This is a genomic window from Smaragdicoccus niigatensis DSM 44881 = NBRC 103563 (genome assembly GCF_000380645.1).
Taxonomy (GTDB): Bacteria; Actinomycetota; Actinomycetes; order Mycobacteriales; family Mycobacteriaceae; genus Smaragdicoccus; species Smaragdicoccus niigatensis.
In genome coordinates this window covers 115,343-230,685 of record NZ_AQXZ01000012.1, presented here as the reverse complement: position 1 = coordinate 230,685, position 115,343 = coordinate 115,343, and the positions used below count along the sequence as shown (strand labels likewise).

Genomic DNA, 115,343 nt, shown 5'->3' with positions numbered 1-115,343 from the left:
GGGTTGTAGATGGCGTCGAGGAGGAACGGACACTGCGCCACAGCGGCAGCGACCTCCGCCGCGGCGGACGCCGGAATCGTGCTGACGACGACCTGCGCCCCCGAACACGTGTAGGCGAGGTCTTCCGGTTCGAGATCCTGCCATGCGACCGCCATCGCGAGGCGCTCGCCCAATTCGACAGTGTCCGCGGCGCGACCGCGATCCCGCGAAACGATGGTCACCGCCTCGACGCCGAGGTCGCTCAGTGCGAGCAATGCCGGTCGTGCCGTACCGCCGGCCCCGAGAACCACCGCGTGCGCACCGTCGAGATCGCCGACGCCGCCCTCGATGAGAGCTCCGGCCACCCCGTCGATGTCAGTGCAGTCCGCACGCCAACCACCGTCGATCCGGACCAGCGTGTTCGCCGACCCGACCAATTCGGCACGCTCGGTCCGCTCAGTGGCGAACTCGAGCGCGGCGACCTTGCCGGGCATTGTCACCGATAGGCCAACCCATTCGGGTCCCAGACCGGACACCAGTCCGGGTAGTTGTTCGCCCGTGCACTCGATACGTTCGTAGGTCCAATCCAGACCCAGCGCGCGGTACGCCGCAAGGTGCAGGTCTGGAGAGCGCGAATGCGAGATCGGGCTCCCCAGAACTGCGGCTCTGCGTGTCATCGTCCCTGGTCGAGAATGCCGCTGTCCTTGGCCTTCTGGACGTTCTTCTCGTGTTCCTCGAGGTTGTCGGTGAACAACGTCGTGCCCTGGGCGTCGACCGTGACGAAGTAGAGCCACGGACCCTTCTCCGGGTTCTCGACGGCCTTGAGCGCGTCCAGGCTCGGCGATGCGATCGGAGTGGCCGGGAGGCCGTCCATGGCGTACGTGTTCCAGGGCGTCACGCGGGCGCGGTCGGCATCCGTCGTCGCGAGTTCGACGGTGTCGAGGCCGTAGTTGACGGTCGAATCGAACTGCAGCTGCATCGGCTTGGCGAGACGGTTGAGGATGACGCGCGCGACCTTGCCGAAGTCCTTCGGATGCGACTCACGTTCCACCAGGGAGGCCATGACCAGCTTCTGGTACGGCGTGTAACCCTTCGGTCCATTTTTGAGAATGCCCGAATCCTCGTATCGCTTCGCACTCTCGGTGACCAGCTGGTTCAGGATCTGAGTCGGCGACGCGGACGGGTCGAAGTCCACACTTCCACTGATGATCAGCCCCTCGAGCTGGGTCGCCTTGCGTGGGGCCTTGGCGACATCGTCCCGGAGCCACTCGGGAACACCGAGCGCGGCAAGGTCGTCGCTTTCCGCGGCCGCGGCAATGTCCTCATAGGTGACGCAGTGCTCCTTGCCGTCCGGCTTGTAGCAACTGGCCTTGGCGATCTTCCGGAAGATGCCCTCCCGAGTCGAGCCGGTGTCGAGGTCGCTGTTGTCGAGCAGCTGACGCCCCTCGGACAGGACCATGTTGCCCACGCGCGACTTGGGGTCGACAAGTTTCTCGACCGCTACGGCACCCGGAACGTGGGACGGAACGAGGTAGTAGCCCGGCTGCAGGCTACCCATCGCATCGTTCGACACGGCCGCATCGAAGAACGCCGAAGCACTCTTCGTAACGCCCTTCTTGAGCATCTCCTGCGAGATGTCGTCGGCAGTCTCCCCCGACTTCACGCCCACGACGACGTCCGGGCCGGCGGTACCAGCGGCGAAGTCCGGTGGCGGAGCATACGGGTGCGACGACTTCCACCAATAGGCCAGACCGGCGCCAATGAGGAGAAGGACGGCCAAGGCGATCGCGAGGACCGCCGTTCTGCGCCTATTTCCCCGCGCGGCCGCAACGGCTGCGCCAACGCGCTGCGGAAGCTGCCGCGGCTCTTTCGGAGATCCCATACTTAGCTGTCCTGCCCCAAACTTCTCGTACGTCCGTCAAGCCAGTTCTGGAGAATGGCTACGGCCGCAGCCTGGTCGATCACCTGCCGTTGTTTGCGCGCCCGGACCCCGCTGTCACGAAGCGCACGTGTTGCAAAAACTGTCGTCAAGCGCTCATCAGACATCTGGATCGGAACGTCCAATTTCGAACGCAACCGAGCCGCGAATTCCTCTGCTGCCTCGGCCGCATTTCCATGCCGCCCTTGCAGAGTTGTTGGCAGTCCAACGATCACCTCAACGGCCTCATACTCTGCCACGATCTCGCAGATGCGCCGGATATCTGCCGATTCCGGCGAGCCGCCCGAAACGAACTGGACAGTCTCAACGGGCGTGGCAAGGATGCCGTCCGGGTCGCTCACGGCGACGCCAATCCGCACGGCCCCCACATCGATGCCGAGTCTTCTGCCCCGCTGGAAGGTCACAGCCCTGACAACGCTGCCGTGACGTCGGCGATCGCAGCCGGGATGCCCGCCGCGTCGGTTCCCGCACCCTGCGCCGAGTCGGCCTTACCGCCACCCCGGCCACCGATCTTCGGCGCGAACGACTTGACGAGGTCGCCGGCCCGAGCGCCCGCGTCCTGCCCGCCCGCATTGACGACCACAAGGAACGGAACCTTGTCATCGACATCGCCGAACAGCGCGACCACAGCCGGCTCCGAGCCGAGACGGCCCTTGATGTCACCCGCTAGAGTCCGCAGATCGTTTGCCGAGACGCCCGGCACCTTCGCCGCGACCACGCGGAACCGGCCCGCGGTCGTCGCACCGTTCGCCAGCGAGCCTGCCGACGACAGCACGGCCTGTGCCTTGAGTCGCTCGACTTCCTTCTCGGCTGCCTTCAAGCGCGTGACGATCTGCTCGACGCGACCCGGAACCTGATCCGAGGGCACCTTCAACGACGATGCAATGCCCGCGAGAAGCGCACGTTCCTTGGCGAGGTGCTTGTACGAATCGAGTCCCACGTACGCCTCGACACGACGCACACCGGAACCGACGGCCGACTCACCGAGGAGGGTGATGGGGCCGATCTGCGCCGAACTTCCGACGTGCGTACCACCGCACAGCTCCATCGAGAACGGTCCGCCGATCTCGACGACGCGGACTTCGTCGCCGTAGTTCTCACCGAAGAGGGCCATTGCGCCCATCTTCTTCGCGCTCGGCAGGTCGGTGACGAACGTGTTGACCGCGAAGTCCTCGCCGACCGCTTCGTTCGACACGCGCTCGATCTCGTCGCGCTGTGCCTCGGAAAGCCCGCCCTGCCAGTTGAAGTCGAAGCGCAGGTAGCCCGGCTTGTTCATCGAACCGGCCTGGACGGCGTTCGGTCCGAGAACCTGACGCAGCGCGGCGTGCACCATATGCGTGCCGGAGTGGCCCTGCGTCGCACCCTTGCGCCACGCGGGATCGACATGCGCGGTGACGGTGTCGCCTTCGAGGAGTTGTCCTTGCTCGATGGTCACCTTGTGCACCCAGAGCTTCTTGGCGATCTTCTGGACGTCGTTGACCTTGGCCTTGAGCCCCGAGCCGCTGAGCGAACCGCGATCGGCGATCTGTCCACCGGACTCGGCGTACAGCGGACTGCGGTCGAGGATGACCTCGACGTCAGTGCCAGCCTCGGCGACCGGCTGCCGCACGCCGCCCGAGATGATCGCGAGAACCGTTGCCTCGGTGTCGAGTTCGTCGAAACCGGTGAACTCGGTGGGACCGCGGTCGACGAGCTCCTTGTAGACCGAAAGGTCGGCGTGGGCATGCTTGCGCGCTTGAGCGTCTTCCTTGGCGCGCTTGCGCTGCTCGGCCATGAGCTCGCGGAAGCCCGCCTCGTCGACGGTCAGTCCGGCTTCTTCGGCCATCTCGAGCGTCAGGTCGATCGGGAAGCCGTACGTGTCATGCAGGGTGAACGCTTCCGAACCGGGGATCACCGACTTACCGGACGCCTTCACCTCGTCGGCGGCCTCTTCGAACAGCTTCGAACCCGACGTCAGGGTCTTGAGGAAGGCAGTCTCCTCACCCACCGCCACAGTCTGGATGCGGTCGAAGTCGGTGGCGAGCTCCGGGTACGACGGCGACATCTCATCCCGCACGACCGACATGAACTCGCCGACGACCGGCTTGTCCGCGCCGAGCAGGCGAGCGGATCGGACGATGCGGCGCAGCAGACGGCGCAGGATGTAGCCTCGGCCCTCGTTGCCGGGGTTCACACCGTCAGCGATGAGCATGGCGGCGGTACGGGCGTGGTCGGCGATGACGCGGAACCGGACGTCGTCTTCGTGCTTCGATCCGTACTGGCGGCCGGTCAGTTCCTCGGCCTTGGTGATGACCGGACGCACGAGGTCGGTCTCGTAGACGTTGTCGACCCCCTGCAGCAGGAAGGCCACCCGCTCGACGCCCATGCCGGTGTCGATGTTCTGCTTCGGCAGCGGCCCCAGAATCTCGAAGTCGTCCTTACCGCGGCCGAGACCCCGCTCGTTCTGCATGAACACGAGGTTCCAGATTTCGATGTAGCGGTCCTCGTCGGCCTCGGGACCACCGTCTTTGCCGTACGCGGGGCCGCGGTCGTAGTAGATCTCCGAGCACGGACCACAGGGGCCGGGGATACCCATCGACCAGTAATTATCAGCCATGCCGCGACGCTGGATGCGCTCGTCCGGCAGACCGGCGACGTCCTTCCAGATCTGGATCGCTTCGTCATCGTCGAGGTATACCGTCACCCACAGACGCTCGGGGTCGAAGCCGTACCCGCCCTCGTCGAGCGACTTCGTCAGCAGCGACCAGGCGAGTTCGATCGCCCCGCGCTTGAAGTAGTCACCGAACGAGAAATTGCCCGCCATCTGGAAGAACGTGTTGTGCCGGGTCGTGTGACCGACGTTCTCGATGTCGAGGGTGCGGACGCACTTCTGAACGCTCGTGGCCGTGGCGAACGGTGGCGTCTGTTGTCCCAGGAAATACGGGACGAACTGGACCATTCCCGCGTTGACGAACAGCAGGTTCGGGTCGTGCAGGATCAACGACGCACTGGCGACTTCGGTGTGACCAGCGGAGATGAAGTGGTCGAGGAAGCGACGTCGAATTTCGTGGGTCTGCACAACAGTCAAGATTACCGGCAGCCGCATACGCGCTGCACCGAGGCAGCGAAGGGCACCCTAGGGTGCAAAAACATCACCCTCGGTGGGTGCACCCACCACCCCCGGATGCGTAGTTCCGCACTCGATTTCGACGGATATTTCTCGTACCACACAAGATTTCGAGCGGAACGGAGTTCGTGGTGGCAAGCCATATCGGGAAGCGTTTCGAAACCGAACGCGCGAAGGCCGGTCTCGAGGACTGGCTCCAACATCGGAACGCCAAGACCTTTCCCTTCGAGGAGGTCATGAACGAGTACCACTCCGTCGGAAAGCACTTCGTCGACGCCGACGTTCTCGCCCGCCTCGCTGAGGTGCGTTCGCACATCGCGACAGTCCCGGGACCGTGGCAGGACGTCCAGGTCCTCGCATCCTTCCTCGACACCGCGCTCGACAAGCACGACGACCGCTACGACTACCCCACCTACCTCGCGCTCAACGTTCTGCAGCTCCCGGCTCACAATGACCCGGTCGAGCACGCACCGTTCGCCCGCGCGCGCTTCGACCGCCTCCGCGCACAACTCGTGTGCGATCTGCTCGACTACGAGCTCACCGTCATCGACGGTCTGACCACGTCGCTTCCGCAGCTCCGGCCGTCCGCTGACGTCGTCGACAAGCGCATCCACCTCGCGGTTCGCCTGATGCGCCCCTTCTTCACCCGGCTTGGCCTCGATGGCTCCCTGACCGCGACCGACACCATCGAACTCGCTCGGCAGATGGTCGAGGCCGTTCGCGACGACATGTCGGACAGCGAGAAGCGCACGCTCGAACTCAGCATCCTGCCCGTCTACACCGCTCACGACGAGTACTTGTTCCTGCGCGTGCTGCAGTCCTTCGAGACCACGTTCGCCCTGATCGCCCTGCAGCTCCGCGGTGCGCTGACGGCCTTGGCGAACCGCGACGCCGGCCAGGCCGCGCACTACCTCTCCGATTCCGCAGCGGCACTTCGCGAAGCCGGTCTCCTGTTCTCGATGCTCGCCACCATGCAGGTCGAGTCGTTCCAGACCTTCCGCAACTACACCGAAGGTGCCAGCGCGATCCAGTCCCGCAACTACAAGATTCTCGAGTCGCTGTGCCGCACCCCCGACGCCGACCGCATCGACTCCCTCGCCTACTACTCGGTCCCCGAGGTTCGGGAACGCATCCTCGCCGGCAACCACACCCTCGACGACGCCTTCGTCGAGGCCTGCTCGTCGGGTCAGCTGAGCGCTGACGAGATCGGCGCCGTGCACGCTGGAATGGAAGCAATGTCGGACGCGATCCTCCGCTGGCGCAAGACGCACCTGAGCCTCGCCGTCCGCATGCTCGGTGAGCAGACTGGAACGGGAAGCACCGAAGGCACTCCGTACTTGGCGCACGTGCGCGACATTCCCGTCTTCGAGTCGGCGGAGCCGGCCGCTCCGCGCACCTGCCCATTTGCGAAGAAGACGGCAGCGCAACGGAATTCACCGATCGCGATGTCGGCGTGATCGCCACAAAGTAGGCCGAAGCCCGAAGATAGGCCGCCAAACCGCCGCGCACACCGCATTGTTGTTGAGTGGCAAGTCTTCTCGGACTGGAATTCGTGGTGGCGTTGGGCGTCACGGTTCTGATCTGCACTCTGGTGAGCAGTCGCTATCGCGTCGCGCCGCCGATCCTGCTGTTGTTGTGCGGGGCATTGTGGTGGTTCATTCCGTCGCTGCGCGCGGTGCATCTCGCCCCCGAAGCGGTCCTACTGCTGTTCCTCCCGGCGCTCTTGTACTGGGAAAGCTTCACCACTCCCCTGCGCGGAATTCGGCGCGACCTGGTCGGCATTGCGTTGACCTCGACCGTTCTCATCATCGTCACCGCCGGCGCGGTCGCGGCGACCGCACACTCGCTCGGACTGCCCTGGGGACCCGCCTGGGTGCTCGGCGCCGCAGTCGCGCCCACGGACGCGACCGCAGTCGCTGCCCTCGCCCGGGTGCTGCCCAATCGAGAGGTGACCCTTCTGCGCGCGGAGAGCCTCGTCAACGACGGCACCGCACTTGTGGTCTACGCGATCGCGGTCGGCATCACCGTCGGCAACGAACACTTCAGTGTTCCGTGGATTTCGTGGCTGTTCGTCGTCGCCTATGTGGGCGGCGCGGTGGCAGGTGCCCTCGTCGCGTGGCTCGCCGTGCTCGCCCGGCGGCGTCTCGACAACCCACTCCTCATCAACGTCGCCGTCATCCTGACGCCGTTCACCGCATTTCTGCTCGCGGAGACGATCGGCGCATCCGGCGTCATCGCCGCGGTTCTGGCGGGACTCATCATCAGCCAGGCGAGCCCCCGCATGGGACGGCCCGACGCCCGTCGGCAGACGGAGAACTTCTGGGTGCTCGCCACCTTCCTGCTCAACGGCAGCCTGTTCGTCCTGGTCGGGCTGGAATCGCAGTCCGCCGTCCGCAACCTGACGAGCCTCACGATCCCTCGCGCACTGCTCCTGGTGGCGGCGGTTGTCGCGGTCCTGGTCGTCGTTCGGATGGTCTTCCTCTTTGGGTCGAGTTACGTGACGCGATGGGTCGCCAATGAGGACCGCCCACACGGCGAACGAAGCCGCGTGCGGGGAACCGTGGTCATGGGCGTCGCCGGGTTCCGCGGTGCGGTGTCGTTGGCGGCCGCGCTGGCGATCCCGGAACTTCTCGCGAACGGTTCCTCGTTCCCGGATCGGGACGCGATCATCTTCGTCACCGCGGGGGTCATCGCGGTAACCGTCATCGTGCAGGGCCTGTTGCTTCCGTCCGTCGTCCGATGGGCGCGCTTCCCGCACGACACCACCACCGTCGAAGAACGCCGGTATGCCGAGCTCAAGGCCACCGAAGCGGCCTACGCCGAGCTTCCCAAACTGGCGGAACGACTCAGTATCGACCCCGAAGTCGCCGAGCGTCTTGACGGCGAATACGCTCAGCAACTTCGAACGCTGCAGGCCGAGGGCGACGACCAGGTGCTGCATCAGGACGAGCAATACGCCGAACTTCGGCGGGCACTCATCGCACGCAAACGCGAGGTCATCATCGATCTTCGAGACAAGCGCCGAATCGACGACACGGTCCTCCGGCAGATCCAGGCCGGGCTCGACCTCGAAGAGGTCCGGCTCGCCCTGCGGATGCACCGCCGGTGACCTCGGTGCTGGTGCAGCTGCGTCAGCTGCTGAGCATCGCGCCATCGGACAACGACCACATCCACGCGGCGCGCGTCGCCATCGGCCTTGTTGTCCCGGGCGTGGTGATTCTCGCTGCCGGTCGGCCCGATCTCCTCATCTATGCAGTCTTCGGATCGTTCGTCGGGATGTACGGACGGGCGGAGTCGCCCGCACGCCGCATTCGCCACCAGACCCAGGCCGCGCTCATTCTCGGGGCTGCCGCGTGCATCGGCGTCGAACTGTCGAACCATGGCGTCACGGTCCCGACCCTCGTCATCACGGAGACGCTGTTCGCCGTCGTCGCATCAATGGCGGCGGATTCGTGGGGGCTGCGACCCGAAGGTCCGTTCTTCGGAATCTTCGCGCTCGGCGCGATCGCGACGCTGCCGAGCGGGCGGATCTCGCCCTGGGGCGCAGCCGCGATCGGTGGCGCGACGGCACTGTTCTGCATCGTCGTGAGCATCGTCATCGCCATCCGCACCCGGGACCTGAGGTCGCTGCGCGGGCTGCGGGTCACCTCAGCGTTCCGTGGCGTTCGGCAGCACACGCCAACTGCGACGATGGCGCACGCGTTGCGGTACGCGCTCGCGATCTCTATTGCCGGAAGCTGCGGATTGCTTCTCGGAGTCGACCATGCCAACTGGGCAATGGCAGCCGCCGCGGTGCCGCTGGCCGCCGCCGACGCACGTGGTCAGGACTCGTCGATCCGCGGAGTCGTCGAGCGCGGAACCCATCGCGTTCTCGGTACCTTCGTCGGCTTGCTCATCACCGGCGCTCTGCTCGCACCGAAATCAGGTCCGGTGTTCCTCGCCGTGGTGGTCATCGTGTTGCTGTTCCCGACGGAACTGTTCATGATCCGGCACTACGGACTCGCACTCGGGTTCTTCACGCCGCTCATCCTGCTGATGACCGAACTCACTGCGCCCACCGATCCGCTGACGTTGGTGCGCGACCGAGCCGTCGACACATTGATCGGCGTGGTGGTCGGCATCGGCGTCGCCGTCGTTTCGCGCCGATGGGGCCGGCCTCGAACGTCCGGTCACGAGACCGCTTGACTCACCCGCTGATTCGCGCCACGAACTCTTTTCGGTCGACCACCGCACGCGAGATCTGGCCGCTCGCGATGAGCGTCCCGTTCTCGTGCGCGGAGACGTCAAACGTCAGCTTCGATCCCTCGACGCCAACGAGTTCGGCAGTCACCGAGATGGTCGAGCCCGGGAGGGTCGCCTTCCGGTGCCGGATCGCGACGTCGGTGCCGACGGTCGTGCTGCCCATGGGGAGATCGAGCGCGACGGCCATCACCGTCGCACGTTCGGCTAACGCGACGAGTCGTGGAGTGCCGAGAACCTCGACATCGCCGCTGCCGAGTTGCAGCGCAGTGTCCTCCGGCGTGATCTCGACATCGAAACGGGCCGACAGTCCGGGGTTTAGTGCCATGTCGTCAGGGTCCCACGGCAGCGGCCGCCTCAAACGAAACGGTTCGCCGCTTCGGTACCTTGGACGCGGACACCCCGTCCAAGTCAGCAGGTTGCCGTGCCGATCGACCTTCCTTTTTCGCCCGAAACCGCGCTCTTTTCGTGGCAGTTCGACTCCGCGACGGTTCTTCCCGTCGCCATTGCCGGAATCGCGTATTTCTGGTCCGCCCGCGGGCAGGCGGTGCCGCGAACCCGGATGACGTCGTTCGGCGTCGGATTACTGATCTGGATCATCGCCGGGTGCGGGTTCATCGGCGTCTACTCCCACGTTCTCTTCTGGATGCGGGCTCTTCAGATCCTGCTTCTGCTTTACCTCGTGCCGCTGTTCCTCGCCGCCGGAACACCGGTCACCGTGTTCCGCGCGGCGCTCACCGAGCGGCGGCGGCAACGCCTCGACGCATACTTGCAGGGCCGCGTCGCTCGAGTCCTGCTTCATCCACTACCAACTTCGCTCGGCCTTATTGCACTGCCGTGGTTGCTCTATCTAACGGGCTGGTACGTCGCGTCTCTTCGGTACGAACCCGTCGACGTGCTGACCAGGTCAGTGCTGGTTCTCGTCGGATTCACCTACTACTACGCACGAATTCAGGCCGACCCGGTACCCCGCCGGTTCACTCAGGGAATCTCGCTGGTCATCACCATCGTCGAGCAACTCGGCGACGGCATTCTCGGCGTCGTCCTGTGGCAGGGGCCGGTGCGATTCGCCCACTATTACGCCGCTTTGGGCCTCACGTGGGGGCTGGACGCGCGCCTCGATCAGACCATTGGTGCCGGGATTCTCTGGATTCTCGGAGACGTCATCGGTCTGCCGTTCCTACTTCTCCTCGGTCGATCATTCAGCGCCGAAGACCGCGCGCAAGCAAAGGCAGTCGACCGCGAACTCGATGCACGAACAGCCGTCGAGAAACCGACCACCATGCAGAGCGGCCTGTGGTGGGAGAACGACCCGCAGTTCCGTGACCGGATGCGTCGTTAGGCGAATCAGCGCGTGGATCGCGTCCGCTTCACTTCGTACATGAGCTCATCAGCGAGGGCCATGAGCCGGTCCAACGAGCGGGTGTCGCTGCCCTCAGACTCGGCGATTCCGATACTCGCCGACAACTGGTACGGCCGGTTCGATTCCACGTTGAACGCAGTGATGGCTTCCTCGATCCGAGCTCGCACCATCTCGGCGTGGTCGGTATCGACGAGAAGAGCACAGAATTCGTCGCCGCCGAGTCTCGCCACCACGTCGGCTTCGCGGAGGGTGGACTGCAGGACGCGCGCCATGTCGACAATCAGCTGGTCACCCATCTCGTGGCCCAGCTTGTCGTTGACCGGCTTGAGCCCGTCGACATCGATGAAGACGAGGGCGCTGGCCTCGTTCCGTCGTCGCGAAGAAGCGAGTGAGGCCTCCGCAGCATGAAAGAAGCCGCGGCGGTTGTTGAGTTTGGTCAACTCGTCAGTCAGCGACAGCCGCTGGATCTCGGCGTTGGCTTCGACGAGCTGCGCGGTCCGATCGAGCACGCGCTGCTCGAGTTCGGCGTACACCGCGACGTTCTCCATCGCGATCGACGTCGAATCCGCCAGCCCCTGCAACAACGCGACTTCGAGCTCGGTGGCCTCACGCGGTTGGGCCCAGTAGTTACCGATCGCGCCGATCGGACTGGCGGTCCGAATCGGGACCATCACCATGCTCTTGACGAACGTCGGGCGATAAGCCTCGTGCGGTACGCGACTATCGGTGTAGATGTCGGGGATGAGAGCCGGCTTGCGGTTCAGCATCGACCACCCCGAGACACACGCTTCCATCGGGAAGCGCATGCCCTTCCAGAGGGGCTCGATCGCATCCTCGTCGAGGTAATAGCACTTGCCGTTGTCCCGGAGTACGAACGAGGCACCATCGCAGTGGGTGAGTTCACGCGCGGCGGTGCGGACGATGATCTGCACTTCTTCGAGACTTCTTGCCAGAGAAAGATCCTGGACTGCGCGCAGCAATCGGGCCATGCCCTCCGCCTCGGTACTACCCGGCAGGCGTGCTATGTCGACGTTCACAGTGCAATTATCACGTGTCCGGTCAGATTAATACAGACGCAAACATTCTCGACGTCAATCATTCTGCGGTAGAACAAAACTCACGTCCGTTTGGTCCTTTCTGGCCCCAAACGCAAACCCTCGGGATAGTCCGGATATTTGACACTTGAATCAACCCGCGAAGATATTGTTGAAATTGAAATCAATTCTGGCGTTGGGCGATTCGAGAAAAGCGAAGCCAGCTTCACAGCGTTTCGCGTTGCGCCCGATCATCGCCGCCTCCACGGCCTCGGAAATTGTCCGGACGGTATTCGGACTAGGACTGCCGGCGCACGATCCGGCGCAGCTTCGCCAACGTCGACTTGACCTCACGCTCGTGGCCGTGCTCGGTTGGGTGGTAGTAATCCACGCCAATCAACTCGTCCGGTGGATACTGCTGCGGCAGCACTCCACCCGGTGTGTCATGCGGGTACTGATAGCCCTGTGCGTTGCCGAGTTTCGCGGCGCCCGCATAGTGACCATCGCGCAGATGCGGTGGCACGAGACCGGCCTTGCCGGCGTTGATGTCGGCCGTCGCGGCCCCGATCGCGGCGATGACCGCGGGCGACTTCGGCGCGGTCGCCAGATGGATCGTCGCCTGCGCCAAGGCCAGGCGGGCTTCCGGCATACCGATGAGCTGGACCGCCTGGGCAGCCGCGGTCGCCACCAGGAGCGCCTGCGGATCGGCCATCCCGATGTCTTCACTCGCGTGCACGACGAGTCGCCGCGCAATGAAGCGAGGGTCCTCGCCGGCGCTGATCATGCGTGCGAGGTAGTGCAGCGCGGCGTCGACGTCGGAACCGCGGATGGACTTGATGAAGGCGCTGGTGACGTCGTAGTGCTGATCGCCCGCGCGGTCATAACGCGCAGCCGCCCGATCGAGCGCACCTTCAACCACCTCGAGAGTGATCGCGCCGTCCACGGCCGCCTCCGCCGCGGCTTCGAGCGCAGTCAGAGCGCGGCGGGCATCTCCCCCGGCGACCCGGATGAGATGCGCTCGGGCCTCCTCTTCGAGCTTGACGTCCCCCGCGAGACCGCGTTCGTCGGCTACCGCGCGATCGAGGAGCCCGCCGATCGATTCCTCGGTGTGCGAACGCAATTGGATGACAAGCGACCGAGACAGCAACGGTCCCACGACCGAGAAGGACGGGTTCTCGGTCGTCGCGCCGACGAGCAGAACGATGCGGTTCTCGACCGCATCGAGCAGCGCATCCTGTTGGACCTTCGAAAACCGATGAACCTCGTCGATGAACAGCACCGTCTGCTCGCCATTGATAAGGCGGCGACGGGCCGAGTCGATGACCGCGCGCACTTCCTTGACGCCCGCGGACAACGCCGACAGTGCTTCGAACCGACGCCCGGTCGCCTGGGAGATGAGCAACGCGAGCGTCGTCTTACCGGTTCCCGGCGGGCCGTAGAGAATGACCGACGCCGCACCCGCACCTTGGATCAGCCGGCGCAGCGGTGCCTTCGGGCCGAGGACGTGGTCTTGGCCGACGACTTCATCGAGCGTGCGCGGTCGCATCCGGACCGCGAGGGGCGCCAATTCACCAGCCACGACGGCGAGACCCGTCTCGTCCGGGTCATCGGAGAACAGCGAATCCACGGGTGGAACCTACCCGCTCTCCCTAACCCGTCACCAGCGCGTCGGCTACTGCCTCACCGAACTGGGCGAGATCGCGGCGTCCGGCGCGTTCCGCGGTTGCCGCAACGAGTCGCCAGCGCTGCGGGAGAACCGCTTTGCGCGACTGGTACAAACCGTGGTCATAGACCGCGGCGACCCGCTCGTTCTCCGCGTCCGGCAGAAACCACGCGGTCGAGATCCAGACCCACAGCAATTGCGCTTCGAGCAGTCGACGCCGCATCAGGCGATCGTCGCGGACCTGCGGCCACACGTCGACGACCTCCGCACGCCAGGCATCGATCATCATCTCGGACTGCCGCTCGGACACGTCGAGCGCACACAGGCAGCCCGGGAACATCGTGAGCGGATACGCGAGGTCGAGCATCGCGTCGCGGAAGCCACCCCACTCGTAGTCCACGAATCGCACGCCATCCGAGCCCATGACCATGTTGTCGGGGCACATGCCCGACGGGCTGAACGCCGCGAACCGGCCACCGCGGAACAGCGATACGGAGTTCCGGACCTCGTCGACGATGTCCGACGCCACGTCGATGCCGAGGAACTCGCCAAGTGCATCCGGCAGTTCATCCACGGCGCTTGCCGCACGACTTCGCATCGCATCGGTCTGATGGGCGACCTCGGCTCTCCGAAGCAGCGCGGCGAAGTCGTTCTCGCGGCCGACGGTGCCGGCGTGCATTCGGCCGAGAGCCTGCGCGACCGCCGACAGGGCGTTGGAGACCCGCGACGGATCAGACAGCAGCCGGGACAGGCGCGGACCGTTGCCGAGATCGCTCAAGATCATCAAGCGCTGGACCGGATCGCAGCAGATCATGTCGGCGCCGGGGCGGCGCGGCCGCGGCAACGTGTTCGCGAATTGGTAGCAGGCCATCTCCCGCAGAAATGCGGAATCGGAGCTCTCGACGCCGGGCTCGACACGACCGATGCGGTTCATGGCCTTGACGACAAGCGTGCGCGGGAGGCCAACGTCCTCGTTGGCCACCACGCGCACACGGAGAACGACGGAGCCCCCGCTTCCGCCGAGCCCTACCGGATCGACCAGCCGGATCGCGCGACCGATGCGGCGCGCGAGCACGTTCTGTGCCGCTACCACAACATCGGCTACTGGCCGGGTCAACATTGCCGTCATCGACACCAATGTAGCGCGCGTCACACAATGCGTGTCGCGGCGCGCGGAATGCACGACACGCCGATTGTCAGAACGTGTTTACTTGCCCGTCGGCGGGTCGACAGGTGGCGGTTTCTGATCTTGGAATCGGTGTCGCGGTCAGCGTGACACCGATTCCAAAATCGACCGATCAGACTTTCTTCTTCGGCCCGTCGATGCCCGACTCCGCGCGCTGCTGCGGCGTGATCGGAGCCGGCGCCGACGTCAGTGGGTCGACGCCGCCACCGGACTTCGGGAACGCGATGACGTCACGGATCGACTCGGTGCCGGCGAGGAGCGCGGTGATGCGGTCCCAACCGAACGCGATGCCGCCGTGCGGCGGTGCACCGTAGGCAAAGGCGTCGAGGAGGAACCCGAACTTCTCCTGGGCTTCCTCGTGGCTGATGCCCATGACCGCGAACACGCGTTCCTGTACATCCTTGCGGTGGATACGGATGCTTCCGCCACCGATCTCGTTGCCGTTGCACACGATGTCGTAGGCGTAAGCGAGCGCGTTGCCCGGGTCCGTGTCGAACGTGTCGACCGACTCCGGCTTGGGCGACGTGAATGCGTGGTGCACGGCGGTCCAGGCGCTGTAGCCGAGCGCGACGTCACCCGAGGCCGTCGCATCGGCAGCCGGCTCGAACAGCGGCGCGTCGACGACCCACAGGAACGACCACTTGTTCGGGTCGATGAGACCAAGGCGCTTGGCGATCTCACCACGGGCCGCACCGAGCAGAGCGCGAGAAGGCTTGGTGGCACCCGCCGCGAAGAACACGCAGTCTCCCGGCTTGGCACCGACGTGCGCGGCGAGTCCAGCGCGCTCGTCATCGGACAGGTTCTTGGCGACCGGACCAGCGAGCTCGCCGTCTTCGCCGATCAGGACATATGCGAGGCCCTTGGCACCGCGCTGCTTCGCCCATTCCTGCCACGCGTCGAGCGTGCGGCGCGGCTGCGATGCACCGCCCGCCATGACGACGGCACCGACGTACTCGGACTGGAAGACGCGGAACGGCGTGTTCGTGAAGTACTCCGCGCACTCGACGATCTCGATGTCGAAGCGCAGGTCCGGCTTGTCCGAACCGAAGCGACGCATCGCCTCGGCGTAGGTCATGCGATCGATCGTGGTCGGGACATCAACGCCGATCGTCTTCCAGACGTTGGCCAGGACTTCCTCGGCAAGGGCGATGACGTCATCCTGGTCGACGAAGCTCATCTCGATGTCGAGCTGCGTGAACTCGGGCTGGCGGTCGGCACGGAAGTCTTCGTCGCGATAGCAACGCGCGATCTGGTAGTAGCGCTCCATGCCCGCGACCATGAGCAGCTGCTTGAACAGCTGCGGGCTCTGCGGCAGGGCATAGAAGCTGCCCGGCTGCAGGCGGGCGGGGACGAGGAAGTCACGTGCGCCTTCCGGCGTCGACTTCGTGAGAGTCGGAGTCTCGATCTCGACGAAGTCGTGGCGCGCGAGCACCTCACGCGCCGCCGCGTTGACCTTCGACCGCAGACGTAGCGCCGCACCCGGACCCTCGCGACGCAGGTCGAGGTAACGGTGACGCAGACGCGTCTCTTCGCCAGGCTGCTCGTCGAGCTGGAAGGGCAGCGGTGCGCTCTCGTTGAGGACCTCGAGCGCGGTCACGTTGATCTCGATCGCACCCGTCGGGATCTCGGTGTTCTCGTTGCCCTCCGGACGGATTTCGACCTTGCCAGTTACCTTCACGCAGAACTCATTGCGCAGCTTGTGCGCCTGAGCAGCGGGTTCGCCCTCGCGGAACACGACCTGGCACACGCCGGACGCGTCACGAAGATCGACAAACGTCACGCCTCCGTGGTCGCGACGGCGCGCGACCCAACCTGCGAGAGTGACGATATGACCAGCGTCGCTGCTTCGCAGCGCGCCTGCTTCGTGGGTGCGTAGCACAGCCGACCTTTCGTGAAATCGCTATACGGGTGTCGATCCTACGGAGGGTCGGTTGCGCTGGGAAATCTGCTCCCGCTACATCAGTGTCGTGAAAAGCTGACTGTGGCCAGCGAGCAATGAGGGAGCGCGGAAATGACCTTCAACGAGGGCATGCAGTTCGACCCGGATCGAGCCAGCACCGGCGGTGGTGGCGGACGTGGCCGAGGCATTGCCATCGGCGGCGGCGCAGGCGGGCTCATCATCGTCGTGATCGCCCTGTTGATGGGTGTCGACCCCAGTTCGATACTGGGTGGAAGCAGCACCGGGGGCGGCGATGGGGGTGCCGGGCCGGATGTTTCGCAGTGCACCACCGGCCAGGCTGCGAACACGGACCCGAACTGCCGCGTCATTGCCACTGCGTACAGCCTGGACGACGTCTGGGGCACGGAACTCCCCAAGCAGACTGGCGTCGACTACATCAAGCCGGGCCTCAAGCTCTTCTCCGGCGACGTCCAAACCGGCTGTGGTCCCGCTAACACCGACGTCGGCCCGTTCTACTGCCCAGCCGACAACGTCGCGTACTTCGACACGACTTTCTTCAAAACCCTCGAGGAGCAGTTCGGTTCGAGCAGTGGCGCGCTGGCGCAGGAGTACGTCGTCGCCCATGAGTTCGGCCACCACATTCAGACCCAGCTGGGCGACATCAACAAGTCGCAGCAGGACCCGCAAGGCGCCAATTCCGGCGCCGTCCGCACCGAACTACAGGCTGACTGCTACGGCGGCATCTGGGCCTACTACGCGGACAAGGACCCCGCACCTGGACAAACTCAGCCGTACCTCAAGCCGCTCACGCAGAAGGACATCGCGGACGCGCTGTCGGCCGCAGCCTCCGTCGGCGACGACCACATCCAGGAATCGATGACCGGCCGCACCAACCCGGAGAAGTACACGCACGGCACGTCTGCGCAGCGCCAGGCGTGGTTCAGCGCCGGCTACAAGACCGGACAGATCAGCGCCTGCGACACCTATTCGGCCCGCGACCTGAACAACCCGCCGGCATTGCGCTGACCGCCCTCAGCCCATGTTGACGAGTGCGGCAACCTGTTCGTCGGTCAGCGTCACGGAAATCGTCTTCGACGCCGCAGCCTGCATCGTCGCGCGGTAGAGCGGTCGCTCATTGGGCGACGCGTCGCGCGCCATGGCGCGCAGCTGGTTGACCAGGACCGTTGAGGCGGCGAGCGCGGCCGCGAGGTGACTGGCTGCCAACCCGTCCGCGAGCCCGCGGATCGCGAGGATCTCCAGTTCCCGCCCGGCGCCGTCGCTGTACAGGGCGAGCGGCAGGGTGACCGCCGACTTCCCGTCCGAGACGTACAGGTTGATCATGTTGATGCGGCCCGGTCGGACGACGAGTTCCACGGTCGAGGCGTTCGCCAGATCGACCTTCTTCGTGAAGACCCCGCGAACCGCGTGCACCGTCGTGCCGCTCAGCGTGACCGACCGGCGAAGGGCCGACAGTGCGGACAGGATCGTCGGACCGCTGACCAGCACCCCCACGATCAACGCGACCCACCAGTTCACTGCCCAGAAGACCAGGCCCATCGCAATGGCGGTGAGAACCCCGACGGTGAGGACGATCTTCCGGACCGCCTTCCCGTACATCTGCGAGGGGATGAGGTCGAGCGAAACCGTGCTGGGCAGCTGGTTCGGTTCCGGCACCCGGTTTGGTTCAGACACTGACGTTGCTCCCGAGATAGTCGACGACATTGCTGAGTTCGACCGGCGTCTGTTCGGCGGTCCGGAGGTTCTTCACCACGACCGTGCCCGCCTCCAATTCGCGATCGCCGAGGATGAGCGCGAACGCCGCACCAGATCGGTCCGCGGCCTTCATCGCTCCCTTGAGTCCGCGGCCACCATAAGCCAGATCGACTCGAATTCCGCGCTGCCGGAGCTGCGCCGCGATAACAACCAGTTTGCTTTTCGCAGACTCCCCCATCGGCACTCCGAAAACGTCGACGCGGGTACCGCTACCTGCAGTCTTGCCTTCTGCAGCCAACGCGAGCAGCGTGCGGTCGACACCGAGTCCAAATCCGATTCCGGACAGCGGCTGGCCACCGAGCTCACCCATCAGGCCGTCATAACGACCGCCGCCGCCGATCCCCGATTGCGCGCCCAGACCGTCGTGCACGAACTCGAACGTCGTCTTCGTGTAGTAATCGAGACCCCGAACCATGCGGGGGTTGATGACGTACGGCACGCCGATGGCGTCCAGGTGCATCAGGACCTCTTCGAAGTGCGCCTTCGCCGAATCCGACAGATTGTCGAGCATGAGAGGCGCGTCGGCGGTCATCGCCTTCACTTCGGGTCGCTTGTCGTCGAGAACACGCAACGGGTTGATGTTCGCGCGGTTGCGAGTGGCCTCGTCGAGAGGCAGCTTCAGAAGGAACTCCTGCAACTTCTCCCGGTACTGGGGACGGCAGGTGTCGTCGCCGAGCGAGGTGATCTCGAGCCGGAAGCCATCCAGTCCAAGCGACCGGAATCCGGCGTCGGCGACCGCGATGACCTCCGCGTCCAGCGCCGGGTCATCAACGCCGATCGCTTCCACGCCCACCTGCTGCAGCTGCCGGTACCGGCCCGCCTGCGGTCGCTCGTACCGGAAGAACGGGCCCGCGTAGCAGAGCTTGACGGGGAGCACGCCACGGTCGAGGCCGTGCTCGATCACCGCGCGCATGACGCCCGCCGTGCCCTCCGGCCGCAACGTGACGCTGCGCTCTCCGCGGTCGGCGAACGTGTACATCTCCTTGGTGACGACATCGGTCGACTCCCCGACGCCGCGGGCGAACAGCGCGGTGTCTTCGAAGATCGGCAACTCGATGTGCTCGTAACCGGCCAGGGTCGCCGCCCGGATGAGTCCCGACCGAACGGCCACGAATTCATCCGACTGCGGCGGAACGTAGTCCGGGACGCCTTTGGGGGCGCTGAATGGGGCAATCTTGGTGGCCGAATGTGGAGCAGTCACTCCGATACCTTACTTCCGCCCAGACCAACACTCTTCGGGCTGCCTACCCCAACCGATCACCCCGGGGCCGGCGCGTTTGTCCGCTTAGATGGATCGCATGACTGAGAACTGGGACTTAGTCGCGTACACCCTGGGTGCCACCGAAGGGCTTGTTCCCGTCCCCGCAATGAAACGTCGAGCCTGGATGGACGCCACCCCTTTTGCGTTCGCTCGACGGTGCCTGCCGCTCACCGTCGCGAACCAGGCTGGCTGGGTCGTGTGCACGCCATTCGATATCTCCGTGCGCTGGAATGGCAGTGCCGCGGTTGGGAGTCTTAGAATCGAGGTCGGCGAGCCCACCCATCCGGCAGCCGGCTTCGTCGTCGACCATTTCGGATCGGGCGTAATCACCTTCGGAATCCCATGGCTGTTCCGAACGCCACCCGGCGTGGTCATGTCGGTGCGCGGTACGCCGAACTTCTGGGTCGACGGTGCCCATCCGTTGGATGGAATAGTCGAAACCGACTGGATGACTGCAACTTTCACCATGAATTGGCGGATAACCAGACCCCACCACTGGGTGCGATTCGCAGCCGGCGATCCGGTCTGCTTCCTCCAGCCTCTTTCGATCGACACGCTGGAGCGCGCCGAGCCACGAATCGCCGCGCTCGACGATGATCCGGATTTGGACGCCGAGTACCGACGCTGGCTCGAGTCTCGCCGGAAGTTCAACGCGACCAACGACGATCCTCGAGCGTGGGAACGCAACTACTTCACTGGGAAGAATTCGGTGGGCGCTCCAGCCCCCGAGCACCGAACTCGTGTGCACATCGAGCCATTCGCCAACGCCCCGATGGATTCCCCCGCATCGGCGCCAGCGCCAAGCACCACCGGCACGACGGAGGACACGTCCAAGTTCACCGAGGCGATTCCAATCCCCGCTGCCTATCCCGGCGACGCGCGAACCTACCGACGATGGGCTTGGGTCGCGGACGACTTCTTTTACTGGTCCACCACCGCACTCCGCGCAGCGTTCGAACAAACTCTGGCTCCTGGCCACCCGCGCGATCACGCAGTATGGAGAGTCGAGTCGGCCGGTGGCCGTCTCGCATGCCTGACCGCCGACCCCGCCTCGCTGTTCAGTTCCGAGACGCGGGCAAAGTTTCTCGCCGCATTGACCCACTGGGCCTGGGACAACATCGGCGTCGGCAGCGTGGAGATTGCGGACGTGGCGATGGCGCTTCCAGGCTGCTTCGAACTACCCGCATCGCCGCCGTCGCAACCGGGCTACGAATTCGTTTACTCCCTGACTGAAGGTGGATTCAGCGGCGGAAATCTGCTGATCGACGGGCCCGGATCCGTGGAAGTCGACCCGGCGGAGGCACAGACACCGCCGAGGTGGGGAACGAATGAGATGTCGCCCGACTTCAACCGCCTGTGCATCGTCGACAACAAGACGTCGATCCGACTAGGGGAAGTGTTCGGCGTTCCAGATCCCCTTCGCTCGCCCGTTTTCATCAGAGGGCACATCCGCCCGGGAGGACTCCGCGCCACCGGGAGCGTCGACTACCTCCGCGCGGCCAGCGTCTTGAAGAACGCAACGCAATCCTGGGCACAGGACCACCCCGAATGCGCGGATGCCGATGCTTGTTCGATCGGAGTCGAGATCACCGTCAAGCGGGATGGAAGTCCCGGCAGCGTCTCAGTCCTGTCGGCGTGGTACGCCGACCGGGAGCCCGGTCACAGTGATCCCGATACCGAGGACGCGGCCCGGACTTTTGCGGAAGGACTCCATTTCTTCGAAGGTCCGGGAACAGTGACGTTCAGTCTCCCGATCACGGGCTTGCCCGCTAGCGGTGATCAGTTCATCGTCGAGCCAGGGGTCCACATCGCCGAAGACTCCGAGGGGGCGATTGCGACGACGCCGGACGGACAATCGCACCGACTCGGCGCGGGTTCGGTGTTCATTCTCAACACCATCCAGGCCGGCGATACGCTCACTGAGATCGCGGACCGCGCCGCCAAGGAATTCGGACTTGAATCGATCCCCTTCGACCAAGTCGTCATCGCACTCGACAAACTGCAATCCGTGGGCCTGCTCCGGAAGCTGTGACCGCTCACAAAGCCTGCACCGAGAACAGTTGAGCCACACGGTCCGTCGCTTTCCATTCGTGGAAGCGCCGGAGCCATTCCTCGTTCGTGCCATTTGATTGCCGTCGCATGCGGGGCGGTTGAATTGCCACCGCGTCGGTTGGCGTCACATCGAGCCATGCCAACACCCGCAAAATCGTCGCAGCGTAGTCGGCGGAAAGGTCCTCGTAGTCGATGCGAAGCGGATCTATCCCACTCTCCGCGAATAATCGGCACCACTGCTTGTCCCAATCGACCAGCACTTGCTCAAGGCGCAGCAACTCGACGGGGTTGAAGGTGAGTGCGGTTGGCCGGGCAATCGCGGGTCGCGCAAGCTGCGCCGGTTGCGGACCAATGAAGTTCCACCACCGGTCGGTCTGGCCGGCGAGGGCGAGAGAAATCGCCTGCCGAGCCTTGTCGCGGCGGGTCAGCCAGATGTACCGACACGTCGGAAAAGCCCGCTTCAGCGTTGCCTTCGAGTTCTCCCACGATTCCGGCAAGCCGTCGAGCCGAGGCAGGCTCAGAAAGTCCGCCCAGAACAACTTCACCCCGAATACGCCGTTCCCGGTGATTGATTCTCGACGCACGACATTCAGGTAGTCCGTCATCGTCATCTGCGGCGAGTGCTCTGTCTCCCAACGATTTCGGCGCAGGTCAATGGAGCCCTCGGTCAGCAACTCCCCAGGTGTGCCCGCGATGCCCGTCGCCGCTAGGCCATCACAAAGCAACCAACTTCCGGATCTGGGTGTTGTGCAGATCAGGTAGGGATCGGGCGGTATCCCGAGCTGCGCGTGATCAGTCTGCAAGATCGTTCCGGTACCTAGTTTCCTGGAGGGGGCGGTACCGGATGCTCCACCATTACCGATGTCTCGATACTTTCGTCCATCGCGTGCCGAGGCGATTTGCCGTCCCACATCTCGTCGTCGTCCTCGTCCGGCTGACCGGTGAAGTAACCGACCGCGAAGCAGCTGGCACCGAGTATCAGAACGGCAAGAATCCATTTGGGCCCGGTCGGAGCCCACACGCGCAACGCCGAGAATGAGAAGACGAGGATCAGTCCCATCCCGATACCGGGAACCGAAGTCAGCAATCCACGCCGGAACCGGTTCGCGGGCATATTTCCCTGCGAGATCGCAAGTGCAACCTCAAGTCCGGCGAGGATCGTCACGATCACCAGGAACAGCCCCAGCAGTCCATACACCGAGAACAGCGAACCTCGCACATCGGTGACGATGTCGGTGTCAATGGTTTGTCCGGCCGCCGTTTGGACCTCGAAGACCCCGCCGATGAGACCGGTCGCCTGCCCACGCAGTTGACGCAGGTTGATCTTCAGCTTCAAGGATGCTGACTTGTGGGCAGGAACCGACAAGTCCACCGCTGCCTCCACGTTGAACAGCGTCAGCCCAAGGATCTCGCCACGGATTCCGATGTCGTCGACCGACACTGCTTGCCCACTGTGATTGGTGAACTGAACCGCGAGAACTATCGGACGCGAGAGTTCCAAACGAAGGGGCTTCGACTCCGTTGACGCGGCGACGTCCTGCCCATCCAAGGTGGCGACGTAACTCAGACCGCCCGCTTCCGGCGCGGCGCCGGCCGGGGCCTCCCCGCCGAGAAGCGGCAGTGCGGCCAGAACCATTGAAGTCAGCGCCGCTGCGGCGATCCGGAGCCTCATAACCATCAGATCCTTTAGTCCCGGCCGATCAAGCGCCCCACCCGGCGGGACAGCCCGTTGGGGTACAGATAGAGCATGGCGACGATCGTCATGAGGAACGCCATGATGATCGTCAACACTGAACTGCTCGTCCAGTGCGTCACGAGGTAGACGTCCAACGACGCAGCCAACGTCACCCCGCACACAGCGACGACGTTGTGCCGGCCGATGCCGAGGTTGGACACGTCGAGTGGCGTCTGGAAACGACCTTGAGCGTCGGATGTGGTCGTGCCGACGACCATCCCTTCGCTCGAAAGGGTCACATCCGCATTCGGATCACAACCGTATCCAGTGGACGCCACTTCCCCACCCTCAGGAACTTGGGGGTCTTGCAACGCCATGCCCGCCGGCCGAGGAGCCGGCGGCGGTGGTGGTGGTGGCGGCGGCGGCGGCGAGCCGCAGTCATCCCCATTTGCCTGCTGGAAATCCAGCCGATGGACAACCTCAGGACCGTCACGGCGCGCGGGCGGATCCCACAAAGCAATTTGTGGTGACGGCGGTGGTGGCGGTGGTGGCGGTGGCGGTGGCGGTGGCGGCGGCGGCGGTGGCGGCGGCGGCGGCGGCGGTGGCGGTGGTGGCGGTGGCGGTGGTGGCGGTGGCGGCGGTGGCGGCGGCGGCGGCGGCGGTGGCGGTGGGAACACGATGATCGGCGGCACGAAGGGAGGCGGCGAGATCACCTGCGGAGGGGGTGGCGGCGGCGGCGGCGGTGGCGGTGGAGGTGCAGGTGGCGGCGGTGCAGGTGGGGCTTGCGGAGGAGGAGCCGGCGGTGGCGGTGCGGCCGGCGGTGGCGACGTTGTTTGCTGGTTGGGCTGAGGGCAGTCCGCCGGCGCAGCGTAAACGATCGGCGTGACCTCGAAGAGGCTGATCATGACGGACGTGGCGACGACAGCAGCGGGACCAACACGACGCTGGGCGGGCCGTCGTTGACCTCGTCGGTTCGTTGGCTCTTGGCCTCGCGACATATACGTTCCTCTTCGCAAGAACGCTAAATACAAAATTCAATTTCCCACATCTCCGCCAATCCCGATGAATGTCGGCAAGACTGTCCGAAATCGCATAATTCGACTTGAACATGGGTCCCCCAGGCGGCTGAATTTGACCGCAAGTAATCGGGGGTCTGATGCCAAGGCTGGCAGCACGCGCGACGGACCGAGACGGACCCGATTGCCTGCCGTCGCCACTCGAGCGTGACGAAGACAAGCGGAGCGGACCGTGGCGTCCACGCCGACTGCATCGCGTCAGGCCTGCTCGCCGCGCTCGCCGTCACCATCAACGTCAACACGGTGCTGAACGACGCCTATCACTGCGGTGCCATGGCTCTATGACTCGACCATTTTCGCGACCATCATCTGGCTGGAGTCGCAGCCCCGTCCCGGCGGTCGACGACGTTTCGCTCCTCAACGTCCATATGTCGCCAATTAACTACGATCCCAGCGCAGTCAGTTATTTCGTCCCCTTCGACCGAATTAGGTAATTCGGCATTGTTTTAGCAGTCGGGCTGTGGCCGTATCAGGAAATAGCTTCCGCCCTGTTCATGTGCCTGTTCTTCTGGGCGTGGGCCACAGGCCACGGATCGTCGCCTGCGTCCCTACAGCTTCCCCAAATGGTGGAAGTCGACACTTTCCCCGGATTCCTCGACCGACGTCGGAAAGATCGACACGATCCTCCGGCTCGAGAACGAGCGGTTCCAAAACACGACTCAAAAACGGTTGCCGACACTGACGTGTACCGATGACCCGATTTTCTCGATGCCACACGTCTTTCCGTCGCAGACCGAAAATCCGATACGTCCGATTGCCATCGTTGGTGAACCGCCGGTAGCGCATCCGGAGAGCCCGCATGGACATGCCATAGTCTTGTCGAGTCTGTGCCGCTTGAATCACGGAGGAAATTCGTGCCCACCAATCAGCAGCGCCGTGCGGCCGCAAAAAGGAAGCTTCAGCGTCAGCTCGAGCGACGTGCTGAGCGCGCCCGCCTGCGCCGTCGGAACACCGTCCTGGGCGCCATCGTCGGCGTCGTGGTGATCGCCGCAGTAGTCGGCGGCGTCATGGTGTACAAGAGCAGTTCCGACGACAAGTCGACCCAAGCCGCGTCGACAACGTCCGCCGCGCCGCCGCAACCGGCTGCGCCGATGCCGGCACGTCGTGCGACGCCCTTCCCGGATCTTGTCGACTGCAAATACGACCCGACTCCGGCGCCGGCCGCCAAGCCGGTCAACCCGCCGGCGGCCACCGGCATCGCAACGACCGGTGACGCCAACGGCATCATGCCGCAGCCGATGAAGATCGAGACCGCACAGGGTCCGATCACCATGTGGATGCGAATCGCGGATTCGCCGTGCACGGTGAACAACTTCATCAGCCTGGCGCGCCAGGGATACTTCAACGGCACCACGTGCCACCGCATGACCTCGAGCGCTGAACTCAAGGTTCTGCAGTGTGGCGACCCGACCGGTAGCGGTACCGGCGGACCGGGTTACCAGTTCGCGGACGAGTTCCCGGTCGACCAGCCCGACAAGAAGCCGCTGCTCACCTACGGTCGCGGCATGATCGCCATGGCGAACGCGGGACCAGGCACCAACGGCAGCCAGTTCTTCCTCGTCTACGGCGATTCGAAGCTGCCTCCGTCCTACACCGTTTTCGGCTGGGTCGATCAAAACGACCTGCAGACCCTCGACAAGATCGCCCAGCAGGGCATCGTCGGCGGTGGCGAGGACGGTCAGCCCGTCGCCAAGGTGGAGATCACCGCCGTCACCGGCTAGTTCTGCACGAAAAAGCGCCCGCCTCACCGGCGGGCGCTTTTTCGTTGCGCTGAGATCAGGCCGCGGACGTCACCCGGTAGACGTCGTAGACCCCTTCGACGTTGCGGACCTGGTTGAGGACGTGGCCGAGGTGCTTCGGGTCGCCCATCTCAAACGTGAAGCGACTGACCGCCACGCGGTCACCCGACGTCGTCACCGAAGCCGACAGAATATTCACGCGCTCGTCCGCGAGAGCTTTCGTCACGTCCGACAGCAGGCGGTGCCGGTCGAGTGCTTCGACCTGGATCGCCACGAGGAACACCGAACTCGGCGACGGCGCCCACACCACCTCGATGATGCGTTCGCGCTGCTCACGCAGGTTCTCCGCATTCGTGCAGTCGGTCCGGTGCACCGACACCGCGCCGCCCCGAGTCACGAAGCCCAGGATCTCGTCCCCGGGCACCGGGGTGCAGCACTTCGCGAGCTTGGCGACGGTTCCATCGGCGCCCGGCACCGTGACGCCCGCATCGCTCGGAGCCCGGTTGCGCGACACCAAGGTCGACGGCGTGAGCCGCTCGGCGATCTCCTCCTCGACGTCGCTGACCCCGCCGTAGTGCGCCATGAGCCGCTGCACCACGTGCGCGGCCGAAACCTGGTGCTCGCCGACCGCGGTGTATAGGGCGGAGATGTCCGCGTAGCGCAACTCCGCCGCGACCGAGGACATCGCATCGGCACTGAACAAGCGCTGCAGCGGGAGCCCGACCCGGCGGACTTCCTTGGCGATCGCGTCCTTGCCGTTCTCGAGCGCCTCCTCGCGGCGTTCCTTCGCGAACCACTGCCGGATCTTGGCCTTGGCACGCGGTGAAACGACGAAGTTCTGCCAGTCACGGCTCGGTCCGGCATTCGCGGCCTTCGAGGTGAAGACCTCGACGACCTCACCGTTTTCGAGCTGTCGTTCGAGCGCGACGAGGCGCCCGTTGACACGCGCACCGATGCAGCGGTGGCCTACCTCGGTGTGCACCGCGTAGGCGAAGTCCACCGGCGTCGACCCGGTCGGCAACGTGATGACGTCGCCCTTCGGGGTGAAGACGAAGATTTCCTTGACGGCGAGGTTGTACCGCAGCGACTCGAGGAACTCGCCTGGGTCGGCGGCTTCCCGTTGCCAGTCGAGCAGTTGGCGCATCCACGCCATGTCGTCGACCTCGGCGTGGTCGTGCTTCGCCGCGTCGCGGTACTTCGATTCCTTGTACCGCCAGTGGGCCGCGATGCCGAACTCGGCGGTGCGGTGCATCTCGCGAGTACGAATCTGCACTTCGAGCGGCTTGCCGTCCGGACCCACCACGGTCGTGTGGAGCGACTGATAGACGCCGAACCTGGGCTGCGCGATGTAGTCCTTGAAACGGCCGGCCATCGGCTGCCACAGCGCGTGGACGACACCGACCGCGGCGTAGCAGTCGCGCGTCTCCTCGCACAGAATGCGGATACCGACGAGGTCGTGGATGTCGTCGAAGTCGCGACCTTTGACGATCATCTTCTGATAGATCGACCAGTAGTGCTTGGGCCGTCCTTCGACGGTCGCGTTGATCCGCGAAGCGTTCAGCGTCGCGTTCACTTCCTGACGCACCCGGTTCAGATACTGGTCGCGCGACGGTGCTCGCCCGGCGACCAGCCGCACGATCTCGTCGTACTTCTTCGGATGCAGAATCGCGAACGAGAGGTCCTCGAGTTCCCACTTGACCGTCGCCATGCCGAGGCGGTGGGCAAGCGGCGCAATGACTTCCAGCGTCTCGCGGGCTTTCTTCGCCTGCTTCTCCGGCGGCAGGAAACGCATCGTCCGCATGTTGTGCAGCCGGTCCGCGACCTTGATGACCAGAACGCGCGGGTCGCGGGCCATCGCGATGATCATCTTGCGGATCGTCTCGGCCTCGGCGGCGTTCCCGAGGTTGACCTTGTCGAGCTTCGTGACCCCGTCGACCAGGTGCGCGATCTCCGCCCCGAAGTCTGTGGTCAGCTGATCGATCGAATAGCCGGTGTCTTCGACGGTGTCGTGCAGGAGGGCCGCGACGAGGGTCGTCGTGTCCATGCCGAGTTCGGCCAGGATGTTGGCAACGGCCAGCGGGTGCGTGATGTACGCGTCGCCGGACTTACGCAGCTGGCCTTGGTGCCGTTCCTCGGCAATGTCGTACGCCTTCTGAAGGACGGCGAGATCTGCCTTCGGATACAGCTCACGGTGTACGACCACCAACGGCTCGAGGACCGGTTTGACGGCCGAATGCCGTTGCGCCGTAATGCGTCGAGCCAAGCGCGCGCGGACCCGGCGCGGTGTTGACGGCGCAGCAGTAACGGCAGGTGCTTCGGCGGCAGGCGGCTGGCCATCCACCTCGGCCCCACGGCCGCGATCGATGTTCTGCGTCACCGGCTCACCCCCACTCCCTGCGGTCGGTGCCACAAATAACGCGGCACGACCTTAGTTTATGTCCTCAGAGCGCGACGACGGCGGAGAGTGGCAGCCCGGGCACTCGATCGCGACCACCGAGGAACGTCAGTTCCAGGATCACGCTGAGCCCCACGACCGTCGCCCCGGCATCGGCGAGCAGGCCCGCTGCGGCCGCGAGGGTTCCGCCGGTCGCGAGCACGTCATCGACGATGAGAATTCGCTTACCTTGGAGATCCACCTGGCTTGCCGGGATCTCGAACGCTGCCGTTCCATACTCGAGAGCGAATTCGCGCTTGAGCACCGGAGGCGGCAACTTCCCGGCCTTACGCACCGCGAGAACGCCACAGCCGCGCTGGATCGCGACCGCGCCGGCGAGGAGGAATCCGCGCGCGTCGAGACCGGCCACGAGATCGAATTCGATGTCCGCCGCGGCGAGCGCCTCGACGATCGACGCGAAACCGTCCTGATCCGCCAACACTGGTGTCAGGTCCGCGAACCGCACACCTTCGATCGGGAAGTCGTCGACCCATCGGGTCAACCGGTTGACCGCATCAACTGCACTGGTCATCGTTCGAGCACCCATCTGTCCATGTTCCAGCCACTACCGCCTCGCCCGGGATTGGCGATCGCGTTGGACAGCCCGTCTGCGAAGGCGATCGTGCGCGGCTGCGCGAACAGCGGAATCGTCGGAACGTCGCCCCACAGCATGCCTTCGGCGTCGGTGAGCGGACCCACGGCAAGTGCCGAGTTCGGGTCGGTCGCCAGGCTGTCGACAACGTCGTTCAACTTCGTGTTGTCATACAGACCGAAGTTCGTCGGGCTGCCGGTCCTGAGACTGTACAACTCCTCCACCCCGGTCGCCGAACCGCCGGCTCCGAGGGTGCCGCCGATGCCGGTCAGCATGCCGTCGATCTTGAGGTCGCGCAGCGCCCACGGCTTGAAGTCGGGACTACCGGCGTCGACGATGTTGATGCGTGCCGGCTTGCAGGCGTCGGCGATCGCCTTGACGATCGCGGCGCGGCGCACGTCGGGTGTCCGGTACCCGATCTTGATTGTGACGTCCTTGATTTGGGCGCCATCGAGGGTCGCCAGCGCGGCCTTGACGTCGCCGCCAGGGAACTTGCCTCCCTCGGTCCCGGCAACTGCGGGGTAGATCAGGGAGTCGGCTTGGACGAGACGCGAGTTGTCGACGCCCGCACCGAGACCGGTCTCGGCCGGCTTGAAGCCCGGGTGACCGAAGTCATCGAACAGCTTGGTGCGCGGCGTGCACTGCGCAAGGGCGCGACGGATTTCCGGCCGGCCCATGGCGCCGTTCGTCTGCAGAATAAGTTCGTCGACGTTCCGCGAAGCGACGTTGCCGCCCTTGAGTTTGCCGACGTCGAGGCCGTCCACCGAACCGGCCGTGATGTCGACGACCTCGACCACACCCGAGGAGACCTTGTCCTTGAGCTTGTCGCTGCGCGGGATGACGAGGATTCGCGGCGTCGCGGGTTTGTTGCCCCACCAGCGCTCGTTGGCCACGAGGACCAAACCGTCTTCGTCGCTGAAGGACTGGATGCGGTACGGACCCGACGCCGGGAACAGCGACAGATCGAGCTTGCCCGGCTTGAGGTTCCAACCGGTGTTCCAGAAGTCGGCGATCTTCTGGATCGATCCGTTGTCACCACCTTGAATCGCGGCGACGATGTCCGGAACTCCCGCCACCCGGGCCGCGACGTGCGACGGCATGATGTCGGTCGCGCCGAAGAGCATCTTCCAGTTGGCGTACGAACGCCCTTGGTGGAAGACGACGGTCGCGTCCTTCGCACCGGGCTGGCATTCGATTCGCTCGATGTCCTGGTAACCGGCGGTGCTGGCGACATCGAACATGGGGATCATGACCTGGCCGTCGGGCGACCGCTTGCTGAAGATCCCGCTGTGGGCGGCCCACGTCAGCATCATGTCGTCGCACGAGATCGGGTCTCCGTCGGAGAACACGGCCTTCGGGTTGATCCGGTACTGGATGGTGAGGGCGTCCCCCGGCACGACATTGGCCGTGCCGAGGTCGGTGTCCTCGATGGGGAGCCCGTTGGGACCCATATAGCTGAAGCCGATGAGCGTCCGCGGGAACGCCTGTGCAGCGGCACTCGCGGCGCCCTCCATGGACGCCGCGTTGTAGGTGGTGATCGGCCCGTCCACCGCGTAGCCGATGGACGGAACCTTGTCGGCCGAACATCCGGCCACGGTCGCGGCCACACAACCGGCAGCCAGGAGGGTAATCGCCGATCGTTTCACCATGCTCAGTGCCTGTTCTTGTTGCGCTTACCTGCGGGCCGAGCACCTGGGCGAGGCGCCGAAGGTGCCGTCTTCTTCACATTCGCTGGCACCGGCGCCGAGGCCACCGCTGCCTTGCTGGTCCCGCTGCTCGCGCGACGGGCAAGAACCTTCTTCGTGTGGACCGCAACCGGACCCCACCGTTCCTTCATCCAAACGAGCAGCGGCGTCGCGAAGAAGATCGACGAGTACGCGCCGACGATCATGCCGACGAGCAGCACGAGGGCGAGGTCCTTCAGCGTGCCGACACCCAGGAGCCACACCGCGATGATCATCATGCTGACGACCGGGATGATGCCGATGATCGTCGTGTTGATCGACCGCATGAGCGTCTGGTTCAGCGCCAGGTTCGCCTGCTCACCGTAGGTGCGTTTGGTCAGGTGCTGAATTCCGCGGGTGTTCTCGTCGACCTTGTCGAACACGACAACCGTGTCGTAAAGGGAGTAACCGAGAATCGTCAGCATTCCGATCACCGTCGCCGGTGTGACCTCGAACCCGATGATCGAGTACACGCCCGCCGTCACCGTGAGGTCGAACACGAGCGCCGACAGCGCTGAGATCGCCATGAACCGCTCGAACCTGAAGGTGATGTACGCCGCCACGATGGCGAGGAACACCACCAAGGCGATAAGCGCCTTCTGGGTGATCTGACCACCCCAGGTCGAGCTCACGTCCGCGATGCTGATCGCGTCCGCACTGACCCTGCCCTCGCGGTCCTTCGGCTGGAACTTCGTGAACAACGCGTTCTGCAGCTTGTTCGACTGTTCCGCGTTCAGTGCCTCCGAGCGGATCTGAATCGTCTTCGACGAGCCGGCACCCACCGTCTGCACCGCCACGGGCTCATGGCCGAGAGTCGTCGAGTAGAGGTTCTCCACGGACTGCTCGGTCGCGCCGTCGGCGGGCAGCTGGATGCGGGTCCCGCCCTCGAAGTCGATGCCGAAGGTGAAGCCACGCAGCACGATCGACAGAATCGCGATCGCGATGATGGCCCCGGTGATGCGGAACCACATCACACGATTTCCGACGACCTCGAACGCGCCGGTGCCGGTGTAGAGGCGGTTGAAGAAACTGTGATGCGGCAGGGTTCCCAGATCGGTGTGCGAATCCAGGTCCGTGCTGTCCTGTTCAGTCGTCATGTCAGAGTTCCTTCGCGCCGGTGGTGGCGAGCGAGCGACGTTCCCGGGCTACCTGCTGGACGGCGCCGAGGCCGTTCACGCTCGGCTTCGCCCAGAACGGCGACGTCGATGCGAGGTGGACCAGCGGCGAGGTCACGAGGAAGACCACGATGGTGTCGAGGGTTACCGACAGTCCGAGCGTGAACGCGAATCCGCGAACCTGCCCGACCGCCAGCACGTAGAGGACAGCCGCCGCGAGGAACGTGACGCCGTTGCCCGAGAGAATCGTGCGTCGTGCGCGAGCCCAACCGCGTGGCACGGCCGATCGGAAGCTGCGGCCTTCGCGCATCTCGTCCTTGATGCGTTCGAAGAACACGACAAAGGAGTCGGCGGTCATACCGATACCGATGATCAGACCGGCTATACCGGCGAGGTCGAGCGTGAAGCCGATCGACCTGCCCAGCAGGACGATCATCCCGTAGACGACGATTCCTGACAGGACCAGCGACAACGCCGTCAGCACACCGAGCAGTCGGTAGTAGAAGAGGCAGTAGATCAGCACCGCGATCAGACCGATGAGACCCGCGAGCAGGCCCGCCTTGAGCGACGAGATGCCGAGCGTGGCCGACACCGTCTCGGCTTCCGACGACGAGAACGACAGCGGGAGCGAACCGTACTTCAAGGTGTTCGCGAGTTGCGTCGCCTGGGCGTTGGTGAAGTTACCGGTGATCGAGGTCGGCGAACCCGCCGGAATCGCGCCCTGGATGGTCGGTGCACTGACCACCTGCGAGTCGAGGACGAACGCGGCACGCTGGCCAACGTTCTGCGCCGTGAACTTCGACCAGGTGTCACCCGCGGCAGACTTGAACGAGAGGCTCACCTCGTAACGCGTCTGCTGTTGATTGAAGACCGCCGACGCGTCCGCGATGTCCTGGCCATCGACAAATGCCGGGCCGAGGATGAACACCTCCGTGCCCTCCGCCGAGCACGTGATGAGCGGCAGCTTGGGGTCATCATTTCCGGCGAGCGGGTCGTGCTTCGGGCACTGGAACGTCGCGTAGGTGGCCTGCAGCGCATTCACATCCGTGCTCTGGCGCGCCGCCTTCGCGGCTTGGATCTCCGCGGCCGCGGCGTCGGCGCTCGTGTGGCCCGTTGAGGTCGGGGGTGCTGCGGTCGTCGTCGCAGCCGGTGTCGGCGTTGGTGAGGAGGGGCCTTCCTCCGGGAACGGACGGTTCTGCGGCGCGGGCTCAGCGGTCGTTGTCGGCGCTGCGGTGGCCGGCGTGGTGGTGCCGGACGCACCGGCTGCAGGTGCCGGCGCTGCTTGCGCAACCGAACCCTGACGGGCGCTGATGACCGGGCGCAGGAACAGACGAGCAGTCTGTCCCAGCGAACGGGCTTGCGATCCGTCTTCACCCGGGACGGTGATGACGAGGTTGTTGCCGTCGATGACGACTTCCGAACCCGAAACACCGAGTCCGTTGACGCGTCGCTCGATGATCTCTTGCGCCTGCTTGAGGCTCTCCTGGCTCGGGTCCTTGCCGTCCGGCGTCCGGGCAGTCAGCGTCACGCGTGTGCCGCCTTGCAGGTCGATACCGAGTTTCGGTGTCGCGGAATGAGATCCGGTGAAGAAGATCAGGCAGTACACGGTTGCGATGATCAACCCGTACAGAGCCAGCAGGCGCATGGGTTGCGCCGATCGCTGGGAAGTCGCCACGTTCGGTCAGTCTCCTCGTTGTTCTGCCCCCAACGGGGCAAGTCCCGTTGGGGATCAGTGCGTGGTGATCAGTGCTCGGTCGGAGCGTTGTTGGAGGCGTCGACGTCTGCGTCGTCGGTCTCGACCTCGTCTTCGAAGCGCTCCACGACGGCGCCCTTCTTCCAGGTCGTGACGATGTCTTCGGCGATCTCGAGGTCAACGGTCTCGTCGTCGATCGCGACGATGGTGCCGTACAGGCCCGAGCTGGTCATGACGCGGTCGCCTACCATGAGCGTGGCGAGCATGCCCGCGACCTTGCCCATCTCCTTCTTCTGACGGCGGACCGCGAGGAACATCGGCACCATCAGGATGAGCAGCATGATGAGGAACAGGTAATTGCCCATGAGTGTGGGGTATCCCCTTCTGGTTTGACGCAAGGAAGTGCGGGGTTCAATCACCCGCAAGCGACACCAGTCTGCCATTGACCGCGACGAACGCTAGTCGCGCCTCGCCTCATCGAACATATTTGGGTGCGGTTCACGTGGTCTGACCTCGATACCGCCCACCGCCAGGTCCGGCGGCGGAACCAATCCCAGACGCTTCCAGGCCGCTGCCGTGGCAACGCGGCCCCGAGGCGTTCGGGCAATGAGTCCGGCGCGCACCAGGAAGGGTTCGCACACTTCCTCGACGGTCGACGGCTCCTCCCCGACCGCCACCGCAAGCGTCGAAACACCGACGGGCCCGCCTCCGAAGCTGCGGATCAAGGCACTGAGTACGGCGCGGTCCAGACGGTCGAGACCGACGTCGTCGACGTCGTACACCTTCAGTGCATCGCGCGCGACCTGCCGCGTGACGACGCCGTCCGCGCGCACCTGAGCGAAGTCGCGAACGCGCCGCAACAGCCGGTTCGCGATACGCGGAGTCCCGCGGGACCGGCCAGCGATCTCTGCCGCAGCACGACCGTCCAATTCGACATCGAGAATGCGCGCCGACCGGACGATGATTCGCTCGAGTTCCGGCGGATCGTAGAAGTCCATGTGCGCCGTGAAGCCGAATCGGTCACGCAGCGGGCCGGTCAGGGCACCGGACCGCGTTGTGGCACCGACCAGCGTGAACGGCGCGATCTCGAGCGGAATCGACGTTGCTCCCGGGCCCTTGCCCACGACGACGTCGACGCGGAAGTCCTCCATCGCGAGATAGAGCATTTCCTCGGCCGGGCGAGCGATCCGATGAATCTCGTCAATGAACAGGACGTCGCCTTCGACGAGATTGCTGAGCATCGCCGCCAAGTCGCCGGCACGCTCGAGCGCCGGGCCGGACGTCAGCCGCAGCGCCGTTCCCAGCTCGCTGGCGATGATCATGGCCAGCGATGTCTTGCCGAGGCCCGGCGGACCACTGAGAAGCACGTGGTCGGGTGTACTCCCGCGCAGCTTCGCCGCGTGCAGCACCAACCCGAGTTGCTCGCGAACGCGCGGCTGTCCGATGAAGTCATCGAGCGACCGTGGCCGGAGACTGGCGTCGATCTCTCCGTCAGACCGAAGTTTCTCCGCGCTCACCTGCGATTCGTCAGCCATCAGCGCTTACCCAACATCGCGAGCGCCGAGCGCAGTGCCGACGACGCGTTGGCCGCCGGATCCGCAGCGAACACACTGTCGGCGGCGGTCTCGGCCTGTTTCTGCGCGAACCCCAGGCCGACCAGCGCATCGATGACGTGGTCGCGCACCGGTCCCCCGATGATCTGGAGTGGGACATCATCGGTAGTCGGCACGACGACCTTGTCCCGGAGTTCGACAACCAGCCGCTCGGCACCACGCTTCCCGATGCCAGGCACCCGCGTGAGCACCGTGGTGTTGCCTTCGGCAAGAGCCTTGCAGAGCACGTCCGGTTCGAGAACCGCAAGAATCGCCATCGCGATCCGGGGACCGATTCCGGAGACGGTCTGGAGTAGATGGAAGAGCTCACGCGAATCGGTGTCGTGAAACGCGAAGAGCGTCATCGAGTCTTCGCGGACGACCATCGCGGTGAACAGTCGAGCATCGGCGCCGCGACGCAGCGTCGCCAGAGTCGACGGAGTGGCGTTGAGTCGGTAGCCGACGCCGGCGGCCTCGATCACAACGTGGTCGAGGGCGATATCGATGACTTCCCCACGAACCGAAGCAATCACTTCGCCCGCACCGCCTTTCGCTGCTCGCGCAACCGCGCTTCGTATTTCTTCTTCTGTTCTTGGGCTGCCGCCTCCGCTTGGGCCATCCGGTCGAGTAGTGGTGCCCGCCAGCAATGACAAATGGCCAGCGCGAGCGCATCGGCTGCGTCCGCCGGAGTCGGCTTCTGTTGGAGCGCCAGAATGCGGGTGATCATCGTCGTGACCTGCGCCTTATCGGCGCGGCCGTTGCCGGTGACCGCGGACTTGACCTCACTGGGCGTGTGAAAGGAGACGCGGATACTTCGCTTTGCCGCCGCCAATGCGATCACCCCGCCGGCCTGCGCAGTGCCCATCGCGGTACTGACCTGATGCTGCGCGAACACGCGCTCGATGGCGATGACGTCCGGGCGGTGCGTGTCCATCCAGTACTCGGCGGTTTCCGAGATGCGCAGCAGACGCTCGGGAAGCGGCATATCCGACGGGGTCCGCACGACGTCGACATCGAGCGCGATGACCTGACGTCCGACGCCCCCTTCGACCAGGCTCAGACCGCAGCGAGTCAAGCCGGGGTCGACCCCCATGACCCGCATCAAGCCGGTGCCACCGCTCATCACTCACCTCCTGTCCGAACAGCTGTTCGATACGATACCGCGCAGCTCTGACAGGTCAAGCGATCGACACGCAACCGAGATGAGGGCGGTGCGCAGACAGCACAACGGCCGCGCGGATCAATCCGCGCGGCCGTTGTTGTTCAGCTGAGGTCGACTCAGAAGCCCGAGAAGAGAAGCTCCTCGTCCTGAATCTGGTCAAGCCACTTGAAGGCGTAGAGGGCAGGCGCCGCAGCCAGGAACGCGAGAACCAGCGACGTAAGCACACCGGTGAAGACACCACTGATGAGGAACAGCAGCGTGAGGGTCGCGAAGATTCCGACCAGACCGCTGAAGCCAAGGGTGGCCAGAACGGCGATCGAACGGGTGACCTTGTTATCGGCGATCGAACTCCGCTGAACCGCGCGGTCGAAGAAGGTCGACAGTTCGTTGACGGTAATAATGCTCATGACGTTTCACTCCGATATGACTCTTAAGCTTCGTTGCTTACTTACATAGCTATTCGGCGGCGAATGAGTAACTGTTTCGGGGTTGGCGGGAATAGCGATCCGTTTCACATTCGGGAATGACCTGCAGGTAGCGTGCGTTGCAGGCGGTACTGTGACCGTGACCACGGCATTCGCTGTGATCCGAATCTCAATCCGCGCGACGCGCATGACTTCGCCGAGCGGCGGTGGATCAACCATGAGAGCCTTTTCCGCCGCAAAGAATTAATGGCGTTGCTCCTCAGCAATCTATTAGTTTCAATCCTTCGGCTGTTTGCGGATCGGTCGCGAAATCCGCACCTCGGTTGGCCAGGTCCACCCCAATCGGCGAGCTGGCCGGGGTGGATCTGCAGGTTCAGGGTGCGCCTGTGAACCCCGCGATAGGGTCACGGCACGACGTCGAGGGAGCGAGATGCGTGCAGCCGTACTGACCGAACCTGGCCCGGTCACCAATCTCCGGATCACCGAACTGCCCGTGCCCACCCCGCCCGCGGGCTGGGTGCGTATCCACGTCAAGGCATTCGGACTCAACCGATCGGAACTGCACACCCGACTCGGGCTCGCGCACGGTGTCACCTTTCCGCGCGTCCTCGGCATCGAAGCAGTAGGTATCGTCGACGACCCGAACGGCAGTGACCTCGCGGTCGGTCAACAGGTGGCCGCACTCATGGGCGGGATGGGACGCGTCTTCGACGGCGGCTACGCCGAATACACCGTGGTCCCCCGCGCCAACGTCATCCCGTTCGAGTCGCAACTTCCGTGGAACGTCGTCGGCGCCGTGCCCGAGACTGTGCAGACGGCCTACGGATCGCTGACCATCGGCCTCGACCTTCAACCCGGCCAGACGTTGCTCATCCGCGGTGGAACGTCCGCTCTCGGGTTCGCCACTGCAGCCCTCGCCAAAGACCTCGGTGCCACCGTCTTGGCCACCACTCGGCAGAAGGATCGACTCGACCTGCTCGCGGAGTACGGCGTCGACCATCCGATTCTCGACAATGGTTCGATCGCGTCGGTCGTTCGTGCCATCACACCGAACGGGGTCGACACTGCTCTGGAACTCGTCGGCACTCCCACACTCCCGGACACGCTCGCAGCCACCCGGGTCCACGGGACGGTGTGCTTCACCGGAATGCTGTCGAACAAATGGACCGTGTCCGAGTTCTATCCGATCGACTACATTCCGCGCGGAGTGCGCCTGACCTCGTACAGCGGCGGTGCGGGTGACCTGCCCGCACCGGTCCTACAGCGCTTCCTCGATCGGCTCGGGACCGGCGAGATCAGCCTTGGTCCGATCCACAATTACACCCTCGACGACATCGCCCGCGCCCACGACGATCTCGAGCACAACCGGGTCGTCGGCAAGCTGGTCGGACTTCCGTAGCAAACCGGACGGTTCTCCGAACTGCGTACCCGCCGAACCTCTTCCGTTCGACAATGACCGAGTGAAGGTCACTTGGAACGCGCAGCCGGATGACCATGACTATCCGGCTGCCGCCGCCTACCTGACGCTGCTTGCGGATTCGCCGACCGTTGACGCGCTCGTCCAGAAGCTGCGTGACGCACCGATCTCGCATCAGAAAGCGAAAGACATCCTGCGCGCGTCCCAACTGGCGCTGCTGTCGAAAGACAACAAACACGTCGCGGCCGACCTGCAGAAGATCGAGGACGGTAAGGACCTGTCGCCGATTCTCCTGGTTCGCGGCAACTTCCGGACCGGCGCTCCCCTCCAGGTCGCTGACGGATACCACCGCGTCTGCGCCAGCTACTGGGTCGACGAGAACACCGACATACCGGTGAAGCTGGCCGGCCCGGAATGACCTTCGCAACGCTGACGCTCGTCACGCTGCTCGGACTGCTCGGTCCACTGATCGCTCTGCGCCGCACGTGGCATCTGCCCGTCGTCCTGGGCGAACTCGCGGCCGGCGCCGTGTTCGGTGCGACGGGTTTCGGCGTACTGCAGGCGGACGACCACATCTTCACGTTCCTCGCCGACATCGGATTCGCGCTGGTCATGTTCACCGCCGGAACCCACGTCCCGGTTCGCGATTCGGCGGTGCGGTCAGCGGTCGGCCGCGGGCTGGTGCGCGCCGCTGCGGTAGGTGTCATCGCCGCGATACTCGGTGTGGCACTCTCCCACCTCTTCGGTACCGGCCACGCCGCCCTCTATGCAGTGCTGCTTGCGTCGTCGTCGGCGGCGCTCGTGCTGCCCGTCATCGAAGGGCTCGGGCTGTCCGGGGTGCGCGTTCTCGAACTCACCGCGCAGGTCGCCATCGCGGATACCGCCTGCATCGTGGCGCTGCCGCTCGTCGTCGATCCCTCGAACGCGGTGCGGGCCGCGATCGGCTCCGTCGCCGTCGGAATTGCGGCCCTCGCGATGTTCTTTGCGCTGCGGTGGCTCGAGAACTCCGGTGTGCGGGAACGCGTGCACCATGTCTCCGAGAATCGGAAATTCGCCGTCGAGCTTCGCATCAGCCTCGTGGTCCTGTTCGCGATGGCCGCCCTGGCGACGACGACCCACGTCTCGATCATGCTCGCCGGATTCGCCTTCGGTCTCGCTGTGGCGGGTGTGGGAGAACCGAGACGGGTCGCGCATCAGCTGTTCGCAGTCTCCGACGGCTTCTTTGCACCGCTGTTCTTCGTGTGGCTCGGCGCGCGCATCGACCTGCGCGAACTCGGCACACACCCGAACCAGATCCTGCTCGGGCTGGCGCTCGCGGCGGGGGCGATCCTTGCCCACGCGGCGATGCGACTCCTCGGACAGCCGGTCACGTTGGGAATTCTCGCCGCTTCGCAACTGGGCGTACCGGTCGCGGCAGTGACCGTGGGCAGTGCGCTGCACATCTTTGCGCCCGGCGAAGCGGCGGCCCTCATCCTCGGGGCAGTGCTGACGATTCTGTCCACCGCCATCGCTGGTGCGGTCGCCGCTCGGACGACCGCACCAGCGACAAAAGCGGTCTGACTACTCTGCCTCGAGCTCGGCGAGGACGTCGTCGGAGATGTCGACGTTGGTGTAGACGTTCTGCACGTCGTCACTGTCCTCGAGTGCGTCGACTAGGCGCATGACCTTCTTGGCGCCGTCGATGTCGACCGGAACCGAGACCGACGGTGCGAAGGTCGACTCAGCCGAGTCGTACTCGATCCCGGCATCCAGCAGCGCAGTACGCACCGGGATGAGATCGGACGGCTCACAGATGACCTCGAAGGTGTCGCCGAGGTCGTTGACTTCCTCCGCGCCGGCATCGAGAACCGCCATGAGCACGTCGTCCTCGGACAACTCACCCTTTTGCACGGTGACCATTCCCTTGCGGCTGAACATGAACGACACCGAACCCGGGTCCGCCATGTTTCCACCGTTGCGCGTCACGGCAACACGAACCTCACCCGCGGCACGGTTGCGGTTGTCGGTCAGACACTCGATGAGCACCGCGACGCCGTTCGGGCCGTAGCACTCGTACATGATCGTCATGTAGTCGACGGCCGTGCCGTCTTCGCCAGCGCCACGCCGGCGCGCACGTTCGATGTTGTCATTCGGGACAGAGTTGCTCTTCGCCTTGCGAATGGCCTCGTAAAGCCCAGGGTTACCAGCCGGATCGCCACCACCAATACGAGCTGCAACTTCGATGTTCTTGATGTACTTCGCGAACATCTTGGCGCGCTTTTGGTCCTTGGCCGCCTTCTGATGCTTGGTAGTGGCCCATTTGGAGTGGCCGCTCATTCGCCTCTTCCTTCGCCGCAGTTCCTAGAGTCCGACCAGTTTAACGGGCAGTCCAACCGATGCCGTGTGCACCCGGACGGTGTCACGTGGGAGCGAACTCGCGTAGTTCGGGCCCGGCGGCCGTCGGCAACGGGAAGAAGATGTGATGGTTCTTTGGATTGAGCGCGACGGTGTGCGCGCCGTCGGCCAGGAGTGCGGATCCAAGCACCTCCGTGCGGCCATCCTTCTGCGCGAAAACACTCACCCAACCGCTCTCTGCGGCAACGTAAATGCGGTGTTCAGCCGCGTCGTAAACGATCACGTCGGGCGTTGGTCCGACGTCGTTCAGACCGGCAACCGACCGCGCCCGAAGATCGACGGTGGCGAGCTTGGCGTTCGATTCACATCCGACGAACATCAATTGCTCCACGACCGCGAGCGCTTGCCCATGTGGATGGTCGCAGCCGGGAGTGTCGATTCGATCGACGATCTCGAAGGTCTCCGGATTGACGATCGCCAGATCGCCGGCACCTTGGACCGCGACGATCATCCGATCCGTTGTCGGGTCATAGACGACATTGCCGACCTCACCACCCGTTCGCACCGTCGCGCGAGCCTGTCCGGTGGCGGCATCGATGACGGTCTCGGTGCCCGCCGACTCATTCGTGGACCACACGGCGTCCCGTTTCGGGTCGTACGCGAGACCGTCGGGATAGGTGTCGGTCGGGGCACTGAACAGCCGCGCACCGGAGTCCTCGTCGAACGCGATCACTTCGTTTCGGCCGGTCGCCGTCGCATAGACGCGGTGGTGGCTGGGCACGACGAGCACGCCGTGAACGTCCGGTAGATCAGGAATGGTCCGCACGATCTTTCGGGCGTGCAGGTCCACCTCGATCACCTCACCCGACCCCATGTGCGCAATGAACAGCAGCCCCCGATCGACATCGAGACTTTGGTAGTCGAAGCGAGTCGGGGCCACGGCCAATGGAATCGACCCGACCTGTTGCAACGGCAAACCCGTTGGTGCCGAAGCACATCCGGCGACAACCAGGGAGAATAGGAGGACCAGCTTCCGGTTCACGTCCGTCACGCTCAGTGCAGATGCCGGTGATGCATGTCCGGGAAATGTTCATGCGTGTGTGTGACGGGCACATGCTCGTGCTCATGTCGATGACCGCCGCGGCGATCCAGCGGCGGCACCCCGGGACCGTGGACGTGATCGTGGTGCTCGTCGTCATGGCGGTGATAGTGGTCGTGCGACAGCGGCGCATGCGTGTGCGGGTGTTGGTGCCGCTCGCTCAGATGCAGCCACACTCCGATCGCCATCAGCACCCCGGCGACCACGATCTGCCAGGTCAACGGATCGCCCAGGGCAATCGCGACCACCGCCCCGAAGAAGGGCGCGATCGCGAAATAGGCGCCGGCGCGAGCGGATCCGACGTGCCGAAGGCCGACGATGAATAGCACGAGACTCACGCCGTACGCCAGCAGTCCGACGAGCATGGCACCCACGATGCTCAGCGCCGGCGGCACGTGAGCGCCGACCGCCGTCGCGAGCACGAGGTTCACCGGACCAGCGACAATGCCCTTCACTGCCGCCAGCCAGGTGGCGTCCGCCAGTGCGACCTTGCGGGTTAGGTTGTTGTCCACGCCCCACATCAGGCAGGCGCCGAGTACCGCCAGCGAAGGCCAGTACCCGCCGAAGTCCGCTCCGCTCGGGGCCGACAAGACGACAGCGCCCGCCACGATCGCGACCATCCCTAAGACCACCCGAGAATTGGCGTTCTCGCGGAAGACAAACCAGGCCAGCAGCGCGGTGAAAACACTTTCCGCATTGAGCAACAGCGATGCCCCGGACGCGGGGAGATGCGTCAACCCAGCCATGAGCAGCACCGGCGCAATCACGCCGCCGCAGCTCACGGCTCCGACCAGCGGCAACCACTCCGACCGCGACAGGCGAACGCGAGGAGCACGACGAGCGATCCGCCATACCCCGAGACCGAGCCCGGAACCGCAGTACAGGAGTCCGGCGAGGAGCCACGGACTCACGCTGCCCAACAGAACCTTCGCCGCTGGCGTCCCTGCGCCGAACAGCACCGCGGCCAGCAAAGCGGCCTGCACGCCGGTTGATCGGAGGGCTAGGTGCACATCACCCATGATCCTCGGTCGACGGCCAACTACGCAGTCTGAACCAGACGTGCAAAGAGTCCGTGAACCCGGTGATCCGACGTCACTTCGGGGTGGAATGCGGTCGCCATGACATTGCCGTGCCGAACGGCAACGATGTGCCCGCCACTGTCCCGGGCAAGGACCTCGACGCCGCTACCGACGCGCTCGACCCACGGGGCCCGAATGAAGACGGCCCGCAAGGGCGAGTCGAGACCCACAAAGTCGAGGTCTTGTTCGAACGAGTCGACCTGGCGACCGAACGCGTTTCGACGAACCGTCATGTCGATCGCACCGAAGTTCACGGCGTCGTCGCGGGTATCGAGCACTTCGCTGGCGAGCAGGATCATTCCCGCACACGACCCGAACGCCGGCATGCCGTCCTTGAGCCGGGCCTGGATCGGTTCGAACAGGTCGAACATGCCGAGCAGTTTGCTGATGGTGGTCGACTCTCCACCGGGGATCACCAGCCCGTCGACCTGCTCGAGTTCCCGCTCCCGGCGCACCGAAATCGCCGAGGTACCCGAGGCTTCCAGTGCTTCGAGATGTTCGCGGACGTCACCCTGCAGCGCCAGGACGCCGACCTTAACGGACAACGATGCCTGCTTGCATCATCGAGGCCTTGACCTGCGGAATCGTCAGATCGCCGAAGTGGAAGACACTCGCTGCGAGCACCGCATCCGCACCCGCCTGCACCGCCGGGGCGAAGTCCTCGACAGCTCCGGCGCCACCACTCGCGATCACCGGCACGGTCACCGCAGCGCGGACCGCCCGAATCATCGGGAGGTCAAAACCGGCCTTCGTGCCGTCCGCATCCATCGAGTTCAGGAGAATCTCGCCGACACCCAGTTCCTGTCCCCGGATCGCCCACTCGACGGCGTCGATCCCGGTGCCGCGACGACCACCGTGCGTCGTGACCTCCCAGCCCGAAGGGGTGTCGGTCTCGCCGTCCGGCACGGTCCGGGCATCGACCGACAGGACGATGCACTGCGAGCCGAAACGTTCGCTGAGTTCCTTGAGCAGTTCCGGCCGTGCGATCGCCGCGGTGTTCACCGACACCTTGTCGGCACCGGCGCGCAGCAGCGTGTCGACGTCGGCGACGCTGCGAACACCACCGCCGACCGTCAGCGGAATGAAGACCTGCTCCGCGGTGCGACGCACGACGTCGAACATCGTCTCGCGGTTTCCCGACGACGCAGTCACGTCGAGGAAGGTGAGTTCGTCCGCACCCTGGGCGTCGTACGCGGCGGCCAACGCAACCGGATCGCCGGCGTCCCGAAGGTTGGCGAAATTGACGCCTTTGACCACTCGACCTGCGTCGACGTCGAGACATGGGATAACGCGAACCGCAACCGTCACAAAATCATCCTAGAGATGACGCTTGACGACATCTGGTGGGGGTTCAGCGCATCCGGCGGTCGATGACCTCGCGCGGGAGTTGCGCCGGCGTGGGCGTCGTGATGAGCACCCGATTGCCATCCGGGTCTATGCCGTCGACGAACGTGATTCCGTTCGTGGTGTTCGTATAGGTGCTCGGATAGAAGGAACGAAGCCGTTCTTCGATCTGCGCAAGCTCAGCTGCACTGTCCGTCGACCAAATGATCTGCTTGACGCCGACGTCTTCGATTCGTTGCATGTGCGCAGATCGGTTGGCAATCCGCAGGTAGAACTGGAATCCGTCGGGACTGATGAGAAGCGCCGAGTCCGATTCACGGATCGCCACCCGACATTCGAAAACGTCCTGATAGAAGCTCATCGAGCGATCCAGGTCAGAAACCCGGATCAAGCACGATGACACTCTTGTCGTGGTCATGCGGTTCCCAGGTCTCTACGGGCTGGGCTGCGGCGCATTCGGCACATTGCAGTCGGCCACCTTTGGATTGAGGCCCATGTAGTTGAGCGGCCCCGCAAGGATCGTCACGGCGATCGTCGCGACACCCCCGCAACCCTCAGTGTGATTGGTGAAGTATCCGCGCTGTCCGCACGCGACGGCGCCGACGATCAGCCACACGATCACGAGGATTCCGATAATTCCGCCTGGTCCTCTGCGCATGGCGCACCTCCATTTGTCACATCGACCATCGAGACGGTCGCGAGTGTTCTGTTTTTGTGTGACCCGCGATGGGTCAGCGGACGTAGTCCGTGGAGTCGTCGTTATCGACCACACGGACCAAAGACGCTGATGCTCCGAGCACCACTCCGGCGGCGAAAGACACGCTGGCCAGAGCCCACAGCAACGGCAGCGGAATCGCGAACCCGGCGACGACCAGTGCGGCGCCGTAAATGATCAGATCGAAGCTCCGGCTGCGGAGCCCGTCAGCGGTGGTTTGCACGGGAAACCCCTTTCGACCAGCGCCGAACTCTCATGTCGAGCGCGGATCAGAAGTAGTGCCGGCGGCCGAAGGCTGGTCGACCCATCGAGCCCATGACCAGCAAGATGACGCCGACGACGAGGAGGATGAGACCGAGCGTCGTGAGGATTCCGATTCCGAGGAGGTATCCCGCGACCATGAGGATCAGTCCGAGAACGATCATGATGACCTGATTTCTGTTTGTTGTCTGGGCCGGAGAGGAAACCGATTCGGAGATTCCGCCCGCCGCTTGGTGTGCGGTTTGGCCCAATCGACTCACCCGATGAAGTTCTTCGCGGCGCAAGTTATGCGGGGCGAGAGAGGGCTTCATGGGTGAAGCAACTACCTCAAGTCTACGCCTCATGTCAACGCTGTAGATCTACACTCTAGTTCAGTGTTAAATGAGAGCTACCACATGGTTGAACTGCCGAATGGACGGACTGGAATGAACACTAATGGTGCGACGACCGGCCCATTGACGCGGCCGATGATGCTCGCAACGGCCCTCGAGTGCATCGACCGCGACGGCATCGAAGCACTGTCGATGCGCCGCCTCGGCACGGCACTGGGTCGGGACCCCATGGTTCTGTACCGACTGGTACCGAGCAAGGCCGCATTGCTTGACGGGGTGGCCGAATTGGTGCTCTCAAATCTGACCGTAGACACCACCGACCCCGATTGGTTGCATCAGTTGCGGGTGGTCGCGCGGAAGTTCCGAGAGTTGGCACTCGCCCACCCGAAGGCCGTTCCATTACTCGTCACGCGCCCGCTGGCGACGCCGCTCGGCCTGCGTCCGCTCGGCACGCTACGCCCCCTGGAGGACGCCCTCGCGCTCCTCACCGGCGCCGGTTTCACCGGCGCAGATGCGCTCCACATCTACCGCGCACTCTTTGGGTTCTTGCACGGCCACGTTCTCAACGAACTCCAGGAGGTCGTCGAAAGGCCCGAGGAAACCGACGACCTGTTGCGCCTGGGCCTGTTCCGAATGCCGATCGATGAATTCCCATTGATCCGGAGTCTGGCGTCAGTTCTGGCCACCTACGATGGCGCCGCCGAACTCGAGCGCGGCCTCGACATCCTCTTCACCGGCCTGACCGCCGAACTCTCCGCCGTCAGCCCATCAGACGGCGACGTCGTCGTTGGTGACTCCAACTAGGGGACGTGATGGCCGGCGGACCGACTGTCGGGCCTGCCGTTGCCCGTGAAAGGGTTGCCGTTACCGGTGGCGAATTTGTCCGTGGCACCGTCGTCGCGCGAGTCAGCTGACTTTACGGCCGGATCGATCTTGTCCGCACGTTCGAACTCCCCGTCGACCTCGGCACGTGCAGAGACTGCCTCTTCGCGGCGCATCTCTGCACCGTGGTGCAATCGCGCTGCGATGGCCGCCTTGGCCTCGGCCTGTGCTTGCATGGCCCGGGCGTTCGCCGCGGCTTCGTCGGCGAGAGCTTCGCGCTCGGTCGCCTGACGCTCCTGTTGGGTCGCACGATCGCGGATGATGTCGGCTTCTGAGTGACGTTTCGCAATCGAGCGCCTCGATGCCAGAGCCGATCCCACACCGAGCAGAATTCCCGCAATCACGACAACAGCGAGCCAAACCAGAGTGCTGGTGTCCATTTTGGTTCCTAACGAAGATTTCGATTTCGGCATCTGGCGGATCGTCGTTCCCGACATGGCTTCGCGCTACGGACACCGAGCGTCCAACTCCAGTTCACGCCGACTACCTGGTGTTGTCAAGGCTGTAGGCATACACTGCATATATACACCGTAGACACGAGCCGACGGATGAAGTACCCATTCGTCGGGAGCACACGTTGAAATCACAGGCCAGTCGATACGGTGCGGCAGGTCTCGCCTGGAGTCTCGCCTTCCTCTACCTTGCGTCCGAGATCGTCACCGCCTACGCCTGGAAGGTCCCTTACAGCTTCAGCCGGGATTCGATCAGCGACCTCGGCGTCACGGCATGTAGTGCGATTCTCTGTTCGCCGTTGCATCTACTCATGAACGCAACGTTCGTCGTCCTCGGGCTTCTGACGATTGTGGGTGCCGTTCTCTTTCGCGGAGTACTCCCGCGCGGATACCGCCAATGGTGGCTTGGTTCGCTCTCGCTCATCACGGGACTGAGCACGGCGGCGACCGGACTGGTTCCCTCCAGCGACGGCATCGTCGCCCATCTCCTCGCCGTGGTCCCGGCTTTCGCATCCCGTCACGTCGTACTGATTCTTATCGCGGTGTGGCTCTGGCGGCAGCGGAGAACCGTCGCGGTCTGGTCGGCAGCGTGCGCCGTGAGCGGGATTGTCGGGGTTGTCTTGCTCGCCGGGTCAGTCGTACAGATCGGAATCAGCGAACGACTCGTGCTCTATCCGCTTCCCATCTTCATGGCCGTGACCGGACTTGCCGTTCTCGCCACGACCGTGACCAGGTCAGTCTCACGTCGACGCGCCAGAAGCGCCCCCGTCGTGCCTTCTCCTCAACAAACACTCCTTCGGAGGTATTCATGTCCTTACACCGCTCCGCCGAATACGTTGCCGGTCTTCGCAGCGACGTCGTCCACCGCGACGGGCTCACGGTTTTGACCGTCGCCGGAGCGGTTGATCTCTCGACTGGCGACGAGTTCCGAACGCACCTCGCCAACGCGATAGATGACACGACACCAACCGTCGTCGTCGACCTGTCGGGCGTCGACTTCTTCGGGCTGGTCGGGCTCGAGGTCCTCTTGGACGTCCATGCGCAGATTTCGGCCACCCACGGACTCCGACTGGTCACCGGCGTGCGGTCGGTGGATCGCGTGCTCGACGTTGTCGGCGCGGCGGGGTCCATGGAAAGGTTCGTCAGCGTCGACGCTGCACTAGCCGATTTAGGGACCCAGAGCGGGCCGCCCGCGTCGCCGTCGGACGATCATGTATCGGTGTAACCTGAGCAGTATCAGGGGCACTTCGCGCCCGGCCACCTTTGGCCGCGCCGTCCCCGATTCGAATGATCTGGCCCCTCGCAGCCGGAGTCTGGAGCGTCTGTCATGACGCGTCAAATGCAGTCTCAAGAAACTGAAGCCCGTGTCGACCTGAAGCCGGCCCACTCCAATACCGGTTCTGTCGACGGGGCCTGGTGGCCACGCAGCCGTGACCTCGCGACGGAGGTTCCGACCCTCATCAAGTCGCTCGCCGGACGACTCAGTCCGACCGCGCGGTTGGTCTACCACCTTCCCTCGTGGGACACCGCACCTCGTCGATTCGAAACCGGCGGCCGCAACGTCAAGCTCGACGGATACCGCTTCCAGCCGATCAACACGGTCTACGTCGTCGGCACCGATCGCGATCGGCTTGTCCTCCTCGTCGTACCACCAGGCACCGAGCCGGCCGATGCCCAGTCGATGATGTCCTCTGCCTCAACCGCGGACAACGAGTCGACACCAAGCCAGCTCCTCGAGCTGGACCATTCCGCACGCTCGACCGCGAACTGAAGGCCGGGGACACATGCCGAAAGTCATCGCATTCGGCGAGAATGCGCGACGCGCGCTACAACGCGGCGTCGACAAGCTCGCCAACACCGTCCGCGTCACTCTTGGCCCGCGCGGTCGCCACGTGATCCTGGCCGAAACGTACGGCCGACCTCTGGTGACCATCGACGGCGTCAGCGTGGCGCGCGATATCGAACTCAGCGATCCCTTCGAGAACATGGGCGCGCAACTCGTCAAGAGCGTCGCCACAAAGACCAACGACGTCGCTGGTGACGGAACCACGACCGCGACCGTTCTCGCCCAGGCCATGATCCAGGTCGGCCTGAAATATGTTGCGGCTGGAGCTAACCCAATACACCTTGGAAAAGGCATCGAGATCGCCGTCGCGCGGGTGACCGAGTTTCTGGCGGCGGCCGCGACACCGGTCGAAGACAAACTCGCCATCGCGAGTGTCGCGACAGTGTCGTCCCGCGATGAAGAGATCGGCGCGCTGGTCGCCCAGGCGCTCGTTGCGGTTGGTCCGGACGGCGTCGTCTCGGTCGAGGACTCGCCCTCGATCACCACGGAAGTCGTCCTCAGCGACGGACTGCAATTCGACAAGGGTTACTTGTCGCCGTACTTCGTCACCGACGCCGACTCCCAGACGTGCGTGCTCGAAGACTGCTTGGTGCTGTTGCATCCCGGGCGGATCGCCTCAGTAGCCGATTTCCTGCCACTGCTGGAGAAGATCGCGTCTGCTGGAAAGCCGGTCCTGATCGTCAGCGAGAATCTCGAAGGCGAGGCGATGTCCACGCTGGTGGTCAATGCGATCCGCCAGACCCTCAAGGCAGTGGCCGTCAAGCCACCGTACTTCGGAGCTCACCGCGCGTCCTTCTTCGGTGACCTCGCCGTCGTGACCGGCGGTACCGTGATCGCCACCGAAACCGGAATCAGCCTCAGCGACGTTGGCCTTGACCTGCTCGGCAGCGCGCGCCGGATCGTCGTCACCAAAGACAAGACCACGATCATCGACGGCGGCGGATCCGCCGAGAGCATCCAAAGTCGGATCGCCGAACTTCGGTTCGAGATCGGCCGGACCGAGTCTTCGCATGATCGCGACAAGCTCGAAGAACGACTCGCCAAGCTCTCCGGCGGCGTGGCCGTCATCCGGGTAGGGGCTCCGACGGAGACCGCACTCAAGGAGCGCAAGGATCGTGTCGAGGACGCGGTGAACGCAGCCAAGGCGGCGGTCGCGGAAGGCATCGTGCCCGGCGGCGGAGTAGCTCTCATGCACGCCCGCAAAGCACTCATCGGGCTTGGCGACTCATCGCGCGGGGACGAAGCACTCGGCATCGATATCGTGCGCAGGGCGCTCTCGGCTCCCCTGTTCTGGATCGCCTCGAACGCCGGCGTCGACGGCTCGGTCGTGGTGAACACCGTGGACGAGTCCGACGGCAACTTCGGGTTCAACGCAGCCACGCTGATGTACGGCGATCTCCTGGATGCGGGCGTGATCGACCCGGTGAAAGTGACGCGCTGGGCGGTCGTCAATGCGGCTTCGGTAGCCCGCATGATCCTGACGACGGAATGTGCCATCGTGGAAAAGTGATCCGGATGCTCACGACCCTCGGCCATCTGGCGACCGTGAAGCCGCTGGCCGGGGCGCAACTCAGTTATCGGAAATGCGCCGCAGACTCTTGTCACTGCAATGAGTTGAGGCGATGACGTCCATCAGCTCGTCATGGACCCGCGGTGCGGCCGCCACCATCGACGTCGACTCGATCGTCCACGGCTCACCCGCCAGATCGGTGACGATGCCGCCCGCGGCTTGAACCAAGAGTGCGCCGGGCGCGTTGTCCCACGGATGGAAGCCGAACACGATGCTGCCGCCGAGTGCACCTGCAGCGGTGTAAGCGAGGTCGATGCCGGTCGATCCGGAAATCCGGATTCGGTCGGTCTTCGCATTGAGCTTGTTGAACAGTTCGAGCCGGAACGCGGGCGAAAGGAACTGAGCCATCGGAGGTGTGAACACACCGAAGCCGATGAGAGACGTTGCGAGGTCCCGCGGTTCCAGCATGGGCAGCGGTTTGCCGTTCTTCATCACGGGACCGCCCTCGAGTGCGGCGTACTTCTCCCCCGTCAACGGCATCCAGATGAGGCCGATGATCGGCCTGCCCTCGTGCACGAGGGCAAGCAGCGTCCCGGCGAGCGAAATCCCAGCCGAATAGTTGAACGTTCCGTCGATCGGATCGAGCACCCACGTCGTACCCGCGTGGATATCGGGCCCACCGAATTCCTCACCCAGAACGGGGATGCCCGTGCGTTCGCGGAGTTCGGCGGAGACGATCCGTTCTACTTCGAGGTCTACCGAGGTCGCGAAGTCGGCGTTGTCCTTCGACACCGCACTCCCCGCGCAGAGACCGTCGACGAATCGGTCCCACACGAGATCGAGCACTTCCGACGCTATCCCCAGCAACTCCTGGGGGTCCCTGGTCAGACTCACGGCGAACTCAGCGAGCGACGGCAGCGAGCGCTTCGCCAAGGGTGAAACGTCCTGCGTACAGAGCCTTTCCGATGATCGCCCCCTCGACTCCGAACTCAGTGAGTTCCGAGATCGCGGTGAGGTCGTCGAGAACGGAGATACCACCCGAGGCGATGACCGGAGCCTCCGATGCCTCGCAGACATCGCGAAGCAGTTCGAGGTTCGGACCGGTCAACGTGCCGTCCTTGCTGACGTCGGTGACGACGTAGCGCGAACAACCCTGCCGTTCGAGGCGCTCGAGCGTCTCCCACAAGTCGCCACCGTCGGTGACCCAGCCACGACCGCGGAGACGGTACTCGCCGTCGATCAGCCGGACGTCGAGACCGACCGCGATGCGCTCGCCGTACTTGGCGATCGCACGCGCGCACCAGTCCGGGTCCTCGATCGCTGCGGTGCCGAGATTCACCCGGGCGCAGCCCGTGGCCAGCGCCGCTTCGAGAGACGCGTCGTCGCGGATGCCGCCGGACAGTTCGACCTTCACGTCGAGCTCGCCGACGACCTTGGCGATGAGGTCGCGATTCGAACCACGACCAAATGCCGCATCGAGGTCCACGACATGGACCCATTCGGCGCCGGCGCTCTGCCACGCGAAGGCAGCATCGCGTGGGGAGCCATAGCCGGTTTCCGAGCCGGCTTCCCCCTGAACAAGGCGCACAGCTTCGCCGTTGGCCACATCAACGGCAGGCAGAAGAACGAGACTCACGGCGCTAGACGCTACCCGTTGTCCGGCTGATTGTTGATCTCGGGATCGGCGTTCGCCCGGTCTAGCAGGCGGTTCGCGACGAACCCCATCGCCGCGATCGACCCAATGATCCCGCCGAGAGCGATCGCCAAGCCGACCTTCGGCCCAGGTCCGAAGGCCAAGATGACCACACCAGACGCAACGAGGACGAGCATCCCCGCACCCAGCGTCAGCCCGGCGAAGACTCCGTACGAGAACTTCTTCACAGCGACCTCACCCAGTTCCGCAGCAGCTTCGCGCCGGTCGCACCGGACTTCTCCGGGTGGAACTGAGTCGCCGACAGTGCACCGTTCTCGACGGCCGCGAGGAACCGGCCGCCATGCTCGGCCCAGGTGAGCTTCGCCGGCGCGAATCGCTCCGACGGCTCCATCTCCCAGCGCTGCGCGGCATAAGAGTGCACGAAGTAGAAACGCTCGTCGGGCGCAATGTCTTTGAAGAGCACCGAATCCGCCGGAGCCTCGACGGTGTTCCAGCCCATGTGCGGTAGCACCTGGGCGGGCAGTCGCTCAACGGTTCCCGGCCATTCGCCGGCACCCTCGGATTCGATTCCGAACTCGACGCCCCGCTCGAACAGAATCTGCATACCGACGCAGATACCCAGAACAGGACGCCCGCCCGCGAGTCGCTGGCCGATGATTCGCTCACCGTGAACGGCCTTCAGACCATCCATGCATGCCGCGAACGCACCGACGCCGGGCACGACGAGACCGTCCGCGGCCAACGCAACCTTGTGGTCCGAGGTGACCTCGACTTGCGCACCCGCGTAGATCAGCGCGCGCTCGGCCGAGCGAATGTTGCCCGACCCATAGTCCAGGAGGGCTACCGATGGAGCCTTCGACACAGTTCCAACCTATCTCTGACGGATCGGTGCTCTGCCGGCGTCGTCATCGCTATATATCGATGACAGCGCCATGGGAGCACCGTTTCGTCCAGCAGTTTTAGAGAACACCCTTGGTAGACGGCACGCCACTCGTCCGCGGGTCGAGTTCGACCGCGGCACGCAACGCACGAGCGACGGCTTTGTACTCGGCCTCGGTGATGTGGTGCGGGTCGCGGCCGTACAGCACCCGAACGTGCAGCGCGATGCGCGCGTTCAGGGCCAGCGACTCGAAGACGTGCCGGTTGATGACCGTCGAGTAGTCGGCACCGCCGTGACTCGGAATGATCGTGTGCAGCATCTGATCCGGCTCTCCGACGTGCACACAGTACGGACGACCGGAGACATCGACCGCGGCGTGCGCGAGCGTCTCATCCATCGGAATGTAGGCATCACCGAAGCGGCGGATTCCACGCTTGTCTCCGAGTGCCTGTCCCAAGGCCTGACCCAGGACGATCGCGGTGTCCTCGACCGTGTGGTGCGCCTCGATCTCGACGTCTCCGGTGGACTGAACCGTCAGATCGAAACCGCCGTGCTGGCCGAGCGCGGTCAGCATGTGGTCGAAGAACGGCACACCCGTCGAGATGTCCGTCTTGCCGGTGCCGTCGAGGTTGAGCTCGACGACGATCGACGATTCCTTGGTGGTGCGTTCGATCCGGGCGATCCGGTCGCTCACTGTGTCTCCTCCAGTTCACTGCTCACCAGCAACTCGCTGACCCTGAGCAGCTCATCGTTCTCGCTGACGAGGCCAATCGTCGCACGTAGATAGCCAGACAGCCCGACATCGCGGATCAGGACGCCGTGGTCAAGGTAGCGCTGCCACGTCCCGGCTGCATCTGAAAAGTGGCCGAACAGAATGAAATTCGCGTCACTCGGGACCACGTCGTAACCCCACTCGCGCAGCTTCGCCGACACGCGATCGCGCTCGCGCGACAACTCGGCGACGGTGCCCAGGGTCTCGGACGAGTGCCGCAGGGCAGCTCGTGCAGCGGCCTGCGTGACGACCGAGAGGTGATATGGCAGGCGTACGAGAAGCATCGCATCGATGACCGCGGGCGCGGCCACCAGGTAGCCGAGTCGACCGCCGGCGAACGCGAACGCCTTGCTCATCGTGCGGCTGACGATGAGCTTCGACGGGAAACGGTCGATGAGGGTGATCGCACTCTTCTCCGACGAGAACTCGCCATAGGCCTCGTCGACGACAACGACGCCCGGCGCTGCGTCGAGAATCCGTGACAGTTCGTCGATGGTCAGGCTGTGCCCAGTCGGATTGTTCGGGCTCGTCACGAAGACGACGTCCGGCCGATGCTGGTGAATAACCGCGACGGCATAGTCGACGTCGAGGCTGAAGTCAGCCCGCCGGTACGCCTCGATCCACTCGGTGTTGATGCCGCCCGAGATGATCGGGTGCATCGAGTACGACGGCACGAAGCCCAGCGCAGTCCGTCCCGGACCGCCGAACGCCTGGAGGATCTGCTGCAGGATTTCGTTTGATCCGTTTGCCGCCCAGACGTTTTCGACACCCACGTCGACGCCGACCTGCTTGGTCAGGTAGTTGGCGAGATCCGCGCGAAGGTCGACCGCGTCCCGGTCGGGATAGCGGTGCAGCTCCCCCGCGACCTTGCGGATCGACTCGGCGACATCATCGACGAGCGCGGCCGAAGGCGCGTGTGGGTTCTCATTCGTATTGAGTTGGACGGGCACCGTCAACTGCGGGGCACCGTAGGGCTTCTTGCCGCGTAGCTCGTCGCGCAGCGGCAGGTCGCTCAGCTCTACCGATTTTCCGATCACTGCAAGCTCTCGAATCGAAGGCGGACCGCCTCGCCGTGCGCGGGCAGGTCCTCCGCTTTGGACAGGGTGATGACGTGGCCGGAGACGTCCTTGAGTGCGGCTTCGTCGTACTCGACGACGTGAATGCCGCGCAGGAACGTCTGCACCGACAGGCCCGACGAATGTCGTGCGCAGCCGGCCGTCGGAAGGACGTGGTTCGATCCGGCGCAGTAGTCGCCGAGGCTGACGGGTGAATACGCACCGACGAAAATGGCACCGGCCGACCGAACCCGGGCCGCAACCGAACGCGCATCGACCGTCTGGATCTCGAGGTGCTCGGCGGCGTACGCGTTCACGACCTTGAGGCCCTGTTCGATGCCGTCGACGAGAACGATCCCGGACTGGGTGCCGCTCAACGCGATGGTCACGCGTTCCTGGTGCTTGGTCAGCTCGAGTTGGGCAGCGACCGCCTTGTCGACCGCGTCCGCGAGCGCGACCGAATCGGTGACCAGCACCGAAGCCGCCATCGTGTCGTGTTCGGCCTGGCTGATGAGGTCAGCGGCGACGTGCACCGGATCAGCGGTGTGATCAGCGAGGATCGCGATCTCGGTCGGGCCGGCTTCGGCATCGATACCGACCATCGACCGGCACAGACGCTTGGCGGCGGTCACGTAGATGTTGCCCGGTCCGGTGATCATGTCGACGGGCTCGAGGCCGACGTCTCCATAGGTGAGCAGCGCGATGCCCTGCGCACCACCGACGGCCCACACTTCGTCGACGCCGAGAAGCTCTGCGGCGGCGAGGATCGTCGGGTGCGGCAGGCCCCCGAACTGTTCCTGCGGCGGGCTGATGACCACCAGCGATCCGACCCCTGCGACCTGCGCCGGTACGACATTCATCACGACGCTCGAGGGGTAGACCGCATTACCGCCCGGCACGTACAGGCCGACGCGCTCGACCGCGACCCAACGCTCGGTGACCGTCCCGCCCGGGACGACCTCGGTCGTGTGGTCGGTGCGCCGCTGGTTCTCGTGCACCTTCCGAGCGCGCGCGATCGATTCTTCGAGAGCCGCCCGGACGGCGGGATCGAGCTCGGCCAGGGCCTTGGTCAGCTCTTCGGCCGGGACCCGAACCTGAGCCGGGCGAACCCGGTCGAACTTCTCGCAGAACTCCAGGGCAGCTTCGGCACCGCGCTCGCGGACCGCGTCGACGACCGGACGAACCACAGGCAGGACTGAATCGACGTCGACGCCGCCCCGCGGTAGCGCAGCACGCAGTTCAGCGGTGGTCGGCGTCTTTCCACGCAGGTCGAGCCGGGCGAGCATCGGCATGCAAGATCCCTTCACAGCAGTCGGGTACCTACCGATTATCTCAGTTCCGTCGAGCGGCTTTTGCAGTGCATCGACAGGATTTAGTTGTGCGCATACAATAGTTGTATGCATGAAACTACTTCGTCGACGCCGGCCGGGCTTTGGATGACGATGAATGCGCTGGTTCGCGACAACAGCGGCGGCACGTACGAGCGAGTCGGAGCACGAATCAACATGCCCTTCAGCCGTTTCCGCGCTTTGCGCCGCCTCGAAGCGAAGTCGCGGACCCAGCGGGAGCTCGCGTCGATGATGGGCGTCGATGCCCCCGCGATGACCGGCATCGTTACCGACCTCGCCGAACGCGGCCTCATCGTGCGCGAGGTTCACCCGACCGACGCCCGCAGCAAGATCGTCACGATCACCGAAGCCGGTCGCCAGATCCTCAACGACGTCCGCACCTCGCCGGGCATCGCGCCGTCGATGTTCGACGTGTTGTCGACCGAGCAACGCCATCAGCTCGCGACGCTGCTGGACCTTTTACGACAGGAATCCGAATGATGAGCGTCACGACACTTTCGGCGCCGATCCAGCCGCCGGAGCTGAGCCCCGGCCGCCGCATGCTGATCCTCGGAACCTGCTGCCTGAGCTTGTTCATCGTCGGCATCGACGTGGCGGCGGTCAACGTCGCACTCCCGTCCATCAGCCACGACCTGCACGCCTCACCCACCCAACTCCAGTGGGTCGTTGACGCATACACGCTCGTCCTGGCCAGCCTGCTGATGCTCGGCGGATCCCAAGGTGACCGCTTCGGTCGCAAGCGCGTCTTCCAAATCGGGTTGACGCTCTTCGCCGTGGGATCGCTCGCGTGTTCACTGGCCCCGACCGCGGGGATTCTCATCGCGGCCCGGATGCTGCAGGCGATCGGCGGTTCGATGATGAATCCGGTGGCGATGTCGATCATCACCAACACGTTCATCGAGCCGCGCGAGAGGGCTCGGGCGATCGGGGTGTGGGGCGGGGCCGTGGGCTTGAGCTTGGCGCTCGGACCCGTGGTCGGCGGTGCACTCGTCACGGCGGTGGACTGGCGGGCGATCTTCTGGATCAACGTCCCCGTCGCGATCCTGGCTATCGCGTTGACCGGACTGTTCGTCCCGTCGTCGAAAGCCGCACGGCCGAGGCGCTTCGATCCGCTGGGCCAGATCCTCGTCATGACGTTCCTGGCCTCGCTGACCTACGCGATCATCGAGGGAGACCAGCTGGGCTGGACCTCGCCGACTCCGACCACATGCTTTGCCGTCGCCGCAACCTCGCTGGCGTTGCTGATCATCGTGGAATCCCGGCAGGCCGAGCCGCTCATCGACCCTCGCTTATTCCGGAGCCTGCCCTTCTCAGGCGCCGTCTCCACGGCGATCCTGGGCTTTGCGAGCATGGGCGGATTCCTCTTCCTGAACACGCTTTATCTGCAGCAGGTACGCGGATTCTCCCCGTTGGGCGCCGGCTTGATGACATTGCCGATGGCCGCGGCAACCGCGGTTGTCTCACCGATCTCGGGTCGAATCGTGGGCAGTGTCGGTCCCCGTCCACCCCTGCTTGCCTCGGCCGCGTTCATCGGGCTGAGCGCGCTCATGCTGACCAGACTGTCCGACACGACGTCCTTTATCTATCTGGGCGCTGCATACCTGGCCTTCGGCATCGGGTTCGGGCTCATGAATGCGCCGATCACGAACGCCGCAGTGGCGGGGATGCCGCGCGCGCAGGCGGGCGTCGCGGCCGCCATCGCCTCGACGAGCCGACAGATCGGCGCCACCCTGGGCGTGGCGATTCTGCCTGCGGTTGTGTTCGGGCAGATACACGGGAGCGTGGGCGAAGGCTTGGCGATCGCGTCTCGTCCGGCGTGGTGGCTCATGGCCGCAGCCGCAGTCCTGCTGTTCGCAATCGCGCTGGGTTCGACGCGCCGGACGCTTGTGCCGTAGATCTGGTGGACGCGGTCCGGGACCACGCACACCGAATTATTTGTGTCAGACCAGCCAGGGAACGACGGTCACGAAACCGCCGACCAGCGCGGTCATCCCAGCGGCGAACACGAGGCGGCGTTTCCAACTCGCCGGAATGTATCCGCTGACGAATACGAGCCCGCCGAACAAGCATCCAAAGGCAAAGGTGCGCTCGAACCACCGCTGGACGAAATCTTCACGATGTTGGTTGGTCATCGTCATCCCGATCAGTTCCCTCGCTGACCGGTCACCGCTGGCGATCTCCAAGAGCCGAACATCAGAAGCTGCCTCGAACCAAGCGAGCGAACGTCCACTCTGTGTCCCAATCGCGGAGACAGTTGGCGCACGAATCGCCTCGTACCAAATCCGTACGTCACCGATCTGCGGATTCTCGGGATCAACTACTGTTTCGAGTCGATCGCCGACGCGGCGGGTCGACCGACCGAGAACGTGCTGAATGCGGTCAACTATGGACTGGTCGAGATTTACGGTCTGCGGTTCACCCTGCAGTCGCGCGAGCGTCTGCGAAGGCAACTGCCAGTCGCCTACCGTCCCATCAAGCGCGAACACCCGCCCCGGCAACGGCATCTCGAGTCCGCCGTTACGCGATCGGCGGGAGAGTTCGGATAACCAGCGTTTTCGATCGTAACGCTTTCCCCCCTCTGATACCGAGAGCCACTGAAGCATCTCCACACGTCGAACCAATTTCGGCGCCTCGACACTCACTCCGAATTCAGAGTCGACCGCGATTCCCGGAGCATTCAGAGGGCCGAAGATCCGCACCGGCTTTCCCTCGAAGGCCGGGTCAATGTGGTTGATGTCAACCGTCGTGATCTGGTTGCCGATGTTCAACGTGTCCGTCGTTCGCCCGAATTCAGTCTCGAAATAGAACATGAGCCCTATCGCGATCAGAACCCAGATGATCCCGCCCTTGCGGTGTGCGATCACCCAGTCGCCAATCTTGGTTTCTGGCTGACTCGGCGTCTCTCTCATCGCCTTATCGGCGGGGTTCTCCTTACCCCAAAGCCGCCAGAACACGGTATCCAGGAACGCAACTGTCACAGCAGCCCCGAGGCCGACTCCGAGGACGACGAGTGCGGATGCAAGGTGCCCTTGAATCAGGCGCGGAACGGCCGCGGCGATGCCAATTCCCGTGGCTGTCAGCGACAGTGCGAGGGCAAACATCCGAACGCCGGTGAGAATTGAGGTGCCAAGGACCGCGAGCCCCACCGTAGCTGCACGTGCCAACCAATTCACATCGCCGGTCGTGACCGTCGAATGTTCGACCCACCCAAAGCCAACGAAGCCGGTCAGCCCAACGATGAACCCGAGCGCCACGAGTGCGTCCCGAATCTGGACCTTTGAAAGTCTCAAAATTCGCCACCGCCCAAACACGCGACGGAACAGCGCAAATGCGCTCACTTGCAATTGTCGCGCCAAACAGCGCAGGAATAACCGCACTTACCGCGGGTTTTCCTGCAGTCTCGACCTAAACCCGTCCCAACAGATCGTTCAGCGTGTGCCGGTCCGCCGACAGGAACGGTTCGACCTCGACCCACGTCCGCCGAGCGCCTTCCAGGAAACCTTCGGCATAAGCGGTCGCGGTCCATTCACCAGCCTCGACATTCAGCCCCGTCGCGGGTGACGACGTATTCGACAACCACGCGTAGAGCGACGTGTCCGAAATCTTCCATGTCTTGCGCAGGCTCGTGCCGGACTGCTTCCAGCTGTAGGCATTCCAGGGATCGTCAGGATCGGCCACCACGCCCATCCGGCCTTTACCGATCAGGTGAAGATCGGCGAGATCCGCTGCGGTCGTGGCCCATTCGCGACCGTCGGCAATGCCGTCCTCGCGTTGACCGTCGCGGGAATGAGCCCGCAGGCGAATCGCGGCCTCGATCAACGATCGTTGACCATTGGGGTCCTTGCCGCGCAGTTCGACCGCGCGCAGCACGGCGGACTGGCAGATCTCGGAAACGTCGATGCCGGCTCTGCGGGCTCGTTCGGTGAGTTCATCTGGAAGGACGACAGTAACTCGTGACACTTGCGCCTCATCCCTCTCAATAGAGTACTGATTTCACACGATAGGCCCGTTAGCTCACAAATTGATGGAGGCGCTGGGAACAGGATTCGATACGCAACGGTTGCGTAATCAGTAGACAGCCAGCTACTGTCATACGAAACGAGTCGTACCCGTATCGAAAAGGCACCTATCGTGACGCAAACGCTCCCCGAGCATCCACATACCGTGGACCACCACGCCACCGGCGGCCATCCGCGCCGTTGGGCCATCCTCGCCGTCCTCGTCGTCAGCCTCCTCGTCGTCGTCCTCGACAACACCGTCCTCAACGTTGCGCTGAAGACCATTCAGGTCGACCTGGACGCCACTCAGAGTCAGCTCGAGTGGGCGATCAACTCCTACACACTCGTCTTCGCCGGCCTGCTGTTCACGTGGGGAATTCTGGGCGACCGCTTCGGCCGCAAACGAATCCTCATGATCGGCCTGACGCTCTTCGGTATCGCCTCGGCGATGTGTGCCTACGCGTACAGCCCGGAGTCGCTCATCGCGGGACGCGCGTTCCTGGGCTTCGCTGGTGCCGCAGTCATGCCGGCAACGCTCGCGATCATCAGCAACGTCTTCGAACCGAGCGAACGCCCGAAGGCAATCGGCCTGTGGGCCGCGTCCGTCGGTATCGCAGTCGCCCTGGGCCCGATAACGGCCGGACTCCTGCTTCAGTACTTCTGGTGGGGCTCGGTCTTCCTCATCAACATCCCGATCGTCATCATCGGCCTCGTAGCGATCCTGCGCATCGTGCCCGAGTCGAAGAACCCGAATCCGGGCCGAATGGACCCCATCGGAGTTCTGCTGCAGGTCGGCGCGCTGGTCCTCATCACCTGGGCCATCATCAAGGGCGGCGAGCTCGCTTCCATCACGGATGAGAAAGTCTGGGTGCCCGGCCTCGCTGGCCTGGCTCTGCTGATCGCTTTCGTCTTGTTCGAACTGAAGTCCGACCACCCGGCGCTCGACGTTCGCTTCTTCAAGAACCCGAAGTTCGCCGCAGCCAACGTCACCGTCGGTCTCTCGTTCTTCGCGATGATGGGTGTGTTCTTCTTCCTGACCTTCTACCTGCAGATCGTCCGGGACATGAGTGCGCTGGAAACCGGCTTGTGGATGCTTCCGTTTGCCGCCGCACAGCTCATCGCCGCCCCGCGGTCAGCCAAGCTCGCGCAAACCTACGGCCCTCGCAACGTCATCATGGTGGGACTCACGCTCGTCGCGATCTCTCTCGTGGCACTGACGTTCGCGACCCCGACCACTCCGATGTACGTGCTGGGAATCTTCTTCTTCCTGCAGGGCTTCGGTATGGGCAACGTGATGCCGCCGGCAACCGAGCTCATCCAGGGCAGCGTTCCCCGCGAACAGGCGGGAACGGCGTCGGCGATCAACAACACGATTCGCCAACTCGGCGGTGCGCTCGGTGTCGCCGTTCTGGGTTCGGTCCTCTCGGTCGCCTACCGCAACGAAGTCAACCCGTTGCTCGACGGTCTGCCCGCCCCGGCGCGGGAAGCCGCGGGTGAGTCCCTCGGCGGTACGCTGCAGGTCATGGCTCATGCCGAGCCGGGCAGGCTCGCGCAGGTCAAGCCGGATGTGTTCAACGCGTACGTCGACGCCATGCACCTCACCGCCGGTCTGGGCGCCGCACTGACCTTGGCGTCGGTTGTCCTCCTCGGGTTCTGGCTTCGCACGCCGTACGCACCCAAGCACGCTGTAAAGGAGCACGTCGCACAGTGACCGACACTGTCGAAACCGGCCGGCCCGCACGCCCTGCGGGTCGGCCTCGCAGCGCCGAAGCCGACGAGGCGATCATCTCGGCGGCGCTGGAACTGGTGGCCAATCGCGGCATCGGAGCGGTGTCGATCGAGGCGATCGCCACGGCCGCCGGAGTCGGCAAAACGACGATCTACCGCCGCTGGGAGAACAAGGAAGCGCTCATCGTCGACGCCCTGGCGTCGATCCAGGACCCGCCGCCGAAGCTGGCCGGCACCTCAGCTCGAGACGATCTGGTCCTCCTTGTCGACTACATCCGTCGGCACAACGAGGCGCTCTCCAGCAAGTTGATGGCGTGCGTGATGACGGAAGCATCGGACGAACTGCGCGAGGTCTACCTCAAGCACATCATCGAACCGCGGCGTGAACTCATGCGTGAGGTGCTCCGGGATGGCATCGCGAACGGCGAACTCATCCCCGATCTCGATATAGAACTCACACTTTCGCTGCTCTCGGGTCCGATGCTGACGATGGTCAAGATCTGGAAAATGCAGGTCGCACCCGATACGGCCGAGCGGATTGTCGACGCGGTGTTGAACGGGATCGCGCGTCGGTAGGTCGAACGACAGACAAATCGACTCGTTGCCGGTGGCGAACCGGTCGAGTGTCGAATAATGTCCGGGTACCTCGAGTCGAAGGGGCCGTGTGGCAGAGATCGTGAAACTGCGCAGCCGGCGCACTCGAACGTGGCTCATCTCGGTGGCAGTCATCGTCATCGCGCTGGTGGCGGTCGCGGTGAAGGTCTACGTGTTTCCCCGATCGGACCAGGTCCACAAGGCCGACGTGATCTACGTCCTCGGCTCTGGCAATATCGAGCGCTACGAATTGGGCGCGCGTCTGTACAAACAGGGGTACGCCCCGAACCTCGTGTTCTCGATACCGCCCATCGGCAAGAACCATCCGGGCTGCCAGGAGGCCCTCGATGGTGTCTTTGCGCAGTGCTTCATCCCGCAGCCACCCACGACCCGCGGCGAGGCAGCCGAGCTCGCCCGCATGTCAGCCAAGCACGGGTGGAAGAGCGCAATCGTCATCACGATCAATCCCCACCTGATCCGGGCGGAAACGATCGTGCGCAAATGCAATAGCGGCGACCTGATGTTCGTTGGCGTCCAGCCGCATATCGGCCTCGTTGCCTGGATTCGCCAGATCGGTTATCAGACCGGCGGTTTCGTCAAAGCCTGGTTCGAAACCGACTGCAACGCACTGCTCTAGTTCACATATCGAGGCCGAGGTCGAGAACCTTGACCGAGTGCGTCAGCGCGCCCACGGCCAGGAAATCGACACCCGTGCCGGCATAGTCGGCCGCGACGTCGAGCGTCAGCCCACCCGAGGATTCGAGCTTCGTCTCCGGCGACACCTTGTTTCGGCGTTGCACGGCCATCTGGGTCATCCACACCGGCATGTTGTCGAGCAGCACGAGCTCCGGCTTCTCCGGAAGTATCTCGTCGAGGTACTCGAGTCGATCGACCTCGATCTCGCATTTGATCGTGGGATTGGACGCGCGGACGGCACGCAACGCCGCGATCGGCGAACCCGCCGCAACGATGTGGTTGTCCTTGATGAGCGCCTCATCGCCGAGTCCCATCCGGTGGTTGACTCCCCCGCCCGCGCGCACCGCGTACTTCTCGAGTGCCCGAAGACCGGGCAGGGTCTTGCGGCTGTCGCGGATCTTGCAGGTGGTCCCATCGACCGCGTCGACCCACGCCGACGTTGCGGTCGCGATTCCGGACATGTGGCACAGCAGATTGAGCATCGTGCGCTCGGCGGTCAGCATGCCCTGCACTGGTGCTTCGATCGTGAGCACGACATCGCGTGGCTGCACCCGCGTGCCGTCGTCGATGCGGGAGAGCACCGCGTAGTTGCCGGCACCGAGCACAGTGTCGAAAACCCGCAGCGCGACGTCGATTCCGGCGACGGTTCCCGCCTGGCGGGTGATGACCGCACCCTTCGACACCAGATCCGCGGGCACGGTGGCCAACGACGTGATGTCCGGTCCATAGCGCAGGTCCTCATCGAGTCCGGCGGCGATCGCCCGGTCAACGTCTTGCCATTCCAACTCGCTCATGCGCGCACTCCAACTGCCTGCGTGGGCTCCAGTTGTCCGTCTTCGATCGCGTAGCGCCGGCTGAAGCGCTGGTCGTCACTGGTTTCCGGATAGTCCGAACGCGTGTGGCAGCCGCGGCTCTCGGTCCGTGCCGTCGCCGCCGCGAGAAGCGCCTGCGCAGTCAACGTCAACGCCGCATCCTCGAGTGCCTCTTCGGTATTGGTCTGCAGCAGCTCGGCCTGGGCGATCGCCTTGGCGGCCACTTCGAGACCCAGAGCATCGCGAACAACCGAGGCATTCAATGTCAACGCATCCTGCAGGGCTTGCCGATTCAGCACCGGGGCAAGTGGGATTGCGTAGTCGCCGCCGGTGGTCGGCGTCCCTTTACGTCCGGCCGCGACAAGGCCCGCCCGCTCGCCGACGACGAGACCTTCGAGCAGGCTGTTCGACGCCAGGCGATTCGCGCCATGCAGTCCAGTGCGCGCAACCTCGCCGGCAGCGAGAAGCCCCGGCACGCGCGTCTGGCCCTGAACATCGGTGACGACGCCACCGCATTGGTAGTGGGCCGCCGGCGCGACCGGAATGAGGTCCGTCTGCGGATCGATCCCGGCCGCGAGGCAGGACGCGGTGATCGTCGGGAAGCGTTGCGCGAAACCACTGATCGAACGGGCATCGAGGTAAACGTGGTCGATGCCGAGCATGTGCATCCGTGCGTGGATGGCCTTGGACACGACGTCGCGAGGCGCGAGGTCGCCTCGCGGGTGCACACCCTTGGTGATCGAGTCACCGTTGGGGTCGACGAGCTTGGCGCCCTCGCCGCGAACCGCCTCACTGATGAGCGGTCGCCGACCGACGCCGCCCGGAGTGAACAGAACCGTCGGGTGGAACTGCACGAATTCGAGGTCGGCGACCTCCGCTCCGGCGCGAAGGCCGAGGGCGATGCCGTCGGCGGTCGCGCCGGGCGGATTCGTGCTGCAGGCGAACAATTGACCAGAACCACCGGTCGCCAGCAGTACGGCCGGCGTGTGGATGAGCCCGATCCCCTTCGTCGAGAGAACCACGAGCCCGCAAACGCCATTCGGGCCGGTCGCCACATGTGCCGCGGCCGCGCCGAACAGGACCGGCATACCGGCGGCGTTGAGGGCACGCTGCACCTCGGCGCCCGTCGCGTCACCACCGGCATGGATGATCCGCCGCGTGCTGTGTCCACCCTCACGGGTCCGCGAGACCTGGCCGTCGCGTCCGAGGTCGAAAACCGCGCCGAGGTCAGTCAGCGCTTCGATCGCACGCCGACCACCCTCGACGATCGATTCGACCGCAGCTTCGTCACACAGTCCCGCGCCGGCTTCCATCGTGTCGTACACGTGAGACTCGACCGAGTCGCCCGTCGGCGCGACAACCGCGATGCCGCCTTGGGCGTACTGCGTCGCAGTGTCGGTCGGGCCGCCTTTGCTGACCGTCAGAACCGACGCTCCATGCCGAGTCGCGGCCCGCGCGGCGGTCAGCCCCGCGACGCCGCCGCCGATAACGACGACGTCCGCCGAGGCTTCCCAGTCGTGCATCTCACTCGCCTCCGCCGGGAGTACCGATGGCGATCATGCGCTGCACCGACTTTCGGCCCTGAGCAGCCATCTCCGGATCGACGTGAACCTCGTCCGTGCCGGTCGCGAGGCAACGCAGCAGAGCCGTGGGGGTGATCATCTTCATGTACTTGCACGAAGCACGGTCATTGACCGCCTGGAAGTCGATGCCGGGCGCAGCCTTGCGCAGCTGGTGCAGCATGCCGATCTCCGTCGCAACCAGAACCTGCTTCGAGTGCACCTTGCGCGCTTCGTCGATCATTCCGCCGGTCGACAGGATGTGGACGCGCTCCTTGGGGAAGAAGCCCTCACCAGCGAGGTACAGCGCCGAGGTCGCGCAGCCGCACTCCGGGTGCACGAAGAGTTCCGCGTCCGGGTGGGTCTTGGCCTGGTCGGTGAGCTCATCGCCGTTGATGCCGGCGTGCACGTGGCATTCGCCCGCCCAGATGTGCATGTTCGTGCGACCCGTCATGCGCTTGACATGCGCGCCGAGGAACTGGTCCGGCAGGAACAGCACTTCGGAGTCCGCCGGGATCGAGTTCACGACATCCACCGCGTTCGACGACGTGCAGCAGATGTCGGTCTCGGCCTTCACCGCAGCGGTGGTGTTGACGTACGAGACGACCACCGCGCCCGGGTGCTCGGCCTTCCACGCGCGAAGTTCATCGGCGTTGATCGAGTCAGCCAACGAGCAACCGGCCCGCGCATCCGGGATGAGAACCGTCTTCTCCGGGCTCAGGATCTTGGCGGTCTCGGCCATGAAGTGCACACCGCAGAAAACGATCGTGCTTTCCGGAACCTCAGCCGCGATGCGCGAGAGCGCCAGCGAGTCGCCGACGTGGTCGGCGATGTCCTGAATCTCCGGCAGCTGATAGTTGTGCGCCAGGATGGTCGCATTGCGCTGGCGTGCGAGTCTGCGCACTTCAGCGGCCCAATCAGCGTTGGCCTCGATACCCGAGTAACCCGCAGCAGTGTCAGTGATCTGCGCGAGATCCAGAGTCGTCGTCATCGCTGTTCTCCTTCCGAGCGACAATCTTAGGTTTTCGACTTATGATCGAAAACATGCCCCATCGTACCACCGTTCATGAAACGCTCACCGCAGTGTTCCAGGTTCGTAAGTTTGCGGACGGTCCGGAACTGGCCGTCTTGCTGTGGCAGCGTGCAATGGAGCCCGAAGTGGGCGCGTGGTCCCTTCCCGGCGGCACGCTGGGGGACTACGAGGATCTCGACACGTCCGCCCGGCGCCAGCTTGCGGAGAAGGTCGACGTTCAAAAGGTTGCGCACCTCGAGCAACTCGCAGTGTTCAGCGATCCGAACCGGGTGCCCGGGCCCAGGCTCATCGCCTCGACGTTCCTAGGCCTCGTTCCCCTGACCGCGGACCCGCAACTGCCGGCCGACACCAGCTGGCATCCGGTGTCCGCCCTCCCCCGCATGGCCTTCGACCACGGCACAGTCGTCGCCCACGCCCGCAACCGGCTCGTCGCGAAACTGTCGTACACGAACCTCGCCTACGGCCTCGCCCCGGCTGCGTTCACGATGTCGACCCTGCGCCAGATCTATTGCGCAGCATTGGGATACGAGGTCGACACGACCAACCTCCAACGCGTTCTGAGCCGTCGTGGAGTGCTCACGCCGCTCGACACCGTCTCGGCTCCGGGCCGGGCGGGCGGACGACCGGCGAAGATGTACCGCTTCACGGACTCGACCCTGCGGGTCACCGACGAGTTCGCTGCGCTCCGACCGCCGAGCTAGAAGCGCGAGCGGATCTTTCCGATGAGTTCGACATATTTGTCGTGTGCGTTGTCGGCGCTGCGGAGAGTGGTGACCTGAATTTCGCAGAGGCGCTTGTCCAGCACGAACATCGCCGTCCCGGCGTTGGTGAACTTGATTCCGTCTGGTCCGTCCTCAAACGTGTAGGCGCCAGAGGGGTCGTCGGGCACAACGTCGTTGATCGCCGTGTCCGGGCTGCCGATGTTGAGCGACACCGACTCGTACGTGTCGGAGTTCCGCCACTCGCACGCCGCACCGTGCTGCGAATCACCGCTCGGCGTACCGGCGGCGGTGGAATCGATCAACGGCGAAATCTCGTCCGCAGTCAGTAGCGAGCACGGCTCGGTCCATTTACCGGCCGTCGGCGAGACCTCGCCACTTTCTCGCGCGGCTCCCGCGGGTTGTCCGCCCGACTGCGACACCGGTTCCGAAGAACAAGCGACGCCAAAAGTGATCACGGCGGTGAGGATCGGCACAACCGCCAGCCGATGTGGTCTCATTGTCCGATTATCTGTCGTCGCGAGCAGCACCGGCCGATAACCGCCGGATCGGCACAATCTGGGCAGGTGGGTCCGACAACCTGGGGCAAGAGCACGCTTTGACCTGCGGAAACCCACCGCGAGACGCACGCCTGTCCAAGTAGGCTCCACAACGTGCGCACTGGAGATCGAAACAGTCTGACCGACGTCGCCGGGCTCCTAGTAGGGCACTACACCGAGCTCGACTCGGATGCATCGATGGGTGCCGGAGCCGCCACCGGCTGCACGGTCGTACGTGCGCCCGGCGGGGCCACTGCCGCGGTGGATGTGCGTGGCGGCGGACCAGGCACGCGCGAAACAGACCTTCTGGACCCCAGCAATACCGTGCAGCAGGTCAACGCGATCGTGCTGGCCGGCGGCAGCGCTTACGGCCTGGCGGCTGCCGATGGCGTCATGCACTGGCTCGAAGAGCACGGCGAAGGAATCGCCATGGCCCCACCGGGCCCGGATGGCGCATTCGTCGTGCCGATCGTGCCGGGGGCGGTCATCTTCGACCTCCCCGTGGGTGCTTGGCGCACGCGACCGACGGCGGAGTTCGGATACCGCGCGGCCGAAAGCGCTGCGGTCGACTTCGCTTGCGGAACCGTCGGCGCAGGTACGGGTGCGCGCGCCGGTTCGCTCAAGGGCGGCATCGGAACCGCGAGCGTCGTGATCGAGGACGGCCCCGCCCGCGGCATCGTTGTCGCCGCGCTCATGGTCGCCAACCCGGTGGGCTCGGTCTACGATCCGCGCACCGGAGTACCTTGGGGCGCAATGGCCGACGGCATCGAGTTCTTCGGGCTCGGCACCCCCGACGGCGCCGACGTCGCGGCCGCGAGATTGCGCAGTCCCAAAGGCACGCTGTTGAACACGACGATCGGTGTGGTCGCAACCGACGCGAAACTCAGCGCAGGTGGTTGTCGCCGAATGGCGATGGCAGGTCACGATGGCCTGGGCCGTGCGATCCGTCCGGCCCATTCTCCGCTGGACGGTGACACGATCTTCGCCCTCTCGACAGGTTTGACCGAATCGGCAACCGGCGACGAGCAGGGAGACCTGCCGGTTGCCCTCGGGCCGGCATTCCTTGCCGAACTCCCCCGCGTCGACGCCGTCTGCGCCGCCGCCGCGGTCTGCGTCGAACGGGCGATCGTCAACGCGGTGCTCGCGGCGACGGCGGTCGCGGGCATTCCGTCCTACCGCGATTCGTTCCCGTCCGCGTTCGGATCACGCGCGTAGTCGCTCGGCTTCGGCGCGCAGCTCTGCCATCAACGCCGGTGCGACTGTGCCGAGCGCCAACACCCGGAAGCCCAGGTCATCGATTGCGGCGTGGCGGGGCCACTGCGCGATCGTCCACTCACGTTCGTTGAACATCGCGTCGATTCCGGCCCGCATCGAACCGGCGATCTCGAAGTGGAGCTCGCCCAGCTGCCGCACATCGCACTCGCGTGCGCTTTCCAGTACGCGCCGGTCAGTCCATAAGAGGATTCGCCGGTGGGCACGTGGAAACGTGACCCAGAAGCACACTGTCGCAACGGCTACGCCCACGATCGTCTCGACCACGCGCTCCCCGACCAGCGTGGTGATCGAACCGTGGGGATGCGCGGAGTCACCGATGAGGAGCGCCAGCGGGGTAATGAAGAACACGGCGATGCCGTAGTTGCGCGCGACGAACAGCTCGACGACGAACTGCAGCACCAGGAGAACCCCGATGAGAGCCAACCCGGTCGGCGCAAGTTGATGCAGGGCCGCGAAAAACAGCACTCCACCTAAGGTGCCGACCAATCGGTGCAGCGACCGCACGACCCCGCGCACTCGATCGAGTCCCTGGTTGAGGATCAGCACCGTCGCGTAGATGGCCCAGTCCGGTCGACCGAGCCCCGCGACAACTGCGACAGAGCCGCTGATGAGGCACCCGACCATCAACCGCAGAGTGGTGACTGTCGCGTGCGAATCCAAATACAGCGCACGCCGTAATCGGAAGCCCAACGACGCGCGTTCCCAATCGACCGCACCATTGTCGACATCCCCGTCGGCGATCCGAGCGATGGATACCGCCCACTGGCGCTGGGCCGCATCGAGCTGAGCGAGCAAGCCCGAATCCAGAGCGCGAGCGTCTCTCAAGGCCGTCCGGGCCGCCATGAGAGCGGTGGCGACGTTGTGGCGATCGGTCAGAGTCTCCGCCTCGCCCCGGGTCACGAATACTTCGACCGCCTTCACCGCGGCGTTCGTGACGGTCGTTTCGGGGCGGGTCGCGTCGCGCATCGCGCCGGCCATCGAGACCAGCACAGACGACGCCGACCCGATGACCGCGCACGCCACGATCTGCCCAATCGATATGCCGTGGCGTGCCAGCAGCATCGCGACGCCGCAGATCATGACGAAGAAGAACGAGCCCGGCGGGCCGAACCGGATCGCGTCGACGACGAATGTCGCGGTACACGCGACCGCAGTGAGCACCACGACATCGACGATCGACGGGGCCCCGGAATGGCCTACTGCGGCGCCGACCAGCGCCGCGGAGATGAACCCGATCCCCGCGAGCGCGACGATGACCCCCCGCACCCGATAGGGGCGTCCCTCGCCGAACATCACCGAAAACGATCCGAGGGTCACCGCGACGGCAAGTTCGGCATGACCCGCGACCGTCAGGATTGCGGCCGGAATGCCGAACGCCAGCGCGGCGCGCGTCGCAGCCGACCACCTAAATGCACCCGGCACGATGTGTACAAGCAGGTCACGCGCCCGAGGTACCGACTCCGGTGCGAACGTCACTCTCCTGACGGTAGCGGTCTCGGGGTCCCCTTTGACCGAGATGTGAGCACATCCTCCGCCTCAGATACCTCGATCCTGTGCATCGACAAACCGGCGTCGAAGGCCAACTGATCTAGGCTGCGTACGCTGGATTCATGTCGACCGGGTTCCTCCTGCTTCTCGTCATCATCGGCGTCGTCGCGTTTCTCGTGATTCGCGGATCGCAGGCGGGAAACCAGCGGGAACTCGACGATGCGGTCGCCGATGCCCGGCAGGCGATCGACCGACTCGGCGGTCAGGTCTACAACCTGACCGGGTCCAATGACGCTGCCAAACAGGCACTTTCGGATGCGTCGGAGCGATTCACCGCAGCCGGCTCGCAGATCTCGCAAGCCAAGTCCGCCGCGCAGGCCCGCCTCGCCAAGCAGACCGCGATCGAAGGCCTGTACTACATCCGGGCGGCGCGCACGGCGATGGGCATGGACCCGGGACCGCACATCCCCGAACTGACCGGCCAGCGCACCGCGGGTGCCGTGAGCGAGAACCGGAGCATCGCGTTCGAGGGACGCCAGATCCAGGCGTCCCCGGGACCGTCGCAGACGACCCCGAACTACTACCCCGGCGGCATGGTCGCGGGACGACCGGTCCCCGCCGGCTGGTACTCCGAGCCGTGGTGGAAGACCGCCCTCGTCGCGGGCGCCTGGGGCGTCGGTTCGATGCTGCTGTTCGACGCTCTGTTCAGCGGAATGCACGGAGTCGGCTACGACCAGAACGCGTTCGCCGACGGCTACCAGGACGGCTTCCAGGACGCGTCCGGTAACGGCGATGTCGACCCCGGTGACGCTGGCGACGGCGGCGGCTTCTTCGACGGGTTCGACAGCTTCGACTTTTAGAACCCCAGGCTGCGGCCGATGATCTCCTTCATGATCTCGTTCGAACCGGCCCAGATCTTGGTGACGCGAGCGTCCTTCCAGGCTCGTGCGACGCGGTATTCGTTCATGTAGCCGTAGCCGCCGTAGATCTGCACGCAGTGGTCGATGATCTCGTTCTGCACCTGCGCCGAGTACCACTTCGCTTTGGCCGCGTCGACCGCGTCGAGCTCACCGTTCGTGTGGGCGAGCACGTGGTGGTCGACGTACGCCTGCGCCGCTTCGAGCCTCGTGACGAGGTCCGCGAGCAGGAACTTGTTGTGCTGAAAGCTGCCGATCGATTGACCGAAGGCCTTGCGGTCCTTCGCATACTGGATCGTCTCCTCGAGCACCGCCTTCGCGTGGGCGATGTTCGTGATGGCCGCCCCAATGCGCTCCTGCGGGAGGCGCTCCATCATCGCGATGAACCCACGGTCGACTTCGCCCAGCAGGTTCGTCCCCGGCACGCGCACATCCTCGAAGGACAGTTCACCGGTGTCCGCCTCCGGCTGCCCGACCTTGTCGAGCTTGCGCCCGCGAGTGAATCCCTGCATGCCCTCCTCGACGACGAAGAGGGAAATGCCCTTGGCCTTCTTCTCGGGGGTCGTGCGCGCCGCGACGATGACGAGATCCGCGCTGATGCCGTTGGTGATGAACGTCTTCGATCCGTTGAGAATCCAGTCATCGCCGTCGCGCACTGCCGTCGTCTTCAAAGCGGCCAGGTCCGAACCGGCCGAGGGTTCGGACATCGCCATCGCCGAGACCAACTCGCCCGTACAGAACTTGGGGAGCCAGCGCTTCTTCTGCTCCTCGGTCGACAGCTCGATGAGATACGGGGCGACGACGTCGTAGTGGATCGAGAACGACGACGCATACGCCACCGCCACCCGGGCAAGCTCTTCGGTGACGACCGCTGAGTACCGGAAGTCGCCCGCTTCGCCACCGCCGTACTGCTCCGGAACTCCCAGGCCGAGGTAACCGAGATCCCCTGCCGCGCGCCACACATCGCGGTCGATGAACTTGTCCTCGATGAACTTCTCGGCCCGCGGTTCGATCCACCGGCGGACGAACTCCCGGACCGAGGCGCGGAACTCTTCGTGCTCTGCGGTGTACAGCGTGCGCTTCATGCTTCTTGCTTACCAGGGTCGAATTCGGTTGCATACGGCGACCGGCCCCCGCAACCTTGATTCAAATGAAAGTCAAGTTCACGAAGCTCAGCGGCCGATACGAGATCGCAGTTCTGCGCGAGGCCGGCCACGCGTTGGCTCCGCGCAACGGCCCGGGGTACAACGACGCGGTTCCACACGACGTGGCGCACTTGTTCGTCGAGATCGAAGACCGCATTCGGGGCGGCGTTTACGGCCGGCTCGCGGCCGCAGATGGCGACGACGGCTTGTTCTGGCCCGCCGATCCGGCGATCAACAAGAAGACCACGAAGAATCGCCGCCAGCCGACACCGCAGGAGTCTGCCGATATGGCGCGCTCCGAGCGCCTCGCGTCCGTGACGGTTGCCCTGTGGGAGGTCGAACGCCGGCTTCGGACGTTCGAACCAGCGTGGCCTGGCACTCCGGAGAAGAGCGGCATCGACCCGGCACTGCTGAACAGGCTCTATGCCCGCTACGACGACTTCGCGGCCCAATGGTCGGCAATCGGCGAAGGCCAATCCCTCACGGTCGCATGGCCGTTCCCAGAGGGATCGGGTCAGCGACGTCGCTGACTACGACGCACGGTGATTTCAAATCTTGTCGGCGATCGAGCACGTCAGAACACTGACGACCATGTCCACGACCGTCATCGTCGGAAATCCGAAGCCGAGATCCCGCACCTATTCGACCGCAGTCGAACTCGCTGAACGGATCACCAGCCAGCAGCCAGACCACGTCATCGACCTCGCCGACTACGGCCCTCGACTGTTCGACTGGACGGATCAGGATGTTCGAGATCTGGTGTCGACGGTCGCGTCGAGTTCGCTCATCATCGTCGCGAGCCCGACCTACAAGGCGACATACACGGGCTTGTTGAAGCTCTTCCTGGACCGCTTCTCGGCTGGGCAACTCTCGCGGACCGTGGCGGTTCCGCTTCTCGTGGGGGGCGACTGGCGCCACTCGCTCGCGCCGGAGGTGCATCTGAAGCCGGTCCTGGCCGAACTCGGGGCGAGCACCCCGACTCGCGGGCTGTTCCTACTCGACTGCGAACTACTCGATTCTGAAGCCTTCTCGGCGTGGTTCGAGATCGCGATCGCCCAACTACGTTCGGTCGTGCCCGCATGACGGTCGTGATTTCCGAAGTACGGGACTTGCGTCGCGCGTTCGGCGCGTTTCCGACGGGCGTCGTCGCGGTGGCCGCGCTGGGACCGCGTGGTCCGATCGGGATAGCGGCAAGTTCGTTCACGTCTGTCTCGCTCGCACCGCCGATCGTGTCGGTCAACATTGCGCGGGCCTCCAAAACGCTTCCCGCACTTCGCGAGCGAAGTCATTGGGGAGTCAGTGTCCTCGCCGAGGGCCAGGAGGTGCTGGGCCGCCAGCTGAGCCTCGAGCCCGATCAACGGTTCGCGGGTGTCGATTGGCAGGTCACCGAGTCCGGAGCGGTCTTGCTCAGGGGCGCGGCCGCGACGTTCACCGTTCGCGTCGACTCGTTCGTGAGCGCCGGTGACCACGAGATCGCGTTGTTGCACGTCGAGGACGTGCAGCTCAACGCGGGTACGTCACCACTGGTGTTCCATGCGAGTCGCTTCCGGCAGCTCGGCATCGCGAGTCGCGCAGACTGACGATTCCCAAAAATCGTTTGAAGGCGGCCGCCTCGACTGTCTACCGTTGAACTGACCCGGTGTCCCAGGAAGGTGAATGACCTATGTGCTGCTCAGCGGCCTTCGATTCCACCTACCCATTCCGCACCGGGCAGGCGAACGCCTGAGTCGCCACGCCCGGTGACCACTCAAAGGTTCACGGACGTGTTTGATCTCCATCACTACGGCTGGGATTCCACCTGGCAGCAACTTCTTTCCGGTGATGCGCGGGCCGCGCGCGTCATCACTACTCATCGTGCGCACGCCCGTGTCGTGTCCACAGACGGCATTGCGACTCTCCCGCTGTCGCCGAACGATCCCCCGCTGTGTACGGGAGACTGGCTGGCACTGTCCGACAACGGACACATGCTTCTCCCCCGCCGCACCGCATTGACGCGAGCAGTCGCCACACGCCAGTCGACGAGCCAGATCCTGGCCGCAAACGTCGACACGGTCGTCGTCGCGTTCGGGCTCGACCGGCCTGTTCGTTTGAATGCGATCGAGCGGTTTCTGACGCTCGCCTGGAGCAGCGGCGCGATGCCGGTGGTCGCACTGACCAAGGCGGATCTCCACGACAATCCGTCCGCGACGGTCACTGAAGTGGCGTCGAACGCGCCCGGCGCTCGGGTTGTTGCGGTGAGTTCGATCGACCGGTCGGGGATTGCCGACCTCGTCGCCGCCTTGTCCGGGACGATCGCCATCATCGGGCCGTCAGGTGCGGGTAAATCGACGTTGATCAACACCCTCACCGGCACGGAAACTGCCGAGACGGGGGCCGTTCGCGAGTCAGATTTCAAGGGCCGCCACACCACGGTGTCCCGCAACCTGACCGCGCTGGCCGATCTCGGGCTCGTCCTCATCGACACCCCCGGACTCCGCGGCGCGGGCATCTGGAATGCCGAGGAAGGCCTGAACCAGACCTTCGAGGACATCGCGGCACTCGCCGAGCTGTGCCATTTCATCGACTGCCGACACGAGATGGAGCCGGGCTGTGCGGTACGGGAAGCCATCGCAGCGGGGACACTGTCGGATCGTCGCCTGCATAGCTATCAGAAGCTTCAGCGCGAGGATGCCTGGCTAGCCAGCCGCATCGACGCCCGGACGCGCGCGGAGCACGACAAGCGGTTCAAGTCCGCAACGAAAGCTCTGAGACAGCAGTACCGCGATCGCGGATACCGCTAACGGGGCACTCAGCCAGACGTCGAACCCGTTGGCACGGCGCTTTCCGCCGTGCTGGCGTGGCGTCCGCTGCCGAGATCGTCGAAGGGACTGAGCGCGGCCATCACGAAGATGACGACCGCTGCGATGAGCGGTTCGAGCGCCAGCACGACGGGGATCGTGCCGTCGAAGATCTTCGGCGCGATGGAGACAACCGCACCGATCTTCGGATCGTCAACGATCGGATAGCGCAGACGAACAATCAACTCGCCAATGGCCGCCATGGAGAGCGACCCGAGCGCGCACGTCGCGATGATCACGTACAGCAGCGGTATCCCACGCTGCCCGCGGTACGACCAGGCGGCGACCGCAAGCACCAACCCAAGCACCGCGCTGATCAGGGCGAACCATCCGATCGCACCGAATTCATTGGCACTCTCGCCGTCGAGGGACTGTCCCAGTCCGTTGTCGACGATGACGAACCTGACCGGCCGGGCGATGAAGGCCCACGCCACTCCCGCCAGCATGTTGACGATCAGGACACCCGCAAGGATCCTGCTGACGGCGCGCCGCATCAGCGACGCTCGAGGTCGTGGGAGTCAGTCACTCCGTGCCGCGAGCACTTCGCCCACCAGCCGTCCGGATTGACCTGCACGACCATGCGGCGGCCGCATTCGGTGCAGTAGCGGGGCGGCTCGAGCCCGAGTTCGGCGGCCTTCGGGATGGCGTCCGAGTCGGGCTTTCCGGTGTACGGATTGAACATCAGATTGTCGAGTTTAGCGCCTTGATCGGCATCTGCAGCTCACCGAGCAGGTCGAGGTCGGCCTCGGCCGGGCGACCCAGCGTGGTGAGGTAGTTGCCGACGATGACGGCGTTGATGCCGCCGAGGATCCCCTGCTTTGCGCCGAGGTCACCGAGGGTGATCTCACGACCGCCGGCGAAACGCAGGATCGTGCGCGGCAGCGCGAGACGGAACGCTGCGACCGCGCGCAGAGCGTCCGAAGCCGGGAGCACCTCGAGGTCGCCGAACGGCGTGCCGGGGCGCGGGTTGAGGAAGTTGAGGGGCACCTCGTCGGGCTCGAGTTCTGCGAGGTTCGCGGCGAACTCGGCGCGCTGCTCGAGCGTTTCACCCATACCGAGGATGCCGCCGCAGCAGACCTCCATACCGGCTTCGCGAACCATCTTCAGAGTGCCCCAGCGCTCTTCCCACGAGTGCGTCGTGACGACGTTCGGGAAGTACGACTTCGAGGTCTCGAGGTTGTGGTTGTAGCGGTGGACGCCCATTGCGGCGAGCTGGTCGACCTGCTCCTGCGTCAGCATGCCGAGCGAGCATGCGACCTGGATGTCGACCTCGTTGCGGATGGCCTCGACACCAGCGGCGACCTGGGACATCAGGCGCGCGTCCGGGCCACGCACGGCGGCGACGATGCAGAACTCGGTGGCACCGGTCTTGGCGGTCTGCTTGGCGGCCTCGACGAGCGAGGGGATGTCGAGCCAAGCCGAGCGCACCGGCGAGGAGAACAGACCCGACTGCGAACAGAAGTGACAGTCTTCAGGGCAACCGCCGGTCTTGAGGCTGATGATTCCCTCGACCTCGACCTCCGGTCCGCACCACTTCATGCGTACGTCGTGCGCGAGAGCCAGGAGCTCCTCGAGTCGGTCGTCGTCGAGTTTGAGCACCTCGAGGGTCTGCTCCTGATCGAGTCCAACACCCCGTTCGAGTACTTGCTCGCGAGCGGTTGCAAGAATGTCAGTCTGAACCGGCGCCTGCGTCATCTGCCGTACCTCTTCTCATCGCAGCGCCTGGGTGCGGCACCACTTGAACACCGTTCAGGTTAGAGTAGTCGAGTGCAATTGACCAAGCGCGACGTGGTCGGCGCGGCGATCGCGATCCTCGACGAGTACGGACTCGGCGATCTCACGATGCGCCGTCTCGCGACGTCCCTCAATGTCGCCGCGGGTGCGCTGTACTGGCATTTTCCCAACAAGCAGGCGCTCCTCGCAGCGGTTGCCGACCGCATTCTCGAGCCCGTTTCCGCACCTTCGGACGGTGCCTGGGACAGACAGCTGACCGAAATCGCGACGGCCGTTCGTGATGCACTTCTCGCCCACCGCGACGCCGCGGAGATCGTGTCCGCGGCCTTCGCATCCCGGATGACGACGAGCACCGTGGTCGCACTCTTCGCGCGTTGCCTCCAAGCCGGCGGAATCCGCGAGCACGACGCCGAACTCGCCGCGACGAGCTTGCTCTACTACGTCCTCGGCCACACGATCGACGAGCAGTCCCGAATGCAGATGGATTCCAGTGGCGCGCTCGAGGACTCGGCATCACCGCTGTTCGAGTCCCCCACGGCGACCGACCGCTTCACATTCGGATTGAGTCTCTTCATCGCGGGTGCTCGCGCGATGATCAAGGCATGACGGTTCAGGCTCAAACCCGGACACAAAGCCCGTGGGTATCACTCGCCACGCTGTGCCTGGGCTTCTTCATGATCCTGCTGGACATGACGATCGTCGCGGTCGCCAATCCGGCGATCCTGGCGCATTTCGACACCGGCATCAACAACGTCATCTGGGTCACCAGTGCCTACCTGCTGACGTACGCGGTACCCCTGCTCATCACGGGCCGCCTCGGCGACCGCTTCGGGCCCAAGAACATCTACCTCTTCGGTCTGGCGATCTTCACTGCGGCGTCGCTGTGGTGCGGCTTGGCGAACACGATCGAGATGCTCATCGCCGCGCGTGCGGTGCAGGGACTCGGTGCGGCGCTGATGTCTCCGCAGACGATGAGCGTCATCGCCCGGATCTTCCCGCCCGACAAGCGCGGCGCGGCGATGGGCATCTGGGGCGCGGTGGCGGGAATCGCGACCCTCGTCGGCCCGATCGCGGGCGGTCTGCTGGTCGACGGACTGGGTTGGCAGTGGATCTTCTTCATCAACGTGCCGATCGGAATCCTCGCGATCGCGCTCGGACTGCAGTTCATTCCGAAGCTGCCGACGCATTCCCACAGTTTCGACATTCCCGGCGTCGTGGTCAGCGCGATCGGCATGTTCCTGCTGGTGTTCGGACTGCAGGAAGGCGAGACCGACGCATGGGCACCGCGTATCTGGATGATGATCGCCGGCGGCATCCTTATCTTGATCGTCTTCGTCGTGATGCAAGCCCGGACGAAACGCGAACCACTCGTTCCGTTGGAACTCTTCAAAGTGCGCAACTTCGCGATGTCGACGCTCGCGATCTGCGTCATGGGTGCGGCCATCACCGCGATGACCGTCCCCACGTTCTTCTATTTGCAAGCAGTTCATGGGCTTTCGCCCACCGCGTCGGCGTTCACGTTCGCTCCCATGGCGATCACGACGGGCTTACTCGCACCGGCGGTCGGCAAGTTGGTCGATCGCATGCCCCCGCGCGTCATCCCGACCATCGGCTTCGCGTCCTTCGCCGTCGGCATCGCGTGGTTCGCGCTGATCATGAAGCCGGATACGTCGATCTGGATGTTGGCGTTGCCGCTCGTCCTCATGGGTTCCGCGAACGCCTTCATCTGGGCGCCGCTCGCCGCAACCGCGATGCACGATCTGCCGTTCCGGCACATGGGCGCAGGATCCGGCGTCTACAACACCGCCCGGCAGTCCGGTTCGGTTCTCGGTAGCGCGGCGATCAGCGCGCTCATCACCGCGCGCATGACGGCACACGGACTGTCTGGCAGCCAGCACGTAGGTTCGGCTATTCCCGGCGCGATCAAGGACTCCTTCAGCTCCGCGCTCGGCGAGGCGATGCTGTTGCCGGCCGGCATTCTGATCATCGGATTGGTCGCGTCGTTCGTGCTGACGCAGCACCGCGACACGCATCAACCCAAGCACGCACGGTGATTCACTCAGCCTGGGTTTAACCCTGTTCGCGCACGTCAGCGGCTGGTTTTCTGAGAATCATGTTGCGACTAGCGATCGAGTTCTCCGACGACATCTGGATCGAACTCACCGAAGCTCCGGCTGACGGTCGCCGGATTCAGCGAATCCGGACGAGCACGCTCGGACAGGCCCAGAAGATCACCGCGTCTGCACACGAGCCGGTTTTCGTCGACGTGCGCGCCCATCTCGCGGATACGACGGCGGCCGCGTTTGCCGAGTTCGAAACGCTGCACCCGGACTGGCGGCCGGGCGTCCACACCGGAGAAATCGTCCACCCCGGCAGTGGCCGCTCGCTCGCCGGACTCATCTGGGACATCTGGGCGGCCCGCGTTGCCGATGGCATCACGCTGCGATCTGACGTCCCTGCCGTTCTGCTGTCACAAGTGCTCGAGACCGTGCTTCCGGAGCTCGAAGCACGTGGAATAAAGTTCCGGGTCGGCGGTCAATCCCCGCTGGCTGCCGCGGCCTGACACCGCGGGAAAGGGGTCGATCACCTTGGTGATCGACCCCTTTCTGCTCAGGCAGTTCGGCGCAGGGCACCCAGCGGGTCGGCGTACAGCACCGACAAAGCCGCTGCCGTCGCCGCATGCTCCTGGACCAGTCCGCCGAATCGGCTGGTGATGACGTCGTTGACCGCCAGCGAAGCCTCGCGGCAGAACGCTGCGCCGAACTCGCGCATTGCCGGCGGATAACCCGTGAACGCCTGGCCGGCCACGATGATCTGGTCGGGATTGAGCAGATCATTCAGCAGGGCGGCACCCCGGCCGAGAGCCGTGGCTCGTCGGGACAACACTTCTACCGCTGCCGCAGTTCCGCGGTTCGCCTCGGCGTACAAGCCGCTCAATGTGGGGCGGGCAGTGCCGAAAACACCGGCCCCAACGGCAGCTTCGAGCGTGGCCCGGTCGCTGACGGTGGCCTCGAGGCAGCCGCGACGGCCGCACTCGCACAGCACGTCGGAACCCGACGGGAGATGTGCGATCGACCCTGGACCGCTCTTCGGAGTGTGGACTCGACCGTCGATCGTCAGGGCGAGACCGACAGTCTCACGCGCGTAGAAGAACAGGCTGCTGCCGGTCGCGGGACGGGCTCCGGGCGCCGCCAGCAACTCTGCGGCAGCCATCGCCTCGACGTGCGGCGAGACCGATACCGGTACGCCGACACCCAAGCCGATCGACGTTGCCACCGGAGCATTGACCCAGCGCAGACGCGCATGATCGGCACTTCCGGTTCGCGCATCGACCCGACCACCGAGCGCGACGCCTGCCCACAGCAACTTTCGATGGCGTGCGGCGGTTGACCTGCGCAGGAAGTCCGTGGCGGACGAGGCAATGCCGCGAAGAGCTTGTTCTTGATCGAGTTGCGGGGTCTGAACTCGCGCACCGTCGAGGATCGTGCCGCGGAGATCGGAGAGGACGAGCGTCGTCGTCGCCGCACCGATGTGGATTCCGGCGACGGCGAACCGATCCTGATTTGCTTCGAGCGGGATTCGGGGCCGGCCAACTGCGCCGGAGACGGTGAGGTCCGCGCGTTCCCGCAGCAGCCCCGTGGCCAGCAGCGCTGCGGCCTGGCGGTTGACGGTCGCGATGCTGAGTCCGGTCGCCGCCGCGACCTGGTCTCGACCGAGCGGACCGTGCACCGCTGCCGTCCGGAACACGAGCCCGGCAGGCAGTTCAGGGCGATAGAAGCGCGGCGGAACGACGTGGACAGGTCGATCGATGGCGATAGTCATGAGAGGTGTCCTTAGTGCCGGAATGTGTGCGGAAAACAAGCCGCGCACCCGGTCCTGAAAAGGACGGTTAATGCGACGGCGTCAGCTAGGGCGACAACACATTCGGCAACATGACGAACCACGCAGCGAAGCAGCTGCGGAGAAGTTCAGGTTCGTCGACACGTCGTTCAAGCTATCAGTTTCCGGCCAGCAACGCCACGCAACGCGGCTCACGGCTTGAGACGGCGGCTGGTGGCGAACAGCCTGGCCGAGAGGCCCGTCAACACCACCGCAGCACCCCACACCACGGCAAGGCCGACAATCGGGTTCACGTCGGCCGATCCGAGAAATCCGATACGCGCCGTCTGGACGAGCCAGAACACCGGGTTGAGGTGACTGACGACCGCCCATACCCCGGGCAATTGGTTCACCGAGTAGAAGATTCCGCCCAGGAAGCCGAGCGGCAAGATCACGAGCGACTCGATCGAATAGACGTCGTCGAGTGAATTCGCGAGCGCACCGGCGATGACGCCGGCCTGGGCCGCGATGAGCAGAAGCGCAAATCCGCCGATGAGGAGATATCCCGGGCGCGCGACACCGATGCCGGTGAGCGGAACGGCGAACGCAAGCACCGCGAGACTGACGAGAATCCCCCGGATCACCGCCGCCAGCACGAGCGCGGCGTTGATCTCCCACCAGCGCACCGGACTCGCGAACACGTCGTTGATGTAGCGGTCACGCCGCGCTTCATACAGCGACGTCGTGCCGTTGTAGAAGCCGACGTTGACCACGGCTTGGGCGACGAGGCCGGGAACGATGAACCGGCCATAGTCGGCGACACCGATGTCGCGCGCCAGGATCTTGCCGAAAACCACGACAAACAGCAGCGTCGAGAGCACCGGGCCCGCCATCGAGTAGCGCCAGATCCGCAAGTAGCGCAGAACTTCTCGTTCGAGCAACCACAGGAACGGCGGGCGCTCATAAGTGAATGCCACCGTCACGACGCCGCCCGGATGACGCGTTCGTAGACACCGGCGATCGAGGCGACCCCGTACCGCTGGCGCAGCGTCTCGGACGGTCCGCGATCGACGATCCGGCCGGCCCGGATCAGCGCGATCTCGTCGCACAACGCCTCCGCCTCTTCGAGGTAGTGCGTGGTGAGCAGGATCGTCGTTCCGGATGCGTTGAGCTGCCGAATCAAGCGCCAGATTTCGGCGCGCAGTTCGACGTCGACGCCGGCGGTTGGTTCGTCAAGGATCAGCAGCCCCGGTTGATGCAGGATCGCCCGGGCGAGCACGAGCCGACGCTGCATACCGCCCGAAAGCTCGTGCACGGTGCCGTCGGCCTTGTGAGCGAGCCCGAGGAGTTCGAGAACGTCGTCCGCCCGGCTGCGCGCGAACTTCCGGCTGAGCCCGTGGTAGCCCCCGTGGAAGACGAGAGACTGCCGGATCGTCAGAAACCGGTCGACGTTGATGTCCTGCTCGGCGAGACCCACCAACCGACGTGCGGCGCGGTCGCGGTGATCGATCCCGAACACGCGAATCTCACCTTCGGTGGGCCGCACCAAGTTGCACACCGAGCCGATCAGGGTTGTCTTCCCGGCGCCGTTCGGGCCGAGAAGACCGAACAGCGATCCGGATGGAATGTCGAGGTCGAGGCCGGCGAGAGCCGTGAAGCCATCCGAGTAGGTCTTCCGCAGACCTCGAACCTCAAGAGCATCAGGCACTTTGGGCACTCGCGCGATGGAACTGGTTGCCCGGACGCGGCAGCCCGTAGTTGTCGCGCAGAGTCTCGCCGTCGTACTCCTCACGGAACAAGCCCTTCGCCCGCAGGACCGGGAGCACGTGCTCGATGAAGGCCTCGAGCCCCGATGGCAGGGCCGCACCCATGACGTTGAAGCCGTCCGCGGCGCCGCCGTGGAACCACTTCTCCAGCGTCGCGACGACCTGCTCCGGCGTGCCCGTGAGAACGAAGTGCCCACGGCCTCCGCCGAGCCGAGACAGCACCTGGCGCACCGTCAGCTTCTCGCGCGTCGCGAACTCGATGACGAGCTGCGACCGGCTCACGAAGCCTTCGCGATGCTGTCGTTCGACGACCTGCTTCGGCAAGGGTTCGTCGAGCTTCAGCTCCCGCGGTTCGACTTCCAGGATCGTGGCGAGCGCGCCGAGTCCGTACTCCGGAACCCGCAGGTCATCGAGCTCTTTCGCGAGTTTGCGTGCCTCGGATTCAGTGCTGCCGATGATCGGGACGATGCCGGGCAGGATCTTCACCAAATCCGGGTTTCGGCCGGCCGAGCGGACCCGGGACTTGATGTCGGAGTAGAAGTTCACCGCACTTTCGTACGTCTGATGTGCGGTGAAGATCGCCTCGGCGAAGCGGGCCGCGAACTGCCGCCCGTCCTCGGACGATCCGGCCTGAACAAGCAGCGGGTAACCCTGCGGCGACCGCTTCACGTTCAGTGCGCCTTCGACGCGGAAGTGCTTGCCACGGTGGTGGATCGGGCGGATCAAGTCCGGGTCGGCCCAGCGGCCCCGTGCCTTGTCCGCGACAATCGCCTCGTCATCCCACGAGTCCCAGAGCTTGAGGACGACCTCGAGGAACTCGTCCGCTCGGGCATAGCGCTCGGCGTGCAGCGGACGGTCGTCGAGCCCGAAGTTCGAGGCCTCCTCGGTGGTCGCGGACGTGACGATGTTCCATCCCACCCGTCCCCCGCTCACGTGGTCGACGGACGCCAGGCGTCGGGCCAGGTTGTACGGCGAGTTGTAGGTCGTCGACACGGTCGCGATCAATCCGATGTGCCGGGTGACCGCGGCGAGCGCGGTCAGCAGCGTCAGCGGTTCGAGCTGACCCGCCGGCCGGAATTCGCCCGAACCGTGCAGCGCCGGACCGTCCGCGAGGAACAGGCTGTCGAACTTCGCGGACTCGGCGAGCTGCGCGAGCTTGATCCAGTGCGCGAGGTCGAAGTCTGCTTGGGCGTTGCTTTCTGGCAGTCGCCAGGCCGCTTCGTGGTGGCCGGCTTCCATCAGGAAGGCGTTCAAGTGCAGGTGCTTGGTGGAATTCGGGTTAGCCAACGTCGTATCCGTTCGGGAGGATGTTGTCGACCGTGCTCGTGACGTCGACCTTCTGCGGGATTTCGCCGACTTCGAAGAAGTTGTCGGCCAGGGTCTGCTCGCCGGCGATCGTCTCGGGTGAGACCCACTTGAGGCGGTAGCGCCAGCCCTCGATCGTCTTCGCGGCCTGTTCCTCGGTGATGCCGCTGTCCTTGGCGATCGCCTTGATGTGCGCATCCTTGTTCGCGTTTCCGAACGCGTAGGCCTTGGAGATCCGGGTCAGCACGTCAGCCAAAGCGGCGCGACGGACCGGGTCCTTGAGGGTCTTGCCCGATCCGACGTAGAAGAGGTTGCCGTAGTCGAGCGGCGGGACACCGGGCACGAGGACCCGGGCACCCTTCTGAACGGCGAACTCCTGCAGCGGGTCCCAGATCGACCAGGCGTCGACCTTGCCGCTGTCGAACGCCGACGCGCCCTCCTTGGGAGGCAAGTACACCAGCTCGACGTCCTTCGGCGTCAGGCCCACGCTCTTGAGCGTGCTCAGGACCAGACCGTGCGCGGAGCTTCCCTGCGGCACCGCGATTCGCTTGCCCTTGAGATCGGCGGCGGTCTGCAGCGTCGAGTCCTTCGGGACGATGATTCCCTCGAGTCCCTTGGTCGCGTCATACGGCGCCTGCTGCGCGATGATCTTGAAATCGAGGTTCTTCGCTGCAGCGGTGATCGGCGGAACCGCGCCGACCATGCCGAGGTCAATGTCCCCGTTTGCCGCGGCCGCAACCAGCGGCGGGCCGTACTCGAACTTCGCGAAGTTGATCTTGTACGACGCGTCCTTGAACGCACCCGATTCCTTGATCAGCGAGACGATTCCATCGCTCTGCTCGCCGACAGTGAAGGTCAGATCCTTCCACTCCGGGTTCTTGCCGTCCGCGGCGCCGCCGTTGGCGGAATCGCTCGACGTGGAGCACCCCGCCAACGACCCCGCGACGATCAGCGCGCCGAGCGCACCCGCGAGTAATCGATTGAGCCTTCTGGCCATTGTCTCTGTTTTCCTTTGTCGTTAACGGCCGGTGAGGCCGAGGTCAGAGAGGAGCTGTGCGCGCAACTCCTCGCGTTGCGGGCTCGAACGGCGGTCTGCCGCGCTGAGTCCCACGTGATAGGCGCTCCCGATCCGCCCGTTCTGCATGACGAGAATTCGATCGGCGAGAGCAATCGCCTCCGCCACGTCATGGGTGACGAGAAGCATTGCAGCGCCATGCTTTTGGTGCAGTTGGCGCACGAGGTCGTGCATTTTGAGGCGGGTCAGCGCATCGAGTGCCGCAAACGGTTCGTCGAGGAGCACCAGGTCCGGTTCCGTGACGAGCGCTCGGGCCAAGGCGACCCGCTGCGCTTCTCCCCCGGACAGCGTTTTGGGCCAGGCATTCGAGCGGCCGCCGAGTCCGACTTCGTCGAGCGCAGCCTTTGCCTTGTCCTTGGCGTCCCGGCCGTACAGTCCGATCGTCACGTTTTTGAGAACGCGTTCCCACGGGAGCAAGCGGTCTGCTTGGAACACGACTGCTCGTTCCTTCGGCACGACGACCTCGCCGGAATCCGGGAGGTCAAGTCCGGCGAGCAGACGCAGGAGCGTCGACTTTCCGCATCCCGAAGGTCCGAGCAGAACCACGAACTCCGACCGCGCGATCGTGAGATCGAGATTGTCGAGAACGCGGCGGCCGGCGAACTGGCGAACCACACCGCGGACCGAAATCTGATCAGCAATGACGGTGGTCATGACGCCTCATAGCTGGGTCGCCACTGGAGCAGGACTCGCTCGAGAGTTCGGACGAATTGATCCGCCAGCAGACCGAGCGTCGCGTAGATGACCAGACCGAAGAAGACCTGATCGATGCGGAGGTACGTCTGTGCACGGTTGATGAGGAATCCGATGCCCTCGCTGGCATTGACCATCTCCGCGGCGACGAGACCGAGGACGCTGTAGGCGAGCGAAAACCGCAGACCGACAAGGAATCCGGGAAGCGCGCCCGGAAGAAGCACCCGGAAGACCTGCCGGAAACGGTTCGCGCCCGCCGACCGCGCCATCTCCACGAGCCGTTGGTCGACGCCACGGATCGCCGCGAAGAGGTTCAGATACATCGGCACGGCAGCTCCGTGCGCGATGAGCAGGACCTTCGTCAGTTCGTCGATGCCGAACCACACGATCATCAGCGGGATGATCGCGAGGAGCGGAATCGTGTTCAAGATCTGGAACAGCCCGTTGAACAGGTACTCGCCGCTCTTCAACAGTCCACCGAGCACGCCGAGGGTCACGCCGACCGCCAGGCCGATGGCCAGACCGGTTCCCGCACGTGTCAGCGAAATACCAAGCGACGGAATAAGTTCGCCTGACTGGTAGAGGTCATAGCCGGACGACAGAATCGCGGTCGGCGATGGCGCCCAGTCCGATGGCAACAAGCCGGCCACGCTCGCGAGCTGCCAGATGATCAGCAGAACAATCGGCGTTGTGTAAATGCCGAGCGGCCAGCGGAGCTTTTTCGAAATGCGGTGCAGGAACGCGGTGTTCGGCCGGGCCGAGAACGTGTCCCATTCGACCGCCCGGAACTTCAGGCCCGGGCGGTCGATGACGAGACTCATGCGGCGTTCGCCGATTCCAGCGGCGAGTAGTGGGACGCGTCGCCGAGCAGGGCCTCCGAGCGCTCGCCGTTCACCGACACCGGGATGTCGCCCGCGACTGTCACTCGGCTGAGCTTGCGCGGCTGATCGTCGTAGTTGTCGATCGCATAGTGCTGCGTGATGCGGTTGTCGAACACGAGCAGCTGACCGGGCTGCCACGACCAGCGAAGAATGTGCTCGGGCTTGGTCACGTACGCCTGGAACAGGCGCAGCACGTCCTTCGACTCGGTCTTCGACAGACCTTCGATCTGCTTGACGAACGACCCGATGAACAGGCCCTTCTCACCGGTTTCCGGATGCACGCGCACGACCGGATGACGCGTCTCGTACTGCGTCGACTGGAAGACCGTGCGGTACTGCTCCTCCTTGTCGCTGCGAACCTTCACGTAGTCGTAGATGTTCGTGTGGATCGCCCACAGCGAGTCGGCCCACCTGCGCAGCTGCTCCGGCAGACTCCGGTATGCCGCAGCCGAGCTCGCGATGAGCGTCTCGCCGCCGTAGCTCGGGATCACGATGCTGCGCAGCGTGCTGATCGCGGGCGGATTCACGACGAACGTGACGTCGGTGTGCCACTCGTTCGCCTTCCCGTTCTCAGCGTCGACTTCGAGAACGTTGGCCCTGTTCTGCCCTGGCACCGTCGGATGCGCGGTGGTGAGGTCACCGAAGTTCGCCGCGAATCGCTCCTGTCCTGCGGAGTCGAGTTCAGGTGCATCGAACACGAGAGCCTTGTGCTGGTTGAGAGCCTGGCGCAGCTGATTCACGGTTTCTGCGTCGAGCGCCTCACTGACGTCGACGCCGCTGACCCGAGCGCCGATGTGGGCAGTGATCTTGTTGATGACAAGCGTCATGAGGGGGTCCTTGAGATAGAGGTGTCCCAGGACAGGTGGGACAGGAGGGTGAACGGAAGAAGGGGGCTGTCGGCGCTTAGCGACAGGACCGCATACAGCGGAACGCGTACTCGTTCATCACGTTGGAGAAGTTACGGCGGGCTCTCGAGGGACTGAAGGGTATTGCTCAGCGTGAATCTTTATGGGGCGTTGGTTTCGGACGGGACGGTTCGCTGAGTGGAGCATTGGGTCCAGATCCAGCGATTCGGCCGCTTCGCCGAGCGACGGGTTTTGCACATTCCTGCTGGTCAGAGCGTTACTTGTCGGACCCACGGTATAGAGTCGAATGCGTGTTCGATAGTGATATCGCCCCTGACACCGACTGCATGACGCTCGACGATCTCGTCCAGCTCGCGCAGGCGGAGAACGCGGCTGCCTGTCGGAAGGCAATGGCCGCGCATGAGTTTTGGGACTGGCAGATCGCGTCTGCTCCCGATCCGGTGGAGGTGCAGTTCTCCGCGATCACCGAGGTCGCGGTCGCGCTCGGGATCTCCAAGCGGGCCGCAGATCTGTTAGTCGAGACCGGCAGTCAGTTGTGGCATCGGCTGCCGTTGGTGCATGCCGCGTTCGAAGCCGGGGTGATCGACTACGCCTCGGTCTCGACCATCGTGTCCGTGTTCCGAGACGCGTGCGCCGAAACCATCGACGGGGTCGAGCCGCATCTCGTTCCGCTCGCACAACGACTCACGCCGGGACCGCTTCGGCGCCGGTTATGGGCGTTGTGGTTCCAGGTGAACCCCGAGGAAGCCGCCGCCGCGCGTGAGCTCAACCAGCGTGTGTCCCGGACGGTGTATGTGCGGCAGGAGGGCAACGGCCTTGCCTGGTTGTCGGCGTGCATCACCGATTTGGAGGGTCATGAGGCGGATCGGTTGATCAACGAGATCGCCGAAACCGTCTGCCCTAAGGACCCGCGGACCCGGAACCAGCGGCGAGCCGATGGCCTGATGGCGCTGCTGCACGGGGAGACGGTGCTCGTGTGCCGGTGTGAGGATGTGGACTGCCCGAAAGCAGGGGTTGAGCAGCCGACCCGACGCAAGTTCCTGCTGCAGATCCTTGTGGACATCAAAACCCTGCTCGCGTTGAAGAACGGTGCGGCAACACTGGATGACGGGACCCCGATCCCGACCGAACTCGTGCGCGAGTTGGCCGGTGACGCCGCGTGGCAAGGAATCCTGGCTGAACTCGCCGCCTTGGCCGAGAAGCCCCGCAGTGGTGACTCGCTCCCGTTGGTCGATTGCACGCGTGTGCGCAAGCCGGCCACGGTGCCCGCGAAGGCTCCACGGTCACCGAAGTTCTCGAGTTCGGCGTTGAAGTACAAGCCGGACGCACTGACCGCGGCCGTGGTGCGGGCGATGTACCCGACCTGCACGTTCCCGGGCTGCTGTGTGCCGTCGCGGGACTGCGAGTTGGATCACATCAACCCGTTTAACCATGACAACCCGATCCTCGGGGGGTTGACGATCGTGTCGAACCTTCAACCCGTGTGCAAGGCCCATCACCAGCTGAAAACCAAGAAGCTGTGGGGCTGTCGACGCGTCAAATCGGGGGTCCTGTGGACGTCTCCGAACGGGTTGACCCGGATCACCAGAGCCGGACCGTATCCGGCGAACCTCGCGCCGAACCTCGACCAAGAGCTGGTCGAACCTGACACTGGCGGCTGGATTCATGCCGACGACTTGGAGAAAGAACTCGACCACCCCACCTGGTGGGAAACCCATATCGGACCGGATATCACCGGCCCGACGCTCAACGACATCGCGATGGCGAACGACCCGGCCCAGCAGCAAACGCTGCGGTCTTTGAGGAGGCTCTACATGCAACACCGCCAAGTCGAAAACCTGCGGGACAAACTCGCCCCACCGCCGTTCTGATCGTCAGACGGAGGTAGCGAGGGACATCCCGCCGACGGCCTCGGTGACATCAGCGGTTTCGTCGTCGGGCGTGCCTTCGGTCAACGCCACGACGATGAAGCCGTTGCCATAGGACGCGGAGGCCACCGCCTCGGGACCTTGGTCGGACCAACCCCACTTGGTTCCTTCGACACCTGCTACGTCGACGGTGCCCCAGTTCTGGTCGGTTCCATCGGCGGCGACCGGACTGGCGGTCGACATCCAGGTCAGGATCGGGGACGACGGGTCGTTCTTGACGAGACCGGCTAGGAAGGACGCAACGTCGGCGGCACTGGTGTACGAGTAGCCCCAGTAATCTCCGGACGTGTCTTCCAGATGGAATTCACTGGCGACTGTGTCGATCGCGCCCGGGTACTCAGCGTCGAGTTGGTCTGCCGCATCGTCATCGGAGTACCGAATCGCCTGCTCAGCGAGGTCGAGATCGGATGTCGACCCATCACCGTGCTCCAACGCGTATTCCACGAGGTAGAGCTTCGCGATCGACAGCGCCGGCCGGGCCTCGTGGGAGTTCGCGGTACCAACGTCATCGCCGGTATCGAGTGAGATGACCGCAACTGCGGTCCGGTCCGGTGCAGACAACGACGTCACTTTCGTCGTCGCCACCGCTGGAACTATCGCGTCCCGAGCGGTCGAGACCACAGATCGGAGCGGTGCCGAATGTGCAATCCCGAAGCTCAGCAACACCGTTCCGGCCACCGCCGCCGCGGCTGCGCCACTACGTGCCACTCTCGTCATGAACTTCAGAGTGAGACCGAAACCTCCACGGCTTCTGGGTCGAGCCTGGCAACCCGATCCGCGAGAGCTGTCACCTCGCCGGGCGCTTTACTCCCAGATCCCGATACCGCCGAACTCTCCGCTTGAGGTTGACGGGCTTCAACCCCGCCAACTCCTTGCCGATCGCGGTGACCATGTCCGCGATGAAGTCGCCGTCCTCGGAGATCACCGAATCGACGACGCCGTCGTCATAGAGGTCGCCCGCACCGATCCGCTGCTGCTCAGCCAACTCGGCCGCATGCTCGGTGTCGCGGTAGACGATGGCACTGGCACCTTCCGGCGGCAGCGGTGAGAGCCAGGCATTCTCCGCAGCGATGACTCGATCGGCGGGCAACAGAGCCAACGCGCCGCCACCCGTACCCTGACCGAGAAGCACTGCGAGAGTTCTGGTTTCAAGGGTCACGAGATCGGCGATGCACCGTGCGATCTCGGGCGCGAGACCGCGCTCCTCGGCCTCTTTCGACAACGAGGCTCCGACCGTGTCGATGACGGTGACGAGCGGAATCCGCAGTTCCTCCGCGATCTTCATGGCACGGCGTGCTTCGCGAAGGGCCGCGGGACCCATCGACTCACCGCCGCGCCGGTCCTGACCGAACAGCACGCACGGCTGTCCGTGGAACCGGGCCAGCGACAACAGAACGGTGCGGTCGAGTTCGCCTTGGCCCGTTCCGCTCAACGGCACTCGTTCCGTCGCCCGACGCAGCAAGTCACGAATACCGGGTCGGTCGTGTCGGCGAGTCGCGAGCACGGACGTCCATGAATGGCGGCCGAAGGCCGTCGGTGGAGCAGCGATCCGCGTCGGCTTCACCTCTCCGGCCATCACAATGAGCGCCCGGTGCACGATGTGGCGGAACACCTTCACCGGGACCACACCGTCGATCACCCCGTTGCGGTAAAGGTTCTCCGAAACCTGGACCCCCTCGGGAAACTCCTCGCCGTAGAGCGCCGAATAGACGCGCGGTCCGAGAAACCCGACGAGAGCTCCAGGCTCGGCGAACGTGATGTGCCCGAGCGATCCCCACGAGGCGAAGACGCCACCCATTGTTGGGCTGCGCAGATAGACGACGTACGGAAGATGAGCCGCGCGGTGGGCTGCGACCGCCGCCGACACTTTGATCATCTGGACGAAAGCGAGCGTTCCCTCTTGCATCCGGGTTCCGCCGGATGCCGGGGATGCGATCAGGGGAAGCCTCGCCGCGGTCGCCTTCTCGATCGCCTCCACCAGGCGTTCCGCGGTCGCGACTCCGATCGAACCCGCCTGGTAGGAGAACTCTCCCGCGACCATGGCCACGCGCCGGCCTCGGATGCGCAGCTCGCCGGTGATGACCGACTCTTTCCAGTTCGGCGGATCCCACGACACGAACGAGTCCGCGTCGGCAATCGCCTCGACGAACTCGTGCGACGTCGTCATCAGGTCAACGCTTCTAGTTGGCGAATCTTGTTCGTCGCGTCGAGCGCGGCGACCTTGTACGACTCGGCGAGGGTCGGGTAGTTGAACACCCCGTCCATGAGGTAGTCGACGGTTCCGTCACAGCCCATCACGGCCTGACCGATATGGACGAGCTCGGTTGCCTGCGTGCCAAAGATGTGCACGCCGAGCACCTTTCGCGTCTCCGTCGAAACCAGCAGCTTGAGTACGCCGTAGGAATCGCCCAGGATCTGTCCGCGGGCCAACTCGCGGTAGCGCGAGATTCCCACCTCGAACGGAACCTTTGCCTTGGTCAGCTCATGTTCGGTCTTACCCACGTAGCTGATCTCCGGGATCGTGTAGATGCCGATCGGCTGCAGGTCGCTCATCTGATGAATCGGATCTCCACAGGCGTGGTGCGCGGCAACGCGACCCTGCTCCATCGACGTTGCGGCGAGCGCCGGGAATCCGATGACATCGCCGACCGCGTAGATGTGGTCGACCGCTGTCTGGTAGTTCTCGTCGACCTCGATCCGACCCCGGTCGTCGGCTTTGAGGCCGGCGTTCTCGAGTTCGAGCGCCTCGGTGACACCCTGCCTCCCCGCCGAATACATGACCGTCTCGGCCGCGATCTTCTTGCCGGACTCCAGGATCGTGACGGCGCCCTGGTCGTACTTCTCGACCGACACCACCGACTCACCCATCCGGAAGGTCACAGCGAGATCCCGCAGTTGGTACTTGAGCGCTTCGACGACTTCCTTGTCGAGGAATTCGAGCATGTTCTCGCGCTTCTCGATGACGGTCACCCGCGTCCCGAGGGCCGCGAACATCGACGCGTACTCGATGCCGATCACACCGGCCCCGACGACGACCATCGAGCGCGGCACGCCTTCGAGCTGCAGGATTCCGTCCGAGTCGATGATCGTGCGGTTGTCGAATTCGACCGTCGACGGACGGGCCGGACGAGTACCAGTCGCGAGGATGACCTTTTCGGCCGTGATGTGGCGGGCGGTCGCAGTGCCATCGTTGATCTCGAGCGTGTGCGGATCGACGAAGTGTCCGGTGCCCTGGATGAGGTGGACGTGGTTGCGCGTGAGCTGGCTCCGAACGACGTCGACCTGACGGTTCACGACGTGCTGTGTGCGCGCGTGGAGATCTTCGACGGTGATGTCCTCCTTGACCCGATAGGCCGCGCCGTACATTTCGCGCTGGTTCATACCGGTCAGGTAGACCACGGCTTCCCGCAGAGACTTCGAGGGGATCGTGCCAGTGTTGATGCAGACTCCGCCGACCATTCCTCGGCGCTCGACGACAGCCACCTTCTTCCCGAGTTTCGCGGCGGCGATCGCCGCCCGCTGACCGCTGGGACCGGAGCCGAGAATCACTACGTCGAAGTCGTTCACATAGCCGATTCTTACTCGGGGTCGACCCATTCGGCAGCGCGGTTGGTGAACTCGATGCCGGACAGTTGTCCTGCACCGGCTGGGATGGAGCCGATGATCCGAGCACCGGTCACGCGAGGGAGGTCCTCGAGGTTGCACCGTTCGGCGAGGTCCGGCTCGGTTGGCCAGCTCCCGATGATCAGGCCTTTGACCTCGACTCCCGCCGCCTCGATCGCGCGAACGGTCAATTCGGAATGGTTCAACGTCCCGAGACCCGACGCCGCCACGACCACAATCGGTGCACCAAGTTCGCGCGCGACGTCGAGCAGCGTGAACTCGCCGATCCGGACCAGAACTCCCCCAGCACCTTCGACGATGACGAGGTCTTCGACGCACTCGCGCGCCACCGAGACCACCTCGTCGAGCGAGAGGAGTCGCATTCCGCTCCGTCGAGCCGCGGTGTCGGGGGCGAGCGGCTCCGGATACCGAATCAGTTCGATCGTGCGCACACCCGCCACCAGCCGAGCGACATCGTCGATGTCTCCGACCTCGCCGGGAAGAACCCCGGTCTGCGCCGGCTTGATGACGACCACCGACTGGCCCTTCGCGATCGCACGTGCCGCGATCGCCGCAGTTGCGATGGTCTTTCCGACACCGGTCGACGTGCCGGTGACCACGAGGACCGTCACGACGGAACCGTCGCAAGTACCTCGGTGAGGACCGCTTCGATGGTGTCCAGATCGTCGTCGGTCAGGGTCGCGCGAGCGGTCAGCCGCAGCCGGGACGTGCCCTCCGGAACTGACGGCGGCCGGAAGCAGCCCACTCGCAGGCCGCGCTCGGCGCAGGCGAGGGACGCGGCGTACGCGCGTTCGGCATCACCCAGAACGACGGACACGACGGCCGATTCCGGCTTGGCCGCGTTGGTCGCGGCGGCGAGCCGGCAGGCATTGCGCAGCACGGCATCGGCGCGCTCAGGCTCGGCCTGGAGAACCCGCAGCGCAGCACGGGCGGCACCCACCGCCCCGGGTGCGAGACCGGTGTCGAAGATGAAGGTCCGCGCCGAGTCGACCAGGTGGTCGCGGACCCGGCCGCTCGCGAGCACCACGCCACCTTGGCTGGCCAAGGCCTTCGACAGCGTCGCGGTGATGACGAGGTCTTCGGCGCCGGCGAGCCCGAGTTCATAAACCAATCCGCGACCCTGGCCCCGAACGCCGATCCCGTGCGCTTCGTCCGCGACGAGAACCGCATCGGCCGCGCGCGTCACGGCATGGAGTTCAGCGAGCGGCGCAAGGTCGCCGTCCGCACTGAACACCGAGTCGGTGATGACCAGGGCGCGCTCTTCGGTCCGTTCCCGCAGCACATGCTGAACCGCCGACACATCCCCGTGCGGCGTTATGACAACTCGGGCCCGTGACAGCCGACAAGCATCGACGAGCGACGCGTGACTGTTCGAGTCCGACACGATCAACGTGCCCCGACCGGCCAACGACGTCACCACGCCAAGGTTGGCGGCGTAACCGGACGCGAACACCAATCCGGTTTCAGCGCCGGTGAATTCGGCGAGTTCGCGCTCGAGATCGTGGTGCTCGGCGGTCGTGCCGGTGACCAGACGCGAGCCGGTCGAGCCCGTGCCCCACCGACGGATCGAATCGATCGCACCGGCGATGACGTCGGGATGATCGACGAGCCCGAGATAGTCATTCGAAGCCAGGTCGATCATCGGGTCCAGCTCCGGACGCGGCCGCAATGCACGGCGCAATCCTGCTGCCCGTCGCTCCGCCGCATACTGATCAAGCCAGCTCAGCGGGTCTTTCTTCGTACCCACAAGAACTGAGAGTACCCGACTTGAACGGTGTTCAAGTAGTCGGGCTCATCCTCGCTTGATCAAGTCCGCCGCCTTTTCGCCGATGACGACCGACGGCGCATGCGTATGACCGCGGATAATTGACGGCATCACCGAGGCGTCCGCAACACGTAAACCCTCGACCCCGCGGACCTTCAGATCCGGCGTGACGACGCTCGATGAGTCACTGCCCATCCGGCATGTCGAGGTCGGGTGGTAGAGCGTGTGGGAGTAGTTCGTCAGCGCATCCACGAGGGTCTCCTCGATCGTTGCCTTCTCCTGTTTGGGCTGAGCGAAGGCACCCAAACGCGCACCGAGCGGAGCCGTGGTCACGATGTTGTGCGCGATGCGCAGACCGGCCATGATCGTCGCGCGGTCCGAGCCGTCCGGGTCGGAGAGGTATCGCGGGTCGACGATGACCTTCCCGGACGGGTCTCCCGAATCGAGCGTGACGGTCCCCCGACTTTTCGGCTGCAGCAGAATCGGGCCGAGCGCGATCGCGTGCCCGGTGGGGTCCGGGCCGATCCCCTCGTCGAAGAACGGCGCCGGTCCGAAGATGATCTCGAGGTCTGGATGGTCGAGTTCCGGCCTGCTCCGGACGAATCCGTATGCCTCACCGACGTTCGACGTGAGCATCCCCCGTCGGCGCGTGAGGTAGTTGAGCAGTTCGAGCGGCTTCTCCGCATCGAACAGCGTGTCCGAGTCGACCGAGAAGCCGATGAGCGAAACCAGGTGGTCGGTGAGGTTCTTGCCGACCTCGGGCGCGGCCGCGACAACCGGGATTCCGGCGGCCTTCAATTCCGCCGGGTCCCCGATCCCCGACAGCATGAGGATCTGGGGAGTGTTGATCGCTCCCGCGCAGACGATGATTTCCTTGGCCGCCTGGATCTGCCGAGCCTGACCGTTGTGCCGGTAGGACACCGATCGTGCGCGCGTTCCGTCGAAGCCGATCCGCTCCACGTTCGCGCCGGTGATCACCGACAGGTTCTTACGCTTGGATGCCGGCCTCAGATAGGCGTCCGCGGTGCTGCACCGCGCGCCGTTGCGCTGCGTCACACGCGTTTCGGTGAAGCCCTCCGGCGCGGGGGTGTTCGCACGTTCGACGAAGTAGCCGGCGCCGAGGGCCGCGGTGAGAAAGTCCCTCGTCCAGTGCCGTGGACTCCGCTGCTTCGAAATCGTGAGCGGACCGTCGTGCCCTTCGTCATCGGTCTGCGCATCGTAAAGTGCTTCGATCCGCGTGAAGTACTGCGCCACATTCGCGAACGACCACTGTTCGCCAGCCGCGGCGGCCCACTGGTCGTAGTCGGCCGCGAATCCGCGGACCCACATCATCGCGTTCATCGACGACGATCCGCCCAAGGTCTTGCCGCGCGGATAGAAGATCTTCCGATTGCCGAGTTCCGGCTGTGGCGCAGTCCGGTAGTTCCAGTCGGAATCGGTTTGGAACAACTTCGAGAATGCGGCCGGGATGTGGATGAACTTGTTCTTGTCCGGCCCACCCGCCTCGAGCACGACCACCGTGCTGCCTGATTGTTCGGACAGCCGCGAGGCGACGACAGCGCCCGCCGACCCGGTCCCGATCACAACGTAATCCGCAACTGCCGGAAGAGAAGCCATGCGCCCCACGCTAGCCCCGGACCGCACGCGCAGCCGGTATCAGACGACAGGTGTCTCCGGAACCGGCGTCAAGGCAATACCCCGGTCGAACCAGCTGACGATGTTGTCAAAGACGAGCTGACCCATTTGGGCTCTGGTGTACTCCGATGCGCTGCCGACATGTGGCAGCAGCACTACGTTGTCGAGCTCGAGTAGCTCGCGCGAAACCCGAGGCTCGTCGGGATAGACATCGAGCCCGGCGGCAGAAATCTTTCGAGTTCGAAGTGCGTCGATCAGCGCCGCTTCGTCGACCGTGGACCCGCGACCGATGTTGATCACAACCCCATCGGGCCCAAGCGCTCCGAAGACATCCGTGCTGATCAGGTTCCGGGTTTCCGAGGTTCCCGGCAGGACCACGATCAGGGTGTCACTCGCGGCGGCCAAGCCGAGCAGATCGCCATAGTACGTCCACTCAGCGTTGGGATGCGGTCTCCGGCTGTGATAGCCGACCTCAACGCCGAACGCCTCGACGCGTCGGGCGATCGCCGTGCCGATCCGGCCCAACCCGACTATTCCCACCCTTCGGTTCCGCAGGGTCAGAGGCGTCAGCCGGTATGGCCTGGATTCCCAGTTTCCGGCACGGAGGTAGCGCTCGGCCGCCGACAGTTCGCGCACAGTCATCAAGAGCAGACCGAGGGCCGTATCTGCCGTTTCATCGGTCAGGACGTCTGGCGTGTTCGTGACCACGATGCGGTGCGCGGCACAGTAATCGAGGTCGATGTTGTCGTAGCCGACGCCGAAGTTCGCGATCAATTCGAGTCGCGGATATCTGGCCAGGCGCTCGGCCGGGAGCGGCACGAAGGACCGAGCGATCGCGCGAACCGCCGGACCCTCATCCAGCGAGGGCTCGAAGGAGTCCGGGAATCGGCTGGCCAACAATGCACGCACGCCAGGACTGGCACCCAGTGACGTGACCTCGATCTCGCGGCCCATTACAGGGACACCGACTCGGCGGACGCGACCGGCGCGCGCCCCAACATCCCGAGCAATCTCAGTGCAGCGATGGCCAAGACCACAACGAGCACGACCCGAAGCTCACCATTCGGTACTGGGCGCAGGATCAACGACGCCACCTGCACCAGGCCGAACACCACCGCGACGACCGCAAGCGTGTGACGCCGGACCACCGTGATCGGCTGCCGGACGCCTGGAAGATACTGCGACGCAACGAGAATGAGCAGCGACGACGCCAACCACGTCAGCGACACCACTTCGAACTTGATCCCGAGGTAATTGCCCAACATCTCGGTGTCCCCGACCGTCGCAGACACGTGCGCGAGAGCCGCGAGCCGGTAGGCAGCGCGACCGCCGGGCGGCTGCGCGGTCCACGCCACGACACAGAACGCCAGCCCGACAAACCCGACGACGACCGCGAGAAAGCCCATCAGCCCAAGCAGGTTGTCCGCTTCGCCCGCAGGATGCCCGAAGAACCGGCCGAGGTCCCACATCACGCCGAGCCCGAGGGCGCAACCGGTGATGACGAGCAGGTCCAACGCGACCGACGTCAGCCTCCGGGCCGCCGGCGCCAGGCACAGTGCGACGATGCCCATGACCGTCACGATGGTCGCCGAATTGAAGATGACCGCGGATACCCAATCGGGCGCGCTGACCCATTTGGTGGAGTCAAACGCGATCATCATGTTGCCCAGACCATTGAGCAATTGCCCGAACGCGAGCAGATACCACGGCATCCGCAACTCGGGTGCGAGCCGCTGAGCAGCGAAGGCGCATCCCACCGCCGCGGCGAGCCCGGCAATGACCAGCAACCAGCCGACCGTCGCCGGCAGAAACAGCCCTATCGCGACCACCACAACACTCACTGCGAGAGCAGTCGTTTGCCGGGTCATAGCGACAGCGTACTTTTTAGGTGATCATCCCAACTGCGCGTCGAGTGTTGCTTCGAGCTCCCCCAGCCGCGGCCGCGCGGTCGGGTTGGGATCGAGACAGCCGTTGATCACGTTCGCCACGACACCGGGAAGCCGGTTGCGGGCATGCCCGGTCAGCGAGACCCGCCGGGTCAGCTGTCCGTACGGACCACCGTTCTTCGATTCCGGATACGGCTCGTGCCGGGTCGCGACCTCGTACAACACTGCTCCGATGCCCCAGACATCCGCGGAACCCGCAAGGTAGTCACCACGGGCTTGCTCGGGGGAAAGATACGCAGCCGTACCGATGCCGGCGCTGTACTTCCCCGGCGGCCGGGCGAGGTTGAGGTCGAGAACCTTGGCCAGCCCGTAATTCGAGACGATGTTCGACGGCTTGAGGTCCAGATGCAGCAGGCGACGGCCATGCAGGTAGCCGACCGCAGAGCACAGGTGCAATCCGAGCGCGCACATTCCATCCGGCGGGGTGAGGCGCCACCAGTTGTGATGGACAAGGTATTCCAGCGTCGCGCCCTCGAGTGTTTCCAGGATCATCGTGGTGCGCGGCTCCTCATAGAGGCCGTACGCCCGCACGATGTGCGGGTGCGTGCAGTCCAGGAGAAATTCCACTTCACGGCGCAGGTGCGCGCAGATGCGCTCATTGTCGGCCCGGTCCGGACGAACCATCTTGGCCGTGCAATTGCAGTGCCGCTCCTCGCTCCACACCTCATAGATGTCGCATTCCGGACCGCGGCGAATGTGGCGCATGACCCGATATCCGTCGAGAAGGTACTTTCCGGGCGCGACGGGCGGCTCGATGTCCGCGAGGACCGGTTGCGGCCCGGTGGGATGCCGATGCAAGAGACGACTAGCCAACATGTTCACCGCACGACCCTCAATTCCCCTGAATCCCCTGGTGTTTCCCCGCGAAGCCGCCACAGCCGGCGGTACACGCTGCTGCCGCGCAGCAAGCTCTCGTGATCGCCGATCTGAACGACCCGGCCGTGTTCGAGAAGCACGATTCGATGCGCTTCCTGCGCGAGCAGCAGGTTGTGCGAGATGACGATCGTCGTTCGGCCGGCCACCAACGCACGCAGCGGGTCGACCAGTCGACCGATCGACTCGGCATCGAGTCCGGTTGTCGGCTCATCCAGAATGAGGACGGGCGAATCCTGCAGGAGCGCCCGGGCCACGGCGATGCGCTGGCGTTGACCACCGGACAGTAGGTGCCCGTCCTGACCGAGTTGGGTGTCGTAGCCCTCGGCGAGCGTGCTGATGAATGCGTGCGCGTCGGCCGCCTTCGCAGCCTCGATGATCTGTTCGCGGGTCGCATCCGGGCGGCCGTAACTGATGTTGTCCGCCACGGAAGCGTGCAGAACGAGGGCCTCCTGACTGAGGATGCCGATGTTCGTGCGAAGGCTTTCGAGCTTGACCTTCCGGATGTCGGTGCCGTCGAGGTTGATCGACCCTTGCTGGACGTCATAGAACCGCACCATCAGTTTGGCAAGCGTCGACTTACCCGCGCCGGACGCACCGACGACGGCGACCATCTCGCCCGGGCTGACGTCGAACGTTATGTCGTGAAGGGCCGCGGTCTCCTTCGTCTCATAGTGGAACGAGACGTCCCGGATACTCACGGCGCCGGTCACCCGCCGCAGTGTCACGGCGTCCGGATGATCGGTCACCTTGGGTTTCTCGTCGAGCAGTTCGATGACGCGCTCGGCGCCGGCCAGCGCAGTGAACATCGTGCTCGTCAACTGACCGAGTGCCCGGATCGGCGAGAACAGTTCCACCAGGTAGGCCATGAAGACGAGCAATCCACCGATCGTGATCTGCCCATGAGCCAGCAGATAGATGGCGGCGCCGATGATCGCGGTGCCGCCGATCAGCTCGACGACCTCCACGATGACGCCGTAGAACCCCTTGATGCGGGCGGTTGCGAGCTGTGCGCGGAGAACGCCGTACCCGTCTCGGCGCAGCCGATCAGATTCGTGATCTTCGCGGTTGCATGCCTGGACCAGCGGGATCGCGGCGAGCGCGTCCTGTGCTCGCGCACCGACGACACCCGCAAGCCGGCGTTCTTCTCGCGCTGCATTGCGTCGCAGGCGTGCGACCGTCCGGCCGATCAACCCGAAGACCGGTGCGGTGAGCGCCGCGATCAGCGCGAGCTTCCACGAGATCACGAACAAGGCGATGGTGAAGAAGCCGATTTTGAAGAATAAAGACAGGCCCTGAATCGGGCCTGTGAGGGTGAAAGTCTGGATCGCGTCGACGTCGCTGTTGAGTCGTGTGAGCACGTCGCCGCGGCGTCCGCGGTCGAAGAAATCGAGCGACAACCGCTCCAGATGACGAAAAATCGTCGTTCTCAGGTTCAGCACAAAATTCGCGCTGGCCCACGTCCCCAGATAGCGCCCCAGCGCGCCGAGCGCGACGCTCGCGAGAGACAATCCGGCAAACGCAAGGGTCAGCGGTGCAAACATTGCGAATTCGTGCGGAACGATCACTTTGTCGATCAGGAGCTTCCACATCCACAATGCCGAGGCATCCGCCGCAGGGGCAATTGCGGTCAGCAGAACAACAAAGATCAACTGCCGTCTATACGGCCTCAGGAAAGGGAAGAATCGCCGCCCTACGGCCCGCAACTGGGCAGTCGGCGCGTCCGCGACGATGTTCTTGTCGTCTGCGGGAAGTGGCGATAAGAAGCGCTGAAGCCGGGCTCGCCAACCCGTACTCCCCTGCTCATGGCTCTGCCGCCGTGGAGCTGAATCACGCGGCGGCACAGTCATTTTCACTCGTCGACGAGTGTTGCCTTTCATCAGTTGAAACTGACGAGGGCAGCGCGCTAGTCGCTAGCGCTTAGCATCCACCCCAGCTGCCGCCAGAGCCCGAGCTGCTGCTTCCGCCGCTGCCCGATCCGTCGCCGCGGCCGTGCCATGCAAAGTAGTGCCGGTGCCATCCCATTTTTTACCTCCCGGTGAACCAATCCCCCGACTGCCGCCCTGGCTGAAATGTATGGGCGACATACATTCAGTAAACTCTCTGTTACAGACTTGTCAATGGGGATCTCGCTGTCAGACAATGACAATTTTCTTACGTCAATCTCACCTGGCACACAGACCGCTTCGGACCGGCTAACCACCGGCAGAAACAGACAAACAGATGATTGACAACGACCGATTAGCCAGCTTTTGCAGCGGCGTGCATGCCGGCGCACATCAACGCCAGGTCCTCAGCCGAACTGACGTACGGCGGCATGCAGTAAACGAGGTTGCGGAACGGGCGTAACCAGACGCCTGCGTCGACGGCGGCCTTCGTTGCAGCGGCCATGTCGACGGGGTGATCGAGCTCGATCACCCCGATCGCGCCACGCACCCGAACCTCTCCCGGTGCCCCGGCAAGCCCATCGAGAAGGGCCGCCTCGATTGTCGCGACGTCGGACTTCCAGTCGCGCGACAGCAACAGCTCGATGGACGCCACCGCAACCGCGCTCGCCAACGGGTTCCCCATGAATGTCGGGCCGTGCATCAGAGCGCCATGGCCGGCGCTGATCGTCGCGGCGATCTCCGGAGTGCACAGTGCGGCCGCGAGCGTCAGGTAACCCCCGGTGATCGCTTTGCCGACCGTCATGATGTCGGGGCTGACGACGGCGTGGTTCGCAGCGAACAGTTCGCCGGTGCGGCCGAAGCCGGTGGCGATCTCGTCGAAGATGAGCAGAACCTGATTGGCATCACAGATGCGGCGCAGGTCGGTCAGATATCGCGGATCGTGGAACCGCATGCCACCGGCGCCCTGAACGACGGGTTCGACGATCACTGCGGCGAGGTCGCTCGCCTGCCGCGCGATCTCGGTCTCCAACAGGTCGGCATACGCCTGGTCGTAGTCGCGCGGCGGCGCCGGGACGAAGATCTGTTGCGGCAGGACATCGGTCCACAGCGAGTGCATGCCACCCTCGGGATCGCACACGCTCATCGCCATGAACGTGTCGCCGTGGTAGCCCCCACGCCAGGTCAGGAGCCTGGACTTGCGGTTGTTCCCTTGCGCCCGCCAGTACTGCAACGCCATCTTGATGGCGACCTCGACCGAGATCGATCCGGAGTCGGCGAGGAACACCCGCTCGAGCCCCGGCGGCGTGATCTCGACGAGCAGCTCGGCAAGCCGAACCGCGGGTTCATGCGTGAGCCCACCGAACATGACATGACTCATGCGGTCGAGCTGATCTTTGGCCGCTTTGTCGAGCACGGGGTGCCGGTAGCCGTGAATCGCCGCCCACCACGAACTCATGCCGTCGACGACTTCCCGTCCGTCGGCGAGCGTCAGCCGAGTGCCCTGCGCGGACGTGACAACCAGCGGCTGCATCGACGGCGGGAAGCCGGTGTACGGATGCCAGACGAGGGCCTTGTCGGTTTCCGTGATCTGCGCAGGGTCCACGTTCGGAGCCTAGCTGCGGGGTTCTGCACTGTCGGACGGGGCAGGCGCCGCCGGCACCTCATGCCGCCTCTTCCACATCCGACGGACCCCCTCGAGCCCCACAATCGCCATGACGATCCAAATGACCGCGGCTGCGATGCCCAGCCACGGCGACGGGTTGTGGATGACCGCTCCCAGCGCCGTGTAGACGAAAGCCCTTGGTGCCGAACCGATCGCCGTACCGGCAGCCATCTGCCAAGCGGGAACACCCAAGGCGCCGAATGAGTAGTTGACCGGCGCATCCGGCATGCCGGGGATGAGTCGTTGCCCAGCCACGGCCCACAGTCCGCGGGTTTGAATCTGGTGATCGAGCCACGCGGTGCGCTTGTCCCCCAAGACTCGACGCGCGCCTTCGCGTCCGGCCACGCGGCCGCCGAAGGACGCGATCAAGGCCGAGACGATCGCTGAGCCGAGGGTGACGACGGTTCCGACAATCGGCCCGAAAAGGTAACCGCTGATCCCCGCGAGAATCGGCCCGGGCACGAAGATCGCACCGAGAACACCGGAAATGGGGATGTAGGCGAGCGGAGCGAACGGGCCGGCGCTCTCGATGGCGCCACGCACCGCATCCGGATCGATGATGCCGGTGGTGTGCACAACGAGCCACACCGCGAAGAGACCCACCACAAACAGCGCAAGGCGCACGACCGGATTGATGTCGCGCCCCTCTCCCCAAACGAGTCAGACGCCGCCGAGTGTATCGGCGGCGTCTGACGGTGGCACTACGCCTAGGGCTTCATCTCGTAGGTGTTGGCGAGGTTGCGTGCCATGTTCACTACACGCTCGAAGCGCTCCGGGTTGCCGACCGGTTCCCGAACCAGGTCGAGGGCCCGCTTCTTCTGCGCCGCGGTTGCGGTTGTCTTGCAGTGCAAGGTCGTGGCGTGCTTCGAGAAGTCGGTGACGAAGACCTCGAAGAGCTGGTCGAGAATGTCCGCATCGGTGTTCTCGATCTCGGCCTGCTCGAGGATGAGCTGCGCGTAGGGCAGGAGCGTGAACAGCTCGCCGATCGCGAACAGGAAGTCGACGTCACGCTGCTGCTCGGCGGTCGGCTTCGCCGCCACCAGCAGCGCCTGGAAGTCTTCGGCCTGCTGCGTGAACACCGCGACGTTCGGGATGTGCGAGAACTTGCGGAAGACCTCGCGCCAGTCGGCGAACGCGATCTTGCTCAGACCACGGCTCGGGCCCTGCTCGAACAGGAAGTCGTCGTTGACGGCGTCACGGCGACGGCTGATTTCCGGAACCACGGTCGAACGCAGCGCTTTCGGTGCACCCGGGATGCGCTCGGCAACCGGAACGACCGCGTGGCTGGCGGCGCGAAGACCAGTCGACAACGCACGTACGGCGCTCTTCGGAGCGGTGCCCACCCGGAGCGCCTGAAGTGCCGCCAGACCGGCATCGGCCGGCCGGAACATGAAGTTCGGCATGAACTTCAGCGACAGCGCCATGTTGACGTGCACGGTTCCTTCGAGGCGCGGAAGGCCGATCGAACCCATGATCGCCATGGGCAGGTACATGTCGTTCTCGAACCCGCGGGCGGCGATCACGTCCGCCAGGATGATCGTGATCTTCTCGCCCTCGCGAGTGACGTTCATCTTCTCGATGGCGTTGAACAGCAGGTAGCGACGGTCGTCCGCGTTGGCCGAACGCATGTAGTCGACGGCCCGCTCGCCATAGAGCCGCATACCCGCAAGGCGGGCAAACGCTTCGGCGGTCAGACGGCGGATCTGCGGGAACTCGGTGACACGCTTGCCGAAGAGGATGCGGTTCTCGGCGTGGGTCATCGCCTCATAAAGCGAGTGTTCGCATTGACCGACGGCGCCGAAGCCGAGGTTGAACTTGCCGACGTTGACGGTGTTCATCGCCGCATGGAAGGCGTGCTTACCCTCGTGCAGGATGTCTTCCTCGGCGACCGGGTACTCCTCGAGGTCGAAGGCCGCGACGTACATCTGCGCATCGACGACGTTCTTGCGGAGCTTGTAGTTCTTGTGCTGGCTGTCCGCCGCGAAGAAGACGTAGCCCTCGAAGTCGGAGTCGGGCTTGTAGCTCTCGATGTCCGAACTGTCGATGATCGGCATGTCCGAGCGGCGACCGAACACCGACACCATGCCGGCCTTGTTGCCGTTGCCGATGTAGTACTTGCCGCCGGTCGCGGAGAATCCGCCGCTCGCGTTCGGCGTGAGGACCATGTCGGTCGAGTAGATGTCGGCGCCGTGCTCCTTCTCCGAGAGGCCGAAGGCGAAGATGTCGCCTGCCTCGAGAAGGTCGGCCGCACGCTTGCGGGCGACGGCGTTCTTCGACTGCCAGATCGGTCCGAGACCGAGGATCGTGACCTGCCACACGTACCAGTACTGCATTCCGTAGAAGCCCAGGATGCGGCTGTACATCGTGATTCGGGCGGTGTCCCAGCGCTTGTCCGGGTCTCCGTTGGCCTCCGACGCGGGAGTCAGGAAGGTCGCGAAAATGCGTTCCTTCTTCTGCATCTCCAGGTACTCGGTGTACCAAACGCGGTCGCGATCCTGCTGCTTGAGCCACGTTTTGCCGCGGGATTCGAAGAAGTCGATCGTCGCCTGGAAACACTCGCGCGTACGCGCGTCGAACTCCGAGAAGTCCGTTGACTGGGGATTGAAGAGAGTCGTCACGGCCGGAAACGATACATCGATGAATCATTTTGATGCAACGGTGTAGCAATGTGTCCAACATACTTGCTACATTGACCGCGTGAACACGTCAACGAAGACGACTTCCAAAGCTCGTGCACCTCACCTCGGGCCGGAACGCCGCCGCCCCTTCGTCTTGGACGCCGCCCTCGATATCGCGGTCGCCTCCGGGATCGGTGCCGTCACCATTGGTGCCGTCGCGGACCACATGGGCGTCACTCGACCGGTCGTCTACAAGTGCTACGCGGACCGCGTCGAACTCATCCAGGCCCTGATCCAGCGCGAGGGCACTCTGTTGCTCGACGGCCTGCTCGACGCCCTACACTCCGCGGCCGGCAAGGCGCCCGAAGACGCGTGGATCACCGGTTTCACGTCGTTGCTGCGGTTCGTCGCGAGCCGTCCGGACACGTGGCGACTGCTGTTCTCCGCCGACCCGGACCCCGCACTGGTGACCCGCTTCACCATGGCCCGCCAGGCGCTGCGCTACCACGCCACAGATTGGATTCGTCCGGCGCTCGAGGCGTGGTGGGCAACCCCCGACCTCGACAAGAAGATGCCAGCCCTCATGGAGATGTTCATGGCGTCGTGTGAAGCCGCCGCGAAGTCTCTCCTCGACCCCGAATCCCCCTGGACTCCAGACGAACTCGGCGCGCTCTACGGGCGGATGATCTGCCGCGCGTTCGAAGCCGCCTGACCAATGTCCCTGATGCAAAGGAGCATCCAAGTGTCCCCAACCCAGACCCTCACCGGCACCGGACCGCGCATGCTGGCGCGTCAAGGCTTTCCGTTCGACGCCACGCGGCGTCGCGTGGACCACGGCTTCTTCGGCCCCGGCTCGCCGACGTGGAAGGTGTGGACGAGTCCGACTGCACTTCTCGGATTTCAGCGGTCAATTGCCGTCGAGGCCTTCGACCCCTTCCTGGCTGCTGCCGTCACCGACACGCAGGGCATCTACACCGATCCCATGGGCCGATTGGACAGCACTCTCACGTACTTCACGATCGTGGCGGTAGGCGACAGCCGATCCGCGATCGAGGCCGCCGAATTGCTCCAGAAGGTGCACGCCCGCGCGACCGGAATCGAACCGGTCAGCGGTAAGCGGTACAGCGCGAACGATCCCGACAGTCAACTGTGGATCCATATGACGGGCTGGCACTCGGTGTTGAAGTGCTACGAGATGTTCGGTCCCGGAAAGTTGTCCGCGGAGGATGAGGCCCGCTATTGGGCAGACTGCGTCATTGCCGCCGAACTCCAGACGTGTGACCCTGCAAAGGTTCCGACGAGCCGGGACGGTGTTCGCCAGTACTTCGAGGACGAGCGTTCTCGGCTGTGTTGGACCGAACATTCCGATCGCCTCGCGCGTCAGATCCTGTATCCCCCGGCCACCACGACGAACCCGATGATTGCCGCGGTCGCTCGACGCCTGACCCCTGCGGTCATCGCCACGTTGCCCCGGTGGATGCGCCAGCTCAGCAGCATCGACCAGAACGCAGCCATCGATGCTGCCGTCATCCCGACGATGAGGGCGCTGATGGCGTCCGTGACGCCACTGCCGATCCGCACTCGCGTCGCCCGGCTTGCCGCGCCTTCGTTGGTGTCGGTCTGGGAGAACGCCCTCCAGGGCGAACCCCCATTGACCGACACGATCGTCACCCCGACCGAAGCGCGCGCCCGCTACGGGCGCACGGCAGTCGCGGCTAGCGGCGACTGAGCGCTGCCCGGAAATGTAAAGCGGCGGTCCATCCCGGACCGCCGCTTTTTCACAGAAGCGCTCAGCTCTTGAAGGCGTCCTTGACGTTCTCGCCGGCCTGCTTCAGGTTGCCCTTGGCCTGGTCAGCTCGACCCTCGTTCTCGGTGCTCTTATCGTCCGTAGCACGGCCGAACGCCTCCTTGGCCTTGCCAGTGAGCTCTTCGGCCTTGTTCTTCGCCTTGTCGATAGCACTCATAACATCCTCCAGAATTCGAATCCCCGAATCGGTATTCGGGGCTAGGAGTGACCTACCCGCTCAGAACCCGATGAAACTGAGGCAACAACACGGGGTCGGTTGGTCATGATCCCCTCGACCCACCAGCAACACGGCTAGCCTTGACACCTATGGCTGCACCTGCACCGAATGCCGGCGACCCGTCGCCCCTTTCGGTGTGGCCGGGAACTGCCTACCCCCTCGGCGCCACATACGACGGCGCTGGCACGAACTTCTCGCTGTTCTCCGAAATCGCGGAGAAGGTCGAACTGTGCCTGATCGCGCGCGACGGATCTGAGACGCGCATCCCGCTCGACGAAGTCGACGGCTTCGTCTGGCACTGCTACCTTCCGAACGTCGTGCCCGGTCAGCGCTATGGCTACCGTGTTCACGGGCCCTTCGAACCGGAAAACGGCCATCGCTGCGACCCCAGCAAGTTGCTCGTCGATCCCTACGGAAAAGCGTTCGACGGAGACTTCGACGGAGACGAATCGCTGCACACGTACGGCTTGGATTCACTCGGCCACACGATGACGACAGTCGTCATCAACCCGTACTTCGACTGGCTGAACGACCGTTCCCCACGTCGGCCGTACCACGAGACGATCATCTACGAAGCCCACGTCAAGGGCATGACCGCGACCCATCCGAAGATCCCGGAGGAACTGCGCGGAACCTACGCGGGCCTCGCACATCCCGTGATCATCGAGCACCTACTGGAACTCGGCGTCACCGCGATCGAGCTCATGCCGGTGCACCAGTTCATGCAAGACCAGCGACTTCGAGACGAAGGACTGCGCAACTACTGGGGCTACAACACGTTCGGTTTCCTCGCGCCGCACAACGAATACCGCTCCGGGGCCAAGCCGGCGTCGGCGGTGTCGGAGTTCAAGGCGATGGTCCGGACGTTCCACGAAGCGGGAATCGAGGTGATCCTCGACGTCGTCTACAACCACACCGCCGAAGGGAACCACCTCGGTCCCACGATCAGCTTCCGCGGTATCGACAACCACGCCTACTACCGACTCGTCGACGACGACCTGTCGAAGTACATGGACTACACGGGTACCGGCAACAGCCTCAGCGCCCGGCATCCGCACACGTTGCAGCTCATCATGGACTCGCTCCGGTACTGGATTCTCGAGATGCACGTCGACGGTTTCCGGTTCGACCTCGCCTCGACGCTCGCGCGCGAGCTGCACGACGTCGATCGACTGTCCGCGTTCTTCGACATCGTGCAGCAGGACCCGGTCATCAGCCAGGTCAAACTCATCGCCGAGCCATGGGACGTGGGCGACGGCGGCTATCAGGTCGGCAACTTCCCCGGCCTGTGGACCGAGTGGAACGGGAAGTACCGCGACACCGTGCGCGAATACTGGCGGGGCGAACCCGCCACGCTCGGCGAGTTCGCGTCCCGGCTGACGGGATCGTCCGACCTCTACGAAGCGACCGGCCGCCGCCCCGGCGCCAGCATCAACTTCGTCACCGCGCACGACGGCTTCACGTTGCGAGACTTGGTGTCCTACAACGAGAAGCACAACATGGCGAACGGCGAGGACAACCGCGACGGGGAGTCCCACAACCGCTCCTGGAACTGCGGCGTCGAAGGCCCAACGGACGATCCGGCGATCAACGAACTGCGGGAGCGCCAGATCCGCAACATTCTTGCGACGCTGATGCTCAGCCAGGGCACGCCGATGCTTCTGCACGGCGACGAATTCGGCCGGACGCAGCAGGGCAACAACAACGCGTACTGTCAGGATTCCGAGCTTGCATGGATGGACTGGACGCTCGCCGACAAGGATCCTGACCTGCTCGAATACACGCAGAACGTCATCAAGCTGCGCAAGCGTCACCCGGTCTTCCGCCGACGCCGGTTCTTCGACGGTCGGCCCATTCGCTCCGGTGAGGAACTGCGCGATATCGCGTGGCTGACTCCCGCCGGCGTCGAGATGACGCCCGAAGACTGGGAAGCCGACTTCGGCCGGTCGTTGAGTGTCTTTCTCAACGGGCAGTCGATTCCGGAACCGAATCAACGCGGCGAGCGGGTCGAAGACGACTCGTTCCTCATGTGCTTCAACGCCCACGACGAGGCGCTCGAATTCCACCTGCCCAGCGGCATCTATGGCAACCATTGGGAAGTTGCTCTTGACACGTCGACGCCGACCGGCATTGTGAAAGCAACCGTCGAAGCCGGCAGCAACGTCACCGTTGGCGGCCGAATGCTCCTCGTTCTCAAACGAATGGACTGAACAAATGCACCCGCTGGCGTGCACCTACCGACTCCAGTTGCGACCCGACGCCTTCCCCTTCTCCGCCGCCGAATCAATCGTCGACTACCTTGCTGCCCTTGGTGTTTCGCACGCCTACCTGTCGCCGGTGCTGACCGCCGTCAAGGGGTCACTCCACGGCTACGACGTCACAGACCCGACGACGGTCTCGGCCGACCTCGGCGGCGAAGGCGCGTTGCGATCGCTTGCCCACGCCGCGAGCAGCCGACGAATGGGATTGATCGCGGACATCGTTCCGAATCACCTCGGGGTCGGCCATCCCGAGCAGAACGCCTGGTGGTGGGATGTCCTCCTGTACGGCCGAGACTCCGCGCATGCGCACTTCTTCGACATCGACTGGGACGCCGGCCTGTCCCTGCCGGTTCTCGACACCGCCGATGACCTCGACAACCTGGCCATCGACGAATCCGGCGACGAACCACTGCTCGCGTTGCGCGCCATGCGGTTTCCGATCCGTCCCGGCACGTTGCCCGGCACCCCGCTAGAGGTCCACGATCGCCAGGCCTACCGGCTCGTCGAGTGGCGGACCGCACCGAGCACGTATCGCCGGTTTCTCACGGTCAATGAACTCGCCGCCCTTCGACAAGAAGACCCCGACGTTTTCGACGAAACCCATCGGGTGATCGGGAAGCTGATCAGCGAAGGCGTCATCGACGGGGTTCGCGTCGACCATCCCGACGGCCTCGCCGATCCGGCGCAATACTTCGCGTGGCTGCGCGAATTGGTCGGGTCCGGCTGGATTGTCGCGGAGAAGGTTCTCGGCGAGCACGAGCCGCTCGACCGCACGTGGCCCATCGACGGGACGACCGGTTACGAAGCGCTGTCCCGGATCTGCGGAGTTTTCGTCGATCCGTCCGGAGAATCCGCGCTCACCGCAGCCGCAGCACACACCGCGTCGATCGAGAGTTTGAAGCGGGCGATCGTGGCCAAATCACTCAGCGGCGAGATCGACCGGCTCGCACGGTGCATTGCGCCCGAGCCGTCCACCGAACTTCGACTGGCGATCATCGAGGCGGCGGTCGCGATGCCTGTCGGCCGGGCGGACACCGCACCCAACGAAGGAATCCTGGCGCGCACTCTCGGGCGCTTTGAAGGACCCGAGTTCGACGCGCTCGTGGAAGGCCTCGCTCGGGGTGGTGAAGTGCTGTCGCGGTTCGGCCAGCTGTGCGTCTCGATCGGCGCCAAGGCCGTCGAGGATCGATTCCTCTACCAGGACACGCGTCTGATCAGCCTGAACGAAGTCGGTTCGGACCCCGCCAAATTCGGATTCAGCCCGGCGGAGTTGCATCTCGCCAACGCGGACCGCGCCCGGCATTGGCCGCGTTCGATGACCACGCTGTCGACGCACGACACGAAGCGGGGCGAGGACGTTCGCGCACGGATCTCCGTGCTGTCGCAGGTACCCGGTCGGTGGGCGGAAGAGGTTGCCCGCTGGGAGAATTCGACTCCTTCGCCGGATCCCGCGATCGGGCAGTTCCTGTGGCAGACCCTGTTCGGAATCTGGCCGCTCAGTGGACTTCCCGACGCGGATCGGGTCCACAAGTACGTCGAAAAAGCGATTCGGGAAAACGCGACGCGCACGTCGTGGAACGCCGTCGACTTCGAGTTCGAAGCCTTGATCCACGAATGGATCGACCGCGTCATGCTCGGTCCGACCGCGGATTCCATCACGGCGTTCGTTGTCGAAATCGCCCCGCACGCGTGGGCGAACTCCCTCGGGCAGAAGGTGCTCCAACTGTGCGGACCCGGGGTGCCGGATGTCTACCAGGGCACTGAACTGTGGGAGGACTCGCTCGTCGACCCCGACAACCGTCGGCTGGTCAACTACGCGAAGCGCCGCGCACTGCTCGAGGGGCTCGACGCCGTCGACGTCCCGCCACCTGTCGACGGCACCGGGGCTGCCAAGCTCTGGGTGACGTCGCGGTGCCTTCGGCTGCGGCAGGAACGCCCGGAAAGCTTCGTCGATGGCGGGTATTGGCCGGTTTACGCGAGCGGCCCCGCCGCGCAACACGTCATCGGATTTGCCCGTGGCGCAACCGAACCTGATGTCGTTGCGCTTGCCACTCGGTTCACGGCACGGTCCATTGGCTGGGGTTCCACCCGCCTCAACCTGCCGGCTGGCGCATGGATCGATCGCATCACCGGGACCGAACACACCGGCCCGATCGACGCGGCTGCGGTTCTGTCGCGATACCCGGTGGCGATTCTCGTCCGCGACTGATCGGAGGCCGGTCAACAATCGACCCATCCAGGTTCCGCTCTGCGCCGAATTGATCATGCGGCGAACGATTACGGAGGAATCACATGCGGGCAATGACTGCTGCTACAACGGAACTCGAATGGGTGAACCTGTTCGATGACGTCGCGACGTCCGTCACACGCCATTCGTGCGCGCGCATCCTTGCGGCATATATGTCCGATTTCCTCACGCGGCCATTGGCCGAACTCGGACGCACCGGCGCAGTCTGTCCCTTCGTACGGACGTCATTGAAGAAGAAGACCGTGTGGGTCACGTTCCTCGACGGCGATGACCGCACCCTCACCGACGAGACGATTCACGCCGCGATCGACGACGCGGCAACACTCTTCACCGAACTCCGACGCCAATCGCCCGACGAAGCCACGCACACCATGATCGTCGCCATGCCCGGTCTCACGGAATTCCAGCGCATCGACGACATCCACTTCCTGCGCAAGTCAGAGTTCGTCGCTCGCGGCCAAATGCTGGGCCAGTTCTACCCCGGGTGCACGCAGGAGGGGCTGTGGAACCGCGAGTTCCGCCCCTTGGACGCCCCCGTTCCGATGCTGATCATTCGCCGGATGATGAGCACCGACTATCCCTTCCTGGCCAGTGATACCAAATGGCTCTACGCGTACTTCTCGAGGTTCGCGCCCGAGCTTCCCGTCCGCTTGCGGTCGTCGCTCGCTGACAAGATGGTCGTCACCGGCGAGGTAGCGGGCGCGTTCGCAGCCCTTCGAATGCACAATGAGGACGAACACGCTCGCTGATATCTTCCGCGGGCCCGCCGCTCTCGTCGGCGCCTCCGCTCACCACTCTTCGTCGTCTTCGCGCCCGGTTGAAATGAAGTAGCCGGGGTTCCGTTTGAGATCGTCGAGAGTCATTCCACGCTCGGCCGCGAGCTTGAGCAGGCGAAGTCGCTCATCGGGCTCCGACAGCGCGCCATCCGTGGACGGCACCGGAGCGGCAAAGCTCTGGGTGACCTCGCGGGCCACCGAACCCGATGTCGTCACACTTTGCGACTCGGTTCAACGGCACGGTCCATCGGCTGGGGTTCCACCCGCCTCAATCTGCCGGCGGGCGCGTGGATCGATCGCATCACCGGGACCGAACACACCGGCCCGATCGACGCGGCTGCCGTCCTGTCGCGCTATCCCGTCGCGGTCCTCGTTCGCAACTGACCCAAAAAAATGCGTTAGCGACGACTGTTGCATTATGCGTTAGTGGTGACTAACGTATTAATCGTGATCGACGCTCTCTCCGCTGCCGCCGAGCCCACTCGGCGCCGCATCCTCCAGCTGCTGGCTCAGCAGCCTCGGACGGTGACGGACATTGCCGGCGAGTTCGACGTCACCCGATCGGCGATCTCGCAACATCTGCTGCTTCTCGCGGACGTTGGCCTCGTCGAGGCCGAGAAGTCCGGACGGCAGCGGATCTACCGGGTGGTGCCCGCCGGACTCCGACAACTTCAGGCCGAAATCGATCGGTTCTGGACCAACGAACTCGATCAGCTTGTCGCTGATGCTCACGCCCTCAACCAGAAGGAAAAATCATGACCTGCATCAAGTCCGTCGACCTGCCCATCGGAGTCGACGACGCGTTCGCCCTGGTCACCCAGCCCGAACGTCTACGCCGCTGGAAGACAGTCACCGCAACCGTCGACCTTCGGGTCGGCGGAACCTACCGGTTCACGATCGTCCCGGGCAGCATCGCCATGGGCACTTACCGCGAGATCGAGCCGGGTAAACGAATCGTGTTCGGGTGGGGTTGGGAAGGCGAGGAGCTCGCGCCGGATGCCTCGACCGTCACCATCACTCTCGACCCGATCGACGGGGGCACGAAGGTCACGTTGATCCACGAGGGACTCACCGCCGAGCAGGAAGTCAGCCACGCCGAAGGTTGGGAACACTTCATGAACCGCCTGCTCGTGGCGGCCACCGACGGCGACGCCGGACCGGACGAATGGGTGGGACTCCCCCGCGAGTTCACCGAGTTGTCGGCCGCCGAGTCGGCGCTCGCCCTCCTCCAGAGAGTTGCGCTGGGCGTGGACGACCCGAACCGGCCCACGCCGTGCAGCGACTTCAACTGCGGCCAACTCGTCGATCACGTCGTGACTTCGCTGCAGCAGCTCGGCGGAATGGCCGGCGCGTCGATCGACGCGGGCTCAGGTTCAGCCGAGTCCCGCATTGCGACGGCTGGCGAGCAGGCATTGTCGGCATGGCGTGCGCGCGGACTCGACGGGATGGTTCAGGGTCCGTTCGGCGAGATGCCGGCCGCCTTCGCCGCGAGCATTCTGCCGGTCGAGATCCTTCTTCACGCGTGGGATCTCGCCCAGGGCAGCGGACAGGTACTCGAGGTTCACGACGACCTCGTTGCCTACATCGGCAAGCTTGCCGAAGCACTCGTCCCCGCAGGTCGCGGACGGTCCTTCGCCGAGGAAGTCCGGGCCCACGAGGACGCGCCGGCGATCGATCGCCTAGCGGCCTATGCCGGGCGGACCCCCGTCAGCGTCTAAGGGTGGCCGTGCCCGAACACCGTTTCGGGCGCCGGCCTGGCGAGTTGTCCCGCATGTGTCTCTTCGAGCCACGCGGTCGTGTGTACGCGAGCGCGGTCGATCAAAGAAGCGCCCTGGCTGAAGTCGGTCGGGGGAACTTCGACCGGACACAACGGCGGGACAACTCGCAGGTCAACAACGCCGGCATATCGCTCGATGTCGAGCGCAAGACGCTGATGAATGCTCAATTCCAGCGCGTGCAGAGCCATCCCCAACGCGGAGTTCGGCCGCGCAGCCAGCGCGCAGGAGTACCCAGTCGTCAGAACCCACACGGTGTCCGCACCATGAGTGATCGCGTGCGAGATAGGCGTGTTGTTGACGACGCCACCGTCCATCAAGGTCTTCCCGTCGATCTCGACAGGCGGGAAGACGCCGGGGATCGCCGCGCTCGCTAGGACCGCATCGATCGCCGGTCCCGCACTGAGGCATACATCGCCGCCGGTCAGGACGTCCGTGGCGATGACATGGAACGGAATTCGCGCATCTTCGAGGCGATCGAACGTCAGATGCTTTTCGAGCAACTGGCGAATTCCGCGATTGCCCACGACGTGATTGCGCCGGCCCGCGAACCCGAGCAGAGTGCCCACTGCGCTCGTGGGAAACACGTCGGTTCGCCGCATCGCGCACCACAGATCCGAGAGCTCATGAAGTGGCCGCCCACCGACGAGCCACGCACCATTCACCGCGCCGACCGACGTCCCGACCACGAAGTCCGGACGGACCCCGAAGTCGATAACTGCCTGCATCATCCCGACTTGGACTGACCCGAGGTTCGCGCCTCCGGACAACACGATCGCGCTGGTCATGCACTATTTCTAACCCCGCGTCAGACTTCTGACCAGTGCGTATGCCGTGACCATTCGATGACCTGCGGGGCTCGCCGCCCTCGTCGCCGACCACTAATAGCGACAATGCGCGACTCAGCGACAGCAGGCAGTTGTCGCTCAGTCGCTGCTTGTCGCTCAGAGTGGTCCACGACGAGGACACGGCCGCCTCCGCTCACCACTCCTCGTCGTCTTCGGCTCCGGTGGGAATGAAGTAACCCGGGTTGCTCTTCAAGTCATCGAGCGTCATCCCGCGCCCGACCGCGACCTTGAGCAGACGGAGTCGCTCATCGATCCGCTTCTCCGAAGTCGGCGGAATGCATCCAATTC

At 64.6% G+C, this 115,343-nt stretch carries 118 protein-coding genes (2 of these 118 running past the window's edge); 41 read left to right on the top strand and 77 right to left on the bottom strand.

Going from position 1 to position 115,343, the window contains the following annotated elements; translation table 11 throughout:
- The 4 genes in view from F600_RS0105410 to alaS are tightly spaced (at most 2 nt apart) and all read right to left on the bottom strand, a layout consistent with a single transcriptional unit that may run on beyond the window.
- A protein-coding gene (locus F600_RS0105410; protein WP_026306194.1) for a shikimate dehydrogenase crosses the window boundary here: on the bottom strand, nt 1-656 show its 5' portion. 151 nt of this gene lie to the left of the window's left edge; 656 of the gene's 807 nt are visible here — the first part of the coding sequence; it begins with the start codon at nt 654-656; the stop codon falls past the left edge of the window.
- Nucleotides 653-1,861: an endolytic transglycosylase MltG gene (mltG, locus tag F600_RS0105405; RefSeq protein ID WP_018159574.1), complete on the bottom strand. Its 1,209-nt coding sequence runs from the start codon at nt 1,859-1,861 to the stop codon at nt 653-655. The genes F600_RS0105410 and mltG overlap by 4 nt, the downstream gene beginning before the upstream one ends.
- A 2-nt stretch (nt 1,862-1,863) precedes the next feature.
- On the bottom strand, nt 1,864-2,322 hold the full coding sequence (gene ruvX, locus F600_RS0105400) for a Holliday junction resolvase RuvX (protein WP_018159573.1): 459 nt from the start codon (nt 2,320-2,322) through the stop codon (nt 1,864-1,866).
- The gene (alaS, locus tag F600_RS0105395; RefSeq protein ID WP_026306193.1) at nt 2,319-4,976 is read right to left on the bottom strand and encodes an alanine--tRNA ligase; all 2,658 of its coding nucleotides are present in this window, start codon (nt 4,974-4,976) and stop codon (nt 2,319-2,321) included. Before alaS ends, ruvX begins: the two co-directional genes overlap by 4 nt.
- 179 nt (nt 4,977-5,155) lie before the next feature.
- Between alaS and F600_RS0105390 the strand changes: the two genes are divergently transcribed.
- The 3 genes from F600_RS0105390 (at nt 5,156) to F600_RS27070 (ending at nt 9,209) form a co-directional block, all read left to right on the top strand.
- On the top strand, nt 5,156-6,481 hold the full coding sequence (locus tag F600_RS0105390) for a tryptophan 2,3-dioxygenase (protein WP_018159571.1): 1,326 nt from the start codon (nt 5,156-5,158) through the stop codon (nt 6,479-6,481).
- Between the two features lie 68 nt (nt 6,482-6,549).
- The gene (locus F600_RS0105385) at nt 6,550-8,133 is read left to right on the top strand and encodes a Na+/H+ antiporter (protein ID WP_018159570.1); all 1,584 of its coding nucleotides are present in this window, start codon (nt 6,550-6,552) and stop codon (nt 8,131-8,133) included.
- Nucleotides 8,130-9,209 carry an FUSC family protein gene (locus F600_RS27070; RefSeq protein ID WP_018159569.1) on the top strand — a complete coding sequence of 360 codons (1,080 nt, stop codon included), beginning with the start codon at nt 8,130-8,132 and terminating at the stop codon, nt 9,207-9,209. Before F600_RS0105385 ends, F600_RS27070 begins: the two co-directional genes overlap by 4 nt.
- A 1-nt stretch (nt 9,210) precedes the next feature.
- Here the strand turns inward: F600_RS27070 and F600_RS0105375 are convergent, their stop codons facing one another.
- The gene (locus F600_RS0105375) at nt 9,211-9,591 is read right to left on the bottom strand and encodes a thioesterase family protein (RefSeq protein ID WP_018159568.1); all 381 of its coding nucleotides are present in this window, start codon (nt 9,589-9,591) and stop codon (nt 9,211-9,213) included.
- 96 nt (nt 9,592-9,687) lie between these two features.
- On the opposite strand from F600_RS0105375, the gene F600_RS0105370 reads away from it, so the two are divergent.
- Nucleotides 9,688-10,605: a cytochrome c oxidase assembly protein gene (locus F600_RS0105370; protein ID WP_018159567.1), complete on the top strand. Its 918-nt coding sequence runs from the start codon at nt 9,688-9,690 to the stop codon at nt 10,603-10,605.
- 5 nt (nt 10,606-10,610) lie between these two features.
- On the opposite strand, the gene F600_RS0105365 is transcribed toward F600_RS0105370, so the two are convergent.
- The 4 genes from F600_RS0105365 to aspS all read right to left on the bottom strand — a co-directional run bounded on the left by F600_RS0105365 (nt 10,611) and on the right by aspS (nt 16,388).
- Nucleotides 10,611-11,615, bottom strand: a complete 1,005-nt coding sequence (locus F600_RS0105365) for a sensor domain-containing diguanylate cyclase (protein WP_081628727.1) — start codon at nt 11,613-11,615, stop codon at nt 10,611-10,613.
- Between the two features lie 343 nt (nt 11,616-11,958).
- Complete coding sequence (locus tag F600_RS0105355; RefSeq protein WP_245541476.1) at nt 11,959-13,278, bottom strand: replication-associated recombination protein A; 1,320 nt, start codon at nt 13,276-13,278, stop codon at nt 11,959-11,961.
- A 31-nt stretch (nt 13,279-13,309) separates the two neighbouring features.
- Nucleotides 13,310-14,452, bottom strand: coding sequence for a kinase (locus tag F600_RS0105350; RefSeq protein ID WP_026306191.1), 1,143 nt, complete (start codon nt 14,450-14,452; stop codon nt 13,310-13,312).
- 169 nt (nt 14,453-14,621) lie between these two features.
- Complete coding sequence (gene aspS / locus F600_RS0105345) at nt 14,622-16,388, bottom strand: aspartate--tRNA ligase (protein WP_018159562.1); 1,767 nt, start codon at nt 16,386-16,388, stop codon at nt 14,622-14,624.
- A gap of 132 nt (nt 16,389-16,520) precedes the next feature.
- Here aspS and ypfJ point away from each other — a divergent pair, with 132 nt between their 5' ends.
- The gene (gene ypfJ / locus F600_RS0105340) at nt 16,521-17,435 is read left to right on the top strand and encodes a KPN_02809 family neutral zinc metallopeptidase (protein WP_018159561.1); all 915 of its coding nucleotides are present in this window, start codon (nt 16,521-16,523) and stop codon (nt 17,433-17,435) included.
- A gap of 6 nt (nt 17,436-17,441) precedes the next feature.
- On the opposite strand, the gene F600_RS0105335 is transcribed toward ypfJ, so the two are convergent.
- Nucleotides 17,442-18,101, bottom strand: coding sequence for a hypothetical protein (locus tag F600_RS0105335; protein ID WP_156024425.1), 660 nt, complete (start codon nt 18,099-18,101; stop codon nt 17,442-17,444).
- Entirely contained in the window at nt 18,094-19,383 is a 1,290-nt protein-coding gene (hisS, locus tag F600_RS0105330) for a histidine--tRNA ligase (protein ID WP_018159559.1), read from the bottom strand. Before hisS ends, F600_RS0105335 begins: the two co-directional genes overlap by 8 nt.
- Nucleotides 19,384-19,480: 97 nt before the next feature.
- Between hisS and F600_RS30115 the strand changes: the two genes are divergently transcribed.
- Entirely contained in the window at nt 19,481-21,475 is a 1,995-nt protein-coding gene (locus tag F600_RS30115) for a DUF6065 family protein (protein WP_156024424.1), read from the top strand.
- A 4-nt stretch (nt 21,476-21,479) separates the two neighbouring features.
- On the opposite strand, the gene F600_RS31065 is transcribed toward F600_RS30115, so the two are convergent.
- The 3 genes from F600_RS31065 to F600_RS31520 are packed head-to-tail and all read right to left on the bottom strand — an operon-like array spanning nt 21,480 to nt 23,508.
- On the bottom strand, nt 21,480-22,298 hold the full coding sequence (locus tag F600_RS31065) for a Stf0 family sulfotransferase (protein ID WP_162141390.1): 819 nt from the start codon (nt 22,296-22,298) through the stop codon (nt 21,480-21,482).
- 14 nt (nt 22,299-22,312) lie between these two features.
- On the bottom strand, nt 22,313-23,167 hold the full coding sequence (locus tag F600_RS31855) for a hypothetical protein (protein WP_018159556.1): 855 nt from the start codon (nt 23,165-23,167) through the stop codon (nt 22,313-22,315).
- A gap of 14 nt (nt 23,168-23,181) precedes the next feature.
- Complete coding sequence (locus F600_RS31520) at nt 23,182-23,508, bottom strand: hypothetical protein (RefSeq protein ID WP_156024423.1); 327 nt, start codon at nt 23,506-23,508, stop codon at nt 23,182-23,184.
- Nucleotides 23,509-23,545: 37 nt separating this feature from the next.
- On the opposite strand from F600_RS31520, the gene F600_RS32555 reads away from it, so the two are divergent.
- The 3 genes from F600_RS32555 (at nt 23,546) to F600_RS0105285 (ending at nt 25,967) form a co-directional block, all read left to right on the top strand.
- Nucleotides 23,546-24,019, top strand: coding sequence for a hypothetical protein (locus tag F600_RS32555; protein ID WP_040630548.1), 474 nt, complete (start codon nt 23,546-23,548; stop codon nt 24,017-24,019).
- 374 nt (nt 24,020-24,393) lie between these two features.
- Nucleotides 24,394-24,531, top strand: a complete 138-nt coding sequence (locus tag F600_RS31510) for a hypothetical protein (RefSeq protein ID WP_018159552.1) — start codon at nt 24,394-24,396, stop codon at nt 24,529-24,531.
- Between the two features lie 569 nt (nt 24,532-25,100).
- The gene (locus tag F600_RS0105285) at nt 25,101-25,967 is read left to right on the top strand and encodes a peptidylprolyl isomerase (RefSeq protein ID WP_018159551.1); all 867 of its coding nucleotides are present in this window, start codon (nt 25,101-25,103) and stop codon (nt 25,965-25,967) included.
- A 55-nt stretch (nt 25,968-26,022) separates the two neighbouring features.
- Here F600_RS0105285 and F600_RS0105280 read toward each other — a convergent pair whose 3' ends face one another.
- From F600_RS0105280 to F600_RS0105235, 10 genes are all read right to left on the bottom strand, one after another.
- Complete coding sequence (locus F600_RS0105280; protein WP_018159550.1) at nt 26,023-28,362, bottom strand: RelA/SpoT family protein; 2,340 nt, start codon at nt 28,360-28,362, stop codon at nt 26,023-26,025.
- Nucleotides 28,363-28,426: 64 nt separating this feature from the next.
- Entirely contained in the window at nt 28,427-28,951 is a 525-nt protein-coding gene (locus F600_RS0105275) for an adenine phosphoribosyltransferase (protein ID WP_018159549.1), read from the bottom strand.
- Complete coding sequence (locus tag F600_RS0105270) at nt 28,948-30,660, bottom strand: ABC transporter substrate-binding protein (protein ID WP_051090739.1); 1,713 nt, start codon at nt 30,658-30,660, stop codon at nt 28,948-28,950. The genes F600_RS0105275 and F600_RS0105270 overlap by 4 nt, the downstream gene beginning before the upstream one ends.
- A 2-nt stretch (nt 30,661-30,662) precedes the next feature.
- Nucleotides 30,663-31,832, bottom strand: a complete 1,170-nt coding sequence (gene secF, locus F600_RS0105265; protein ID WP_018159547.1) for a protein translocase subunit SecF — start codon at nt 31,830-31,832, stop codon at nt 30,663-30,665.
- A 1-nt stretch (nt 31,833) separates the two neighbouring features.
- Nucleotides 31,834-33,525: a protein translocase subunit SecD gene (secD, locus tag F600_RS0105260; RefSeq protein ID WP_026306189.1), complete on the bottom strand. Its 1,692-nt coding sequence runs from the start codon at nt 33,523-33,525 to the stop codon at nt 31,834-31,836.
- Nucleotides 33,526-33,593: 68 nt separating this feature from the next.
- Nucleotides 33,594-33,908 carry a preprotein translocase subunit YajC gene (gene yajC, locus F600_RS0105255; RefSeq protein ID WP_018159545.1) on the bottom strand — a complete coding sequence of 105 codons (315 nt, stop codon included), beginning with the start codon at nt 33,906-33,908 and terminating at the stop codon, nt 33,594-33,596.
- A gap of 93 nt (nt 33,909-34,001) precedes the next feature.
- On the bottom strand, nt 34,002-35,078 hold the full coding sequence (gene ruvB / locus F600_RS0105250) for a Holliday junction branch migration DNA helicase RuvB (RefSeq protein WP_018159544.1): 1,077 nt from the start codon (nt 35,076-35,078) through the stop codon (nt 34,002-34,004).
- The gene (ruvA, locus tag F600_RS0105245) at nt 35,078-35,668 is read right to left on the bottom strand and encodes a Holliday junction branch migration protein RuvA (protein ID WP_018159543.1); all 591 of its coding nucleotides are present in this window, start codon (nt 35,666-35,668) and stop codon (nt 35,078-35,080) included. Before ruvA ends, ruvB begins: the two co-directional genes overlap by 1 nt.
- Nucleotides 35,665-36,237: a crossover junction endodeoxyribonuclease RuvC gene (gene ruvC, locus F600_RS0105240; protein WP_026306188.1), complete on the bottom strand. Its 573-nt coding sequence runs from the start codon at nt 36,235-36,237 to the stop codon at nt 35,665-35,667. The genes ruvA and ruvC overlap by 4 nt, the downstream gene beginning before the upstream one ends.
- Before the next feature lie 176 nt (nt 36,238-36,413).
- Nucleotides 36,414-36,704 (bottom strand): hypothetical protein, encoded by a 291-nt coding sequence (locus F600_RS0105235; RefSeq protein WP_018159541.1) that lies wholly within the window; start codon nt 36,702-36,704, stop codon nt 36,414-36,416.
- A 448-nt stretch (nt 36,705-37,152) separates the two neighbouring features.
- Here F600_RS0105235 and F600_RS0105230 point away from each other — a divergent pair, with 448 nt between their 5' ends.
- The 3 genes from F600_RS0105230 (at nt 37,153) to F600_RS0105220 (ending at nt 39,699) form a co-directional block, all read left to right on the top strand.
- On the top strand, nt 37,153-38,121 hold the full coding sequence (locus F600_RS0105230; RefSeq protein ID WP_018159540.1) for a zinc-binding dehydrogenase: 969 nt from the start codon (nt 37,153-37,155) through the stop codon (nt 38,119-38,121).
- Between the two features lie 61 nt (nt 38,122-38,182).
- Nucleotides 38,183-38,557: a hypothetical protein gene (locus tag F600_RS0105225; RefSeq protein ID WP_018159539.1), complete on the top strand. Its 375-nt coding sequence runs from the start codon at nt 38,183-38,185 to the stop codon at nt 38,555-38,557.
- Nucleotides 38,554-39,699: a cation:proton antiporter gene (locus F600_RS0105220; RefSeq protein ID WP_018159538.1), complete on the top strand. Its 1,146-nt coding sequence runs from the start codon at nt 38,554-38,556 to the stop codon at nt 39,697-39,699. Before F600_RS0105225 ends, F600_RS0105220 begins: the two co-directional genes overlap by 4 nt.
- Here F600_RS0105220 and F600_RS0105215 read toward each other — a convergent pair whose 3' ends face one another.
- The 9 genes from F600_RS0105215 to F600_RS31975 all read right to left on the bottom strand — a co-directional run bounded on the left by F600_RS0105215 (nt 39,700) and on the right by F600_RS31975 (nt 45,135).
- A complete protein-coding gene (locus tag F600_RS0105215) occupies nt 39,700-40,455 on the bottom strand; it encodes a YebC/PmpR family DNA-binding transcriptional regulator (protein WP_018159537.1) in 756 nt (251 codons plus the stop codon).
- An 82-nt stretch (nt 40,456-40,537) separates the two neighbouring features.
- A complete protein-coding gene (locus F600_RS0105210; RefSeq protein ID WP_245541470.1) occupies nt 40,538-41,515 on the bottom strand; it encodes a YncE family protein in 978 nt (325 codons plus the stop codon).
- An 11-nt stretch (nt 41,516-41,526) separates the two neighbouring features.
- Complete coding sequence (locus F600_RS0105205) at nt 41,527-42,582, bottom strand: DMT family transporter (protein ID WP_245541469.1); 1,056 nt, start codon at nt 42,580-42,582, stop codon at nt 41,527-41,529.
- Between the two features lie 29 nt (nt 42,583-42,611).
- Nucleotides 42,612-43,196, bottom strand: coding sequence for a pyridoxal 5'-phosphate synthase glutaminase subunit PdxT (gene pdxT / locus F600_RS0105200; protein WP_018159534.1), 585 nt, complete (start codon nt 43,194-43,196; stop codon nt 42,612-42,614).
- Complete coding sequence (gene hisF / locus F600_RS0105195) at nt 43,186-43,959, bottom strand: imidazole glycerol phosphate synthase subunit HisF (protein WP_026306186.1); 774 nt, start codon at nt 43,957-43,959, stop codon at nt 43,186-43,188. Before hisF ends, pdxT begins: the two co-directional genes overlap by 11 nt.
- 43 nt (nt 43,960-44,002) lie before the next feature.
- Nucleotides 44,003-44,413 carry a VOC family protein gene (locus F600_RS0105190; protein WP_026306185.1) on the bottom strand — a complete coding sequence of 137 codons (411 nt, stop codon included), beginning with the start codon at nt 44,411-44,413 and terminating at the stop codon, nt 44,003-44,005.
- Between the two features lie 15 nt (nt 44,414-44,428).
- Complete coding sequence (locus F600_RS0105185) at nt 44,429-44,653, bottom strand: hypothetical protein (RefSeq protein ID WP_018159531.1); 225 nt, start codon at nt 44,651-44,653, stop codon at nt 44,429-44,431.
- Between the two features lie 73 nt (nt 44,654-44,726).
- Entirely contained in the window at nt 44,727-44,933 is a 207-nt protein-coding gene (locus tag F600_RS0105180) for a hypothetical protein (protein WP_018159530.1), read from the bottom strand.
- A 46-nt stretch (nt 44,934-44,979) separates the two neighbouring features.
- On the bottom strand, nt 44,980-45,135 hold the full coding sequence (locus F600_RS31975; RefSeq protein WP_169518400.1) for a DUF6131 family protein: 156 nt from the start codon (nt 45,133-45,135) through the stop codon (nt 44,980-44,982).
- Between the two features lie 261 nt (nt 45,136-45,396).
- Here F600_RS31975 and F600_RS0105170 point away from each other — a divergent pair, with 261 nt between their 5' ends.
- Nucleotides 45,397-46,107, top strand: a complete 711-nt coding sequence (locus tag F600_RS0105170) for a TetR/AcrR family transcriptional regulator C-terminal domain-containing protein (protein WP_018159528.1) — start codon at nt 45,397-45,399, stop codon at nt 46,105-46,107.
- Here F600_RS0105170 and F600_RS27045 read toward each other — a convergent pair.
- The gene (locus F600_RS27045; protein ID WP_018159527.1) at nt 46,104-46,565 is read right to left on the bottom strand and encodes a hypothetical protein; all 462 of its coding nucleotides are present in this window, start codon (nt 46,563-46,565) and stop codon (nt 46,104-46,106) included. The genes F600_RS0105170 and F600_RS27045 overlap by 4 nt on opposite strands.
- A gap of 197 nt (nt 46,566-46,762) precedes the next feature.
- Here F600_RS27045 and F600_RS31505 point away from each other — a divergent pair, with 197 nt between their 5' ends.
- The 4 genes from F600_RS31505 to groL all read left to right on the top strand — a co-directional run bounded on the left by F600_RS31505 (nt 46,763) and on the right by groL (nt 49,993).
- Entirely contained in the window at nt 46,763-47,524 is a 762-nt protein-coding gene (locus F600_RS31505; RefSeq protein ID WP_018159526.1) for a DUF998 domain-containing protein, read from the top strand.
- Complete coding sequence (locus F600_RS31500) at nt 47,446-47,862, top strand: STAS domain-containing protein (RefSeq protein WP_156024422.1); 417 nt, start codon at nt 47,446-47,448, stop codon at nt 47,860-47,862. Before F600_RS31505 ends, F600_RS31500 begins: the two co-directional genes overlap by 79 nt.
- 102 nt (nt 47,863-47,964) lie before the next feature.
- Complete coding sequence (locus F600_RS27030) at nt 47,965-48,408, top strand: DUF5994 family protein (protein ID WP_169798399.1); 444 nt, start codon at nt 47,965-47,967, stop codon at nt 48,406-48,408.
- A 13-nt stretch (nt 48,409-48,421) separates the two neighbouring features.
- Complete coding sequence (groL, locus tag F600_RS0105145; RefSeq protein WP_018159523.1) at nt 48,422-49,993, top strand: chaperonin GroEL; 1,572 nt, start codon at nt 48,422-48,424, stop codon at nt 49,991-49,993.
- A gap of 60 nt (nt 49,994-50,053) precedes the next feature.
- Here the strand turns inward: groL and F600_RS27025 are convergent, their stop codons facing one another.
- From F600_RS27025 to hisD, 7 genes are all read right to left on the bottom strand, one after another.
- On the bottom strand, nt 50,054-50,887 hold the full coding sequence (locus tag F600_RS27025; RefSeq protein ID WP_040630609.1) for an inositol monophosphatase family protein: 834 nt from the start codon (nt 50,885-50,887) through the stop codon (nt 50,054-50,056).
- Between the two features lie 7 nt (nt 50,888-50,894).
- Entirely contained in the window at nt 50,895-51,629 is a 735-nt protein-coding gene (gene priA, locus F600_RS0105135; RefSeq protein ID WP_018159521.1) for a bifunctional 1-(5-phosphoribosyl)-5-((5-phosphoribosylamino)methylideneamino)imidazole-4-carboxamide isomerase/phosphoribosylanthranilate isomerase PriA, read from the bottom strand.
- 11 nt (nt 51,630-51,640) lie between these two features.
- Nucleotides 51,641-51,874: a hypothetical protein gene (locus tag F600_RS0105130; protein WP_018159520.1), complete on the bottom strand. Its 234-nt coding sequence runs from the start codon at nt 51,872-51,874 to the stop codon at nt 51,641-51,643.
- On the bottom strand, nt 51,871-52,509 hold the full coding sequence (gene hisH, locus F600_RS0105125; protein ID WP_018159519.1) for an imidazole glycerol phosphate synthase subunit HisH: 639 nt from the start codon (nt 52,507-52,509) through the stop codon (nt 51,871-51,873). Before hisH ends, F600_RS0105130 begins: the two co-directional genes overlap by 4 nt.
- Before the next feature lie 97 nt (nt 52,510-52,606).
- A complete protein-coding gene (gene hisB, locus F600_RS0105120) occupies nt 52,607-53,221 on the bottom strand; it encodes an imidazoleglycerol-phosphate dehydratase HisB (protein WP_018159518.1) in 615 nt (204 codons plus the stop codon).
- On the bottom strand, nt 53,218-54,336 hold the full coding sequence (locus F600_RS0105115) for a histidinol-phosphate transaminase (RefSeq protein WP_018159517.1): 1,119 nt from the start codon (nt 54,334-54,336) through the stop codon (nt 53,218-53,220). Before F600_RS0105115 ends, hisB begins: the two co-directional genes overlap by 4 nt.
- Nucleotides 54,333-55,640: a histidinol dehydrogenase gene (gene hisD / locus F600_RS0105110; protein ID WP_026306183.1), complete on the bottom strand. Its 1,308-nt coding sequence runs from the start codon at nt 55,638-55,640 to the stop codon at nt 54,333-54,335. Before hisD ends, F600_RS0105115 begins: the two co-directional genes overlap by 4 nt.
- A gap of 111 nt (nt 55,641-55,751) precedes the next feature.
- Between hisD and F600_RS0105105 the strand changes: the two genes are divergently transcribed.
- Together F600_RS0105105 and F600_RS0105100 are read left to right on the top strand one after the other, a co-directional pair.
- Nucleotides 55,752-56,183 carry a MarR family winged helix-turn-helix transcriptional regulator gene (locus F600_RS0105105; RefSeq protein ID WP_026306182.1) on the top strand — a complete coding sequence of 144 codons (432 nt, stop codon included), beginning with the start codon at nt 55,752-55,754 and terminating at the stop codon, nt 56,181-56,183.
- Complete coding sequence (locus F600_RS0105100; protein WP_018159514.1) at nt 56,183-57,598, top strand: MFS transporter; 1,416 nt, start codon at nt 56,183-56,185, stop codon at nt 57,596-57,598. Before F600_RS0105105 ends, F600_RS0105100 begins: the two co-directional genes overlap by 1 nt.
- Nucleotides 57,599-57,643: 45 nt before the next feature.
- Here the strand turns inward: F600_RS0105100 and F600_RS0105095 are convergent, their stop codons facing one another.
- A complete protein-coding gene (locus F600_RS0105095) occupies nt 57,644-58,993 on the bottom strand; it encodes a TMEM43 family protein (RefSeq protein ID WP_156024421.1) in 1,350 nt (449 codons plus the stop codon).
- 115 nt (nt 58,994-59,108) lie between these two features.
- Complete coding sequence (locus tag F600_RS31495; protein ID WP_156024420.1) at nt 59,109-59,663, bottom strand: hypothetical protein; 555 nt, start codon at nt 59,661-59,663, stop codon at nt 59,109-59,111.
- Between the two features lie 171 nt (nt 59,664-59,834).
- Here F600_RS31495 and F600_RS0105080 point away from each other — a divergent pair, with 171 nt between their 5' ends.
- The 3 genes from F600_RS0105080 to F600_RS0105070 all read left to right on the top strand — a co-directional run bounded on the left by F600_RS0105080 (nt 59,835) and on the right by F600_RS0105070 (nt 62,660).
- Complete coding sequence (locus tag F600_RS0105080; RefSeq protein WP_211220043.1) at nt 59,835-61,412, top strand: MFS transporter; 1,578 nt, start codon at nt 59,835-59,837, stop codon at nt 61,410-61,412.
- Entirely contained in the window at nt 61,409-62,005 is a 597-nt protein-coding gene (locus tag F600_RS0105075; RefSeq protein WP_018159509.1) for a TetR/AcrR family transcriptional regulator, read from the top strand. Before F600_RS0105080 ends, F600_RS0105075 begins: the two co-directional genes overlap by 4 nt.
- Before the next feature lie 88 nt (nt 62,006-62,093).
- Complete coding sequence (locus tag F600_RS0105070) at nt 62,094-62,660, top strand: YdcF family protein (protein WP_018159508.1); 567 nt, start codon at nt 62,094-62,096, stop codon at nt 62,658-62,660.
- 1 nt (nt 62,661) lies between these two features.
- Here F600_RS0105070 and nadC read toward each other — a convergent pair whose 3' ends face one another.
- From nadC to nadA, 3 genes are read right to left on the bottom strand one after another with little or no spacing between them, the layout of a single operon-like run.
- On the bottom strand, nt 62,662-63,513 hold the full coding sequence (gene nadC, locus F600_RS0105065; RefSeq protein ID WP_018159507.1) for a carboxylating nicotinate-nucleotide diphosphorylase: 852 nt from the start codon (nt 63,511-63,513) through the stop codon (nt 62,662-62,664).
- Entirely contained in the window at nt 63,510-65,054 is a 1,545-nt protein-coding gene (locus F600_RS0105060; RefSeq protein ID WP_018159506.1) for an L-aspartate oxidase, read from the bottom strand. The genes nadC and F600_RS0105060 overlap by 4 nt, the downstream gene beginning before the upstream one ends.
- Before the next feature lies 1 nt (nt 65,055).
- Nucleotides 65,056-66,081 (bottom strand): quinolinate synthase NadA, encoded by a 1,026-nt coding sequence (gene nadA / locus F600_RS0105055; RefSeq protein WP_018159505.1) that lies wholly within the window; start codon nt 66,079-66,081, stop codon nt 65,056-65,058.
- Nucleotides 66,082-66,134: 53 nt separating this feature from the next.
- Between nadA and F600_RS0105050 the strand changes: the two genes are divergently transcribed.
- Nucleotides 66,135-66,824, top strand: coding sequence for an NUDIX hydrolase (locus F600_RS0105050; protein WP_026306180.1), 690 nt, complete (start codon nt 66,135-66,137; stop codon nt 66,822-66,824).
- On the opposite strand, the gene F600_RS0105045 is transcribed toward F600_RS0105050, so the two are convergent.
- Nucleotides 66,821-67,342 carry a hypothetical protein gene (locus F600_RS0105045; protein WP_156024419.1) on the bottom strand — a complete coding sequence of 174 codons (522 nt, stop codon included), beginning with the start codon at nt 67,340-67,342 and terminating at the stop codon, nt 66,821-66,823. The two genes, F600_RS0105050 and F600_RS0105045, sit on opposite strands and share 4 nt — an antisense overlap.
- Nucleotides 67,343-67,495: 153 nt before the next feature.
- Between F600_RS0105045 and F600_RS0105040 the strand changes: the two genes are divergently transcribed.
- Nucleotides 67,496-68,596 carry a P1 family peptidase gene (locus F600_RS0105040; protein WP_018159502.1) on the top strand — a complete coding sequence of 367 codons (1,101 nt, stop codon included), beginning with the start codon at nt 67,496-67,498 and terminating at the stop codon, nt 68,594-68,596.
- On the opposite strand, the gene F600_RS27020 is transcribed toward F600_RS0105040, so the two are convergent.
- Nucleotides 68,585-70,132 (bottom strand): FUSC family protein, encoded by a 1,548-nt coding sequence (locus tag F600_RS27020; RefSeq protein WP_018159501.1) that lies wholly within the window; start codon nt 70,130-70,132, stop codon nt 68,585-68,587. The genes F600_RS0105040 and F600_RS27020 overlap by 12 nt on opposite strands.
- Nucleotides 70,133-70,266: 134 nt before the next feature.
- On the opposite strand from F600_RS27020, the gene F600_RS0105030 reads away from it, so the two are divergent.
- Nucleotides 70,267-71,004: a GA module-containing protein gene (locus tag F600_RS0105030; protein ID WP_018159500.1), complete on the top strand. Its 738-nt coding sequence runs from the start codon at nt 70,267-70,269 to the stop codon at nt 71,002-71,004.
- Here the strand turns inward: F600_RS0105030 and F600_RS0105025 are convergent.
- The gene (locus tag F600_RS0105025; RefSeq protein ID WP_018159499.1) at nt 71,001-72,146 is read right to left on the bottom strand and encodes an acyl-CoA dehydrogenase family protein; all 1,146 of its coding nucleotides are present in this window, start codon (nt 72,144-72,146) and stop codon (nt 71,001-71,003) included. The two genes, F600_RS0105030 and F600_RS0105025, sit on opposite strands and share 4 nt — an antisense overlap.
- Nucleotides 72,147-72,211: 65 nt before the next feature.
- Here F600_RS0105025 and F600_RS0105020 point away from each other — a divergent pair, with 65 nt between their 5' ends.
- The 4 genes from F600_RS0105020 (at nt 72,212) to rsgA (ending at nt 74,986) form a co-directional block, all read left to right on the top strand.
- A complete protein-coding gene (locus F600_RS0105020; RefSeq protein ID WP_018159498.1) occupies nt 72,212-72,736 on the top strand; it encodes a hypothetical protein in 525 nt (174 codons plus the stop codon).
- 61 nt (nt 72,737-72,797) lie between these two features.
- A complete protein-coding gene (locus F600_RS0105015; RefSeq protein ID WP_040630605.1) occupies nt 72,798-73,289 on the top strand; it encodes an NADPH-dependent FMN reductase in 492 nt (163 codons plus the stop codon).
- A complete protein-coding gene (locus F600_RS0105010; RefSeq protein WP_018159496.1) occupies nt 73,286-73,786 on the top strand; it encodes a flavin reductase family protein in 501 nt (166 codons plus the stop codon). Before F600_RS0105015 ends, F600_RS0105010 begins: the two co-directional genes overlap by 4 nt.
- Before the next feature lie 183 nt (nt 73,787-73,969).
- A complete protein-coding gene (gene rsgA / locus F600_RS27015; protein ID WP_018159495.1) occupies nt 73,970-74,986 on the top strand; it encodes a ribosome small subunit-dependent GTPase A in 1,017 nt (338 codons plus the stop codon).
- Nucleotides 74,987-74,994: 8 nt separating this feature from the next.
- Here the strand turns inward: rsgA and F600_RS0105000 are convergent, their stop codons facing one another.
- From F600_RS0105000 to bioB, 3 genes are read right to left on the bottom strand one after another with little or no spacing between them, the layout of a single operon-like run.
- Entirely contained in the window at nt 74,995-75,537 is a 543-nt protein-coding gene (locus F600_RS0105000; protein ID WP_018159494.1) for a DUF2567 domain-containing protein, read from the bottom strand.
- The gene (gene bsaP, locus F600_RS0104995; protein ID WP_018159493.1) at nt 75,537-75,725 is read right to left on the bottom strand and encodes a biotin synthase auxiliary protein BsaP; all 189 of its coding nucleotides are present in this window, start codon (nt 75,723-75,725) and stop codon (nt 75,537-75,539) included. The genes F600_RS0105000 and bsaP overlap by 1 nt, the downstream gene beginning before the upstream one ends.
- Entirely contained in the window at nt 75,725-76,738 is a 1,014-nt protein-coding gene (bioB, locus tag F600_RS0104990; RefSeq protein ID WP_018159492.1) for a biotin synthase BioB, read from the bottom strand. The genes bsaP and bioB overlap by 1 nt, the downstream gene beginning before the upstream one ends.
- A gap of 72 nt (nt 76,739-76,810) precedes the next feature.
- On the opposite strand from bioB, the gene F600_RS0104985 reads away from it, so the two are divergent.
- Genes F600_RS0104985 through F600_RS27010 form a run of 3 tightly spaced genes read left to right on the top strand, consistent with a single transcriptional unit; the run spans nt 76,811 to nt 79,340 of the window.
- A complete protein-coding gene (locus F600_RS0104985) occupies nt 76,811-77,383 on the top strand; it encodes a TetR family transcriptional regulator (protein ID WP_018159491.1) in 573 nt (190 codons plus the stop codon).
- Nucleotides 77,380-78,831, top strand: a complete 1,452-nt coding sequence (locus F600_RS0104980; RefSeq protein ID WP_040630535.1) for an MFS transporter — start codon at nt 77,380-77,382, stop codon at nt 78,829-78,831. Before F600_RS0104985 ends, F600_RS0104980 begins: the two co-directional genes overlap by 4 nt.
- A 59-nt stretch (nt 78,832-78,890) precedes the next feature.
- Nucleotides 78,891-79,340 carry a hypothetical protein gene (locus F600_RS27010; RefSeq protein ID WP_018159489.1) on the top strand — a complete coding sequence of 150 codons (450 nt, stop codon included), beginning with the start codon at nt 78,891-78,893 and terminating at the stop codon, nt 79,338-79,340.
- A gap of 47 nt (nt 79,341-79,387) precedes the next feature.
- Here F600_RS27010 and F600_RS0104970 read toward each other — a convergent pair whose 3' ends face one another.
- The 8 genes from F600_RS0104970 to F600_RS0104935 all read right to left on the bottom strand — a co-directional run bounded on the left by F600_RS0104970 (nt 79,388) and on the right by F600_RS0104935 (nt 87,143).
- Nucleotides 79,388-80,599: an ROK family protein gene (locus F600_RS0104970; RefSeq protein ID WP_018159488.1), complete on the bottom strand. Its 1,212-nt coding sequence runs from the start codon at nt 80,597-80,599 to the stop codon at nt 79,388-79,390.
- A 209-nt stretch (nt 80,600-80,808) separates the two neighbouring features.
- Entirely contained in the window at nt 80,809-81,579 is a 771-nt protein-coding gene (locus F600_RS27005; RefSeq protein ID WP_018159487.1) for an ABC transporter permease, read from the bottom strand.
- Nucleotides 81,576-82,304, bottom strand: coding sequence for an ABC transporter ATP-binding protein (locus F600_RS27000; protein WP_018159486.1), 729 nt, complete (start codon nt 82,302-82,304; stop codon nt 81,576-81,578). The genes F600_RS27005 and F600_RS27000 overlap by 4 nt, the downstream gene beginning before the upstream one ends.
- Nucleotides 82,297-83,649 (bottom strand): LLM class flavin-dependent oxidoreductase, encoded by a 1,353-nt coding sequence (locus F600_RS0104955; RefSeq protein ID WP_018159485.1) that lies wholly within the window; start codon nt 83,647-83,649, stop codon nt 82,297-82,299. Before F600_RS0104955 ends, F600_RS27000 begins: the two co-directional genes overlap by 8 nt.
- On the bottom strand, nt 83,642-84,664 hold the full coding sequence (locus F600_RS0104950; protein ID WP_018159484.1) for an aliphatic sulfonate ABC transporter substrate-binding protein: 1,023 nt from the start codon (nt 84,662-84,664) through the stop codon (nt 83,642-83,644). The genes F600_RS0104955 and F600_RS0104950 overlap by 8 nt, the downstream gene beginning before the upstream one ends.
- A 21-nt stretch (nt 84,665-84,685) precedes the next feature.
- Nucleotides 84,686-85,396: an ABC transporter ATP-binding protein gene (locus F600_RS0104945; protein WP_018159483.1), complete on the bottom strand. Its 711-nt coding sequence runs from the start codon at nt 85,394-85,396 to the stop codon at nt 84,686-84,688.
- Nucleotides 85,393-86,256 (bottom strand): ABC transporter permease, encoded by an 864-nt coding sequence (locus F600_RS0104940; RefSeq protein WP_018159482.1) that lies wholly within the window; start codon nt 86,254-86,256, stop codon nt 85,393-85,395. The genes F600_RS0104945 and F600_RS0104940 overlap by 4 nt, the downstream gene beginning before the upstream one ends.
- Nucleotides 86,253-87,143 (bottom strand): TauD/TfdA dioxygenase family protein, encoded by an 891-nt coding sequence (locus F600_RS0104935; protein WP_018159481.1) that lies wholly within the window; start codon nt 87,141-87,143, stop codon nt 86,253-86,255. Before F600_RS0104935 ends, F600_RS0104940 begins: the two co-directional genes overlap by 4 nt.
- Nucleotides 87,144-87,472: 329 nt before the next feature.
- On the opposite strand from F600_RS0104935, the gene F600_RS0104930 reads away from it, so the two are divergent.
- Entirely contained in the window at nt 87,473-89,053 is a 1,581-nt protein-coding gene (locus F600_RS0104930) for an HNH endonuclease signature motif containing protein (protein WP_156024418.1), read from the top strand.
- A 3-nt stretch (nt 89,054-89,056) separates the two neighbouring features.
- On the opposite strand, the gene F600_RS0104925 is transcribed toward F600_RS0104930, so the two are convergent.
- From F600_RS0104925 to F600_RS0104865, 13 genes are all read right to left on the bottom strand, one after another.
- A complete protein-coding gene (locus tag F600_RS0104925; RefSeq protein WP_156024417.1) occupies nt 89,057-89,827 on the bottom strand; it encodes a hypothetical protein in 771 nt (256 codons plus the stop codon).
- Nucleotides 89,828-89,897: 70 nt separating this feature from the next.
- Entirely contained in the window at nt 89,898-91,277 is a 1,380-nt protein-coding gene (locus F600_RS0104920; protein WP_018159479.1) for a carboxyl transferase domain-containing protein, read from the bottom strand.
- The gene (gene sthA, locus F600_RS0104915) at nt 91,277-92,707 is read right to left on the bottom strand and encodes a Si-specific NAD(P)(+) transhydrogenase (protein ID WP_211220042.1); all 1,431 of its coding nucleotides are present in this window, start codon (nt 92,705-92,707) and stop codon (nt 91,277-91,279) included. The genes F600_RS0104920 and sthA overlap by 1 nt, the downstream gene beginning before the upstream one ends.
- Nucleotides 92,689-93,345: a dethiobiotin synthase gene (gene bioD, locus F600_RS0104910; RefSeq protein ID WP_018159477.1), complete on the bottom strand. Its 657-nt coding sequence runs from the start codon at nt 93,343-93,345 to the stop codon at nt 92,689-92,691. The genes sthA and bioD overlap by 19 nt, the downstream gene beginning before the upstream one ends.
- Nucleotides 93,342-94,481 carry an 8-amino-7-oxononanoate synthase gene (locus F600_RS0104905; protein ID WP_018159476.1) on the bottom strand — a complete coding sequence of 380 codons (1,140 nt, stop codon included), beginning with the start codon at nt 94,479-94,481 and terminating at the stop codon, nt 93,342-93,344. Before F600_RS0104905 ends, bioD begins: the two co-directional genes overlap by 4 nt.
- 45 nt (nt 94,482-94,526) lie before the next feature.
- Nucleotides 94,527-96,116 carry a GMC family oxidoreductase gene (locus F600_RS0104900; RefSeq protein WP_018159475.1) on the bottom strand — a complete coding sequence of 530 codons (1,590 nt, stop codon included), beginning with the start codon at nt 96,114-96,116 and terminating at the stop codon, nt 94,527-94,529.
- Between the two features lie 39 nt (nt 96,117-96,155).
- Complete coding sequence (locus F600_RS0104895; RefSeq protein ID WP_018159474.1) at nt 96,156-97,088, bottom strand: 2-hydroxyacid dehydrogenase; 933 nt, start codon at nt 97,086-97,088, stop codon at nt 96,156-96,158.
- Entirely contained in the window at nt 97,088-98,002 is a 915-nt protein-coding gene (locus F600_RS0104890) for a hypothetical protein (protein ID WP_018159473.1), read from the bottom strand. Before F600_RS0104890 ends, F600_RS0104895 begins: the two co-directional genes overlap by 1 nt.
- Nucleotides 98,003-98,026: 24 nt before the next feature.
- Nucleotides 98,027-98,896, bottom strand: coding sequence for a serine/threonine-protein kinase (locus tag F600_RS0104885; RefSeq protein WP_051090737.1), 870 nt, complete (start codon nt 98,894-98,896; stop codon nt 98,027-98,029).
- A gap of 2 nt (nt 98,897-98,898) precedes the next feature.
- Nucleotides 98,899-100,605 carry an ABC transporter ATP-binding protein gene (locus F600_RS26995; protein ID WP_162141389.1) on the bottom strand — a complete coding sequence of 569 codons (1,707 nt, stop codon included), beginning with the start codon at nt 100,603-100,605 and terminating at the stop codon, nt 98,899-98,901.
- A gap of 589 nt (nt 100,606-101,194) precedes the next feature.
- Nucleotides 101,195-102,445 (bottom strand): adenosylmethionine--8-amino-7-oxononanoate transaminase, encoded by a 1,251-nt coding sequence (locus tag F600_RS0104875; RefSeq protein WP_018159470.1) that lies wholly within the window; start codon nt 102,443-102,445, stop codon nt 101,195-101,197.
- A gap of 9 nt (nt 102,446-102,454) precedes the next feature.
- Nucleotides 102,455-103,129, bottom strand: coding sequence for a TVP38/TMEM64 family protein (locus F600_RS26990; protein ID WP_040630531.1), 675 nt, complete (start codon nt 103,127-103,129; stop codon nt 102,455-102,457).
- Nucleotides 103,130-103,212: 83 nt separating this feature from the next.
- Complete coding sequence (locus F600_RS0104865; RefSeq protein WP_018159468.1) at nt 103,213-105,123, bottom strand: acyl-CoA dehydrogenase family protein; 1,911 nt, start codon at nt 105,121-105,123, stop codon at nt 103,213-103,215.
- A gap of 79 nt (nt 105,124-105,202) precedes the next feature.
- Between F600_RS0104865 and F600_RS0104860 the strand changes: the two genes are divergently transcribed.
- Nucleotides 105,203-105,835 (top strand): TetR/AcrR family transcriptional regulator, encoded by a 633-nt coding sequence (locus tag F600_RS0104860; protein ID WP_018159467.1) that lies wholly within the window; start codon nt 105,203-105,205, stop codon nt 105,833-105,835.
- A 69-nt stretch (nt 105,836-105,904) separates the two neighbouring features.
- Complete coding sequence (locus F600_RS0104855) at nt 105,905-106,852, top strand: oxygenase MpaB family protein (RefSeq protein WP_040630596.1); 948 nt, start codon at nt 105,905-105,907, stop codon at nt 106,850-106,852.
- 61 nt (nt 106,853-106,913) lie between these two features.
- On the opposite strand, the gene F600_RS0104850 is transcribed toward F600_RS0104855, so the two are convergent.
- Nucleotides 106,914-107,087, bottom strand: coding sequence for a CsbD family protein (locus F600_RS0104850; RefSeq protein WP_018159465.1), 174 nt, complete (start codon nt 107,085-107,087; stop codon nt 106,914-106,916).
- Nucleotides 107,088-107,236: 149 nt separating this feature from the next.
- Between F600_RS0104850 and glgX the strand changes: the two genes are divergently transcribed.
- From glgX to F600_RS26985, 3 genes are all read left to right on the top strand, one after another.
- Nucleotides 107,237-109,357: a glycogen debranching protein GlgX gene (glgX, locus tag F600_RS0104845; protein ID WP_018159464.1), complete on the top strand. Its 2,121-nt coding sequence runs from the start codon at nt 107,237-107,239 to the stop codon at nt 109,355-109,357.
- Nucleotides 109,358-109,361: 4 nt separating this feature from the next.
- On the top strand, nt 109,362-111,617 hold the full coding sequence (gene treY, locus F600_RS0104840) for a malto-oligosyltrehalose synthase (protein ID WP_018159463.1): 2,256 nt from the start codon (nt 109,362-109,364) through the stop codon (nt 111,615-111,617).
- A 92-nt stretch (nt 111,618-111,709) separates the two neighbouring features.
- The gene (locus F600_RS26985; protein ID WP_245541468.1) at nt 111,710-112,405 is read left to right on the top strand and encodes a DUF6875 domain-containing protein; all 696 of its coding nucleotides are present in this window, start codon (nt 111,710-111,712) and stop codon (nt 112,403-112,405) included.
- 39 nt (nt 112,406-112,444) lie between these two features.
- Here F600_RS26985 and F600_RS0104830 read toward each other — a convergent pair whose 3' ends face one another.
- Nucleotides 112,445-112,648 (bottom strand): hypothetical protein, encoded by a 204-nt coding sequence (locus F600_RS0104830; RefSeq protein WP_018159461.1) that lies wholly within the window; start codon nt 112,646-112,648, stop codon nt 112,445-112,447.
- A gap of 3 nt (nt 112,649-112,651) precedes the next feature.
- Between F600_RS0104830 and F600_RS31490 the strand changes: the two genes are divergently transcribed.
- From F600_RS31490 to F600_RS0104815, 3 genes are all read left to right on the top strand, one after another.
- Nucleotides 112,652-112,816: a hypothetical protein gene (locus F600_RS31490; RefSeq protein WP_018159460.1), complete on the top strand. Its 165-nt coding sequence runs from the start codon at nt 112,652-112,654 to the stop codon at nt 112,814-112,816.
- Between the two features lie 63 nt (nt 112,817-112,879).
- Nucleotides 112,880-113,191 carry an ArsR/SmtB family transcription factor gene (locus tag F600_RS0104820; protein ID WP_018159459.1) on the top strand — a complete coding sequence of 104 codons (312 nt, stop codon included), beginning with the start codon at nt 112,880-112,882 and terminating at the stop codon, nt 113,189-113,191.
- Entirely contained in the window at nt 113,188-114,150 is a 963-nt protein-coding gene (locus tag F600_RS0104815; RefSeq protein WP_018159458.1) for a TIGR03086 family metal-binding protein, read from the top strand. Before F600_RS0104820 ends, F600_RS0104815 begins: the two co-directional genes overlap by 4 nt.
- On the opposite strand, the gene F600_RS0104810 is transcribed toward F600_RS0104815, so the two are convergent.
- Nucleotides 114,147-114,995, bottom strand: a complete 849-nt coding sequence (locus F600_RS0104810) for a patatin-like phospholipase family protein (RefSeq protein ID WP_018159457.1) — start codon at nt 114,993-114,995, stop codon at nt 114,147-114,149. The two genes, F600_RS0104815 and F600_RS0104810, sit on opposite strands and share 4 nt — an antisense overlap.
- A 193-nt stretch (nt 114,996-115,188) precedes the next feature.
- Nucleotides 115,189-115,343: the 3' portion of a hypothetical protein gene (locus F600_RS26980; RefSeq protein ID WP_018159456.1), read on the bottom strand. Its footprint extends 208 nt past the window's final position; the window shows 155 of its 363 coding nt (coding positions 209-363); the start codon falls outside the window, past its right edge; its stop codon occupies nt 115,189-115,191.

Excerpts from the sequence above, each read along its gene's own strand:
- mltG (WP_018159574.1), bottom strand. The coding sequence starts at position 1,861 with ATGGGATCTCCGAAAGAGCCGCGGCAGCTTCCGCAGCGCGTTGGCGCA.
- F600_RS0105375 (WP_018159568.1), bottom strand. The coding sequence starts at position 9,591 with ATGGCACTAAACCCCGGACTGTCGGCCCGTTTCGATGTCGAGATCACG.
- F600_RS0105365 (WP_081628727.1), bottom strand. The coding sequence starts at position 11,615 with ATGGCCCGATTGCTGCGCGCAGTCCAGGATCTTTCTCTGGCAAGAAGT.
- F600_RS0105350 (WP_026306191.1), bottom strand. The coding sequence starts at position 14,452 with ATGACGGCAATGTTGACCCGGCCAGTAGCCGATGTTGTGGTAGCGGCA.
- ypfJ (WP_018159561.1), top strand. The coding sequence starts at position 16,521 with ATGACCTTCAACGAGGGCATGCAGTTCGACCCGGATCGAGCCAGCACC.
- F600_RS30115 (WP_156024424.1), top strand. The coding sequence starts at position 19,481 with ATGACTGAGAACTGGGACTTAGTCGCGTACACCCTGGGTGCCACCGAA.
- F600_RS31855 (WP_018159556.1), bottom strand. The coding sequence starts at position 23,167 with ATGAGGCTCCGGATCGCCGCAGCGGCGCTGACTTCAATGGTTCTGGCC.
- F600_RS32555 (WP_040630548.1), top strand. The coding sequence starts at position 23,546 with ATGCCCGCCGGCCGAGGAGCCGGCGGCGGTGGTGGTGGTGGCGGCGGC.
- F600_RS0105275 (WP_018159549.1), bottom strand. The coding sequence starts at position 28,951 with ATGACCAGTGCAGTTGATGCGGTCAACCGGTTGACCCGATGGGTCGAC.
- F600_RS0105270 (WP_051090739.1), bottom strand. The coding sequence starts at position 30,660 with ATGGTGAAACGATCGGCGATTACCCTCCTGGCTGCCGGTTGTGTGGCC.
- secF (WP_018159547.1), bottom strand. The coding sequence starts at position 31,832 with ATGACGACTGAACAGGACAGCACGGACCTGGATTCGCACACCGATCTG.
- yajC (WP_018159545.1), bottom strand. The coding sequence starts at position 33,908 with ATGGGCAATTACCTGTTCCTCATCATGCTGCTCATCCTGATGGTGCCG.
- ruvB (WP_018159544.1), bottom strand. The coding sequence starts at position 35,078 with ATGGCTGACGAATCGCAGGTGAGCGCGGAGAAACTTCGGTCTGACGGA.
- ruvC (WP_026306188.1), bottom strand. The coding sequence starts at position 36,237 with ATGCGGGTCATGGGGGTCGACCCCGGCTTGACTCGCTGCGGTCTGAGC.
- F600_RS0105235 (WP_018159541.1), bottom strand. The coding sequence starts at position 36,704 with ATGAGCATTATTACCGTCAACGAACTGTCGACCTTCTTCGACCGCGCG.
- F600_RS0105230 (WP_018159540.1), top strand. The coding sequence starts at position 37,153 with ATGCGTGCAGCCGTACTGACCGAACCTGGCCCGGTCACCAATCTCCGG.
- F600_RS0105220 (WP_018159538.1), top strand. The coding sequence starts at position 38,554 with ATGACCTTCGCAACGCTGACGCTCGTCACGCTGCTCGGACTGCTCGGT.
- F600_RS0105215 (WP_018159537.1), bottom strand. The coding sequence starts at position 40,455 with ATGAGCGGCCACTCCAAATGGGCCACTACCAAGCATCAGAAGGCGGCC.
- F600_RS0105190 (WP_026306185.1), bottom strand. The coding sequence starts at position 44,413 with ATGACCACGACAAGAGTGTCATCGTGCTTGATCCGGGTTTCTGACCTG.
- F600_RS0105185 (WP_018159531.1), bottom strand. The coding sequence starts at position 44,653 with ATGCGCAGAGGACCAGGCGGAATTATCGGAATCCTCGTGATCGTGTGG.
- F600_RS31975 (WP_169518400.1), bottom strand. The coding sequence starts at position 45,135 with ATGATCGTTCTCGGACTGATCCTCATGGTCGCGGGATACCTCCTCGGA.
- F600_RS0105170 (WP_018159528.1), top strand. The coding sequence starts at position 45,397 with ATGAACACTAATGGTGCGACGACCGGCCCATTGACGCGGCCGATGATG.
- F600_RS27045 (WP_018159527.1), bottom strand. The coding sequence starts at position 46,565 with ATGGACACCAGCACTCTGGTTTGGCTCGCTGTTGTCGTGATTGCGGGA.
- F600_RS31500 (WP_156024422.1), top strand. The coding sequence starts at position 47,446 with ATGTCCTTACACCGCTCCGCCGAATACGTTGCCGGTCTTCGCAGCGAC.
- F600_RS27030 (WP_169798399.1), top strand. The coding sequence starts at position 47,965 with ATGACGCGTCAAATGCAGTCTCAAGAAACTGAAGCCCGTGTCGACCTG.
- groL (WP_018159523.1), top strand. The coding sequence starts at position 48,422 with ATGCCGAAAGTCATCGCATTCGGCGAGAATGCGCGACGCGCGCTACAA.
- hisD (WP_026306183.1), bottom strand. The coding sequence starts at position 55,640 with ATGCTCGCCCGGCTCGACCTGCGTGGAAAGACGCCGACCACCGCTGAA.
- F600_RS0105105 (WP_026306182.1), top strand. The coding sequence starts at position 55,752 with ATGCATGAAACTACTTCGTCGACGCCGGCCGGGCTTTGGATGACGATG.
- F600_RS0105100 (WP_018159514.1), top strand. The coding sequence starts at position 56,183 with ATGAGCGTCACGACACTTTCGGCGCCGATCCAGCCGCCGGAGCTGAGC.
- nadC (WP_018159507.1), bottom strand. The coding sequence starts at position 63,513 with ATGAGCGAGTTGGAATGGCAAGACGTTGACCGGGCGATCGCCGCCGGA.
- F600_RS0105060 (WP_018159506.1), bottom strand. The coding sequence starts at position 65,054 with ATGCACGACTGGGAAGCCTCGGCGGACGTCGTCGTTATCGGCGGCGGC.
- nadA (WP_018159505.1), bottom strand. The coding sequence starts at position 66,081 with ATGACGACGACTCTGGATCTCGCGCAGATCACTGACACTGCTGCGGGT.
- F600_RS0105050 (WP_026306180.1), top strand. The coding sequence starts at position 66,135 with ATGCCCCATCGTACCACCGTTCATGAAACGCTCACCGCAGTGTTCCAG.
- F600_RS0105045 (WP_156024419.1), bottom strand. The coding sequence starts at position 67,342 with ATGAGACCACATCGGCTGGCGGTTGTGCCGATCCTCACCGCCGTGATC.
- F600_RS0105030 (WP_018159500.1), top strand. The coding sequence starts at position 70,267 with ATGTCGACCGGGTTCCTCCTGCTTCTCGTCATCATCGGCGTCGTCGCG.
- F600_RS0105025 (WP_018159499.1), bottom strand. The coding sequence starts at position 72,146 with ATGAAGCGCACGCTGTACACCGCAGAGCACGAAGAGTTCCGCGCCTCG.
- F600_RS0105020 (WP_018159498.1), top strand. The coding sequence starts at position 72,212 with ATGAAAGTCAAGTTCACGAAGCTCAGCGGCCGATACGAGATCGCAGTT.
- F600_RS0105015 (WP_040630605.1), top strand. The coding sequence starts at position 72,798 with ATGTCCACGACCGTCATCGTCGGAAATCCGAAGCCGAGATCCCGCACC.
- F600_RS0105010 (WP_018159496.1), top strand. The coding sequence starts at position 73,286 with ATGACGGTCGTGATTTCCGAAGTACGGGACTTGCGTCGCGCGTTCGGC.
- F600_RS0105000 (WP_018159494.1), bottom strand. The coding sequence starts at position 75,537 with ATGCGGCGCGCCGTCAGCAGGATCCTTGCGGGTGTCCTGATCGTCAAC.
- bsaP (WP_018159493.1), bottom strand. The coding sequence starts at position 75,725 with ATGTTCAATCCGTACACCGGAAAGCCCGACTCGGACGCCATCCCGAAG.
- bioB (WP_018159492.1), bottom strand. The coding sequence starts at position 76,738 with ATGACGCAGGCGCCGGTTCAGACTGACATTCTTGCAACCGCTCGCGAG.
- F600_RS0104980 (WP_040630535.1), top strand. The coding sequence starts at position 77,380 with ATGACGGTTCAGGCTCAAACCCGGACACAAAGCCCGTGGGTATCACTC.
- F600_RS27010 (WP_018159489.1), top strand. The coding sequence starts at position 78,891 with ATGTTGCGACTAGCGATCGAGTTCTCCGACGACATCTGGATCGAACTC.
- F600_RS0104970 (WP_018159488.1), bottom strand. The coding sequence starts at position 80,599 with ATGACTATCGCCATCGATCGACCTGTCCACGTCGTTCCGCCGCGCTTC.
- F600_RS0104950 (WP_018159484.1), bottom strand. The coding sequence starts at position 84,664 with ATGGCCAGAAGGCTCAATCGATTACTCGCGGGTGCGCTCGGCGCGCTG.
- F600_RS0104945 (WP_018159483.1), bottom strand. The coding sequence starts at position 85,396 with ATGACCACCGTCATTGCTGATCAGATTTCGGTCCGCGGTGTGGTTCGC.
- F600_RS0104940 (WP_018159482.1), bottom strand. The coding sequence starts at position 86,256 with ATGAGTCTCGTCATCGACCGCCCGGGCCTGAAGTTCCGGGCGGTCGAA.
- F600_RS0104935 (WP_018159481.1), bottom strand. The coding sequence starts at position 87,143 with ATGACGCTTGTCATCAACAAGATCACTGCCCACATCGGCGCTCGGGTC.
- F600_RS0104925 (WP_156024417.1), bottom strand. The coding sequence starts at position 89,827 with ATGACGAGAGTGGCACGTAGTGGCGCAGCCGCGGCGGCGGTGGCCGGA.
- F600_RS0104920 (WP_018159479.1), bottom strand. The coding sequence starts at position 91,277 with ATGACGACGTCGCACGAGTTCGTCGAGGCGATTGCCGACGCGGACTCG.
- sthA (WP_211220042.1), bottom strand. The coding sequence starts at position 92,707 with ATGGGTCGACCCCGAGTAAGAATCGGCTATGTGAACGACTTCGACGTA.
- F600_RS0104900 (WP_018159475.1), bottom strand. The coding sequence starts at position 96,116 with ATGGCTTCTCTTCCGGCAGTTGCGGATTACGTTGTGATCGGGACCGGG.
- F600_RS0104895 (WP_018159474.1), bottom strand. The coding sequence starts at position 97,088 with ATGGGCCGCGAGATCGAGGTCACGTCACTGGGTGCCAGTCCTGGCGTG.
- F600_RS0104890 (WP_018159473.1), bottom strand. The coding sequence starts at position 98,002 with ATGACCCGGCAAACGACTGCTCTCGCAGTGAGTGTTGTGGTGGTCGCG.
- F600_RS0104885 (WP_051090737.1), bottom strand. The coding sequence starts at position 98,896 with ATGTTGGCTAGTCGTCTCTTGCATCGGCATCCCACCGGGCCGCAACCG.
- F600_RS0104855 (WP_040630596.1), top strand. The coding sequence starts at position 105,905 with ATGCTGGCGCGTCAAGGCTTTCCGTTCGACGCCACGCGGCGTCGCGTG.
- F600_RS0104850 (WP_018159465.1), bottom strand. The coding sequence starts at position 107,087 with ATGAGTGCTATCGACAAGGCGAAGAACAAGGCCGAAGAGCTCACTGGC.
- glgX (WP_018159464.1), top strand. The coding sequence starts at position 107,237 with ATGGCTGCACCTGCACCGAATGCCGGCGACCCGTCGCCCCTTTCGGTG.
- treY (WP_018159463.1), top strand. The coding sequence starts at position 109,362 with ATGCACCCGCTGGCGTGCACCTACCGACTCCAGTTGCGACCCGACGCC.
- F600_RS26985 (WP_245541468.1), top strand. The coding sequence starts at position 111,710 with ATGACTGCTGCTACAACGGAACTCGAATGGGTGAACCTGTTCGATGAC.
- F600_RS0104815 (WP_018159458.1), top strand. The coding sequence starts at position 113,188 with ATGACCTGCATCAAGTCCGTCGACCTGCCCATCGGAGTCGACGACGCG.
- F600_RS0104810 (WP_018159457.1), bottom strand. The coding sequence starts at position 114,995 with ATGACCAGCGCGATCGTGTTGTCCGGAGGCGCGAACCTCGGGTCAGTC.